Origin of the sequence: Streptomyces sp. NRRL S-1813 (assembly GCF_000719605.1) — a bacterium.
GTDB classification, from domain to species: Bacteria; Actinomycetota; Actinomycetes; order Streptomycetales; family Streptomycetaceae; genus Streptomyces; species Streptomyces decoyicus.
The window spans coordinates 115344-226739 of record NZ_JOHB01000001.1 but is presented as its reverse complement, the minus strand read 5'-3'; the positions used below and the strand labels follow the sequence as shown (position 1 = coordinate 226739).

114 protein-coding genes, 1 tRNA gene and 1 riboswitch (2 of these 116 running past the window's edge) are annotated in these 111396 nt (G+C 68.9%); of the genes, 27 read left to right on the top strand and 88 right to left on the bottom strand.

The genetic code is table 11. From position 1 onward, the window contains the following. Positions 1-114, top strand: the 3' end of a protein-coding gene (locus IF67_RS0101055; RefSeq protein ID WP_030981272.1) for a L,D-transpeptidase family protein. 726 nt of this gene lie to the left of the window's left edge; 114 of the gene's 840 nt are visible here — the last part of the coding sequence; its start codon lies off the left edge, out of view; its stop codon occupies positions 112-114. Positions 115-395: 281 nt separating this feature from the next. Here the strand turns inward: IF67_RS0101055 and IF67_RS0101050 are convergent, their stop codons facing one another. From IF67_RS0101050 to IF67_RS0101040, 3 genes are all read right to left on the bottom strand, one after another. Further along, positions 396-1442 carry a hypothetical protein gene (locus tag IF67_RS0101050; RefSeq protein WP_037838581.1) on the bottom strand — a complete coding sequence of 349 codons (1047 nt, stop codon included), beginning with the start codon at positions 1440-1442 and terminating at the stop codon, positions 396-398. Next, the gene (locus IF67_RS0101045) at positions 1442-2233 is read right to left on the bottom strand and encodes an RNA polymerase sigma factor (RefSeq protein ID WP_030981270.1); all 792 of its coding nucleotides are present in this window, start codon (positions 2231-2233) and stop codon (positions 1442-1444) included. The genes IF67_RS0101050 and IF67_RS0101045 overlap by 1 nt, the downstream gene beginning before the upstream one ends. A gap of 620 nt (positions 2234-2853) precedes the next feature. Beyond that, positions 2854-4566: a beta-N-acetylhexosaminidase gene (locus IF67_RS0101040; protein WP_030981269.1), complete on the bottom strand. Its 1713-nt coding sequence runs from the start codon at positions 4564-4566 to the stop codon at positions 2854-2856. Between the two features lie 196 nt (positions 4567-4762). Between IF67_RS0101040 and IF67_RS0101035 the strand changes: the two genes are divergently transcribed. The 5 genes from IF67_RS0101035 (at position 4763) to IF67_RS0101015 (ending at position 9128) form a co-directional block, all read left to right on the top strand. Continuing rightward, a complete protein-coding gene (locus tag IF67_RS0101035) occupies positions 4763-5494 on the top strand; it encodes a 2-oxo-4-hydroxy-4-carboxy-5-ureidoimidazoline decarboxylase (protein WP_420708579.1) in 732 nt (243 codons plus the stop codon). 210 nt (positions 5495-5704) lie between these two features. Then, positions 5705-6085 carry a succinate dehydrogenase, cytochrome b556 subunit gene (gene sdhC / locus IF67_RS0101030; protein ID WP_030066793.1) on the top strand — a complete coding sequence of 127 codons (381 nt, stop codon included), beginning with the start codon at positions 5705-5707 and terminating at the stop codon, positions 6083-6085. Positions 6086-6091: 6 nt separating this feature from the next. Beyond that, positions 6092-6580, top strand: a complete 489-nt coding sequence (locus IF67_RS0101025; protein ID WP_030086987.1) for a succinate dehydrogenase hydrophobic membrane anchor subunit — start codon at positions 6092-6094, stop codon at positions 6578-6580. A gap of 20 nt (positions 6581-6600) precedes the next feature. After that, positions 6601-8355, top strand: coding sequence for a succinate dehydrogenase flavoprotein subunit (gene sdhA, locus IF67_RS0101020; protein ID WP_030981267.1), 1755 nt, complete (start codon positions 6601-6603; stop codon positions 8353-8355). Next, positions 8355-9128, top strand: coding sequence for a succinate dehydrogenase iron-sulfur subunit (locus IF67_RS0101015; RefSeq protein ID WP_030981266.1), 774 nt, complete (start codon positions 8355-8357; stop codon positions 9126-9128). The genes sdhA and IF67_RS0101015 overlap by 1 nt, the downstream gene beginning before the upstream one ends. A 45-nt stretch (positions 9129-9173) precedes the next feature. On the opposite strand, the gene IF67_RS0101010 is transcribed toward IF67_RS0101015, so the two are convergent. The 7 genes from IF67_RS0101010 to IF67_RS38680 form a co-directional block, all read right to left on the bottom strand. Next, the gene (locus IF67_RS0101010) at positions 9174-9989 is read right to left on the bottom strand and encodes a hypothetical protein (RefSeq protein WP_234340945.1); all 816 of its coding nucleotides are present in this window, start codon (positions 9987-9989) and stop codon (positions 9174-9176) included. 368 nt (positions 9990-10357) lie between these two features. Continuing rightward, positions 10358-10864, bottom strand: coding sequence for an FBP domain-containing protein (locus IF67_RS0101005; RefSeq protein ID WP_030086979.1), 507 nt, complete (start codon positions 10862-10864; stop codon positions 10358-10360). 80 nt (positions 10865-10944) lie between these two features. Continuing rightward, a complete protein-coding gene (locus tag IF67_RS0101000; RefSeq protein ID WP_030981264.1) occupies positions 10945-12138 on the bottom strand; it encodes a S8 family serine peptidase in 1194 nt (397 codons plus the stop codon). Between the two features lie 116 nt (positions 12139-12254). Continuing rightward, entirely contained in the window at positions 12255-13673 is a 1419-nt protein-coding gene (locus IF67_RS45655; protein WP_030981263.1) for a hypothetical protein, read from the bottom strand. 56 nt (positions 13674-13729) lie between these two features. After that, positions 13730-14041, bottom strand: coding sequence for a hypothetical protein (locus tag IF67_RS0100990; RefSeq protein ID WP_030981262.1), 312 nt, complete (start codon positions 14039-14041; stop codon positions 13730-13732). A gap of 215 nt (positions 14042-14256) precedes the next feature. Continuing rightward, positions 14257-15531 carry a metallophosphoesterase gene (locus IF67_RS0100985; RefSeq protein ID WP_030981261.1) on the bottom strand — a complete coding sequence of 425 codons (1275 nt, stop codon included), beginning with the start codon at positions 15529-15531 and terminating at the stop codon, positions 14257-14259. 22 nt (positions 15532-15553) lie between these two features. After that, complete coding sequence (locus tag IF67_RS38680; RefSeq protein ID WP_051817457.1) at positions 15554-15787, bottom strand: SCO4848 family membrane protein; 234 nt, start codon at positions 15785-15787, stop codon at positions 15554-15556. A 128-nt stretch (positions 15788-15915) separates the two neighbouring features. Here IF67_RS38680 and IF67_RS0100975 point away from each other — a divergent pair, with 128 nt between their 5' ends. Then, a complete protein-coding gene (locus IF67_RS0100975; RefSeq protein ID WP_030981259.1) occupies positions 15916-16158 on the top strand; it encodes an SCO4848 family membrane protein in 243 nt (80 codons plus the stop codon). A 117-nt stretch (positions 16159-16275) separates the two neighbouring features. Here the strand turns inward: IF67_RS0100975 and IF67_RS45650 are convergent, their stop codons facing one another. Together IF67_RS45650 and IF67_RS0100970 are read right to left on the bottom strand one after the other, a co-directional pair. Next, the gene (locus tag IF67_RS45650; protein ID WP_267959172.1) at positions 16276-16407 is read right to left on the bottom strand and encodes a hypothetical protein; all 132 of its coding nucleotides are present in this window, start codon (positions 16405-16407) and stop codon (positions 16276-16278) included. A gap of 175 nt (positions 16408-16582) precedes the next feature. Next, positions 16583-16840: a hypothetical protein gene (locus IF67_RS0100970; protein WP_107050155.1), complete on the bottom strand. Its 258-nt coding sequence runs from the start codon at positions 16838-16840 to the stop codon at positions 16583-16585. Positions 16841-17110: 270 nt separating this feature from the next. Here IF67_RS0100970 and IF67_RS0100965 point away from each other — a divergent pair, with 270 nt between their 5' ends. Further along, positions 17111-17380 carry a winged helix-turn-helix domain-containing protein gene (locus IF67_RS0100965; RefSeq protein ID WP_030981257.1) on the top strand — a complete coding sequence of 90 codons (270 nt, stop codon included), beginning with the start codon at positions 17111-17113 and terminating at the stop codon, positions 17378-17380. Positions 17381-17426: 46 nt separating this feature from the next. Here IF67_RS0100965 and IF67_RS0100960 read toward each other — a convergent pair whose 3' ends face one another. From IF67_RS0100960 to IF67_RS0100950, 3 genes are all read right to left on the bottom strand, one after another. Beyond that, positions 17427-18602, bottom strand: coding sequence for a protein-L-isoaspartate O-methyltransferase (locus tag IF67_RS0100960; protein ID WP_030981256.1), 1176 nt, complete (start codon positions 18600-18602; stop codon positions 17427-17429). A gap of 1073 nt (positions 18603-19675) precedes the next feature. Next, positions 19676-19915 carry a hypothetical protein gene (locus IF67_RS0100955; RefSeq protein WP_030981255.1) on the bottom strand — a complete coding sequence of 80 codons (240 nt, stop codon included), beginning with the start codon at positions 19913-19915 and terminating at the stop codon, positions 19676-19678. 767 nt (positions 19916-20682) lie between these two features. Further along, positions 20683-21075: a hypothetical protein gene (locus IF67_RS0100950; RefSeq protein WP_158713026.1), complete on the bottom strand. Its 393-nt coding sequence runs from the start codon at positions 21073-21075 to the stop codon at positions 20683-20685. A 154-nt stretch (positions 21076-21229) separates the two neighbouring features. On the opposite strand from IF67_RS0100950, the gene IF67_RS0100945 reads away from it, so the two are divergent. Together IF67_RS0100945 and IF67_RS0100940 are read left to right on the top strand one after the other, a co-directional pair. Continuing rightward, positions 21230-22069: a helix-turn-helix domain-containing protein gene (locus IF67_RS0100945; protein WP_030981253.1), complete on the top strand. Its 840-nt coding sequence runs from the start codon at positions 21230-21232 to the stop codon at positions 22067-22069. Beyond that, entirely contained in the window at positions 22066-22284 is a 219-nt protein-coding gene (locus IF67_RS0100940) for a DUF397 domain-containing protein (protein ID WP_030981252.1), read from the top strand. The genes IF67_RS0100945 and IF67_RS0100940 overlap by 4 nt, the downstream gene beginning before the upstream one ends. Positions 22285-22428: 144 nt before the next feature. On the opposite strand, the gene IF67_RS0100935 is transcribed toward IF67_RS0100940, so the two are convergent. The 7 genes from IF67_RS0100935 to IF67_RS0100905 all read right to left on the bottom strand — a co-directional run bounded on the left by IF67_RS0100935 (position 22429) and on the right by IF67_RS0100905 (position 26324). Then, complete coding sequence (locus IF67_RS0100935; protein WP_158713025.1) at positions 22429-23082, bottom strand: hypothetical protein; 654 nt, start codon at positions 23080-23082, stop codon at positions 22429-22431. Between the two features lie 93 nt (positions 23083-23175). Further along, on the bottom strand, positions 23176-23364 hold the full coding sequence (locus IF67_RS0100930; RefSeq protein ID WP_030981250.1) for a hypothetical protein: 189 nt from the start codon (positions 23362-23364) through the stop codon (positions 23176-23178). A 513-nt stretch (positions 23365-23877) separates the two neighbouring features. Continuing rightward, entirely contained in the window at positions 23878-24234 is a 357-nt protein-coding gene (locus IF67_RS0100925) for a hypothetical protein (protein ID WP_158713024.1), read from the bottom strand. Between the two features lie 77 nt (positions 24235-24311). Further along, the gene (locus tag IF67_RS43555; protein WP_158713023.1) at positions 24312-24488 is read right to left on the bottom strand and encodes a hypothetical protein; all 177 of its coding nucleotides are present in this window, start codon (positions 24486-24488) and stop codon (positions 24312-24314) included. After that, positions 24473-24748, bottom strand: coding sequence for an HNH endonuclease (locus IF67_RS46130; protein WP_420708577.1), 276 nt, complete (start codon positions 24746-24748; stop codon positions 24473-24475). The genes IF67_RS43555 and IF67_RS46130 overlap by 16 nt, the downstream gene beginning before the upstream one ends. Before the next feature lie 50 nt (positions 24749-24798). Further along, on the bottom strand, positions 24799-25650 hold the full coding sequence (locus tag IF67_RS0100910; protein ID WP_030981247.1) for a sigma factor: 852 nt from the start codon (positions 25648-25650) through the stop codon (positions 24799-24801). A 371-nt stretch (positions 25651-26021) separates the two neighbouring features. After that, positions 26022-26324, bottom strand: a complete 303-nt coding sequence (locus IF67_RS0100905; RefSeq protein WP_030981246.1) for a hypothetical protein — start codon at positions 26322-26324, stop codon at positions 26022-26024. A 228-nt stretch (positions 26325-26552) separates the two neighbouring features. Here IF67_RS0100905 and IF67_RS0100900 point away from each other — a divergent pair, with 228 nt between their 5' ends. Beyond that, complete coding sequence (locus IF67_RS0100900; RefSeq protein ID WP_030981245.1) at positions 26553-26954, top strand: helix-turn-helix domain-containing protein; 402 nt, start codon at positions 26553-26555, stop codon at positions 26952-26954. A 128-nt stretch (positions 26955-27082) separates the two neighbouring features. Continuing rightward, positions 27083-27577, top strand: a complete 495-nt coding sequence (locus IF67_RS0100895) for a hypothetical protein (protein WP_030981244.1) — start codon at positions 27083-27085, stop codon at positions 27575-27577. A gap of 46 nt (positions 27578-27623) precedes the next feature. On the opposite strand, the gene IF67_RS0100890 is transcribed toward IF67_RS0100895, so the two are convergent. The 34 genes from IF67_RS0100890 to IF67_RS40995 form a co-directional block, all read right to left on the bottom strand. Then, positions 27624-29519, bottom strand: a complete 1896-nt coding sequence (locus IF67_RS0100890; RefSeq protein ID WP_030981243.1) for a DNA polymerase — start codon at positions 29517-29519, stop codon at positions 27624-27626. Positions 29520-29636: 117 nt separating this feature from the next. Then, positions 29637-32084: a phage/plasmid primase, P4 family gene (locus IF67_RS0100885; protein ID WP_234340944.1), complete on the bottom strand. Its 2448-nt coding sequence runs from the start codon at positions 32082-32084 to the stop codon at positions 29637-29639. A 76-nt stretch (positions 32085-32160) separates the two neighbouring features. Continuing rightward, positions 32161-32544: a hypothetical protein gene (locus tag IF67_RS0100880; protein WP_051817455.1), complete on the bottom strand. Its 384-nt coding sequence runs from the start codon at positions 32542-32544 to the stop codon at positions 32161-32163. Further along, the gene (locus tag IF67_RS44580) at positions 32541-32789 is read right to left on the bottom strand and encodes a hypothetical protein (RefSeq protein WP_030981240.1); all 249 of its coding nucleotides are present in this window, start codon (positions 32787-32789) and stop codon (positions 32541-32543) included. Before IF67_RS44580 ends, IF67_RS0100880 begins: the two co-directional genes overlap by 4 nt. Before the next feature lie 262 nt (positions 32790-33051). After that, positions 33052-33324, bottom strand: coding sequence for a hypothetical protein (locus IF67_RS0100865; RefSeq protein WP_030981239.1), 273 nt, complete (start codon positions 33322-33324; stop codon positions 33052-33054). Continuing rightward, positions 33321-33740 carry a hypothetical protein gene (locus IF67_RS45915; RefSeq protein ID WP_030981238.1) on the bottom strand — a complete coding sequence of 140 codons (420 nt, stop codon included), beginning with the start codon at positions 33738-33740 and terminating at the stop codon, positions 33321-33323. The genes IF67_RS0100865 and IF67_RS45915 overlap by 4 nt, the downstream gene beginning before the upstream one ends. Before the next feature lie 253 nt (positions 33741-33993). Beyond that, positions 33994-34545: a DNA cytosine methyltransferase gene (locus IF67_RS41010; protein ID WP_234340968.1), complete on the bottom strand. Its 552-nt coding sequence runs from the start codon at positions 34543-34545 to the stop codon at positions 33994-33996. A 56-nt stretch (positions 34546-34601) separates the two neighbouring features. After that, positions 34602-35324 carry a hypothetical protein gene (locus IF67_RS0100850; protein ID WP_030981236.1) on the bottom strand — a complete coding sequence of 241 codons (723 nt, stop codon included), beginning with the start codon at positions 35322-35324 and terminating at the stop codon, positions 34602-34604. A gap of 123 nt (positions 35325-35447) precedes the next feature. After that, a complete protein-coding gene (locus tag IF67_RS0100845) occupies positions 35448-36164 on the bottom strand; it encodes a hypothetical protein (protein WP_078889258.1) in 717 nt (238 codons plus the stop codon). 227 nt (positions 36165-36391) lie between these two features. Next, positions 36392-37417, bottom strand: a complete 1026-nt coding sequence (locus IF67_RS38670) for an Lsr2 family protein (RefSeq protein ID WP_037838577.1) — start codon at positions 37415-37417, stop codon at positions 36392-36394. Between the two features lie 127 nt (positions 37418-37544). Next, on the bottom strand, positions 37545-38201 hold the full coding sequence (locus IF67_RS40150; protein WP_030981234.1) for a hypothetical protein: 657 nt from the start codon (positions 38199-38201) through the stop codon (positions 37545-37547). Positions 38202-38337: 136 nt separating this feature from the next. Further along, the gene (locus tag IF67_RS0100830; protein WP_030981233.1) at positions 38338-38577 is read right to left on the bottom strand and encodes a hypothetical protein; all 240 of its coding nucleotides are present in this window, start codon (positions 38575-38577) and stop codon (positions 38338-38340) included. Between the two features lie 16 nt (positions 38578-38593). Beyond that, positions 38594-38845 carry a hypothetical protein gene (locus IF67_RS0100825; protein WP_030981232.1) on the bottom strand — a complete coding sequence of 84 codons (252 nt, stop codon included), beginning with the start codon at positions 38843-38845 and terminating at the stop codon, positions 38594-38596. Further along, a complete protein-coding gene (locus IF67_RS0100820) occupies positions 38835-39584 on the bottom strand; it encodes a hypothetical protein (RefSeq protein ID WP_030981231.1) in 750 nt (249 codons plus the stop codon). The genes IF67_RS0100825 and IF67_RS0100820 overlap by 11 nt, the downstream gene beginning before the upstream one ends. Next, positions 39568-40665, bottom strand: a complete 1098-nt coding sequence (locus IF67_RS0100815) for a hypothetical protein (protein WP_324608859.1) — start codon at positions 40663-40665, stop codon at positions 39568-39570. The genes IF67_RS0100820 and IF67_RS0100815 overlap by 17 nt, the downstream gene beginning before the upstream one ends. 84 nt (positions 40666-40749) lie before the next feature. Continuing rightward, positions 40750-41757: a hypothetical protein gene (locus IF67_RS40145; protein WP_158713021.1), complete on the bottom strand. Its 1008-nt coding sequence runs from the start codon at positions 41755-41757 to the stop codon at positions 40750-40752. Positions 41758-41766: 9 nt separating this feature from the next. Further along, positions 41767-42588, bottom strand: a complete 822-nt coding sequence (locus tag IF67_RS0100805) for a phage distal tail protein (RefSeq protein WP_234340943.1) — start codon at positions 42586-42588, stop codon at positions 41767-41769. Between the two features lie 52 nt (positions 42589-42640). Further along, positions 42641-45340 carry a phage tail protein gene (locus IF67_RS0100800; protein ID WP_030981227.1) on the bottom strand — a complete coding sequence of 900 codons (2700 nt, stop codon included), beginning with the start codon at positions 45338-45340 and terminating at the stop codon, positions 42641-42643. 6 nt (positions 45341-45346) lie between these two features. Beyond that, positions 45347-45667, bottom strand: coding sequence for a hypothetical protein (locus IF67_RS43545; RefSeq protein ID WP_158713020.1), 321 nt, complete (start codon positions 45665-45667; stop codon positions 45347-45349). 59 nt (positions 45668-45726) lie between these two features. Next, positions 45727-46074, bottom strand: a complete 348-nt coding sequence (locus IF67_RS0100790; protein ID WP_030981225.1) for a phage tail assembly protein — start codon at positions 46072-46074, stop codon at positions 45727-45729. 43 nt (positions 46075-46117) lie between these two features. Continuing rightward, a complete protein-coding gene (locus tag IF67_RS0100785) occupies positions 46118-46726 on the bottom strand; it encodes a hypothetical protein (protein ID WP_234340967.1) in 609 nt (202 codons plus the stop codon). A 71-nt stretch (positions 46727-46797) separates the two neighbouring features. Beyond that, positions 46798-47211: a hypothetical protein gene (locus tag IF67_RS0100780; RefSeq protein ID WP_030981223.1), complete on the bottom strand. Its 414-nt coding sequence runs from the start codon at positions 47209-47211 to the stop codon at positions 46798-46800. Then, complete coding sequence (locus IF67_RS0100775; protein ID WP_030981222.1) at positions 47208-47495, bottom strand: DUF5403 family protein; 288 nt, start codon at positions 47493-47495, stop codon at positions 47208-47210. Before IF67_RS0100775 ends, IF67_RS0100780 begins: the two co-directional genes overlap by 4 nt. A 324-nt stretch (positions 47496-47819) precedes the next feature. Continuing rightward, positions 47820-48194: a hypothetical protein gene (locus IF67_RS0100770; protein ID WP_030981221.1), complete on the bottom strand. Its 375-nt coding sequence runs from the start codon at positions 48192-48194 to the stop codon at positions 47820-47822. Positions 48195-48204: 10 nt separating this feature from the next. Next, a complete protein-coding gene (locus IF67_RS0100765; protein ID WP_030981220.1) occupies positions 48205-49179 on the bottom strand; it encodes a P22 phage major capsid protein family protein in 975 nt (324 codons plus the stop codon). A gap of 75 nt (positions 49180-49254) precedes the next feature. Continuing rightward, the gene (locus IF67_RS40140; RefSeq protein ID WP_051817448.1) at positions 49255-49776 is read right to left on the bottom strand and encodes a hypothetical protein; all 522 of its coding nucleotides are present in this window, start codon (positions 49774-49776) and stop codon (positions 49255-49257) included. Between the two features lie 55 nt (positions 49777-49831). After that, the gene (locus tag IF67_RS0100755; RefSeq protein WP_030981218.1) at positions 49832-50815 is read right to left on the bottom strand and encodes a hypothetical protein; all 984 of its coding nucleotides are present in this window, start codon (positions 50813-50815) and stop codon (positions 49832-49834) included. Further along, on the bottom strand, positions 50799-52238 hold the full coding sequence (locus tag IF67_RS0100750; RefSeq protein ID WP_234340941.1) for a phage portal protein: 1440 nt from the start codon (positions 52236-52238) through the stop codon (positions 50799-50801). Before IF67_RS0100750 ends, IF67_RS0100755 begins: the two co-directional genes overlap by 17 nt. A gap of 17 nt (positions 52239-52255) precedes the next feature. Then, entirely contained in the window at positions 52256-53884 is a 1629-nt protein-coding gene (locus tag IF67_RS0100745; RefSeq protein WP_030981216.1) for a terminase, read from the bottom strand. Positions 53885-53929: 45 nt separating this feature from the next. Further along, a complete protein-coding gene (locus IF67_RS0100740; RefSeq protein WP_030981215.1) occupies positions 53930-54364 on the bottom strand; it encodes a hypothetical protein in 435 nt (144 codons plus the stop codon). Between the two features lie 700 nt (positions 54365-55064). Beyond that, on the bottom strand, positions 55065-55280 hold the full coding sequence (locus tag IF67_RS0100725; RefSeq protein ID WP_051817445.1) for a hypothetical protein: 216 nt from the start codon (positions 55278-55280) through the stop codon (positions 55065-55067). 64 nt (positions 55281-55344) lie between these two features. Further along, positions 55345-55596 (bottom strand): DUF7681 family protein, encoded by a 252-nt coding sequence (locus IF67_RS0100720; protein WP_051817443.1) that lies wholly within the window; start codon positions 55594-55596, stop codon positions 55345-55347. A gap of 26 nt (positions 55597-55622) precedes the next feature. After that, positions 55623-55696 (bottom strand) — tRNA-Asp (locus tag IF67_RS0100715). An 890-nt stretch (positions 55697-56586) separates the two neighbouring features. Continuing rightward, positions 56587-58119 carry a recombinase family protein gene (locus IF67_RS40995; protein WP_078889204.1) on the bottom strand — a complete coding sequence of 511 codons (1533 nt, stop codon included), beginning with the start codon at positions 58117-58119 and terminating at the stop codon, positions 56587-56589. A 140-nt stretch (positions 58120-58259) separates the two neighbouring features. Between IF67_RS40995 and IF67_RS0100705 the strand changes: the two genes are divergently transcribed. Then, positions 58260-59684: a D-alanyl-D-alanine carboxypeptidase family protein gene (locus tag IF67_RS0100705; protein ID WP_030981210.1), complete on the top strand. Its 1425-nt coding sequence runs from the start codon at positions 58260-58262 to the stop codon at positions 59682-59684. Between the two features lie 103 nt (positions 59685-59787). Here IF67_RS0100705 and IF67_RS0100700 read toward each other — a convergent pair whose 3' ends face one another. From IF67_RS0100700 to trpS, 3 genes are all read right to left on the bottom strand, one after another. Further along, positions 59788-60771, bottom strand: a complete 984-nt coding sequence (locus tag IF67_RS0100700) for a YihY/virulence factor BrkB family protein (protein ID WP_030981209.1) — start codon at positions 60769-60771, stop codon at positions 59788-59790. 173 nt (positions 60772-60944) lie between these two features. Continuing rightward, on the bottom strand, positions 60945-61529 hold the full coding sequence (locus tag IF67_RS0100695) for a 2'-5' RNA ligase family protein (RefSeq protein WP_030981208.1): 585 nt from the start codon (positions 61527-61529) through the stop codon (positions 60945-60947). Positions 61530-61732: 203 nt separating this feature from the next. Next, entirely contained in the window at positions 61733-62746 is a 1014-nt protein-coding gene (gene trpS, locus IF67_RS0100690; protein ID WP_030981207.1) for a tryptophan--tRNA ligase, read from the bottom strand. Between the two features lie 294 nt (positions 62747-63040). Between trpS and IF67_RS0100685 the strand changes: the two genes are divergently transcribed. After that, a complete protein-coding gene (locus IF67_RS0100685) occupies positions 63041-64318 on the top strand; it encodes a cytochrome P450 family protein (RefSeq protein WP_030981206.1) in 1278 nt (425 codons plus the stop codon). Positions 64319-64357: 39 nt separating this feature from the next. On the opposite strand, the gene glyA is transcribed toward IF67_RS0100685, so the two are convergent. Continuing rightward, a complete protein-coding gene (gene glyA, locus IF67_RS0100680; RefSeq protein WP_030981205.1) occupies positions 64358-65629 on the bottom strand; it encodes a serine hydroxymethyltransferase in 1272 nt (423 codons plus the stop codon). Between the two features lie 41 nt (positions 65630-65670). Then, a riboswitch (ZMP/ZTP riboswitch) is annotated at positions 65671-65762 on the bottom strand. A 178-nt stretch (positions 65763-65940) separates the two neighbouring features. Between glyA and rocD the strand changes: the two genes are divergently transcribed. Further along, entirely contained in the window at positions 65941-67146 is a 1206-nt protein-coding gene (rocD, locus tag IF67_RS0100675) for an ornithine--oxo-acid transaminase (RefSeq protein ID WP_030981204.1), read from the top strand. 79 nt (positions 67147-67225) lie between these two features. On the opposite strand, the gene IF67_RS0100670 is transcribed toward rocD, so the two are convergent. Next, the gene (locus tag IF67_RS0100670) at positions 67226-67843 is read right to left on the bottom strand and encodes a PadR family transcriptional regulator (protein ID WP_030981203.1); all 618 of its coding nucleotides are present in this window, start codon (positions 67841-67843) and stop codon (positions 67226-67228) included. A 109-nt stretch (positions 67844-67952) separates the two neighbouring features. On the opposite strand from IF67_RS0100670, the gene IF67_RS0100665 reads away from it, so the two are divergent. Next, positions 67953-69341: an FAD-dependent oxidoreductase gene (locus tag IF67_RS0100665; protein ID WP_051817441.1), complete on the top strand. Its 1389-nt coding sequence runs from the start codon at positions 67953-67955 to the stop codon at positions 69339-69341. A gap of 16 nt (positions 69342-69357) precedes the next feature. Here the strand turns inward: IF67_RS0100665 and IF67_RS0100660 are convergent, their stop codons facing one another. From IF67_RS0100660 to IF67_RS40730, 4 genes are all read right to left on the bottom strand, one after another. Then, a complete protein-coding gene (locus IF67_RS0100660; protein ID WP_030981201.1) occupies positions 69358-70548 on the bottom strand; it encodes a glutathionylspermidine synthase family protein in 1191 nt (396 codons plus the stop codon). A 17-nt stretch (positions 70549-70565) separates the two neighbouring features. Continuing rightward, positions 70566-70973, bottom strand: a complete 408-nt coding sequence (locus IF67_RS0100655) for a hypothetical protein (RefSeq protein WP_030981200.1) — start codon at positions 70971-70973, stop codon at positions 70566-70568. A 192-nt stretch (positions 70974-71165) separates the two neighbouring features. Then, the gene (locus tag IF67_RS43540) at positions 71166-73577 is read right to left on the bottom strand and encodes a beta strand repeat-containing protein (RefSeq protein WP_051817439.1); all 2412 of its coding nucleotides are present in this window, start codon (positions 73575-73577) and stop codon (positions 71166-71168) included. Then, positions 73574-77677, bottom strand: coding sequence for an Ig-like domain-containing protein (locus IF67_RS40730; RefSeq protein WP_158713018.1), 4104 nt, complete (start codon positions 77675-77677; stop codon positions 73574-73576). Before IF67_RS40730 ends, IF67_RS43540 begins: the two co-directional genes overlap by 4 nt. 795 nt (positions 77678-78472) lie before the next feature. On the opposite strand from IF67_RS40730, the gene IF67_RS38645 reads away from it, so the two are divergent. Continuing rightward, positions 78473-78985 (top strand): transposase, encoded by a 513-nt coding sequence (locus IF67_RS38645; protein WP_234340940.1) that lies wholly within the window; start codon positions 78473-78475, stop codon positions 78983-78985. Between the two features lie 53 nt (positions 78986-79038). On the opposite strand, the gene IF67_RS0100635 is transcribed toward IF67_RS38645, so the two are convergent. Beyond that, positions 79039-80463 carry a sensor histidine kinase gene (locus tag IF67_RS0100635; protein ID WP_030981196.1) on the bottom strand — a complete coding sequence of 475 codons (1425 nt, stop codon included), beginning with the start codon at positions 80461-80463 and terminating at the stop codon, positions 79039-79041. After that, entirely contained in the window at positions 80460-81194 is a 735-nt protein-coding gene (locus tag IF67_RS0100630) for a response regulator transcription factor (protein WP_030981195.1), read from the bottom strand. The genes IF67_RS0100635 and IF67_RS0100630 overlap by 4 nt, the downstream gene beginning before the upstream one ends. 173 nt (positions 81195-81367) lie before the next feature. Between IF67_RS0100630 and IF67_RS0100625 the strand changes: the two genes are divergently transcribed. Next, positions 81368-82639 carry a ferric reductase-like transmembrane domain-containing protein gene (locus IF67_RS0100625; RefSeq protein ID WP_078889201.1) on the top strand — a complete coding sequence of 424 codons (1272 nt, stop codon included), beginning with the start codon at positions 81368-81370 and terminating at the stop codon, positions 82637-82639. 138 nt (positions 82640-82777) lie between these two features. Then, the gene (locus tag IF67_RS0100620) at positions 82778-83293 is read left to right on the top strand and encodes a DUF2231 domain-containing protein (protein WP_030981193.1); all 516 of its coding nucleotides are present in this window, start codon (positions 82778-82780) and stop codon (positions 83291-83293) included. Between the two features lie 439 nt (positions 83294-83732). Here IF67_RS0100620 and IF67_RS0100615 read toward each other — a convergent pair whose 3' ends face one another. Then, the gene (locus IF67_RS0100615; RefSeq protein WP_030981192.1) at positions 83733-85145 is read right to left on the bottom strand and encodes a PLP-dependent aminotransferase family protein; all 1413 of its coding nucleotides are present in this window, start codon (positions 85143-85145) and stop codon (positions 83733-83735) included. A gap of 47 nt (positions 85146-85192) precedes the next feature. Here IF67_RS0100615 and IF67_RS0100610 point away from each other — a divergent pair, with 47 nt between their 5' ends. Further along, positions 85193-85738, top strand: coding sequence for a carboxymuconolactone decarboxylase family protein (locus IF67_RS0100610; protein WP_078889200.1), 546 nt, complete (start codon positions 85193-85195; stop codon positions 85736-85738). A 106-nt stretch (positions 85739-85844) separates the two neighbouring features. Then, entirely contained in the window at positions 85845-86630 is a 786-nt protein-coding gene (locus IF67_RS0100605) for an isocitrate lyase/PEP mutase family protein (protein WP_051817435.1), read from the top strand. 46 nt (positions 86631-86676) lie between these two features. Here IF67_RS0100605 and IF67_RS0100600 read toward each other — a convergent pair whose 3' ends face one another. Beyond that, entirely contained in the window at positions 86677-87234 is a 558-nt protein-coding gene (locus IF67_RS0100600) for a carboxymuconolactone decarboxylase family protein (protein WP_078889199.1), read from the bottom strand. A 46-nt stretch (positions 87235-87280) separates the two neighbouring features. Here IF67_RS0100600 and IF67_RS0100595 point away from each other — a divergent pair, with 46 nt between their 5' ends. Continuing rightward, positions 87281-88711, top strand: coding sequence for a PLP-dependent aminotransferase family protein (locus tag IF67_RS0100595; protein ID WP_030981188.1), 1431 nt, complete (start codon positions 87281-87283; stop codon positions 88709-88711). A gap of 119 nt (positions 88712-88830) precedes the next feature. On the opposite strand, the gene IF67_RS0100590 is transcribed toward IF67_RS0100595, so the two are convergent. Further along, on the bottom strand, positions 88831-89697 hold the full coding sequence (locus tag IF67_RS0100590; protein ID WP_030981187.1) for an AraC family transcriptional regulator: 867 nt from the start codon (positions 89695-89697) through the stop codon (positions 88831-88833). 220 nt (positions 89698-89917) lie between these two features. Between IF67_RS0100590 and IF67_RS0100585 the strand changes: the two genes are divergently transcribed. Beyond that, positions 89918-90316 carry a nuclear transport factor 2 family protein gene (locus IF67_RS0100585; protein WP_030981186.1) on the top strand — a complete coding sequence of 133 codons (399 nt, stop codon included), beginning with the start codon at positions 89918-89920 and terminating at the stop codon, positions 90314-90316. 157 nt (positions 90317-90473) lie between these two features. Here IF67_RS0100585 and IF67_RS0100580 read toward each other — a convergent pair whose 3' ends face one another. From IF67_RS0100580 to IF67_RS0100565, 4 genes are all read right to left on the bottom strand, one after another. Continuing rightward, on the bottom strand, positions 90474-91634 hold the full coding sequence (locus IF67_RS0100580; protein WP_030981185.1) for a trypsin-like serine peptidase: 1161 nt from the start codon (positions 91632-91634) through the stop codon (positions 90474-90476). A 289-nt stretch (positions 91635-91923) separates the two neighbouring features. After that, complete coding sequence (locus tag IF67_RS0100575) at positions 91924-92625, bottom strand: DUF6333 family protein (protein ID WP_030981184.1); 702 nt, start codon at positions 92623-92625, stop codon at positions 91924-91926. A 151-nt stretch (positions 92626-92776) separates the two neighbouring features. Beyond that, the gene (locus IF67_RS0100570) at positions 92777-94060 is read right to left on the bottom strand and encodes a PP2C family protein-serine/threonine phosphatase (protein ID WP_051817543.1); all 1284 of its coding nucleotides are present in this window, start codon (positions 94058-94060) and stop codon (positions 92777-92779) included. A 149-nt stretch (positions 94061-94209) separates the two neighbouring features. Further along, positions 94210-94575, bottom strand: a complete 366-nt coding sequence (locus tag IF67_RS0100565) for an ArsR/SmtB family transcription factor (RefSeq protein ID WP_030981182.1) — start codon at positions 94573-94575, stop codon at positions 94210-94212. A gap of 89 nt (positions 94576-94664) precedes the next feature. Here IF67_RS0100565 and IF67_RS0100560 point away from each other — a divergent pair, with 89 nt between their 5' ends. Then, the gene (locus IF67_RS0100560) at positions 94665-95639 is read left to right on the top strand and encodes a quinone oxidoreductase family protein (protein ID WP_030981181.1); all 975 of its coding nucleotides are present in this window, start codon (positions 94665-94667) and stop codon (positions 95637-95639) included. Between the two features lie 76 nt (positions 95640-95715). Here IF67_RS0100560 and IF67_RS0100555 read toward each other — a convergent pair whose 3' ends face one another. The 4 genes from IF67_RS0100555 to IF67_RS0100540 all read right to left on the bottom strand — a co-directional run bounded on the left by IF67_RS0100555 (position 95716) and on the right by IF67_RS0100540 (position 98106). After that, complete coding sequence (locus IF67_RS0100555; protein WP_030981180.1) at positions 95716-95934, bottom strand: hypothetical protein; 219 nt, start codon at positions 95932-95934, stop codon at positions 95716-95718. Between the two features lie 274 nt (positions 95935-96208). Continuing rightward, entirely contained in the window at positions 96209-96727 is a 519-nt protein-coding gene (locus IF67_RS40125; protein ID WP_051817434.1) for a phospholipase A2, read from the bottom strand. 135 nt (positions 96728-96862) lie between these two features. Next, positions 96863-97189: a helix-turn-helix domain-containing protein gene (locus IF67_RS0100545; protein WP_234340939.1), complete on the bottom strand. Its 327-nt coding sequence runs from the start codon at positions 97187-97189 to the stop codon at positions 96863-96865. A 188-nt stretch (positions 97190-97377) separates the two neighbouring features. Continuing rightward, positions 97378-98106, bottom strand: a complete 729-nt coding sequence (locus tag IF67_RS0100540; protein ID WP_158713017.1) for a hypothetical protein — start codon at positions 98104-98106, stop codon at positions 97378-97380. 231 nt (positions 98107-98337) lie between these two features. Between IF67_RS0100540 and IF67_RS0100535 the strand changes: the two genes are divergently transcribed. Further along, a complete protein-coding gene (locus tag IF67_RS0100535) occupies positions 98338-98808 on the top strand; it encodes a hypothetical protein (protein ID WP_030981176.1) in 471 nt (156 codons plus the stop codon). Positions 98809-98907: 99 nt separating this feature from the next. Here IF67_RS0100535 and IF67_RS0100530 read toward each other — a convergent pair whose 3' ends face one another. The 6 genes from IF67_RS0100530 to IF67_RS0100505 are packed head-to-tail and all read right to left on the bottom strand — an operon-like array spanning position 98908 to position 106291. Next, positions 98908-99873 carry an ABC transporter substrate-binding protein gene (locus IF67_RS0100530; RefSeq protein ID WP_030981175.1) on the bottom strand — a complete coding sequence of 322 codons (966 nt, stop codon included), beginning with the start codon at positions 99871-99873 and terminating at the stop codon, positions 98908-98910. 1 nt (position 99874) lies between these two features. After that, positions 99875-101881 carry an ABC transporter permease subunit gene (locus tag IF67_RS0100525; protein ID WP_051817432.1) on the bottom strand — a complete coding sequence of 669 codons (2007 nt, stop codon included), beginning with the start codon at positions 101879-101881 and terminating at the stop codon, positions 99875-99877. Then, positions 101878-102048, bottom strand: a complete 171-nt coding sequence (locus IF67_RS44095) for a hypothetical protein (protein ID WP_167352519.1) — start codon at positions 102046-102048, stop codon at positions 101878-101880. The genes IF67_RS0100525 and IF67_RS44095 overlap by 4 nt, the downstream gene beginning before the upstream one ends. Continuing rightward, positions 102048-103181 (bottom strand): quaternary amine ABC transporter ATP-binding protein, encoded by a 1134-nt coding sequence (locus tag IF67_RS0100515; protein ID WP_030981173.1) that lies wholly within the window; start codon positions 103179-103181, stop codon positions 102048-102050. The genes IF67_RS44095 and IF67_RS0100515 overlap by 1 nt, the downstream gene beginning before the upstream one ends. Further along, positions 103181-104722 carry a GMC family oxidoreductase gene (locus IF67_RS0100510; RefSeq protein WP_030981172.1) on the bottom strand — a complete coding sequence of 514 codons (1542 nt, stop codon included), beginning with the start codon at positions 104720-104722 and terminating at the stop codon, positions 103181-103183. The genes IF67_RS0100515 and IF67_RS0100510 overlap by 1 nt, the downstream gene beginning before the upstream one ends. 60 nt (positions 104723-104782) lie before the next feature. After that, a complete protein-coding gene (locus IF67_RS0100505) occupies positions 104783-106291 on the bottom strand; it encodes an aldehyde dehydrogenase family protein (protein ID WP_030981171.1) in 1509 nt (502 codons plus the stop codon). A 213-nt stretch (positions 106292-106504) separates the two neighbouring features. Between IF67_RS0100505 and IF67_RS0100500 the strand changes: the two genes are divergently transcribed. Continuing rightward, complete coding sequence (locus IF67_RS0100500) at positions 106505-107329, top strand: hypothetical protein (RefSeq protein ID WP_030981170.1); 825 nt, start codon at positions 106505-106507, stop codon at positions 107327-107329. A gap of 275 nt (positions 107330-107604) precedes the next feature. On the opposite strand, the gene IF67_RS0100495 is transcribed toward IF67_RS0100500, so the two are convergent. Next, on the bottom strand, positions 107605-108183 hold the full coding sequence (locus IF67_RS0100495; protein ID WP_030981169.1) for a carboxymuconolactone decarboxylase family protein: 579 nt from the start codon (positions 108181-108183) through the stop codon (positions 107605-107607). A gap of 170 nt (positions 108184-108353) precedes the next feature. Here IF67_RS0100495 and IF67_RS0100490 point away from each other — a divergent pair, with 170 nt between their 5' ends. Further along, a complete protein-coding gene (locus IF67_RS0100490; protein ID WP_030981168.1) occupies positions 108354-108563 on the top strand; it encodes a DUF5988 family protein in 210 nt (69 codons plus the stop codon). 65 nt (positions 108564-108628) lie between these two features. Here the strand turns inward: IF67_RS0100490 and IF67_RS0100485 are convergent, their stop codons facing one another. The 3 genes in view from IF67_RS0100485 to IF67_RS0100475 are tightly spaced (at most 2 nt apart) and all read right to left on the bottom strand, a layout consistent with a single transcriptional unit that may run on beyond the window. Next, positions 108629-109660: a hypothetical protein gene (locus IF67_RS0100485; protein WP_030981167.1), complete on the bottom strand. Its 1032-nt coding sequence runs from the start codon at positions 109658-109660 to the stop codon at positions 108629-108631. Positions 109661-109662: 2 nt separating this feature from the next. Then, on the bottom strand, positions 109663-110034 hold the full coding sequence (locus IF67_RS0100480) for a hypothetical protein (RefSeq protein ID WP_030981166.1): 372 nt from the start codon (positions 110032-110034) through the stop codon (positions 109663-109665). Then, a protein-coding gene (locus IF67_RS0100475; RefSeq protein WP_037838573.1) for a hypothetical protein crosses the window boundary here: on the bottom strand, positions 110021-111396 show its 3' portion. The gene runs 454 nt beyond the window's last position; only the last 1376 of its 1830 coding nucleotides appear in the window; its start codon lies beyond the right edge, outside the window; its stop codon occupies positions 110021-110023. Before IF67_RS0100475 ends, IF67_RS0100480 begins: the two co-directional genes overlap by 14 nt.

Genomic DNA, 111396 nt, shown 5'->3' with positions numbered 1-111396 from the left:
GCCCGCGGCTACAGCGGCGCCTCCCACGGCTGCGTCAACGTCCGCGACAAGAGCAAGATCGCCGCCCTCTTCCACACCGTGAAGAGGGGAACCAAGGTGGTCGTCTACCACTAGCCACAGAGACGGCACATCAGCAGCACGTCCCCAAGAGCCCAACCGCATATCTCTGACCGAAGCGAAAATTGAGCAACCCCCACCCGGAGCAACCACATCCGCGAGAGCGGCGCCGGCTTAGGCGCAAAGAGGGGCGCAAGAAGGGGGCGCGGGCAGGGCCGGGGGAACGTGCCCCGCCCGCGCCAGTTGCGCTGAGCCGTAGGTACGGGGGGAACCCCGGCTCGTCGCGCAGCCGATGACCAGTCGGCTCACTCATTACTGCGTCACGGCTTCAAAAAACGTCACACCGGGCCGTCAGCGGTTCCACTCGGTGGGGCATCTCCGGGGTCCGGAGCGGTTGCCGAGGAGCCGGGGGCCGGGGTGGACGTGCCGGTGCCCGGACTCGCGCCGGGTGGCCGGGGCGGGTGGCTTTCGTCGTCCTCGTCACCGCCGGAGCCGCCGCCGCTCTGGCCGCTGCCGCCGCCGAAGCCGTCATCGCTGCCCGAGCCGCCGCCGTTCTGGTACCGCGCCAGGTAGGCGCGGCAGAAGACGTGCACCTTCTCCGGTCCGCCGGCCTTGCGTTCGAGGCGCCGCAGCGTGTCGCGGTCCATGGCGTCCCGCTTGCCGGACTCGTAGTTCTGGCACAGGGCGAGCAGAAAGTTCTTCGTGTCCCCGCGGCCGGGCCCGGTCTCTTTGCCGTCGCTGCCGCCGGGCTTGTCGCTGCCGCGTCCCGTTCCGCCGCTCGGGGTGCCGCGGCCGGGGTTCTTACTGGCGCCGGGGCTGCTGCCGGGTCCGGGGCTCTCGGGGGATTCGGAGCTCTTCGGGTCGGGGGTGGCGTCAGGGGTCTGCGCCGTGGTGCCGTCGGTCTGGGCGCCGGGCTCGCCGGTGCGGAACGGTCCGGGGGTTTCGACGGCGGAGACACTGGAGGCCGGTGCGGGGTCGCCGCCCCGGAACGGGGTGGGCAGGACGCCGGTACCGGCCGCGACGGCGACGCCGCCGATGGCGCAGGCGGCGAGGGCGACGGCGAAGCCGCGCCGGACGGGGCGGCCGAGCCGGGTGCGTTCGGCGAGGTCCGCGGTGTGTGCGGTGCGCCCGCCCGGGGCCGGTGCGCCGGCGGTGCGGTTGCGGGCGCCGGAGCCGTGGCGGACGGCCTGGCGGAATGCGGCGACGGCCGCCTCTTCGCCGGGCAGCTCGACGGTTTCGGGCGTCCTGGCGGCGACCGCGGCGGCGGCTTCCAGGAGCTGTTCGAGTTCGCGTGCGCCGTCGCCGTGCCGGGCACTGACCTGTTCACCGCGCAGCAGTTGCTCCGCGGTGTCCTTGTCGAGCCAGTCGTACCGGTCGTCGGCCATCACATGTCCCTCTGCGTCCGTGCGGCCGTTTCCGTCACACCTGGTACGTACGATTCCGCCGCGCCGTCGCGACGCCTTCTGCCCTGTACGGGCACCCCGCTCACCGTTCCGCCACCTCCGTGCGAGCCCTGTACGGGCGGCCCGGAGCGGGCTCCTCCACCCTGGCCGGCGCCGCCTTCGCCGCCGGCCCCACTGCTGTTCCGACTCCTGTCCTGACTGCCGCCCGGCTCCTCGCCGATCAGCTCGGCGAGCCGCCGCAGCCCGCGGTGTGCGGCGGTGCGCACCGCGCCGGGCCTCTTGCCGAGCACCTGCGCGGCGTTCTTGGCGTCGAGCCCGACCACCACCCGGAGCACCACGGCCTCGGCCTGGTCCTGCGGCAGCCGGGCTATCAGCCGCATGGTGCTGCCGGTGCCCAGGGCTTCGAGCGCCTCGCCCGCGGTGTCGGACGCGCCGGGGGTGTCGGCCAGTTCGCTCTCGTCGCCGCCGATCGCCGGGCGGCGGCCGCGCATCCTGATGTGGTCGAGGGCGCGGTTGCGGGCGATACGGGCGGCCCAGCCGCGGAAGCGGTCGGCGTCGCCGCTGAAGCGTGCGAGGTCGCGGGTGATCTGGAGCCAGGCCTCGGAGGCGACATCCTCCACGTCCGGTTCGCCCACCAAGGTCCGTACATATCCCAACAGCCTGGGATGTACGGCGCGGTAGACGGTACGGAACGCCGCCTCGTCACCGTCCTGTGCCGCCTGCACGGCCACCGTCAGCCGACGGTCGTCCGGCTGAATGTCGTCCCCTCGCACGGGTCCATCCTGTCGCACGCGGAATGTCCGCCGCCCGGTCCTTGCTGCATTGCTGCTTCACTCGGCCGCGCCTTCGGCCTCGCTTCTCCGTTCCCGGCGTCGTTGGGGCGGGCAGCGCCCCTCCGCACGGCCGGAGCCGGGCCGGCTACCGCGAGCCGCCGGCCGCGGACGGCCGGAAACCGCCGGTAACCCGGATGTTCCCGCAGACCGTATCCCGTGTGGGCAAACGATCCGAACCCGGGAGGGAGGCACCGCCCGATGCGGCGGAGCCGGAAGAAGGGGGGCGCCGAGCGACCGACGCTTCGGCGAGGTGCCCGCACGGATCCATCTGGAACTCCCGGGAAGGACGGCTTCTCCCGCCGCGGCAGGCGGCCTGAACAGTGCGCCGACCGGCGCGGATCCGCACGTTACGGGTCTGTCCGGGCCTCCGTCCAGAGCACGGGCCGTACGCCCGCCCGCACCCCGTGTGACGCTTTCGCGCCGTCTGGCGCTGTACCGGGTAGGGGGCCGTCACAGGCCCTTCGCGAACGACGGCCGGGGCCTCTCCTGTGGGGGGTGGCGGCCCCGGCCGTCCTCGTTCGCTCACCCGTTTCTTACCGGGTCCGGCTCCCGGGTCCCTCTCACACCCGGCCGGCCAGCGCCTTGAAGTCCGTCCAGGACAGGGCGGGCGTCCCCGGGTCCCATGTCTTCTGCGCCAGCGCCGCCAGCGGCAGCCGGATACCGGCGGCCACCTGCGCTGCCGTCTGCGCCTGGGCCAGGTCGCACCAGATCGCGAAGCGCGCCCCGGGAATGCGGTCCGGGCCCGTCATGCTCGCGGGCACCGCCACGGGCTGGGTACCGCGGATCACCCGCGGGGTCCAGCTCTGGTAGATCCGCTGGCCGGTCGGATAGACGAACTGGTTGGGCTCGCCGAGCACGTAGTAGAGGTACTCGTCGTTGAAGTTCATGACGTTGCGGCCCTCGCGCAGGAATTCCGCGGGGTCGCGCTTGCCGGCTTCCTTGCCGGTCCAGTAGTCGACCATCCGGTTCTTGTCCGCGGTCACGACCCCGCCGGCGAAGAATCCGTCGTTCCAGGCCTCGACCCGGTTCTTGCCCTTGGCCTCCACGGTCTTCTGCCGGTCGTTGAGCCAGCCGGTCGTCAGGTCCTCGATGGTGGCGCCGGACCCGTACTTCTGCCGCGCGGCCTTTGCGAGCTGCGGGTACTTGGTGGCGGGGGAGGACGACATCAGCGCCTGGTACTCGTCGCCGCCCAGATGCCAGTACGCCGGGGCGCCCTTGGGGTTGGTGAACAGCTCGCTCATTTCCTTCAGCAGCGAGTCGATCAGCGGGGCGGACTTGGGGTTGGAGATGTCGATCGCCCCGGGGATCACCCGGCCCTGGACGTTGCGCAGCTGCAGAGCGGGATAGTGGTCCAGCACGGCGCCCAGGTGGCCGGGCGAGTCCAGCTCCGGGACGACGGAGATGTGCAGGGTGCGCGCGAGCGCGATGATCTGGCGGATCTGGGCCTTGGTCAGATGGTCGGCGGAGACGATCTCGGGGTGGGTGTCGCTCTGGATGCGGAAGCCCTGGTCGTCGGAGAAGTGCAGCTGGAACTGGTTGAGCTTGAGGTCGGCGATCTCCCTCAGCCGCGCCTCGATCCAGTTCTGGGTGAACGGCTTGCGGGCGTTGTCCAGCGACAATCCGCGCTGCGGGCGGTCGGGCCGGTCCTGGATTGTGCCCTCGGGAAGTCCGCCGGCGGCGCGTACGGCCTGCTTGACGGTGCGGGTGCCGTAGAAGATTCCGGCGTCGGTGGGGGCCGTGAGAGTGAGCCTGGTGCCGTCGGCCGTGAGGGTGTAGGCCTCGTCGGCGGCGTTCCGGACGGGGACGTTGTTGTCGCTGTTCTTGCCCGTCAGCTTCACCTCGATGTCGCCGGGCCGTACGGTCTGGTCGCCGTAGACGATGCCGAGGCCGAGGTCGTTGGCCATCCGCTGGGCCTCGTCGGCGACATTGCTCTTCTCGCCGGCCGGTACGACCACACGGGCCCCCTTGGACGGGCGCCAGCCGCGTCCCTCGGCCCGGCGGAAGTCGCGGACAGCGGGGATGACCTGCGGTGTTCCGGTCACCGGCGCCCACGTCGGGGTGGCGTCGGCCGAGGGGTTCACCTTGGCGCTGGTGCTCCCGGGCGGCTCGGTGTCCGCGGCGCCGGAGCAGCCGGCGAGCAGCAGGGCCCCGGCGAGGGCCGCGGCCGGGAGGGCGGACCGGGCCGCCGGGCCCGTGCGCGTCCCCGGCCTCGTCAGGAGGCGCAGGGAGGCCGAGGGCCGCGGGGCGCGCGGCGGCCGCATCGGATTCGACATCGTGCAATCCTCACTTTTCGGGGCGAAGGTATTGCCAGGTGTGCGGAGCCGGTCGTCCACCGAACGCACGAAAGCTCTCTCATCCGGGTGAAATTCGCGCATCCTTCGGGCAGCGGACGACAAGCGTCGTTAGCGTGGCGGTTCCATTGGTCACCCCCTTCACAGGGCTCTCCTGGAGCCGCCGGGTACCACCGGGGTGGCGTGTGACACGCACCATCACACCCGCCGCCGCTTCGTACGCGGCCCGGTTCCGGTCCGCTCCCCCCAGCTTCCTTCAGCCGCCCGTCCCGCACCCGTCGAATCGACCCATTCGCATCCGTCCGAGGAGCCCACGCTGTCCGGTGACACCCCGGCCGCCCGGCCGACGACGCTGCACCCTCCGCAGCCCCCGTGGTGCGGCATATCCGCGCGAGCCCTCGGCGACGCCCTGCCCCACCCCCGTCGCGCGAGCATCGGGCTCGGCCGCTTCAACGCCCTCACCCGGGACGACACGCTGACCGTGCTGCTGAGCTGCTGCGGCAGCCGTCGCTGGGCCGAGCGGGTGGCCGCGCACCGTCCGTACCCGGATCCGGAATCGCTGCTCGCCGCCGCCGACGAGGCCTGTTACGACCTCACGCCGGGCGAGCTGGACGAGGCGCTCGCCGAGGAGTCCCTCTCGTCGCAGCCGCTGGTCGGTGCCCGTGGGCCCGGCACGCTCGCCGCCCACACCGCACTGCGGGCCGCCCATGCCGAGTACGAGCGGCGCTTTCGCCATGTCTTCGTCATCTGCCTGGACGGCTACCGCGACGAGGAGCTGCTCGACCAGGTGCTGTCCGGCATCCGCACCCGGCTGGGCAACGAACCGGACGAGGAGCGGGCGGTCGCCGCGGAGGAACTCCGCCGGCTGGCCCGCGGCCGGCTGACGCGGCTGATGAGCTCCGGGCCGTAGCGGATCGCCGGATCGCCGCTTATCACCGGTACTTCCGGTTCATCCGTGTGTGATAGCCCGTTGGTGCCTGTTTGATCACACCTAAGGACCCCGGCGCAAGGAACCGACAGCACGTCGCTACGATGGCCAGGGCCGGTGGACCGTACCCGGCCGGGCCCGACCGACAGAGAAGCCGGCTGGCCCCAATCCCCGCTCCCGGAGGGTTTTTCCGTGCCGGCTGGAACGCTGTACCGCGGCCGGGAAGGCATGTGGTCCTGGGTGGCTCATCGAGTCACCGGCGTCCTCATCTTCTTCTTCCTGTTCGTACACGTCCTCGACACCGCTCTCGTACGCGTCTCCCCCGAGGCGTACGACAACGTCGTTGCGACTTACAAGACCCCGATCGTCAACGTGATGGAGTACGGCCTGGTGGCCGCCATCCTCTTCCACGCGCTCAACGGCCTGCGGGTCATCGCCGTGGACTTCTGGTCGAAGGGCCCGAAGTACCAGAAGCAGATGCTGTGGACCGTCGTCGGTGTCTGGGTCGTGCTGATGGCCGGTGCCTTCTACCCCGTGCTGCAGCACACCCTGCGCACGCTGTTCGGGAGCTGACGCGAGATGTCTGCTGAAACCACCTCCGCAGGTGCCACCGCGGCGGGCGCGTCCGACGGCGTCTCGCTCTATGACGTGGACCACCCGGCCCCGGTCATCGAGGCGCCGCGCAAGCGCACGAAGAAGACCGGGCGCGCGTCCCGGGGCAACTTCGAGCTCCAGGCCTGGCTGTTCATGCGGCTGTCCGGCATCGTGCTGGTCGTCCTGGTCCTGGGCCACCTGCTGATCCAGCTCGTCCTGGACGGCGGCGTCTCCAAGATCGGCTTCGCGTTCGTGGCCGGCCGCTGGGCCTCGCCGTTCTGGCAGGTCTGGGATCTGCTGATGCTGTGGCTCGCCATGCTGCACGGCGCCAACGGCCTGCGTACGGTCATCAACGACTACGCACAGCGGGACAACACCCGCTTCTGGCTGAAGATGCTGCTGTACACCGCGACGGTGTTCACCGTCCTTCTGGGCACGCTGGTGATCTTCACCTTCGACCCGAACATCTCCTAAGGCCGGGGCTGACTGGAACCATGAAGATCCACAAGTACGACACCGTCATCGTCGGCGCCGGTGGCGCGGGCATGCGTGCGGCCATCGAGTCGACCAAGCGCAGCCGCACCGCGGTCCTGACGAAGCTCTACCCGACCCGCTCCCACACCGGCGCCGCCCAGGGCGGTATGGCTGCCGCCCTCGCGAACGTCGAGGAAGACAACTGGGAGTGGCACACCTTCGACACGATCAAGGGCGGCGACTACCTGGTCGACCAGGACGCCGCCGAGATCCTGGCGAAGGAGGCCATCGACTCGGTCCTGGACCTCGAGAAGATGGGCCTGCCGTTCAACCGCACGCCGGACGGCACCATCGACCAGCGCCGCTTCGGCGGTCACTCCCGTAACCACGGTGAGGCCCCGGTCCGCCGGTCCTGCTACGCCTCGGACCGCACCGGCCACATGATCCTCCAGACGCTGTACCAGAACTGCGTCAAGGAGGGCGTGGAGTTCTTCAACGAGTTCTACGTGCTCGACCTGCTGCTCCAGGACGTCGACGGCGTCAAGAAGTCCGCGGGTGTCGTCGCATACGAGCTGGCCACCGGCGAGATCCACGTCTTCCAGGCGAAGTCGATCATCTTCGCGTCCGGCGGCACCGGCAAGTTCTTCAAGGTGACCTCCAACGCGCACACCCTGACCGGTGACGGCCAGGCCGCGGCCTGGCGCCGCGGGCTGCCGCTGGAGGACATGGAGTTCTTCCAGTTCCACCCGACGGGCATCTGGCGCATGGGCATCCTCCTGACCGAGGGTGCGCGCGGCGAGGGCGGCATCCTTCGCAACAAGGACGGCGAGCGCTTCATGGAGAAGTACGCGCCCGTCATGAAGGACCTCGCGAGCCGTGACGTCGTCTCGCGCTCCATCTACACGGAGATCCGCGAGGGCCGCGGCTGCGGGCCGGAGGGCGACCACGTCTTCCTGGACCTGACGCACCTGCCGCCGGAGCAGCTGGACGCCAAGCTCCCGGACATCACCGAGTTCGCGCGTACCTACCTCGGTATCGAGCCCTACACGGACCCGATCCCGATCCAGCCGACCGCGCACTACGCCATGGGCGGCATCCCGACGAACGTCGAGGGTGAGGTCCTGGCGGACAACGCCACCGTCGTGCCGGGCCTGTACGCGGCCGGCGAGGTGGCCTGTGTCTCCGTGCACGGCGCCAACCGCCTGGGCACCAACTCGCTCCTGGACATCAATGTCTTCGGGCGCCGGGCCGGTATCGCCGCCGCCGAGTACTCCGCGGACGCCGACTTCGTCGAGCTCCCCGAGAACCCGGCGCAGCAGGTCATCGACCAGGTCGAGCGGCTGCGCAACTCCACCGGCAGCGAGCGGGTCACCGAGATCCGCCGGGAGCTCCAGGAGTGCATGGACGCCAATGTGATGGTGTTCCGCACCGAGCAGACGATCAAGACCGCGGTCGAGAAGATCGGCGAGCTGCGCGAGCGCTACCTGAACGTGTCCATCCAGGACAAGGGCAAGCGGTTCAACACCGACCTGCTGGAGGCCGTCGAGCTGGGCAACCTGCTCGACCTGGCCGAGGTCATGGCGGTGTCCGCGCTGGCCCGCAAGGAGTCCCGCGGCGGTCACTACCGCGAGGACTTCCCCAACCGCGACGACGTCAACTTCATGCGGCACACCATGGCGTACCGCGAGGTCGGCGCAGACGGCACCGAGTCGATCCGCCTCGACTACAAGCCGGTCGTACAGACCCGCTACCAGCCGATGGAGCGTAAGTACTGATGAGCACCCCGACTCTCGACAAGCACTCCGCGGCGCTGGACGCGGCCGAGGACGGCGCTTCGCACCTGATCACGGTCACCTTCCGGATCCGCCGGTTCAACCCGGAGATCTCGGAGGACGCCGGCTGGGAGGACTTCCAGCTGGAGATCGACCCCAAGGAGCGCGTCCTGGACGCCCTCCACAAGATCAAGTGGGAGCTGGACGGGTCGCTGACCTTCCGCCGTTCCTGCGCCCACGGCATCTGCGGCTCGGACGCCATGCGCATCAACGGCCGCAACCGCCTCGCCTGCAAGACGCTGATCAAGGACATCAACCCGGAGAAGCCGATCACGGTCGAGGCCATCAAGGGGCTGACCGTGCTGAAGGACCTTGTCGTCGACATGGAGCCCTTCTTCCAGGCGTACCGCGATGTGATGCCGTTCCTGATCACGACCGGCAACGAGCCGACCCGTGAGCGGCGCCAGTCCGCCGAGGACCGCGAGCGCTTCGACGACACCACCAAGTGCATCCTGTGCGCCGCCTGCACGTCCTCGTGCCCGGTGTTCTGGAACGACGGCCAGTACTTCGGCCCGGCGGCGATCGTCAACGCGCACCGCTTCATCTTCGACTCGCGCGACGAGGGCGGCGAGCAGCGGCTCGAGATCCTCAACGACAAGGACGGCGTCTGGCGCTGCCGGACGACCTTCAACTGCACGGACGCCTGCCCGCGCGGTATCGAGGTCACCAAGGCCATCCAGGAAGTCAAGCGGGCGCTGATCACCCGGCGCTTCTGAGCGACCGCAGGCGCGCGCCGGGCGTCTCCCCCTGGGGGAGACGCCCTAGCGCCTGGCGGCGGTCCGGGTTCCGGCCCGGCCGCCGAGCAGACCCGGCACGTCCCGAAGGGCCCCGCCTCCGAGTTCCCGGAGACGGGGCCCTTCGGCGTGGGCGTCCGCCGTCTGCCGTGCCGCGTACACGAGCACCGGCGGCAGCGCTTCGTCCACCAGCGCCAGCGGGTGGTCACAGCAGAAGTACGAGGGGACGAGGACCAGGCCCCGCCCCTGGAGGTGCAGCTCGCGCTCCACCGGATAGTCGACCTCCAGCACCGGCGGCCGCCAGCGCACCGGCGCCCCGAACGTCCGCAGCATCGCCTCCACCCCGGACTGCCCCTGCGCATGCTTGCGCAACTCCCGGTCCGCACCGACCCGTTGGGCGATCCGCGGCCAGGCCGGCGCCACCGCCAGATGGTGGTACGTCCGCAGGCTGCGCGCGAGCTGCCGCAGTGCGGCCGGCTCGCCCTCGCCGATGCCGCGCGCCCATCCCGGCAGCGCCCGGTGACCCGACAGCCGCGTCAGCTCGGTCCGCAGCCGCTGCCGCGGGGTGCTCATCACGGCCTCCAGACCGGACTCGACCCCGTACTGGGACGCGGACGGCGTGAGGAAGTCCGGGAAGTACCCGTAGGGCGGGACCAGCGCGAACAGCGTCCGCAGCGGCTCCGTCCCGTACCGCACGGCGTGCTGCCGCCAGGCCGCCAGCGCCGGATCGGTCCGGTTCTCCCGCAGGCTGTGCAGGCTCAGCACCGTCTCCCAGAGCGGGTCGGCCCCGTCGGCCACTCGCGTACGCGCCAGATCCTGCGCGGTGAAGTGCACACGTAGCACGTCGTCCCCCCTGCTTCTGCGCCGCTCCCCTCACGGCGTGGACACGAGGATCTGTCCGACGGGCAGGTGGTGGCAAGCGGAACCGGCGGGTAGCATCCCGCCCTTCTCGCCGCGGACTCCCCCGCCACCGCCGGCCCGACCGCTCCGCCCCTCCCGCCGGCGCCTCGCCCCCGCCCCGCCCTCCCGCATGACCTGCGCCTTCGCGCCGAGAGTGGCCTGAGGCGGCGTCAGCTGCGGGCCTTTGGGGTCCAGTTGGGCCCTCTCCCACCCGTCCGAAAGGCAGGAGGGGGAGCGGATGTCTCCGCTCCCCCTCCCGCTCCCCTCCGGTCTGCTGTCGCCCGACGGTCCGCCCGCCGCCCGATGGTCTGCTAGCGCTCGCCCTCCAGGACCTTGTCCAGGAAGACGTCCAGGTTCCGCACGGTGCGAGCGATCCGCTCCTCCAGCGGCAGCGTCTCCTCGTGCCGTCCGGCGAGCTGGGACTGCTTACGCCCCCGGACGTAGAGGGAGCAGGCGAGGTCGGCGCACAGATACGTCCCGACGGTGTTCCCCTGCCGTCCCGAGGGGCCGGCGCGGCGTGCGGCGAGCAGGCTGACACCGGAACCCGGGTGCCCGGTCACGCAGACCGAACACACCGTCGTTTTCGTGAAACTCCGCCGCACACCCTGCGGGACCCGCAGGGTGACGCCGATGAGCCCGTCGCCCCGGGGCGCGACCAGATAGCTCCGGTCCGGCGCCCCCGGATCACGCCATCCCAGGAAGTCCAGGTCACCCCACGGGAGTTCGGCCAGCCCCACGGGCAGATGGGCTCTGCTCGCCTCGCCCTTCGAGCAATTGACGAAGGAGGCACGTATCGCTTTTTCACCTACGGGGTCCATGGGCTGGGAAGTTAACAGCGCGCCGGGGCCACGTCTTCTGATTTTCTCCCTGCCGGAAGGAGCGGGACCGCTGTCCCGGCTCAGCCCCAGGCCTGGTTACCGGGGTTGTTGCGGCGGCGGACGGCGACCACGACGCCGATGATGATGCCGGCGACGAGGACGACACCGAGTCCGATGCCGCCGTAGAGCATGATCGCGTCCTTGCCGCCCATGGGCGGGTTGGGGTCGGATCCCTTGTCGGCTCCGGGGAGCACGGTCTTCTGCGGCGCCTTGCCCTCGGGCATCGGCAGGGGGCCCTGCGCCGGGCCCGCCGCGATGTCGCGTCGGAGGGCGGGGCCGGGCTGGATGTAGCCGTAGCCGTAGTGGGTGTCCGGGAGCTTGAGGTGCTTGTCCTTCTCGGGCTTGGCCAGGCCGGCGGTCTTCACCAGGCGGTTGGCGATCTGGCCGGGGGTGAGGTCCGGGAACTTCTGCTTGAGGAGGGCGGCCGCCGCGGAGACATAGGCGGTGGCGGCCGAACTGCCGTCCGCGGTGCGGTAGTCCGAGTCGCTCTTGCCCATCGCGACGGGGATCTTCACGCCGGGGGCGAGCAGGTCGAGGGTGGAGTTGGAGTTGTTGCCGTCGTCGGCCTCGCCGTACTGGTCGACCGATCCGACACCGATCGCGCCGGGGCAGGCGGCCGGGAAGTTCTTCTTGGGGAGGCCGTCGTTCCCGACACCCGCCACCACGACCACGCCCTTTTCCACCGCGTAGTGGATGGCGGGGCAGGTGTCGGCGGAGGGGGTGGATTCGGTGTACGACATGTTGATGACGTCGGCACCGTGGTCCACCGCGTAACGCGTCGCCGCCGCGCCGTTCTTGTACTGCGGCACCGGCATGATCTTGGCGTCCGGTGCCAGTCCCTTGACGCCCTCGGAGCCGCCGGGTCCGTGCCCGTGGCCGGCAATGATCGCGGCCATTGCGGTGCCGTGGTCACGGATGTCCTCATGCGGGCCGAGATCGCCGGAACCGTCACCCGCCGACGTATTCGCGAAATTCGCGCCACCGGCGAACTGTCCGGTCAGATCTTGGTGCGTCTTGCGGAATCCGCTGTCGAGTACGGCGACCGTGACGCCCTTACCGGTGGATTCCTTCCAGAGCTGCTGGGCCCCGAATGCCTCCAACGGCCACAGATCCTTGCGCACTTGATCTGCGGAGGCGGTCCCGCCCGCGGCCAGCAGCAGCGCTCCGGTCAGCGCGGCACCCACCGTCACGCGCAGTGTTCGGGTGACCCTCATCCTTCGCTCCTTCTTGCTGTGCTGTCCGGGCGGCATTGTTCCGCCTGAGGAAAAGCCCCGCACACCCGGGGTGCGGGGCCATGCCTCAATGGGCCGCAGGCGACGTTATCGCCGGCTCACTCGATGACGCGAGGGGCCACATTACGTTGCGGGGTCCAGGTCTCCTCGTCCTCGACGAGGTAGTCGGGACGCTGCCCGGTCGTGCGCTCCTTCTCCCCCTGGCCCTTGCCCTTGGCGCCGGCCGCGCCCGCCATGCCTGCCTGGTTGCCGCCGCGGCTGCGGTGCAGCCCGGCGCCGCCCTGCTTGGCGCCACCCGCCGGGCCGCCCGGCCTGCCGGCCATCCCGCCGCGGGTACGTGCCTGCGGACCGCTGCGGCCGGCCGCGCCCGCGGCGCCCGCCTTGCCGCCGGCCCCGGCACCGGGCATAGCGCCACCGCGCATCCCGCCGGCACCGCCCCGGGCCCCGCCGGAACCCATACCGCCCGGCATACCGATGACACCGACCGGGATCGCTCCGCCGGGGAAGCCGCCCGTGCCGCCGGACACCCCGTGACTGCCGCCCGCCATCCCGCCGTTGATGGCGCCGCCACCCGTCGGCGGGGCGAGGGTGCCGCCCTGCACGCTGTCGAGTCCGGTGGTCACCGGCAGTTCGGGCCGGGAGACCTTGGGCCCGTCGAAGCCCGGCGGGACGGCGTGGCCGCCCGCGCCGTTGGGCGAATTCGGCGTCGTCGACGACAGGTTCGGGTGGGAGCCGCCGACGTCGGGCATGTTCACCGGGGGCGGCGACTGGCTGGTGGACGGATGCTTGGGCCAGTCGCCGGTGGGCCCACCGGGGTCGACACCCTCCTTGAGGACCCTGGCCTGGCCGTCGTAGTGGTGCGCCAGTTCGTCCATCACAATGACCGCCTCGACCTGGCGCTCCTTGGTCAGGGACAGACTGTCGCGGTTGAGCTCCAACGCCATACGGGCGTCCATCTTCGGGTTCGCCATGTCCCGCTTGAACTGGCTGTCGTCGCCGCTCTCGTCCGTCGCCCGGTCCACGACGCCCGGGTTCTTGATCTTCGACATGGTCTTCTTGGCCTCGCGGAGGCTGTGGGCGACGCCTGCCTCCGGGCCCGATGCGCGGCTGCCGATCAGGACCCGTTCGACGACCCGGGCGTGCCCGTACGTCCTGTCGATCTTGTCCAGAACCTTGACGGCCTCCTTGCGGAACGCCGCGGCCGCCGAACCCTCCCAGTGCGCCGTCGCGTGGTCCACGGCGTCCATGAAGGATTTACGTATGCCGCCGCGGCCGTCCTCGCCCGCGAGCCGGTCGGCGGAGGCACGCCAGTGGTGACCGGATGTCTCTATCCCCTCGGGATGGGCATTCTCGATCATCGCCCGGAGGGCATCGAGACCGTGGTGATGGAAGTCCGAAGGAGAGGCGGGGACGGGGCGGTGCCCCGTGAACGACTTGAGCCGCTCATCCCGCTCCGCCGCCTGCTGCTGCCGCTCCATCGTCTTGGCGTTGTCGTATTCCTGCTTGGCGTCAACCATGCAGGCCCCCCTTCGTGTCCCTCGCCCGCACTCGCATGTACGTCACCGAGGCTCGCTCAGCCATTCATCGAGTTCTTGGTGTCGTGCTCCTGGTCCTCGTACGCGCCCCGGCTGGCTTCCGTCTTCTCACCGAACTTGTGGATGAGGTCGTGGAGCGCGTTGATGACATCCGACATATACGTCTGCATGTCGTCATGGGCGCCGGCCAGATCGGTCGCCTCGAGGAAATTGCTCCCGAAAGCCGACTTCGGAATCGTCGTGCTGTATTTCACCTTCTGGCTGGGTTCATCCATATCCGCCCGAAGATGCCTGAGCTGGCGTACGACGCTGTCCAGTTCGTCGAGATCGACCTTGAACCGCTCGCTCATGTCCCGCTCTCCCCGTTTCCATGCACCCCGTTCGTCCCCCTCGCGCCGCCGCGTGAAGCCGGGACGGTAAGGACTCCGTAAAGTCAATAAATTCTAGGGAGTTGAGGCCTGCCGGTGCAAGATCGAAAGTCATGATCTGTCCGATTTGACGCAGGATGGTTCCGCACTTTGTAGGGGGGTTGTTATCTACGCGGCCCAATCCCTCCGAATTCCGATCACGCGCGCAGTGAAGCGAGTTCGACCACCGTCACGTCCGGCGGCGCCCCCAGCCGTACCGGCGACCCCCAGGCGCCCGCGCCGCGGGTGACGTAGAGCTGAGTGTCGCCGTAGCGCTCCAGGCCCGCGACGGTGGGGTTCGTGGCGGCGGCGACGTAGGTGAAGGGCCACATCTGGCCACCGTGGGTGTGGCCGGAGAGCTGGAGGTCCACGCCGAACCGCACGGTGTCGTGGATGGTGACCGGCTGATGGGCCATCAGGACGACGGCACGGGACGGGTCCCGGCCGCCCAGCGCCAGGTCGTAGTCCGGGCCCGCGTGTTCGGTCTGGCCCGTGACGTCGTTGACGCCGGCGAGGTCGAAGCCGGGGAGTTCGGTGCGGGCGTTCTCCAGCGGGTGGATGCCCAACTCTCTGATGTGGTCGACCCAGGGGGCGGCGCCCGAGTAGTACTCGTGATTTCCGGTGACGAAGTACGCGCCGTGCCGGGAGCGCAGCCCCCGCAGCGGTTCGGCGGCCGGGGCGAGGTCGGCGACGCTGCCGTCGACCAGGTCGCCGACGATGGCCACCAGGTCGGGATCGGTGCGGTTGATGGTCTCGACGACCCGTCGGGCGTGCGCGCGGCCGAGGACCGGGCCCAGGTGGATATCGCTGACGACGGCGATCCGGAAGCCGTGGGCGGCGCGCGGCAGTTTGGCCAGGGGGACGGTGACGCGCTTCACCGCCGGTCCGCGGAGGGTGGTCGCAGCGCCGTAGCCGACGGCGGCCGTGGCGGCGAGGGAAGCGCCGGCGGCGACCGCGCGGGCGAGGAAGAGGCGGCGGGGCGGGACGGCGAGCGGCGGCAGGGCGGGGGTGCGGGGCGGGAGCAGGGTGGGGGCCGAGGAGGGGGACGGGGCGCGGGGCGGGTCGGGGGACGGTGCGGGGGCCGGGGCGGCGGCCGAGAGGGCCCTTTCGTCCGGCTCGCGGTCGCGGAGCGCCCGTAGTCCCACCGCGCGGACCACCTCCCCCACCAGCAGCGCCAGTGTGAGATAGAGCACCAGGGCCAGCCAGAGATAGCCGGGCCAGGCCAGTGCCTGCTGGAGGGGGAAGGGCGCGCCGGCGCGTTCGGCCGGCAGGGCGGCGAGGGTGGCCAGGGGGAGGACGAAGGCGGCGGCGGTGCCCGTACGGCGGAGCCGGCTGCCCGGTGTGGTGGTGTCGCGGACGAGCCGGCACCACAGATAGCGGTGCACGCCCACGAACAGTCCGAGGACCGGGACCACGATCAGGGCGAAGATCACGGCGTCTCCCCGCGGCCGTGGTTCAGGAAGCGGACGAGGAGGGGGTGGTGGGCCGGTCGGCCGTGCTCTGTGCGGCCTCGCGGCGCAGGGCCCGTACGCCGCGGAACCCGATCACGCCAATCGCCGTCCCCAAGAGAAAGGAAGCCACCGCGAGCAGCAGATGGACCCAGAAGTAGGCGGTCGGGTCACCCGCAGCGTCGAAGGCGAGACCGCTCCCGTCCTTCCAGAGGTTTTTGACGAAAGTGATCCAGAGCAACCGGACACCCCAACATCCTAGCGTCTTGGCCTACCACCACACCGGAGCACCCCGCCCCGGCCGGGGGCCAGCACGGCCCCAGCTACATACTGATGGGGAACGACCGCCCCACCGCGAAGGACAACCACATGAAGCTCACGCGCCGTCTCTCCTGGTTCCTCGCAGCCTTCGGCGCGTGGTCGTGGGTGATCTGGATTACGTTCACTAAGAACCTCTTCCAGGACGCAAGCGGGCTCGCTTTCGATCACGGCAAGCCCACCGGGTACCTGTGGGTGCACCTCGCCCTTGCCGTCGTGTCGTTCATCCTGGGAACGATCATTGGTGTGGTCGGCCTTCGGGGCGTTCGCGCGTCCCGCCGCGAGGACGGGTAGAAAAAGAAACCCACCCGCCGCCACGGTTGGCAAGGGCAGAGGGCGAGCGACATGGGCATGAGAAAGCCCCGCCCGGCCGTGGGGCCGAACGGGGCTCGAAGAGGCTCAGAAGGATGCTCAGGGGTTGAAGGTGACCCGTACGTCAGCCCAGCCGTCCGGGCTCTGGTGGTGCCATGCTCCGGCTTCGTCGGCTACGACCATGGCTTCGTCGTATAGGTGCGCTTGAAGCGTGTTCCATGGTTCGTTCATGGCATCTCCCCCGGCGTCCGGAAGAGCGTCCAAGGACGCTTCTGCGGCTTTGAGGATCGCTGCCCGGACGCGAGAGAAGACCGGACCGCCAGCGCTGCCGCTGGTCACCCCTGCTGCCGTTACGAACGCCCATTTGGCATCCCATGGCTTTGACATAGCTTCGCGGCTCCTCGTCTCAGGCGACCGCTACACGGATTGCACGGGCGTCGGGGCGGACGTGTACGCCGTGAATCACAGTCGGGCCTACGTCGATTCCGCGCAGTGCCATATCAAGGACCCAACGCCGTACCGCTTGCTCCACGCGCGCCGGGTCGATCCAACGCCCGACGGAATCGATCACGTACGGGCGCACAAGGTCAATGTCTTCACCGCGAAGCGTGCGGTAGCGCTCCTGGACGTGCGGCGGCAGCACTTCGGGTGCCTCTTCCGGCATGGGGGGTACGGCGGGCTGGGTGTCGGCTACCAGCTCGGGGGTGGGGGCGCGGTGCTTCCCCTTCGTGGGGAAGAGCCACGAGAGCAGTGTTACGAGGATGCGCGCGGTAAGGTTCCGCATTGTTCGTCAGCTCCTAGCGCTGATGGGCCATGCCCCCGGACCCGGCCAGGTCGCGGGGGTTTTTGGTGGCCACGATCGTACATAGCTCTGTAGAGCTATGTATAGCTCTACAGAGCTTTTGGGAGTTCGTAGGTGCTCTAGCTTGGGCGCATGCAGGTACCCGAGTTCGCCCCCCAGCCGTCCCAGGTGCTCTATGTCGCCGTGGCTGATCACGTGGCAGCGCGGATCGCTGCGGGTGACCTCAAGCCTGGTGTGCGCCTGCCGGCCGAACGAGACCTAGCCCTTGAATACGGCACTTCCTACGTCACGATGCGCCGGGCAACCAGTGTGTTGCGGGAACGCGGCCTGATCGTCACGGTGCACGGTCGGGGCACCTTCGTTGCTGAGCACCCGCAGGAAGAGCCCACCGAAGGGGCATGAGGGAGCCCCGCCCCTCTGCCGCAGGCGACAGACGGACGGGGCGTTGTCACACGGTCCAGGAGTCGGCCGGGTCGTCCAGCCACACCCGTTCACCGTCGGCGGTGACGGTCAGACCGAACCGTGATTGGTCCGGTCGGCCATGGCCATCCCACCAGCGGAACGCGGCCTCCACGTTGTCCCACAGCCGACGGGGGCCGAACTGCCAGACGCGCGCGGTGTCCCCGTCCCGGAACATGCAACACGCCCAGGACCGGTCACTGAGGCTGTAGAACCAGACCGGCCGGGCGCCGTCGCTCTTCTCCGCCACGAAGTGCCAGCACTGCGGGACGCGAAGGCCCAGGGCGAACCGCTCCGGGCCGAATTGCCCCCCTACGAACTCCCCTTCCGTGATGGTCGTGGACGACTCGTCACCGTCGGCCACGCTGCCCGTGACGTAATCCTTATGGATCACCGGCGAAAGCCGCTGCGCCCTCAGCTTCATGAACTCCACGGGCCCGGTGAACTTCCCGGATGCGCTGTCTCCATCCGGTGCTACGACCAAGCGCGCTACCGCGTCGCCGTTGCTGTAGTTCGTCCCCCACGGGGCCACGATGACGCCGCCGGGCCGGCACTGCTCCACCCACGCGAATGGGATGGAGCGGAGCCCGCATGTGGCAATGACGCGGTCGTACGGCGCCCCCTCTGGGTAGCCCTGGAAGCCGTCGCCGTGGACGACGTGGACGGAGCTTCCCAGTCGCTCCACCGTCGCCATGGCGGCTGTGGCCACTGTCCGGTCCACCTCGACCGTGGTCACGCACCCCGGCCCCGCACGGTGAGCCATGAGCAACGCATTCCAGGCTGTGGCGGAGCCGACTTCTAGGGCCTTGTGGCCGGGCTGGAGGTCCAGGTCCTGGAGCATCCGGAACACCACGGAGGGCATGGACGCGGAACTCGTCGGGACGTGGCCGGGTTCGGGGCCGGGGTTCTTCCCGTCGTCCCACTGGGTGACGATCGGTACGTCAGAGTCCGCGAACTCCTGCCACTTGGCTGGGTCGTCCGCCTTGGACACGGCCACGCTCCGGCCGGCCTCCATGTCAAAGGGCCACATGAGGTCTGGCAGCACGGTGGAGCGGGGAACGGCCGCGTACGTGGGGGCCCAGTCGGAGGAGAGGGCCCCTGAAGACATGAGGACGCGCCCCAGCCCGTCAAGGCTGGGGCGCTCCTGGTGTGCGTTGGCCGTCACTCAGGCGGCCTTAGGCGGGTTCGGCTGACCCGGGCCACCGTCGGGAGACGGTGCCGGGTGCGGGCCGGGGTACGGCTCCCCGGGGAGCTTGTCGCCACCGTCATTCCAAAGAACTGCGTTCACGATTCCTCCTCTTGAGCTTCCAAGGCTGGGGCGTGCATGTGTGCGTCGGTGGTCACCGGGTCAGGCAACCTTGGGCGGGTTGGGGATACCGGGACCACCATCCGGGATCGGGGGGGCCTGCGGGCCGGGGTCACCCGGGGTTGTGTCGCCACCGTTGTTCTGGAGTGCTGCGTTCATGCTTCCTCCCCTTGAGGCTGTCGGCGCAGAGTCTTGCCTGTGCCGTCGGACTACCCGCTCCCGTCACGAGGCTCACGGTCTGGCCTCTGAGCGGGGTTGTACCCGCTCCTGCCACGTCTCTGGAATGTTGGGAGAACATTTCGGAATGGAAGGGCAGGAGCGGAGTCTTGGGGCTACTCGCTTTCGTCTTCCTTGACGACGTATTACGTGCCGCACTTGTAGACGCCTTCCGGCGCTCCGGACGCCCGGATGACAGTGGTGTCGTGTGTCGTGCATTGCGGCTGTCCGCCGGCGTCTTCACCGTTGGCGTTGCACGGTTCGTTCGTAGCCATTGCGCCTGTCCTATTCGGTGGGAGTTGGTAACCCGCCCCGGTAGACCGGAACTTCAGGAATAGCGGGGCGGGAGATTTGGGGCCACCCGAGGCGTTCGCCCATAGCCTCGGGTGGCCATCGCGCTCCCCTCTGCGTCGCTGTGGATACGCGACGGGGGCAATTACGGGGGATGTTGTAGCCCTCCGTGAGGAGCGCGCCCGGCCACAGGCAACCGGGGGTCTAGGTAAGACTTCAAGAACGGTTGCAGCACATGCGACACGGCGTCTTGTTCGCGTTCTCGGCTTTCCTGAGTGACACGACAACCACCTGTGTGGCGTTGCATCGGCCCAGTACCACGCATCCTTGGACCGCGTGGTACCGGCTGCCACCCTTCGCGACATAGACCGCTGTCGTGATCGCTTGTTGCCCGCTCATGCGTTTCCCTGTGGTTGACTCAAGCGTTAAGACGAAATCCTGGGGCTCGGCCCGGGGAGTTCATTTCCGATCTTGCGATGGTCCTCGGGGTGCCCGTACTTCATGTGCACGGTCATCGCTTCGGCGGTTGCGTACACAGCCTCCAAGTCCTGACCTTTGATCGCCTTGCCCGCCTTCTTGCGAAGCTTGGCGCACTGAATACAGCTATCGGGATCGACGTTCCCAGCGCGAGGCGCGGTCAGGTTCAGGAGTTCCTGAACTGACATCTTGTTCCTTTCTGCCCCGCCCCTGCCGGGATTCCGAAAGGCGGTGGGGGAACCTCATTCGACACATCCGGCAGGGGCAGGTGTCTATAGGCGGAATGTCGCTCCGATGACGAATCCGCATGAGCCGCTAATCATCGTGATGAGAAGCGGCCCGGTGCAGGCGGCAACGCGGTGATAGATGGCTTTCACGGCGCGCTCTCCCTATCTCGATCTCGGCACCCTTGCTTGCACTTCTGTGACTTGCACGGCACGTGAGGCGAGCCGGGCGGTAGGTAGACCACGCCGGATTTCACGTCCAGCGCTCCCCCGTACTCCGTCCACCACCCATCAGGGCTCCCCTCGTAGGGAGTGCCCGCGAACGGGTCTGCGGGCTCTACGGCCGACCCCATCGCTCCGCCTCCCCCTCAACAGGAACTCCGTCGTGCTTGGGATGCCGCCGAAGCAACACCCGACAATCGGTTGCCTTCGTCTGGTCGCCGCGCCGCGCTGCGTCCGCCAGTTCGGCGCGTAGCTCCGCGCACCTCGAACAGCTCACAGAGACCTCCCCAGCGGTCCGTACTGCTGCCGTCGCGCGTAGTCCTGGTGCACCCGCTCACGAAGGCGCGTCAGGGTCTCGCTGTCCCCGTCGGCAGCACGCTCGTGCTCCGGCGGGTCATCGGCAACGGGGGTCTGCTTGTCGGGGCACTCGGGCTGTCCGCATGTGCACTTCGGCCCCGCGGACAGCGCCGACCGGAGCGGGTGAAAGGCGTCTTGAGGAACGTTGGCGTTCACCACCCCACCCCCTGGTCCGTCGCGGGGTGGGGGTGGCTGGCAATCACCTCGTTGTACGTCTGGACGCCTTGCACGTTGTGCCGGGCCCGGCACAACGTGCGCCGGTTCCGCGCCGCCTTGCAGATCAAGCACTCAGACACGGGCACGGGTTCAGCGGGTGGCGCCTGGGCGGCCGGTGTGCTCGTCGCGTCCTCGCGTTGGATCACTGCCAACACCTTCTCCAGGCCGGCCTGTGCCTTCGTCAGGTTGGTGCGCGTGGGGCGGGCGTACGGGCCCCGTCGGATTCCGGCGGGGTACGGGGCCCAGCGACTGAGCCAGGTCTCGCCGCCCGACTCCTGGCGGGGCCGCCAGACCGCGCGTGCCACCATGCGCACGTCCAGCTCAGCCACGTCGTTACGGTGCCGGGCGGTAGGGGGCTTGGGAGTGTGGTTCCGGGACACTTCGGTTCCTCTCCGTAGTGCTTCCACTACCGGGAGGGCTCAGCGTGGTCTACAGTCGGGAACCCTTCAAGTAATCAGAATCGAAGGACGAGTTGGGGAAGTCATGGTCAACCGCAAGGAGTTGGACCCTGAAGGTAGCCCGGAAGCGGCCTATGGGGCCCGTCTGCGCAGGTTGCGGGAGGATCGCGGTTGGGGCCAGGAAGATCTAGCCGGGATCATGGAATATTCCAGCCAGCATATTTCGGCTGTTGAAACTGCTCGGAAACCGCCAACCCTGCGTTTCTCGCGTACCGCAGACCGCGCCTTCGGCATCGCGGAGACAGCGGACACGTTCGAGCGTCAGTACCGCGAGATCAAACACGGCAGCCTGTTGGAAGGCTTTCCGGAGTACGTCGGGTATGAGGGCCGGGCGGTAGAGATTCGACAGTTTGAGATTGGGATCATCCCCGGCCTGTTGCAGACACCGGAGTACGCACGAGTGTTGGCGGACAGCGCCGTGCGGCGGGGTGCCATTACGCCCGAACAGGCCGATGAACGCGTCTCGCTCGTGGCCGAACGGCAAGCGGCACTTGTCCGGCCCCGGCCACCCATAGTGTTTGTGACCATGGATGAGAGCTGCATCCGACGGCCCGTTGGCGGACGCTCCGTCATGGATGCCCAGTTGGCACGTCTGGTTGAGTTCGCCGAGCTGCCGAACACGCTGCTACAGGTGGCACCGTACGAGATAGGCGAGCGCCGCACGCTCAACCTGCCTGTCAACGTCTTGACGCTGTCAGACCGGTCCGTGATCGCCTACGCCGAGTCCCAAGCCCAAGGACACCTAGACCGAGAGAACGCGTCCGTGACGCCCATGCTGACGGCTTACCATCAATTACAGGCCGAAGCGCTCTCCCAAGCGGTGTCAGTGGCCATGATCGAGCAGTTGCGAAAGGGCACCCCGTGACGACCGAATCCCCCGAATCCCCCCGTTGGTACAAGTCCTCCCACAGTGACAACGGCGGCACCTGCGTGGAGGTTGCCGCAAACCTCGTCGCCTCGCGCGGCGTGGTCCCCGTTCGTGACTCCAAGAACCCGGCCGGTCCGGTTCTGGACTTCACCGCCGGCGCGTTCTCGTCCTTCGTGGCGGGCGTCAAGGCCGGAGAGTTCGGCGCTGTCTGAGCGTTCTGGCGGCCCTGTGCTGCCTCTCCTGCCCTCGTGGCACGTTCGGGAGGGTTGGGTCGCTAGCTCCTTCTTGGTGGCCCGTAGAACGCAGATGAGCCCCCCGCCAGCAACGGCGGGGGGCTCTCTCATGGGGTATCAGGTTCAGCGGGCCCAGTGGTGGCCGAGCGACCGCTCACCGTTGGATGCCACGGTGTAGATCACGAAGGACGCCACACGGTTACGGACGACGCGCCCGCGCTTGCTGTCGTAGCGAAATCCCGTTTTGACGTTCTTCTTGATCTCCTCCACCTCCTTCATGTTCATGGCGTCGAAGTAGGAGACGGGCCCCTTTCCTGGGTCGATCAAGTAGAGGGCCTTGCCTGCGTGGCCTTCCACCTCTACGTGGTAGGTGATGGTCGGGTCTGCGGTCTTGCCGTTGGCCTCGTACCAGATGGCCGTAGGTTCGCACTGTTCGTCGTCGCAGGTGCAGAAGCACCCGCAGTCGTCCACAGGACGAATCCAGAACTCTTCCTCCCCGATCATGAAGCGGGGGACGATCGCATCATGCGCGCACAAGGCCACAAGCGCCTTCGCCTCTTGGCTGGCTTTGTAGAAGGCGCAGCCACAGTGCCGAGTTTCCCGCTTGTCCACGCCGCACGCTTCCGCATGCCGGTCGAGGTAGTACTCCTCCATGGATTCGGCGTCGTAGCCCAGGTACTCCAGAGCGTCCGCCAGGTTGGGTGTGCACTCCACGCGCCACTTCGGCTCGCAGCCCGGCACGTTCGAGCCCACGTGGTAGCGGGTCTTAGGGATCACGATCTTCCTTTCACGTCAGTTTGGCGGTGTGCGATCCTGGGACGTGGGCTCCCGCCACCTTGCCTGTGGCGGGAGCCCAATCCTTTGGAGCTGTCAGGCGCCCAGTCGGACGACTTCCAGCCGCTGGCCAGTCATGCCTTCCTCCTCATTGCAGAGCTGGTCCAGGTGGTCGCCGCATGCGTAGAACCAGGTGAAGACCCTGTCTCGGCGCTTCACCTGCCATACGGCGTCTATCTGGCAGATCCTCATGAGTTCGTCGTGACCGTCACAGCGTTTCGCCATTCGCCCTCTCCCTGGGTAGCGCCAGGGCGAACCCTGGCTACAGGGGGGCGGGAGGCCCGGCCGACTTGCCTTCGGCGGAACCTCTCGCGGTTACCAGGTCAGATCTCTGACACGGCGTTTCCCCTGTTGATTTATCAATGTGCCGCCGGGGTCGTTCCCTCCCGACACCCAGAACAATACACAACCCGTACGGGGTTGCGCAGGCCCTTCGGTACATGTTCCCGGGGAATGACGTTGAGGCTTTGCCGGGTGAACTCCATTGGCTTCCAAGAGTGTTGGCGAACTGGCGCTACCGAGTGGCGTGCAGCACGATGAATGCATGCCCGAACGATTCCCGTACAGCGTTGGGAAACGGGCGACCGGAACATGTTCCGGACCCCAAGGGCTGCACCCTGCACGAGACACGCGAAGGGCCCCGCCGACGCAGGCGCGCCGACGGGGCCTCGCATTTCAGTGCGGAAAGGGGCGGGTGGCACTTGCCTTGCCACCCGCCCCAAGAGCGCCGCTACCGGCTCAGACGTTCTCGATCCGGACTCCGCCACGCGGCCCGAGGAACAGCCGTGCCGTCGGGTAGTCCACAGCTACCGCCCAGCCGTCGCCGTCCCTGTTCGCTGCATACAGGTGAATGTCGGTCTCCTTGGCCTCCACGCACGGGTAGATGATGGCTCCTTGTGCGAGGCCCACAGTGGCGCGGCCGTCCTCGTCGAAGTCCACGACGTGCGCCTGATCATCCACCGGATAGCCGTTGCTGTCGGCGCGACGCCAGAGGGCGAGCTTGGCCGCCTTGAGCGACGACCACGATTCCATATGGGTGACCACGTCGCCCGTGGCGTAGCCGGTCCCGCCGTGCCACACACCGAACACACGCATTTTTCCTCCTAGTTGGGGGTTGTCGGTCGCTGCTTCGTTCCCAGCACCGAGAAAGATACGTGACCCGTACGGGGTTGTCAGGTGGCGATTTCACCATCGTGATCGGCGTCCTCATGGTCTTCGTCCCAAGGCCGGAAGAGTGCCCCCAGGGAGATCTCTTGGAGTTCGGTTGCGTCCCAGTGCCGGGGGTCGCCACGGTCCAGGACGGGCAGGCCCATGAGGGCGGCGTCCTCCGGCGTCAGGCTTTCGGGCATGGGTGCTCCGTTTCAGAATGCGCCGCCCATTGGGCAAGCGACTTGGCGTGTTTGCTGGAATTGCAGTCGCGGCAGGCGGCCACGACGTTGGCCGCAACATCTGGCCCGCCGTGGGCCAGGGGGACCACGTGGTCCAACTCCTCCGCCGGGCCGTCGCAGTAGCAGCACCCACCCCAGCGGGCCAGGATCTCCGCGCGGTCGTAGGGATCAGGCCGGGGCCTACGGCGCCTGCGCGCGGCTTGCAGGGAAAGGTCAGGCATACTGCGCACGGGCCGGCGCTGGGCTGTGAGCCGGCGGCGGGCAGCCGGCGTCACGCCGCTTCATCCTCCAGCTCCTCCGAGACGCGTTCGGCCACGGCCCGGAGCTTGGCAAGAGTGCGGGTGCGCATCACGGCCACCGTGTTGGCCCGGTCGATGCCCATCACGTCGGCTATCGCCGCGTTGTCCGGGCTGCCGTCCTCGTTCGCCAGGTGGGGGTCCGGGGCTATCCCGTAAGTGAGCCGGAGGACTTGCGCCTTGCGGTCGTTCACGGTGGCCAACAGGGCGTGCGCCAGGGCGATTCGCTGGACACGCTGGCGCTTGTCCAGGTCCCGGGCCTCTATCAGGTCGTCCGGCAGGCCCAAGCAATAGGGATCGGCCAGGGACTCCACGAGAGGAATCGTTTCTCCTTCCGCTCCGCGTACCCCGGCCGGTGCGTCCAGCGAGTCCGTTCCTTGCATGACCCGGCGAACGTGGCCGGCCGTCTCCGCCGACATGCGGTGCCCGTCCCCCGGCAGGACCGTGCACAGGTATTCGGCGGCTTCCCAGTCGCCCCCGACCACGCCCAGGCAACGCAGGAACGTGGCTCGTTGATCGGCGGTTGCGCCGTTGTCCGCGCCCCCGTTGGCGGCCTCGTAGATGCGCATGTGGATGCGGCGGTATGCGTGCGTGGTGTACTGCGCGCCCTTGTCGGGCCGGTAGGTGCCCAGCGCTTCCAGGGCTGCAAGCCGGCCCTCCTGGCACAGCTCTTCGAAGAGGTCAGCGTGGCCGGCAGACGACACGGCCGCCGTCCCCACATGCCGGGCGGCGGCCTCTCGGACGTAGGGCTCTGCGGCCTCCAGAACGGCCGCTACTGCGTCCGCGTCCTGGTTTTGGGCAGCACAAATCAAGGCGTGGGAAAGCAAGGTGGGATCTCCTGGGCGAATGGGCCGCCCCGCGCGGCGCTTGCCGGCGTTGTCTGGGGGCGGTTACGGCCCAGCCCGATCCCGAGCGATTCGAAGAAATGTTCGAATCGAAGGGCGCAAAGATCCCGTCTCTTAAGGGGTCCGGAACATGTTCCGGACAGCACATGACTGCGTGGGATCGACGCGGGGCCCGGGGACGGTGGGCCGTACTGGCGTCAGAGAGGGAGCGCGTGCCACGGGGCCGCGAACGCGGGGCCGTGGTGGCTCAAGAGACGGAAAAGCCCCGACCGGTAATTGAGACCGGGCGGGGCTTCAAAGCCGCTAAGCGGCTAGCTGGTTAGCGTGCGCACGCTAACGATTCCGTCCGGGGCTCAACCCCGGACGGTGTACTCCGCCATGCTGGCGGAGAGGTTCGACAACGCGCACCGGGCGTCACGGCCCTCAAGGGTGGCGTGGTCACACAGCGACGCGTTACGGACTGCCGTGGGGTCCGCAGCCTTCTTGGCGGCGGAGCCTCCGCTCAGCGTCGCCAGGTAGGCGAACACCTTCGTCGCTTGCCCCCGAGCGACGCCGGAGAGCTTGGCCTTACGGGATGAGCTTCGGTAGTGCCGCACGACGGCCCACAGGCGTGAGTGGCTCCCACGCTCAGCAGACCGCACCATGTCACGCGCCATGTCAGACCTCCTCGCCGATCCGTCTAAAAACTTAGACTGGAGCGTCGCACGTCGCATCACCCCGTGTCTATGTTTTTATACAGTGCGTCAAAGTCTTGTCAGTAACCCAAGGTGAGGTGGTGCCGGTTTGGAGAAAACCTAGACAAGCTGTCTAGAACGCGTTACTAAGGTTAGGCAAACCAGGGTGCGAGGTGGTCTCGCGTCCGTAGTGGTCGGAAGTGAGGAACGATGACCGAGTCATCAAGGAAAGATCTCGCCGATCTCGTGCGTACGCGGCGGGCGCAGCTGGGCCTGACCCTGCGCGAACTCGCCTCGCGCTGCGTTGATCCCCAGGACCCCGACGCTGGAGCGATGTGGACGCACGCCACCATTGGCAATCTGGAGAGCAAAACGATCAAGGCGCCCGATCTGCCGAAGCTTCGCGCCCTGGCCAAGGGGCTTGACCTCCCGTTAAGGCTTGTTCAGGAGGCTGCCGGCGTTCAGTACATGGGCATCGAGACCACGTGGAGCGACGATGGCGAGACGCGCACCCTCGTCCATCACTACTGGGAGCTGTCCCCAGAGGACAGAGCCAAAGTCCAGGCGATGCTCGAAGCGTGGGGAAGCCTGGGGAGGCGCGACGCTCCGTGAGTGTTTCGCCGCCCACCCGACCTAGCAGCGGATCGGCACCTGGCGACACGCCGCGGTTACCTGTCGCGGAGATCAAAAACACATGCGATGATCCATGACCCACTCACGCCGTACGGGGGTACAGAGAGATGACAGAGCCGGAGATATACGCCGCCGAGGTGCGCTATGAGGTCGACCGGGAGGGCAAAGTGCCCGCTGGTCGGGCGCTGTTCGTGTCTGAAGAGCCCGGGCTCATAGTGGCAACCTTTCGCCCAGGTGACGCCAGTGAAAAGCTCTGTGAGCAATTGAACGTTGTCAGTCGGCACATCTTCCGCAACGGCCTCTGGGCGACACGGTGGGGAGCAGACGAGAGCACGGAGCCCAGCGAGCATACGTTGCTCAAGGTCCGGTTTGAGATCCTTCCGGCCGACGCTTTCCCTGAAGTTCTTGTCTGCCTCCCTCGGGACCGGCCGGGCGAGTTCGTGTGGTTCATCCGTGATCCGCACATGTCCCAACAGGCTTGCGACGAATGCAACGCGTACCTCGAGAAATCCATCCGAGCCGGCCTGTGGATGCAGCGATGGAACCGGGACGAGGGCGAGACGGAGCGCTTTTTCTTCCCGGACGAGCTGGAAGACCCCTGAAAGTGCCGGACCCTCAAGGGTGGAGCCCTGGCGGCGCTGGCTCATCTCAGACGAGCTTGGCGCTGACCGCATCGGTCTTGCTTGCCGGAACTCGCCACTCCTCAGGCAGACCGTACCCACCCGCCCATGTGGGCCCGTACACGTCTGCTCCCGCGTCGATCGGGACACCGAACAGCGACATCCGCACTGTTTCCGCAACTTCATTTGCGATACCAGCAGCGTCCGCCGTCGGCGCTGTACCCAGCACCTCATCGTGCACCCAGAGGTTGAGATGAGCAGTCAACCCCTTGTCATCCAGGTCCAAAAGAGCCTGCCCCATGGTGTCCCGGGCGGTGGACTGACACAGATACGCAACGACGCGGAACACCTTGTCCCGGTCCAGCACGAGCCGGCGCCCCGAAGGGGTTCGCACCTCGCATCCATTGGCGAGCGCGTGACGCTGCATGGCGCGAGCCCATCGCTTGATACCTGGATAGGCCCGCGCGTACCGGTCCAGTGTGTCCCGCATGACGGCCACCGGTAGGCCGGTCTGCCGGGCCAGGGCAGCTGGCCCGCCCTGGTAGCTCGTACCGAGACCTGCCACCTTGGCCAAATTGCGCTGAGCCTTGGTGAATTGATCACCAAACATCAGCATTGCTGTGAAGTCGTGGAGGTTACGGCCCTCCTTGATCGCGGCGCACATACACGGCTCCTGCGACAGGGCCGCCAGCACCACGAGTTCCACACTGGACTGATCCACGGAGAAGTACGCATGTCCTGACTCAGCGATGATCGCGCGGCGGATCGTCCAGTCCCTGGAGGGGAGCTGCTGCAACGGCGGGCCGGAGACGCTGGCGCGTGCGGTGCGGGCTCCGAGCGTGTTGATACTGGGGTGTACTCGGTCGTTGGCGTCGCGCCCTTCCAACATGGCCAGTGCGTATGACGTGCGCCAGCGCGAAGCTCGCTTGGCATGGAGAACCGCGTCAGCCAACGGATTTGGCCGCCGGCTGGCGCGCGGGTTCCATTGGTCGTCCAGGTCCGCCATGTCCAGGAGGACGGCCTTGTCCACGCGACGAGCACCCGATGCCGTCACCTCCGTCAGCGTCTCCCCCATCCCCATGAGTGCGCTGGCCACTTGCGCCGTGGAGTTGACGTTCCGCACTCCATAGCGGGCGGCACGGCGGGCGTGGTGTTCGGCGTCCCGCTCCAAGCGGTCCACGAGCCCGCGGGTGTACTCCACATCCAGGAGCATTCCCGTGCGCTGCATTCGCGCGCATATCGCCATCAAGCGATGTTCGAACTCCACAAGTCGATCCGGGATGGCCAGCCGGTGCATCTCCGCCATCAGCTTCGGATGAAGGCGGAAGGTGATCAGTACGTCCAGACCCGCATACCGCTGGTAGGTCTCATCCTCGTACGGGATTCCAGACCACCCCGTGTGTTCTGAGAGGCCGTAGGCGCGAAACGCGCTCTTCAGGCCGACCTGTGTGTCTGGTGCAGTCGGGTCCACGTAGTGGGCGGCCAAGGGCTTGAGGCTGATTCCCACTCCGCCCTCATAGTCCTGCCGGGAGTCACACAAGTGAGCCAGGATCTTGGTGTCTACGACCTTCGGCGCTAGTTCCTCCAGAGGCGCAACACCGTGGCGATCCAACACCAGGAGGTCATAGGCCGCGTTGTGGATCAACAGCTCTGGGGCCTTGGTGACGACTTCACGCGCCAGGGCATGGAAGTAGGGGCCGCGTTCCACAGGGATGACCCAGGCTGTGTCACCCGTGCCGAACTGGACTGTCCGGAGCTGGTGGTCTGGGCTGTAGATGTTCAGCCCAGAGGTCTCGGTGTCCAGCGCCAGAGACCTCGGGTTGTTCTGCTTGAGCCACTGGACGGCCTCTTGCCCGTCCTCCTGGGTCTCCACGGCGTGGATGGTGGTCTCCGTGCCGGCTATCTGGTGGCGGTAGGTGCGCAAGGTCTCTCCCCGGTACGGGGCCAGCCGCCGGCCGCCGTAAGGCGCCGGCCTGTATTGCGGCATGCGAAAAGGGGGCCAGCCCGCAGGCCGACCCCCTTTTTCGGTGGTGTCGCGTTCTTACTTCGGCTGGCCGAAGATGTCTGCACCGGTGTTGTCTGGGGCCGGTTTCACGGCCCGGCAGTCGCGCAGGTTGCGGAACCCTCGTATGCCTCTGTGCACGCCGCTGCCGGCCCCTTCAGCCACGCCAGGGAAAGAGCGCACAGCCGCGTACACACGCGGCTTGGTCATCCTGTGCCGGATGCCGGAGTCTTCGCACCACGTCTGGTAGCGCTCCCAGACCTCCGTCCGGGTCGTGAACGCGCCTTCCCCCACTTCGAATTCGTCTCCGCCGGCCTCAATGAACCCGCTCAGGGGGTGGGAGGCGTCGCGGTATCGGGCAGTGGCCTTGTCCACAGCTGCCGGGATGGCCAGGCCCCGGCCGGCCTTGTACTGGGCGTACCACTCGATAGCCCCCCGCACTGCCCAGGCAGCTATCCCAGCACTCTCCTGGGCAAGTGCTGACTTGAGGTGTCGGTCTTCTCGCCCACGGAAGTCCTCCAGCCAGGGCACGACACGGACGCGTTGCCACAGTGCGGCATCTGTGGCGTCCACGTCGGGCGGGTAGTTCGTGTCCACCTGGACCAGGGCCGTGGGCCGGAACGTGATCTCCGACCGGGCGTAGACGCCGCGGGCCGTAATCGACTGGTCTCCGGTAAGCGACTTCATCAGGGCTTGGTCCAGTTTCATGCCGGCTGGCCACTCACTGGAGAGGACCAGTCGCTTTCCGCGAAGGCCCACAATGTCCGCCCGGGGTCCGCCGTTCTCCCGCCGGCGTTCGAACAGTGAGGGGTCCGCCCTCTTGATCAGCTCCCGGAATACGTTCTCCAGGCTGTCCGTGAACGTCGTCTTCCCATTCGTGGTTTCCCCAACGTGCATGACGAAGATCCGTTCCACAGCGTGGCCTGTGATGCCGTAGCCGGTCAGCATCCGTAGGAAGTCGGGTGTCTGCGGGCTTGTGGGGTGGCACTCCGCAAGGAAGCGTTCCCAACGTGGCGCCTGGGCGTTCGCATCGTAGTCCAGGTTCACGAAGTAGGTGTTCATGTCCTGCGGCGCGTGCTCACGCATTGCGCCATTGCGCAGGTCAACAACCGCATTGCGGAACGCCAGCAAGTGGGGGAAAGCGTCGAATTCGTCGGGGGCCGCGTAGACGCCAGGGATGGACGCCAACATGTCCACCATGGCCTTGACCCGGCTGGCGTTCTGACTCTGGTGGACGTGCTTTGCCAGCCGCTCCGGGTCCTGGCCTTTCTCATGGGGCATGGCGTGGATCACGGCTCGTACGTCTGCGTACAGGGCCTCTTGTGGAACGGTCCGCCAGTGCCGGCCGGTCCACTTCGACACCCCGACACCTGGCACCATCCGTATGTGGCCGCCCAGTTGGCGGTACAGCCGCTCTGCGTTACCCAGGTCTGTGAGCGGCAGGGGGGAGCCAGCCGTCTCCGTGATGAGGTCCGGAACATGTTCCGGCTCCCCCGCCGCCACATCTACGACGTGCACAGCGGCTCGCCGGACGGCCGTCCGCAGGACGACCGGGAAGGCGTCGGTGTCCCGGGCTCGCCACGCGGTCAGGTCGTCCCCCTGGTGGGCTATCTCCAGAAGGCGGACCACAAGGCCGGCGCGGGTGAGGGCGTCAGCGAGCGTGGTGTTAAAGCCGGCGCCGCCGGCGTCACGGTCGCCGGCAAGGATCACCTCCCTGTCCCCCAGGCCGGCCGCCAGCTCCTCCACCAGCGCCTCATTGCCGGCCAGCGTGGCGCCCCGAATGGGCACGGCGTCATAGTCGGCGGCAACGGCCGTCAGCCCGTCGCCGGGGCCTTCCGTGATGAACACGGGTCCGGTGTTGCTGGCACGCAGGACGCCGTACTTGCCCCACTCGGCTCCGTCCGGGTTGGACAGGCTGACCCACCGTGCTGGACAGTCGCCCGTCAGGTCACGGCCCTGGAGTCCTTTGGGGACGCCGTGGAAGTCCACGAGCGGGACCGTGACACGGGGATAGCGCTGGTAGGCCGGCGACCGGTGCGGGAACACCCCGTCAACCCCCAGGGCATCCACACCCAGGCCCAGGTCCGCGGCCTTTTCCGCATCGAGGCCGAAACGCTGCCAGACATACGCCCGCGCCCGCGCGGCCTCTTCGCTCTCCCCCATGAACGCCAGATTCGTGGTGTCCACGTAGGTGGCCAGGCTCGCAATGTGCCCAGGAGTGAGGTCTCCCGGAACGGGCTTGGAGGAGACCGTGACGCCCTCCCCCGGCGCCCAGTCGTACAGGTCTGCCGCGCTCCAGCCCAGCGCCGCCAGCACCTTGGCACGGTCCTGGCACACCCAGCAATTGACCAGGAGGCTCCCGTCCTCCTTGAGTCGAAACCACAGGGAGGGGCGGCTGTCCTCGTGGGCCGGGCACTGGACGCCATACTCCCCGCGCTCCTCCACAACCTGTGGGAAGCGGCCCAGGAACTCCGCGAGACTTTTCAAATCCCCTCCAACGCAAAAACGGGCGTGCACCGGTCCAGACCGTTGTCTGGGACCGGTTACACGCCCGTCCGGGGATCTATCCGCGCCGGCCGTCCTTGAGCAGCCGGCCGAAGGTTTCCAGGTCCATCACGACGTAGCCATGACGGACGTTCTTCCCGCGGCGTTTGACCACGGCAGCCCCGTAAGGCACTTCAGCATTAGCCGCCTCTTTGTTGGCTTGCTCCACGTACGCCGAGAAGCGGTGCGCTTTCTCGTCCTTGGCCTCCAGGACGAACGGATACGCATCGATGTCGCCTGTGTCGTGCTGGCCGGTCTGTACCTTCCGGCGGATCGGCAACAGGTGACGAGCTCCGAACTTCGGGGCCCCGCTCTCCGCCAGCGGGATACCCAATACCTCGTTCAGGTACCGGACTATGGCTGTCTCCCAGGCGGTGCCCCGGGACTTGTTCGGGTTGCTCACTCCATCCGCTCCCAGTTGAGAGCCGCGCTCTCAACGTAGGCGTCGACTCGGGAAGGGCCCCAACCCCGTTGTTCCTGGGCCAAGTTCTTCCAGAGGGTTGCCCTCCGGCGGGCGACACCCACCGTGTCATACGGCCCTTCTGCGTGCTGGTCCGTGCGCTCTGGGCGTTCAGCGTTGGCTGCGTAGGTCTTCACGATCACGGCGCGGTACACCCGGTCCGCGTCTACTGCGATGGTGCGGGCCATCAGGGGCTCACCCACTTCACGCTCACACCATGCGCGATGGCGGAGGCCAAGGCGTCTATGTACCGGGGCCAGTCCTCCCGCTCGCGTGCGGTCGGGAAGAGGTGTACTTCCCCGCCGGTCAGGGCGCGGATCTCTCCCAGCGGCGGGGACTGACTCCCCCTGATCTCCAGGACGTTCAATGTCGCTCCTTCTGACCGGAACATGTTCCGGTCACGACAAGGCCCCCGCCGTAGGTGCGACGGGGGCCGGTGCGGGCGAGAATCTAAAGTTCATCGCCAGGGATCGTTACAGCGACGTGTTCAGCTGCGATGGTCTCCACACGGAAGCTCCGCCGACGGACGAACCCGGACTCCTGACCGGTGGGCTTCACCTTGAGCAGGGGCACGACGCGCCCGCCGATGATCGCGGACGTGGTCTTGAGGACCACAGCCTCCGTCATCCGGACCCGGTTGGCCTGGCGGGTCGCGTAGACCACGGTGTCCCCTTCGATGATCGGGGCGCCGGTGAAGTCGTGGATATGGCCGCGCTTGCTCACGTTGCTGCCTCCTCGGGTGCAGTCGCGGCCATCAGGTAGGCGTAGGCGTGGAAAGCCTGCTGCCAGACCACGCCGTTGCCAAGGATCTTGAGTTGCTGGGATCGGCTCAGCCCCTCCACCTCGGTGACGAAACCGTGCGGAAGTCCCATGAGCCATTCCGCGAACGGGGCGGCCAGCCTCCTTCCCCCGCGCGGGCCTACCTCGGTCGGCCGCGGGGCCGCCTGGCCGGTCAGCGCCTCCCATCGACGGATGGCCGGGAGGTAGTCGCCCCACCAGCCGGAGGGGGACTCCGACAGGTCCGCTCCGTCTTCGCCGCTGGCGTAGGGCAGAAGGTAGACCGCTTCATCATCCAGGGTGGGGCCGTGGCCGCCGGCCTTGCGCTTGTCCGGGTGCTGGGCTGCCCCGCTGCCTCCCAAGTTGGAGGTGGGAGTCTTGAGCCACGGGCCAGTTGGGGTGAGATCCCGCCTTACCCGGGTTTGCAGGTCGTCATTTCCGGCGGGTCGACGGTCCAGTTGAGACGGGCCCCGCCCCATGCGAGCGGTCGGCGTCGGGAGCAGGTTCAGCGCACCTTGGAGCTTGAGGCTTCCGCTGCCATAGCGGGTTCCCCCCTGCGCGTCGGATGCCAAAGGCGTGGGAAGGTATGGCATCGAGCATGGGTCTGCGCCGCATTCATACGGTGGGAGACGGTGTGTGACCTCGTTCCCCAGCGGCCGACCCTTGCCGGAATTCGTCGTGGAGTGTGCGCTCATGAACGTGACCGTGGGCGTCGCGAACAGCGCTGGCGGGACGGGCGAGACAGAACCAGCGGTCCCGGTGGTGGGCGGCTCCCACGGCGGACGCTCGTAGGCACACCCATCGTGCGTCATACCCGATCGCGGCCAAGTCGGAGAGGACGACACCTTGGCCCCTGATTCGGAGGGCTGAGACGTTCTCCAGGAGGACGAGTCGGGGTCGTAGTATGCGAATGGCTTCAGCGACGTTCCGCCAGATTCCTGAGCGCTTTCCGGCAATGCCCTCTCTCTTCCCTGCATTGGATATGTCCTGGCACGGAAATCCGGCCGTGATGATCTCGACTTGGCCCGCGAGCTGGGACCAGTCGTAAACGGTGATATCGCCGATGTTCGGGGCGTCGGGGTAGCGGGCGGCCAGGACGGCGGAGGCGCCCTTCTCGGTCTCCGCGACCCAGGCGACCCGTGCACCGGTCAGGGCGCTGGCGGCCATGCCTAGACCCCCGTAACCAGCGCACAGTTCGAGAATCCGGGTGTTGTCTGAAGACATCAGAACGGGGCCTCATCCACCTTGGTCAGCGACGGGAGCGCCGCCTCCACGTCTGCCGGGGCCGGCCCGCGGACCTTGAGGAGCGGGTGGCGATAGGTCACGTCAACGCCGGCGGAGGTCGTGAACTCCACCAGTTCCAGGTACAGGTCACACAGGGCGGGGCCCTGCACCTTGTCCAGTGCGGTGAGGGTGGCCGGCAGAGACCGGGTGAAGTCCCAGGAGGAGGTCACCAGTCGGAAGACCCCAAGGGAGGGAGCCTCAGCCAGGCGGTAGCTGATTCGGATATCTGGCTTCGGGCCACGGCCGCTCTTCGCCAGGGCCCGGCGCTCCTTGAAGTCGCTCGGGCAGCCGCACGGCTTCCCGCGGTCCTCCTCCGGCTCCAGGAAGGCGACACCATCACAGGCGTGAATGACGCCCTGCATGCCGTACAGGGCCATGCGGGAGGAGACTGCCTCCGCGCCGTCCACGATGACGCGCACGCTGTCCGCGTTGGTCAGAACTTCGCGGTTGTCTTCCTTGGTGGTCTCCCATTCCTGCGGGGTACCGCCGTACAGGCCGGCCACGGCATCGGCCACTTCGGGGTCTCCGGTGGTGATCCGCCATGCGGGCAGGGCCACGGGCCGGTTGTTCAGGAGCTGGCCGGCGCGGAAGCGGCCCACGAAATCGGAGCTGAAGGTCTTCGGCAGAGCGTTGGGGTCGGTCTCGAAAATGCGCAGGGACACGCGGCCTCACTTGAATTCGCTTGACGGTGTGGGCAGCGCAAGGCCCCGGGGGCGTATGAACAGCCGGCCCCCGGGGCCTTGGCTCGGTGTCGTTGTCTGGGGGCCGTTACAGCCCCGCACCGGCTACTTGCGGCGCTGGCTGCCGGTCTCTGCCTCACCGCCGGAGGCGACGGGCCGGCCGATCACTCCACGCTTCATCTCGCGGTCCCAGTCGAAGACCGCCCGGAGGTTCAAGAACACGTCGAACAGCTCCGGGGCGTGCCGGACAGGGACAAGCTTCCAGCCCTCCGGGCGGACATGGAGGACGGCCGCCGCGTCGATATCAGGCAGGGGCTCAGACTCGCCGGTGTCGGCGCGGACGATCCTGTCTGCATTGCTGTACGCGGCAAGCTGGAGGGCCACGTCCTCATGCACGCCGGAACGGGTCGTCTTGAAGTCCAGCATCACGACTTCCCCCGCGATTTCGCAGATCGCATCGAAAGAGCCCGCATAGTTGTGGCGGTCACTCCAAATGGCATCCTCGATATAGAGGAAGCGGGGTTTCACCGTCTCCAGGAACTCCCGGAAGTGCCTTACGAAAGGCTCAAGTTCCGGGTGGACGCGGCCCGGATTCTGCCCCCGCGCAAGTCGCTCGAAGAGGTCATGGGCGGCAGTGCCGGTTTCCGCGGCCTCCTTGGTGATGCGTCGCGGGGCGCCCTTGAGGTAATCAACCGCGCCGGCCGGGTCCTGCATGGCCAGGCCCACCAGAGAACCGAGGTTCTTCACTGCTGCCTGAGCTACTTCCTTGGCTGCCCAGAACTGGAGGAAGGGTTTCGGCTGCATCGACAGAATGGAGGTCACGCCCGGGGCCTTGGCTCCGGAGTCGCTATCGACGTAGAAGCGGCTCCCGCCGCGCGTGATGGTGCTAAGGGCTCCCAATGCCCAACTCCCCTACTACAGGGCCTTCTAAGGCCGCTTGCGGCTTCCGGGGGAGTTGTCTGGGAGGGGTTACGCAGCGCCGGAGCAGGCAGCGCAAAGCCCCCGCTCCGGGTATGGAGCGGGGGCTTGTTGAGCGTTCTGCAGGACGGTCAGGCTGTATCGCCAGCGGCAGGCGTTTCAAGTTCCTGGAGCTTGGCCAGGAGAGCGTCCGCCTTCGCGCGGGTCTCCTCCAGCGTCTGGCGGAACGTCTTGCGCTGGGTTGGGCTCAGGGCCGCAAGCTGCGTCTCGTGGTAGGCCGAGATACCGGCGTCGATCTTGCGGGCAAGGACCACCATCTGGGCACCGTCAGCCGGCCCCTTGGCCTTCTTGGTGTCCTTCACCACCTTGTCCACCTCTACCAGGGCCTTAGCCTGCCTCTGCGCGAGACCCTGGCGCTGTCCCCGCGTGAGGGCCTGCACCCCGTAGTAGTCGTGCTCCTTCGCCGGGATGCACTCCCGCTTACGGTCCTCGATGTGGTGGCCGATGGCCCGCCGGGTACTGCCCTCACTGTCAGCGGGGATACCGGCCTCCCTCAGAAGGGCATCAGCCAGCGCCTTGTACGTCGCGGAGTTGCCGTTCCAGTCGGTACGGCCGTTGTCGTCCTTGAAAAGGCTCCGCAGGTCGATGAGCTTGCGGGAGATCTCCCGGAGCAATTCCGTAGCCCGACCCTCCACCTGGTGGTACTCAGCCACCAGCGGCTTGGCGGCGTTGTAGATCTCAGAGACCTTCGGGTCCTCCAGGGCCGCGAGAGCTGCCGGGCTCGGAGCGCCGACAATGGCGCCCTCAACCACTCGGCGGGACAGCGCCACTGCCTTTTCCGCAGCTTCCTTGTTCTCCGCAGTCTTCTTCGCCATGCGCGCGGTGATCTCGTCTGCCGAAAGCTCCGGAGCTGCGTCCGTGGTCGTGTGGGCCTTCTCGAACGCCTCTCGGATCTCCGCCCGAACCCGGCCGGAGCCGACGTTCTCGTAACCGACCGACTTAGCCCACTCGCGCATCTCTGCGTTCTTCGCCGCGTCGGCCGAAGGGCGGGCCGTGACCTTGCTCTGGGCGGACTTGGCGGGCGTGCGACGCTCCGCCGTCTTCTTGGCGCCCTTGGCCGGCGTTTGCGTGCTGGTGCTTGTCTCCTTGGCTGCCATGTTGGCCCCCTCTTGGATTCTGGTCTTCGGTGCCGTACTGGAGTGCCGCCACCGGAGCCTTGCCTTCTCCGGTGACCGAGCAAGGAAACCGTAACACAACACAACCCCGTACGGGTTGTGTTGCTTCTCAACGAACCGTGAACTTCTCCCCGCACACGTCGCAGGTGACGCCACCCTGGGCATAGCTGGTCTTGGCCATGTACGCCTTGCGCCCACACCCGCAGGTCAGGACCAGGCGGGAGTCCGTACGCCCTGCGGTCTTCGGCGCTGCGGCTGCCGCCTTCTTCGCTGTGCGCTTCCACGTCTTGAGCGATCCATCCAGGGCATCGAGTAGGGGTGCGTATACCCCTTGGGCTTCCTGGGTCAGGTGAACGTCCGCGAACCCCCGCTTCAGGTCCCGGTCCATCCCCTCTGGCCAGGCAAGACCGAATTCCGATGCCGCTTCGCGGAACTTGCGGTTATGCCACTTGTACCGGTTGGTGCAGTCCCGAATTCCCCGTAGAGCACACTGGGCGTGGGTGGCCTGATGGAGCATGGACGTAAGAACGGCCTTGGGCCCCGCTTGCAGGGTCTCGCCGGACAGCCGAAGCTCCGGCGGCTCCGTCGAGACCACGGCCGTGACCTCCTGGGCGGCCACGCTGTCGCGCAGGCTCCAATTCAACCCGTCCCGCAGGACAGCCATACCAGTGGTGACCGTCACGCCTGGTAGGTCCGGATGCCGACTCTGGATGACCTCCCATGCCGTTTCCAGGGCAGCCAAGATCGCCGCGTTGCTGTCACTCATGGGGGGCGCCTTCCGTTGAATACAGACGGACTCAGATTACCATTCACGTGACCCGTACGGGGGTATTCCGCTTCTGGTTGATCATGAAAGTAGCCCGGACTAACCGGAGTTGAGTCCGATCGGTCCGGGCCATTGATCATTCCATGATCTTGCCGTCATAGGTCTTCGCGTGAGCCTTGGAGGCCGCCACCTTCCGTGAGGCGGCCTCGCCCAGTGCGAGCGTGACCAGTCCCATCAGGACCGCCACCAGGCTCTTACTACCAATGGCAGTCTCTATCTGCGGGTACTGGTGGCTAAGCCAACCGACCAGAGCCGCGATAGCCGCGCGCACCCGGACGGGGTTGGCCTGCACCCAGGCCCGTACGGTCTCGAACATTCGCACTCCATTTCTGTCAGGCGCCCTTGATTGCTGCCAGGTACAGGGCTCCGAGCGTTCCCAGGACCGCAAGGGGAAGAGCCGCCATCCAGCGCTCCACACGGCCCACGCGGTTGGCCTGGCCCTCCTGGGCCCGGATCACTGCCTCCAGGTCCTGGCGTACGTCGTGGAAGTCGTGCCGGAGGCCCATTACCTGGTCGTAGATCTCGCGGGCGGAGATCGTCACCTCCAGGCGGTCCCCGTCGCGGTCTCGCTCGCTACTGGTCACTGCCTCCGTCCCCCTTCTCGGCCGGTGCCTTCGGCACCTCGTCCTTGGCCAGGGTGTTGCGCTGGTAGGAGCCAATGACGTGGGTGGTGATCCGGCCGCTTCCCTTGCTGACGCCCTGGCGCATGCGCCAGGTGGCATCGGTGAAGTGGCCGATCCCGTGCATGGGCCGTGTCACCGTGTGTGTGGTCCACGCGCCAGCACGGCCGCCGGCGGCCGTCCAGGTCTCCCACTCCTCGTAGCCGTCCCCCGTGGAGCACTCCAGGACGACACTCGCGGTCGCTCCTGCCGACGCGTAGGTCTCCGTGACGAGGTGGAGGACGGGGCACTGGACGCGGGTGGCGGCGTACCAACTGACCACGCCGTTCTTGGCCTTGGTCGCGGTGGTCCATCCGGGGGTCGGCTGCCACGGGATGGGCAGGGCCGGGCGGCCCAGGTAGCCGTCCGCCCACGGATCATCCATGACGATGGCATCACCGCTCCGGCTGAACAGCCGGATCATCTGGGCGTCATGTGCGGTGCGATCCACCCCAACCGCGAGAGCCTGTGTGCCGTCCTGCCGGCCAAGGATGGTGCCCCAGTCTTCCCGGGGTGTCTGGCCAACTGCGAAAACGCGCTTGCCGTCCGGGGTTTCGGCGCGGAGCTGGCCGCCTTCGCCGATCACCACGTCACCGCGCTGGATTTCGTCCAGGGCAGGCGCCTTGTTCGCGGCGCTGGTCAGGTCTTTAAGCTGCCGCTCCACCCGCTTGAGTCGATCCGTGATGTCCTGCGGCACGTTGGCCACTGTTGTTCGCCTCCAAATACAGTTCCAGGCTGGCGCCGGCTCCGCGTTCGGCTGGCGTTGCCTGCCAACCCACCACCCGGTACGAGGCGTCCAGACCCTCGTAGTGCCAGGTGTCCGAGATGCGCAGGCGCACGGTTGCCCCGATCAAGTCGGGGGTGATCTGGGAATCCAGCCGCACGCGCAGAGTGGGGATGGTGACCGGCTTCCGCGCGGCGTCCAGGTCCGCGCGGGCGTGTTCATTGAGCGTCGTGGCATCGCGCACGGTGTTGTAGTCGCTGCTGCCGTCCAGCCGGGGCCAGCCGGCCGCCAGCTCCTCCGCGGCCTCCAGCCGATCCGAGAGAAGCGGCGTGCTGGCAGTGGCCTGGTTTCGGTTGGTGGTGGCCCCGCGCGACTGCCACACGGTCGCCACCTGGGTGGCGTCCTGCGGCCACGAGTAGGCCAGGACGTTGCCCGGGTAGGTCAGCATCAGCGGGCGTTGACCGGTACGGATCACGGGGAATCCGAGCTGCAAGGACTTGGTGCGTGCGCCGGCCTCCGAGCGGGAGACCCTGATCCGCCACTCAAAGCCGTTGTCCACCTTGGCCAGGTCGTCTAGGGCTTCGCGGACCTTCGGTACTTCGTCGCCGCCCACCTTGCGAGTCCGGAGTACGCCGGAGGTCTGCGCCGGGTCCATGAGAATCCCCAGGTCTCCGCCGGGCTGCATCTGGGCGTACTCCACGAGCTGCCGCGCGATAGCCAGTTGATCAAGGTGGGTGGCGGTCTGCCGGTCGTAGATGATGCGGTGATCCAGGGCGCTGTCCCATGTGGCCGCCTGAAGGTCCGCGGTCACGAATCCGTGGTCGTCCACCTGGGGCGTCAGTGTCCACACGATGCCGCCCCACCACAGTTCGCGGCCCCGCTCCACCCACACCGCTGTACGTCCCGGCCGTACGGCCTGTTGCACGCGGGCGGACATGGAGCGGTCCGGGATCGGGATGGTTCCCGCAAGTGAGCCCGCCTTGCCGATGTAGTCGTCGAACTTCAGGCCCTTGACGGGCAAGGCGTCGAGGAGCCTGTCCGTTCCCAGGTCCGTGAACAGGAGCCGGAACGGGTCCGGAACATGTTCCGGCACCCTCCACCCCCTCTACTTGTCCAGCGGGTACGTGATCCCGGTGAAGGCCGCCCAGGTGGTCACGCCCTCCGGGACGATCAGCCGGACCTGTCCCGCCGTGGTGAAATCGATCTTCAGCGGGACGCCGCCGGCAGCCGCAGCAACGGGGCTGTAGCGCTTGGGCCGGAAGCCGTCCGGCAGGGGCTTTGCCAGGGCTGCGCCGTCATTGGGCGGGTCACCCTTCCTTGTCCAGCTGATGCCGCCACGCCACTGCATGTGAGGGACGCCGGCGATCGTGAAGCGGCGATAGCGCAGGGGGCCGGCGTTGTTGCCGTCGTTGTTGTAGCCCTCCGCCAGGGCGACGGGCACCCAGGCCACGGCCGCCTCCGGGGAGGGGTACGGCGTCCAGGCGGAACCGTCCCAGCGTTCCAGGCCGCCGGCGCTGTCGCGGTACTGGCCCACGTAGGCGCCGGACCAGCTATCGGACCAGCCGGGCGGGTTGATGCCACCAACAGAGGCTGTGGTCCGGCGCCGGTCGGTAACGGCGGTGGCCCAGTCCAGGCCGCCGGTCCACTGGGATGCGCCGGCCGGGATCGTCACCTCATACAGAAGTTCCGCGGTGCCGGCCACGACCGGCGCCACAGGGTGGGCGGAGGCCGTGCCCTGGATGACCTCCAGCCGGGCCACGTCGTACCCCGCAGCGTCGTACTGCGCGTCCAGGACGCGGATCACCACGGCGTCAACGCGGGGGTGCTGGTAGTCGCCATCTGCAAAGGCCAGAACCTCTGGGGCTGTGACGGCTACGGGGTAGGCCCCCTGTCCGGCCCGGCCCTGGACGATCGCCCGACCGGCACCGATGGCCGCTTGCATATCGCTGACCCGGGCCAGGGCGAAGGGGTCGCCTCCCGGGATCACGCCGCCGCGTGTGGTCATCTCGCCTGTGGGCGTCATGGTGCCAAGGGGGACCAGCCGCGTGTCTTCCCGGCTCTGGCCGGCTCCGCACTCGGAGCGGGTGACAAGCCAGCCACTACGTACCGTCAAGGTTTCTCCTTACCAAAAGGCAGAGCGCCAAAGGATCGAGACAGAAGCGCGGGGGTCGTCATGACCGCTCTCCGCGCTGAACCGGAACCGGGTCGGGCCCGGCTCCAAGGTGAATGTCCGCTCCGGCGCACTGCGGGCCGTAGCGGTGTCGAGACGGGAAGCACTCCCGTTGAGGACAGCCGTCCCGGTCGCGCAATCGACCGTGAGCGTGTCGTCCGGCCCCAGGGCCACGGCGTACTCCAGGGCCCGGCCGCTCTCCTCATCGATGAGCGCAGGGAGCTTGAGCGGGCCGTGGAAGATCACGACTGGGTGAGAAGGGGCTTCCCCGGTGTTCTCCGCCTCCAGCCACCCGTCCCCGGCCTTGGTGCTGTCCCAGTCCAGGGGCCAGGTCAGCGGCCAGGAAAGGCCAGGTTCCGCCGGCGGGAGCCTCGTTGTTGCCACGCGCTGGGTCACTTCGTAGCGCCGGGGGTCGGATGCCTCCCACACCAGGGAGCCGGTGGGCTCCCCGCGGGTGTAGGTCTGATCCGCAGTGAGGGCGCGCTTCGTGATGCGTGCCCACATCAGCCGGCGGGCGCCGGCGAGTTGAATCACAAGGGGCTGTTCCTCCTGGCGAATGCCGGTGACCCGGCGGAGTTGGTCCAGGAGGAGGGGGAAGTCCTGGCGGCGGGCCGGCAGGATGCGGAATTCCCACGTAAGGCTCCGGGTGCCGGCCAGGAGCGGGCCTGGCCATGCCCCGTGTTGGGTGGGCATGGCCACGGTCCCGTTTTCCAGGTCCGGCAGGTCGTCCCAGCCGGTGAGCTGCACCCCCACGTAGGAAGTGGTCTCTCCCAACAGGAGCCCGCCCCATTGCATTTGGCCATCCCGGGTTATCAGGTCGTCCACGTCACCCCCGTGCCTTCATGCGCCATTCCAGTTCGCGGGCAACTTGCTGGGGCGAGATGCCGCCCGCATGGAAGTTCTCGATCTGCACCGACGCGCCCCCGCCCGCCGGGCCCAGAACGCCCAGGCCGGAAGGGGCCGGAACATGTTCCGGCTTCATCGCTGCGGACCCTCCGACCCACATGGAAAAGTTGTCGGTAATCCCGCCCAACTGGCGCCGCAGCAGCGGTACTTGATCGGAGATCCCGGACATGAACCCCTGCATCACCAGACGGCCATTGGGCGTCAGGATGCGCCGGTCCACAGCCGGCGGGCCCTTCCACGAGGTCAGGCTGTGCGTCAGGTTCTGGAGCGTGTTCTTCACTCCAGAAATCCGGGAGGTAATACCGCTGATGAAACCGCCCAGGAGCTGCCGCCCAGCGTTAACCAGATAGCCCCCGAGATTGCCCAACGCCCTCACTGCCCTACCGGGAATGCTAGCGAAGAATGCCATGATTTGAGGGGCATGAGCCCGAAGCGCCGCCCCCATTTGCATTAGCGCCATTCCAGCAAACTGGGCCAGCTTGGGCGCCATTTTCAGGATGTAGCCGGGCGCCTGTATCGCCAACCGAGCGAAAAGCGGAAGAATCTTGGCGATTCCCAAGAGGACGATTTGACCGATCGCCTTGAAGATGTTTCCGAAGTGCGTAAGCATTCCAGAGAGCAACCGCTTCGCGGCGTCGATCGCCCCAGAAAAGTCCCCCTTGAGAAGGCTCGTGATCAACTGAATTGCTGGCACCACGATATTCTTGATCTGAGACGCCAGAAGTCCCGCGAGAATTCCAGCGAGTTTGCCGATGATGGCAATGATCGGGGTGACCACTGGCATGATCGCCTTTAGCGCGCCCATCAGTGCAGTTCCCAGAGCCGCGACCAGCGGCCCAAGGGCCTTCATCAATTGCCCCAAGGCGCCACCGATGGTTGCCAGCGCGGGCGCCAGTGCCGCAATGAGCTGCCCAGCGATTTTGAACACAATTCCCAGGAGCTGACTCGCAATCGCGAGAATGGGCCCAAGAATTGCCGGCAGTTGCGCGAGAATTGGCTTTAGTGCACCCATCAGGGTATTTACGAGTTGACCAATCAAGGCGCCCGTTCGAATAAGAACAGGTCCCAAAAATCCCGCCAATTGCCCGACCAGCTGGCCAATAATTGGCAGAATAGAACCGAGCGCAGATGAGAGGGACGAGACTACAGGCCCCAGCGCGGTACCCAATTGCGCGGCGAGTCGGGCAAGAATTGGCCCGACCGTGGCCGCCAAAGCCTGAATCGGTCCGGCAAGGTTTGTTACCAGAGAATTCAGTAGCGGCATGACAGCCCGGAGGGCGGCCCCGAGCGTTCCGGAGATTACGCCACCCAGCGCCGAAAGCGTCTGGAAAAGCGCCGTGAATGTCGCCTGCGCTTGCGGCGTCGCGGTTATTCGCGCGGTCGTTGCGGCTATCTGGGAGAGCACCCCCAGAAACCCCGCGCCGGCAGCGGCAGCCGGACCAAAGACGTTGGCCAGTGTCGTACCGATATTCGCCAGGGTGCCGAACAGGGTTCGCACCATGGCTAGGGCGTGTTCGATGGTCGCTTGCATGGCGCCGGAGTTGAACGCCCCGGTCATTTTCTGGGACAGCGATTGCAGGGCAGTGCCGGCAGAGGCCGTCAGCCGCTGAAATGCGGGGGCGGCTGCGGCTCCAATCTGAGTCAGTCCCTTGATGAGGACCGCCGGAAGCCCGGAGAGATTCCGCAGGCCCGCCGTGGCCCCGCTCAGTGCCTGCCCCAACGTCCCGTTACTGGCCAGCGTCTTGACCGCGTTCATGGCGCCGGTGGCCATCTGGTTGAGGGCTCCGGCCGCTCCAGTGAGGCCGGTCCGCAGGACGGGCAGCACGGAGGAAGCGGTCCGGGCCAGCGAGTCGCCCAGGCCCTTGAAGAGGGCGCCCTGTACGGAGGTCTGGAGACCCTGCCAAGCCGGCTTCAGGGCCTGCACCTCTGTGACGAACGCACGGGCGGAGGGCGCCAACTTGGCCATGGCGTCCGCGTCGCCGGCGAGCGCTTCGGCCACGCCGCTCATGCCGATCTTGATTGCCGCGCCGGCGGTGCCCACAGCCAGGAGGGCCGGGGCCGCGATGGCGGCAGCCGGCGCCATCTGCGCCAGGGAGGACGCCAGGCTGACCACGGCCGGGACCGCGGAGGCCAAGGAGGTGAGCCGGCCCAGGCTGCCCATCAGCGATCCCAGACCAGCCCCTGAACCGCCCAGGTTCGATAGGGAAGCACCCAGCCTGTTGAGCCCTGATCGGTCAGCCTGGACATCTACCGTGACCACCGGGCGCGGGCGAATGCCGGCCAGCTCTGCGCGAAGTCTCGTGACTTCGCCTGGTGCAATCGCCAGGCGAACCAAGACTTTTGCCTTGACCATGGCCAGCCCGCGCCGAAGGTCCGCAGCGAAGCGGTTCAAATCCGGGGTGACCGGAATCCGCACGGCCTTGATGCTGCGCTTCGTGCGGTCCAGGTCCGCCCGCAGCTCCGGCGCGAACCGCGAAACGTCCGGCAGAACCTTGACCTTGACCTGAGCCCTTGCCTCGATCCGGTCCAGGAAAGTTTGTGTACGGGCTGCGAAACCGTCGGTGGCCGGCAGTACGCGAATGGCGAGCCGGCCGACTTCCCGCCCTCCGGGTCCGGCCATGAGTGGTCACCCCCGTATGTACTTGTCTGGCAATGGCTGGGCCAGCGGATGGCGCGAGAGATTCAGCGCCGGACGCTCGGTTTTGGGCTGCGGCGTCTGAACAGGCTTGGGATCGCTTTTCAGCTTTCCGCCGTTCACCCGCACGTTGTTGGCATCCGCGAAGCGCACGGAATTAAGCAAGTGCGCCAGGAGATAGGTCTGAAGGGTCCAGCCCCGGTGCTCAGGGCCACCCGCCAGTGCGGCCGCAAGCGCGGCGTCTTCGGGTAGGTGCTCGGACAGATTCCACACACGCCGCGGGGCGAGAGTGCCGCGCCAGATATCGGCCAAGTCCAGGCCGTAATAGCGCTGTAGGTCAGCTCTCAGGGGCCCGCCGTGGCCGTCGTGAATTAGCTGTCCGAGTCCGGCGCTTCCGGGGCCTGGGTCGCCTCCTGCCACAGGTTCACAACGCGGACGTACATCCCCAGCGGCCAGCCCTTCATTTCGTCAGCCATGGCCTTGGGGTCGTCCGCGATCACCAGGAACAGGTCCCGGAGCTGTGGCTCCAGCTCCTCCAGGTTGTTGGCGTTCTTCTCGAATGCCTCCAGGAGAACGCGGGCCGTCTTCAGGCCCTCTCGGGAAAGCATCAGAAGATTGCGGAGCTGGACCGTGTTCCCGGCCCGGGTCTGGATCGGAAGCGCGGCGTATTCGCTCTGGGCCTCCGCCATGAGGTCAGCGCAAGACAGAATGGCACTCATTGGGAACTCCCCCTATTCGATGAAGGCTTGAGGACAGGCCGGCTCAGTCCGTGATGAAGGGCGCCGGCCGGGAATCGGCGGAGGCCGGGCTCTTGGTTCCCGGCTTCGGGAGGATCTGGGCCCACTCGCCAATTGCGTTGTCGATGAGGGAAGAACTCAGGAACGTGCCGGTGATCGGGAAGACCACGAACTCATCCGTGGCCATTTCGATGGAGTCGGAGCCCAGAAGGCTCACCCGCGGGTGCCACAGGGGGACGAACTTCTTTCCATCCACGAGGATGACCAACAGGGACTGAATCTGTGGAATCGGTGTGGCCGGGATACGGATAGATCCATCCGGCTGGATGGCGTCCTCCCCCGCACCGAAATAGAACCGGTACGTATCCGCGGTTGCCTGGAGGGCCTGGAACGTCACGGTGTACGTGATGTCCGGGGTAGTCATCCGCAGCTTGGCATTCTGCCAAGATCCCAGAGCTTCCGGGTCGTCACCGTCACGGCCGAATTCCGGGAGATCTTCCCGGCTGGTGTGGCCAATGTTCGTCCACTCCGGGCCCGGCTTCAGCGGGTCGAGAATGCGAGTGGGCTTAGGCGTATCGGGGTCGGCGAAAAAGATGTAGCCGGAGCCAGCCACAATGGCGGCGTCGTCAATCATGGCCACAGGGAGCCTCCATCAGGGCATAGCAAGGCAGCCGCAAGGCGGCGCAAAGCAAGGGAATTGGGAGGTTAGAGAGGCCGCGCGGTCACGCGGTAAGTCGCCTGGAAGCGGAAGAAGTCCGGACCCGGCGTAGGGTTACCCGTGCGGATTTCGAAGGGACCTGCCACGTCTTCACCGTGGCTCAGGTAGCCGTCCACGCCTGCGAATTGGGCACGGCAGGCGGTCAGGAGGACGGCCCGCGCTGTGCGGGCCAGGGCGGAGGCTTCACGCCGGCCGGAGGCCGCGCACTGCACGTCGATCACGGCGGCGTCCAGGCCGAGCGGATCGACGGCCGCGCCGGCAACCCGGCGGGCCACTACCAGGGGTAGCGCCCCCGCCCAGTCGGCTGGCCACAGCACTTGGACCGTGGCGTCCGTGAGGCCGGCGCGCAGGGCATCGACCACCAGGGCGTCAACGTCTGGCAGGACGGGAACGCCGGTCATGTCAGGCCCGCCTCAATGGCGTGGATGCCCTCCACGTAGGTGCCACCGCCGGGGGTCCAATGCCCGTAATTGATCGAGACCACGGCCGGGTCAGCAATGCTCACGGTGGAGTCCACTGTGGAGGTTTCCACCTCCAGCGAGCCGGCCAGTTCGCCGGTATCCCGGTGAGCGTTGACCACAGCGCGGACACGTGCGGCCCTCTTGCTGAGTTCGCGGCTTACCTCTGTCTTGACCTGGGGCAGGTGAGCCACGATGCGATCAAGATTCGGGTCCACGCTCGCCATGGGCTGTCCCCCTCTTTCGGATCGTCGCTACGTCAAAGGCGGTCCGGCGCGTTCCGCCGAATCGCTGTACGTCCCCCAACACGGCCCAGGTCTGGCCCCGCCACTCCACCCGCGACCACGGGCCGGCGGGCAGCGTGCGGGCGTAGACGTGGTAGGTCGTGCCGGTCAGGTAGCCGTTCCCTGTGGCCTCGTCACTGGCTGCGGGCATCACACGGGCGCGAAGGAGGATGGGCTCCCCGGGGCTGGGTTGGATGCCTCCGTAGCCGTCAGCAGCGCTTACGGCTGGGTAGACCGTGATCACCTCCGGCCCCCGGTCCAGGAGGCTCACAGGACACCCCCATGCCGCTCTATTGGCACCGAGTACAGCCCGCCCATGCCGGCCTGCGACCGAATGAGCTGGATCTCCACGGGCGTCAGTTCCACTCCCGTGGGGGCCGTGGCCGGCAACTGGTACTGATAGCCGCCCTGGCTCTCCGCCCGGTACCCCTCAGGGTTCCGGACACGCCGCTCAGCGACTGCCAGCACCACCGCGATGACCACCGCCGGCGCCATGGCTCGGGTCGGCCACGGCAGGCCGTAGGCCCGCACTGTGGCGGAGACATCCGCAAGGGCGGCCTCCGCCATAACGCGCTCTTCACCCTCCAGCGGGTAGCCCAGGCGGGCGGTCAGTTCCTCCACGCTCGCCAGCGGCTCCGTCATTCGGGCCGCCTTACTTCGAGGTGGACCGGCGCGGGGTCGGAGCCGGGGCCGGCGCGGTGGCGTTGAGATCCAGCTTCACCGCACGAACAAGGCCCTTCTCCCGGGTGCCGTCCGGACGCTCATCCCCGACGGGATCGCGCATCACGTTGAACCCGCCGAAGATGTTCACCACCGACCGGTCACGCAGGCGCGCAGAGTCGTAGTCCCTGATCCAGCGCATGGCCAGACCCTGGTACGCCTGAGACGCGCCGAAGGCGGCACCGTCCGGGATCGCCGGCGCCCTCGTGGCGACAGCGAAGGCCGACGGCACGAAGGCGTAAGCGGCCTCCGGGTCGATGGCCTCACTGGTCACGACCGTGAAGCCGGCGATCCGGCCCACGGTAGCCTCCTGGAGCGCGGAGACGGCCGCGCCCTCACCGGTGGAGTCCATCCGGTTGAACCGCTCGGAGAGAAGGATCTTCTCCTCCACGTCGGAACCCACCAGGAGGTACCGGCCGCCCTTCGGAACGAAGGAGCGGTTCAGGGCCTTGCGCGCTGCGACCACCGACACGTACGGATCACGGCCGTCCAGGGGCAGGGTCGTGCGGTAGGGCGCGTTCTCGATCAGCGCGGCCACGTTGTCGTCAACGGCCTCCGCAATCGCACGGGTCTGCGGCGCAAGGATCTTCTCCCCGAAGTCCGCAATATCCAGCGTCAGTTCCTCGTCCGTCACTGGAACCGCGCTGTAAATGTCCTTGTGGAGGCTGACGTCTATCCGGTCCTCGTGCAGCTCATCCATCACGATGGCCTCAGACCGATCATTGCGCCAGCCGTACTCACGAGCCTTGAGCCGGGCCGGAATGCGGATGGTCACGGTGTCGTTCTTGGCACCGACAAAGTTGAAGTCACCGTCCGTCCACACCAGGTTGGTCAGGACAAGATCCCGCTCCAGCAGACCCAGGGCCGCGGATGCGATGACTTCAGGCTTAAGAAAACGATTCGCCATTGCGGCGTCCCCCTAGGGCATAGAAAAAGCCCCGTTCAAGGGGCTGTGCAGGTATGAGCGTGGCGTGCGGGTCGCTCAGCGCCGGCGGCGCGGGATCAGTCCCGCCAGAGCGGCCGGGTCCTTCGGTGTGGTCTTCTCGCTGGGGTCCAGCCCGCCACGGCCCAGGCCGACCGCCCGCGTGTGGAATGCCTCTGCCAGCGCCTTGGCGTCCGCCTCCCGGGCCTCTTCGGTCTCCCCGGTGACGCGGGCCGCCAGCACGTCCGGGAGCCGGTACGTACGGGCCAGGCGCTCCCGGTGGAGATCGGTCTCCAGCTCCGCCACCCGGGCTGTGGCCGCCGCGAAGTCCTCCGGGCTCTTGGCCTTCGCCAGCGACTCCCGCAGCTCCTTGGCAGCCACGCGATACTTGGCGGCCTCCTTGCGGACGCCGGCCAGTTCAGTGCGTGCCCAGTCAGGAAGCCCGGTCTCGTCCCGCTCGGAGTCGCCCGCCGGGCTTTCCACGGCCGGCTCCGGGGGCTGGCCGGCGCCTTCCGCCGTGGGGTCCGGAACATGTTCCGGCGTCTCGTCGGTCTCGGCAGAGGGCGCGTTCTGCTCATCCAAGGAAAGCCTCCTGGGGCCAGGCAGCCCGTCGCCTGGACAGGCTGAAACGAAGTGGTCAGGTAGTGCGGCGACGCTCGCGCCGCTGGCTGTCGATGTGCCGGCGCCATGCGGCGCGGGCTTCAGCGCCTGCAAGCCCCTGCGTCACCCGGCGCCAGTCCTGCGCGTACTGCGCGGAGGCGTCCGGAAGGAAGGCGGTCCGCGAGTAGACCGGGACCGTTTGGCAATGACATTGATCGTGGTACTTCTGGAGGCCTTCCGGATCTTCAACAGGTGCCATTCCGCGTCCCGTTCGGCCCCGGATGCCGGCGATCTCGCGTGAGCGGTAGACCGCTCCGCGACTGGCCAACATCGCGCACCAGGAGCACGGGTCACCATCCGTGACGCGTGCCCAGCCGATCACCCGCGGGTCCGCGCGGGAAGCATCGCGGAACAAGTCCCGCCCGCCCCGCAGCGCTTCGCGGTCCGCGGCTCCCGCCGAACTGGTGCCGGCGTCACCCATGACGCTCTCCAGCTCCTCCAGGAAAGCGTCATCCAGCCGGCCGCGCTGATCACCACCAGACACCCGCCCAATGCCCTGATGGGCACGGACCGGGCCCGTGACGACCAGCGACGTTTGGGCCGCCGCGTCCTGGCCGGTGATGTCCTCTTCCGGCCACTCGATCTCTTCGACCTGGACGGCATCCCCATCGTCCGGCAGCTCCACATGTGGGGCATCGGTGTACTGCGCCCAGTCCTCCCGCAGCTCCCCGAGCGTCACACTGTCGCCGGCACTCTCGCCGGCCAGCGGGGGCAGGGTGTAGCCGGTCTCAAGGGCCCGGTGCAGTCGGTAGACCGATGCGGCGGCCTCCCTCGATCGTGTCCGCTCCCGGCGGATCACGGTCAGGATGGCGGCCAGCCACGCGGTAGCCGATGCGGTCAGCGACGTGGGCGAGACTCGCTGCCACGCCGCCAGGGCCTGGGCAGAGACTCCTGCGCCGATGCGGGCCTGTACGCGCTGGTGATCAACGTAGAGCCGCGATAGCTCACGCTGCTGCGGCATTGTCGGTCGGCTCCTCCCCATCGGGCAGGGCCGATGCTGGGGCCGGGACACTGGCGCGGGTCAGCGAGTCAGCCAGCCGGAGGGCTGGGTCATCGTCTTCTTGCATCTGCGCCCATTGCTCCACGTCCGTGGCTGTCGCCCCAGGGATGCGGGACCACAGCGCGCGGGCCGGTACGTTCAGCATCTGCACGGCCTTGCCCAGCGCATCCACGGTCTGGGACAGCGAGCGGGATTCGGCGTCCTTCCACAGGACTTGTGCCTTGTCGTCCTCGTCCACGCCGGCGATCCGCCCACACAGGCGGAGGACCAGCTCCCAGGATTCGCCGAACACGTGCTTGTACTCGTCCACGGCCCGGGTCAGTGCGGCCTCTGCGGCAGCCAGGGCCTCCGCGGACAGGTTGATCAGGGAGCCAAGGAGGTAGTGGGGTGGGGTCTGGCTCACGGCGGCCAGCGCGCGGACGGCGGCCTCAATCGCATCGAGGAACCCTGAGAGCGGGGTTTCATCGAGTTGTTGAAACTTCGTGTCCGGGTCGGGAGCCACCAGGAAGCGCGATGCGTCCGCCTGGATGGGCACCACTCGCGGCTTGCCCGTGCGGGGGTCGTAGACGATCTCCCCGGTTTCCGGGTCGCGCTCGAACTCGGGCGCCATGCCGCTGATGGTTCGCACCTTGAACGAGCCGAACGACTGGGCAACGAGAAGATCAAAAGTGGTCTGGTTGACCCGATCCTGGATCGGGATCATGGGCTCCACCACGCCCGTGACCACGCCCTCCAGGTCAATGTCCGGAGCGAAGCGGATCACGGGGCACACGCCCAGGTTGTGGGCGCGGAAGCCAGCCACTTGGGGGCCGTCCTTGCCCCCGATCACCAGCTCTGTGACGCCCTCCGCGTCGTACAGCCATGCCCGCTGTTCCTCACCTTCCTGCGGGGGGTCCTCCAACTGGAGTGCCCACAGGGGGGTTTCATCAGCGGCAGGGTCCTCGTACGCCGCGTACATCAGCCGGGGTGACACCCCGCGGATGATCGCCCGCGAAGGGTCCGCCGGATCGGGCAGGACCGTGACGAAGGCTTGTCCGTAGGCCAGCGCCGCCCGGTGTACGGCCATCTGCCGGCCATCCATGCGGTTGGCCTGCCATGCCTCCCACTCCACCGACGTGGCCGCCGGGTCGCCGGCCTGGCCGGCACGGCGGTAGCCCTCAACAGCCAGGGCCTGGGCCGGCGTCTTCACCAACAACGGCAGCCAGTTGGACACCGCGCGGCGGGCCAGGAGCTTGTACTCCTCCGACGCATTGCGCGGCATGTACGGGCCGTCATGGTCACCCTTGAGGTACCGGTGAATGCGGTCCAGCCGCTCCCGGTCAAACCCCAGCTTCGTGAGGCCCTTCTCTGCCGCCTCCAAGGGGGTGACGTTCGATACAGCCACAGCCACCCCCCTGGGCGCTAGAAGAAGAACACGGACCCGGAGCGTTCGCGGGGCCGTTGCTTGCCGGACTCAAGGAGTCGGTGGCGGGCAAGATCCGCCAACAGCGTGGCCGCGTAGGCGTCCACCTTCCGGCCGCTCTCCCGGCTCTCCTTGCCGAAGGAGAGACCGAACCGGTTGGGCCGGCGCCGGGCGTTCAAAACGTGCCGGCGCAGAGTGCGGCCCAGCGGAGACGAAGTTCCCCCGTGCCGTACCTGGCCGTTCTCGATCGCGGAGACCAGGCGCTCATTGGCCACCGTCAGCTCCTGGAGCCCGCCGCGCATGTCGCGTCCCACCGCGGAGTGCGTGGAGGCACGGACCAGGAGGCGGTCCCGGTAGTCCTCCGACCATGCGTCGATGGTCGATTCCCACAGGGCCACGTCCGCGAAGAAAGCGAACACGGTGAACCGCTCCAGGGCGTTGCGGACCGCTCCGTCCACTTCGTGGCGGTCCACCTGCCAGCCGTCGCCGGCCGGGCCGTCCGGGCGCTCCCAGACCCCTAGGGGCTGGATCAGTCGGTCCCGTACGCGGACAGCGACGAGACATGTGGAGTCGTCGCTCTTGCCCCCGTCGAATCCAAGTGTGATCTCGTCCCCGGGCTGTAGCCCCTCATCACTCGCGCAGGCGTCCCAGTCCTCCGGGGCTATGAGCTGGTCCTCCGCGGTCACCAGCTGGTTGAGGAACATGCGCTGTGACCGGGCGCGCGGCATAACGCCGCTGTAGATCGTGGAGACGATCCAATCCACGTCCAGCCATGTGGCATCCCCGCGGGCCGCGATGATGCCGGCACGGAGCTGGTCCGGGTCCGCCAGGTCAACCGGCGGGGACTCCACGCTGTCGTAGTACGCACCGGAGTCCCGGGCTTTGCCTTCGGCCACCTTGCTCCAGGCATGCCACGTCTGTTCCGCCACGCTGTCCTCACCAGGCAACGGGGCGTTCGTGATCTCCATGGTTCGGGCGCCACCACCGCGGGACTTGCCAACGTTGCCGGCGATCGTCTGAGCCATCTCGTGGCCCTGGTTGGCGGCTATCCAGTGGTGCGTCTCGTTCAGGATCACGAAGGTGGCGCGGCCACCCTCCAGCGTTCGCGGAGAGGAGGTAACCGCCTCGATCACTCCGCCCCGGGCGGAGTAGATGATCTCTTTGCCCAGGTCTAGGCCGTGCTCCTCGATCAACTCCGGGGAACACATGGGCCCAAAGAGACGCATGGTGTTGCGGGTCTGGTCTCGCGAGACAGCCGCCACCTGGACCCACGGAGCTTGATGGGGCACCGCGTACGGAGTCCCGTCCGGTCGCCAGCCGCCGAAGCGGGAGGGGCCGCAGAACTCCACCAGGGCCAGACTCGCCAGGAATGGGTCCTTACCCCAGCCCTTCAGGCGTCGGATCGTTCCTTGCCGGCGCACGAACACGCCGGTCTCGTTTATCTCGAACCAGCGGAGCACAATGCGGACTTGCTCCGGGGTGTACTTCCACGGCTGGCCGGCCTCCGGGCCGTCCGGCTGCAACAAGTAGCGCGAAGTCCATTCCAGGACTTCCCACCCCAGCGTGCGGGTTTCCGACGGCACGCTGTCCGCCCAGGTGCGTACCGGCTCAAGCGTGACTGCTGTCATCGGCACGCCTCCCCGAACGTCACCGCTCGTGAATGGCGGCCGGCATCAGCCGTCGGAAGAGCCGGCGGCCTTGCGGTAGGAATCCATGAGCGTCACGCGGGCGGCCTCTCGCGGGTCTTCTGCGCCGCTTTCGCGCTCCAGCTCCACGCGGGCCCGTCGCCGGGCGCCCTCCGTGGTCAGGAGATCGGTCATGCCGGATAGCACCGCCTGGAGCAACTGGGCGGAGAACTTGCCGGAGTTGAGGTTCCGGCTCATGGCCTCCGCCAGATACAGGGCAGTGGCCCAGTCGCTGGCCTCGTAGAACTGTGCCTGTCCAGACTGGACAAGCGACGCGTACCAGCGACCAGCGATCGGGTGCCACTCCTCGTCCGCCGGAGGCACGTCCGGGGCGACTCCACCAGGAGCCTTCACCACGTCGGGGCCGTCGCTCTTGTTGCGCCGGCGACGCTGGTCACTGCGCTTCGGGACGGGGCCCGGCATGGTGTCACCGCCTTTTCTGTACCGTTGGACAAGCCCGTTCGTTCAGCTTGGGGTCAGGCAGCCGGTTCGAGTCCGGCCGTCACGGTCTCCGCCCTCTTGCTCGTCCTGCACACGTCCGAACTTCTCTGGCACGTCCTCCCGAAGAAGGCACGCCGTTGGGTGAAGGAGCACATCAGGAAGGGGGTGCGGAGCATGGTCCGTAACCTGCCCGTCCTTATGGTGGGGGCCAGTGTCGCGGGAGGCGTCTACCACCTGGCCCATGCTGAGCGAACGGGCTCACGCCAGCGGTGACGACCTTGGAACCCGTACACGATCTGAGCCGCTATACGCTTGCGATCCGGAGGCTAAGGCCAAGGGGGGCATCCCCCCAGGTCACAGCTCCGCAGGGTGTGAAGCCTCCGCCCGCTGGCGCGTGGGTCGCGCCTTCGCCCTGTTGGCCTCATGACCTTCACGCGCGCTCTTACGTGCGTGATGCCACGAGCACAGGGCCTGAAGGTTGGTGAGGTTGTGATCATCACCGGCCTTGATGTGATCCACATCAGTGGCCGGCTCAGTGCACCGCACCCCATCGACCGAGACAGCCACACACTGGTAGCCATCGCGTTGCAGCACCACCGCTCGCAGGGCTGGCCAGTTCGAGGGGAGACGCTGCCGGCGGTTGCTCGTGCCCCACGCCATAGCGCCTCCCTTCTCCCGCTGGCTACACCCAGCCTCCAGTCAGGAGGTGGGTCACCAGCCAGGCCAGCCCCAGCAACAGGGCAGTACGCCGCACCTTCACCAGCGGGCCCCGCCCTACGATGCCAGCCCACTTCCACACGTGCTCGCTGAAGGTGTCGCCCGCCCTCTTGTTGAGGAGAGCCCGGGTCTCCAGTGCCACAAAGGCAGCAAGCCATCCCAGCCAGGCCACAGACCACATAGACAAGCTGTCTCCCCGTCCGTGAGACCGGAACATGTTCCGGTCCTGAGCTACCCGGGCGCGACTAGCAGGCGTTCGGCGGCAGCGTGGGCTGCACGCACAGGCAACACCCGCGGGCAATGGAGGCGTTGGCCCACATGAGGACTTCCTCCAGCTTCATGAAGACCACCGACTTTTCCCGGTCGTCCGGGAGCTGTTCATTCAGCGCCACGGCCAGCCGCTTGACCTCCGCGCGCACAAGCGCGTGAAGCTCCACGGCCTGCTCACACCGCGGAGGGTGATGGTCGAACCGCTTGCAGATCTCTTCGTATGTCATCGCACACCCCCGCCGGCGGGTGAGAGCGGCCCCAACCGGACTTGAACCGGCGTCCTCCCGATCGACAATCGGGCGCTCTCGCCAACTGAGCTACGGGACCCTGCAATCCCCGCTCCCGGGACAGTGTCACCAGGAGTGGGGACGCTTACCGCCCGTCTGCGGCCAGGCCCTTGGTCAGCATTTTGACGGGCGAAAATCGAATGCTGGGCGAACCACGTCACCCCCAGCACGGACGCCCCGACCGCTATACACCTTTGGCGTCGTTCCTGACGTACCCCTGGCGGGACTCGAACCCGCGCCAATGTAGGTGGACTTGGAAAACGCGCTTCCCTGTCGGGGGCTGAGGTTCCCCAACCCCGCACCTTTTGAGTACGGGGCCCGATCCCGGTGCTTCCGCAACCGTCCCACCATGCCGCCGCTCCGTTTTTCGGCCGCTCTTCCTTCTGAGCTACAAAGGCAAGTCAATCCCCCATTGCAGCCGCGTAAGCCGGTCAAGGGGCCTGTGTGGTGGGGGTCGAACCCACGCTTCGTCCGTGTTCCCTGACCCTCGCCAGGGCCAGGTACTAGGTCCGGGTGCACTCCACACACCGCACACAGGAGAACAAGGGCCCCGTCCGGGGGCCACCTCAACCGGGAGATACCTGGGAGGGCCCACTACGGACGGGGCGGAACGGGTTCACTCTCACGTCCACGTCTACGCGCTGGCGCGTGGAACGGTTCCCGCTCACGTCTTAGTTGTCTGGGGACGGTTACACGCTGAAGGAGGTGGGAGAAGCCTGCCGGTGGGGTGATGCAAAAGAACTGCATCTCTGCACTACTTCCTATGTGGATCTTCCAAGGAAGTAGGTCAGAGATGCAGTTCTTTTGCATCACATCGCGCCCTGCCCACCGGTGATGCGCGTCCTACTGTGGGGTGCTGCCTGGCGAGTGGCCACGGCCAGCCGGCGAGTGACGCGCCTCACGGGGCCAGCCTGCGCCCCATGCTGCGGGTCACACCGCAAGCATCGGCTCCTCGTCCTCCTCTTCGAGCTGTGCCCACTCGATCACTACCCGGGAATCCCCATCGAACCTGACTCCCTTTTTCGCCGCCTTGGCCACGTACACCCTGTCTATGGCCAACCCCAGGAGTTCCCGCTTCAAGGCGTCATCCGCCTTCTCCCACGCCTTCGCAGCGTGCCCCCACATCAGGAACGTGATATCCACGGCTCCGCCAGACAGCTTCTCTACGCGCTTCTCGGCTGCCGTAAGCCGTTCCTCAGCCTTGACCTTGGCAGGAATGCGGTACTTCGCGGAACGCCCCTCATAGAATCCCGCCCGGTCGTCCGCATGGAATTTATCCAGTGCGGATTTCGCCTCTCGCAGAGCGGCCGTCGCTTCACGCATACCTTTCGCTTCCTTCGGTCGCGTGAGAGCATGCCAGCGCTGAGCGACCACAGCCAGAATAGGATCATCCGGTTCTGCGTTATCGAGCCTGGCGAACCACAGCTTGAGCACATACTTTTCCAGAAGGCTTCGCATAACCGTCGCAGGCAGCCCACAATCAGGCCCTGAGCAGACGTAAGAAACCCCATTGAGGGTCATTGCGTACTTGCATGAGAGGCAACCGACACGCTCCGCAAGAAGGTGCTTACTGCGCCCCTCCCTTGGTGTGTTGTCTAGAATCTGGTGGCCACTCAGGACCCGCCGGGCCTTCTCCGCCAGTGCCTTCGGAATCATTTCCGATTTCTTGGCTGCCACCTTAACGCGCTTACCCTCTTCGTTTCGGTAGGCAGTGGGGCGACCCTTAATGCTTACCGTAAGCCAGCCCTCGTAAACTGGATTGATGACGATATAGCGAATACTTTCAGCGCGCCAAGCATTACCCCACGCTGTCTTGATTCCCTCACTATTGAAATCCCGCGCAAGCGCTCGCGCCGACTTCCCTTCGGATATCTCCGCGAAAATCCGGAGGACGATATCCCAATAGGAATAGCTCCGCTTTTTGGATTTTTTCTTATCTGGCGAAAGCTTCCCGGTCTTCTTGTTGACCTTCAGCCCGAAGGGAGCACGGGAAAGCCAGCGCCCTTCATTGCGCTGTTTAGCCTTCGTGCTGGACACGTTATAGGAAAGGCGATTGGAGTAATCGCGGGCTTGTTCCGCCTTATCGATGATCCATTTACGGTCCCGCTCGTTCATCGAGTCCAGGCCCTCGTAGTCGAAGACCACCCGCGCCTTGCCCAGGATCGGGACGACCGCCTCAGCGCCCTTGCGGCTGAACCTGTCGAGTGCGTAACACCACAGGGCGGGAACCTCAGCGTTCAGGACTGCATCCATAGCAGCGTCGTACTTTGGACGCTCCACATCAGACCAGGCGGACAGATTCTCTTTCCACACCTTGCGCACGCGGTACCGGTTCGCGTCCGCCCACGCCCTCCCCCGGTCCTCCTGTGCCCGGATAGACAGGGTCAACTCCCCGTCACGCACCCGCTTCGACTTGCGCAACAGGAGGTCTACGAATGGCCAGTTCTCCCGATCATCTGACATGCCAACACCCTCTGACCTGCGGGGACTGCCCGCAACCGATTAGTTCTCAGGGTGTCCGGTTGCTCCAGATGAACCAGCTCCACACCCCGAAGGCGAGCAGGAACCAGGACACGGGGCGAGAGAGCTTCATAAGGTCCAGTATGGGCAGCGGCTCCATCCGGCGGGCGGGAGGGGCACTCTTCCGTGGGGTGCTGTCGGCGTCCCGGGCAAAGGCGGGTACGTTCACCGACGTGCCGACGACCTTCCGCGCTTCCACGGCTCCCACCGATCCGACCGCCTCGACCGCATCGGCTGCCCCGGCCGCACCCGGCAGTGCCGGGCGCGCGGCGCGCAACGGCTTCCCCCTGCGCACCGCCGCCGCGCTGGCCGCCTCCGGACTGCTCGCCTCCCCGTTGCTGGCCGGCCCCGCGCATGCCGACCCCAAGACTCCCGCGCCGCCGGCGAAGATGTCGCAGATCGGCGGGGACCGGCTGGGCACGCCCGGCGTCCAGGTGGCGCCGGGGCCCGGCGCCCCCAAGCTGCCGGGTCCGGACACGCTCACGGCCCGTTCGTGGATCGTGTCCGACGCCGAGTCCGGCAAGGTGCTGGCCGCCAAGAACCCGCACTGGCAGCTCGCGCCGGCCAGCACGCTGAAGATGCTGTTCGCCGACACGGTGCTGCCGAAGTTCCCCAAGAACGAGAAGCACACGGTCAGGTCCGCCGACCTGGCGGGGATGGGCGTCGGCAGCAGCCTCGTCGGGATAAAGGAGAACCTGAGCTATACGGTCCACGACCTGTGGCTGGGCGTCTTCCTGCGGTCCGGCAACGACGCGGTGCACACCCTGTCGGCGATGAACGGCGGCACGAAGGCCACCGTCACGCAGATGCAGCAGCACGCCAAGGACCTCAACGCCCACGACACCCATGTCGTGACCCCGGACGGCTATGACGCGCCGGGCCAGGTCTCCAGCGCGTACGACCTGAGCCTGTTCGCCCGCTCCGGGCTCCAGAACCCGGACTTCCGCGAGTACTGCTCGACGGCCAGTGCGCAGTTCCCCGGCGACAAGGGCAAGGACGGCAAGCGGGCGACGTTCGGCATCCAGAACACCAACCGGCTGCTGAGCGGCGATTACGACATGAAGCCGTACCCGGGGATCGCGGGGGTGAAGAACGGCTCCACCACCAACGCGGGGTCGACCTTCACCGGCTTCGCCCACCGCGGCGACCGCAAGCTCCTCGTCACGGTCATGAACCCGGAGAAGAAGGAGCACAACGAGGCCTACCGGGAGGCCGCCCAGCTGTTCGACTGGGGCTTCGCGGCGGCCGACAAGGTGGAGCCGGTCGGCCGGCTCGTCGGCCCCAGGAGCGAGGACGACGGCATGGGCGCCGTGGGCGCCAAGGGCAAGGGCAAGGGCGCGCACGAGAGCACCCAGGCCGCGCTGAACGGCACCGGCAGCGCGGGCGGCGCCTGGACCGCGGTGGGCATCACCAGCGGGGTGCTGGCGCTGCTGGCCGTCGTGGCGTTCGCCGTGCACCGGCGCCGTCCGCTGCCGGAGCTGCTGCGGGGCCGTGGGCCCCGGAAGTGACCGGAAGTGGCCCGGTGAACCGGAGTTGATACAGGGCTGAGAGGGAGGCCGGGCGGGGCGGCGGCCGCGACGTGCGCGGCGGTGGGAAGCCGAAGGGCCGACGTCACGCCGCCCGGGGCGGCCGCTCCTGCCCCTCAGGCCGCTCCGGCCCGTCGGGCACCTCGCGCCCTTCCGTCCGCTCTGTCTCCTCCGTCCGCTCCGGCCCGTCGGGCACCTTGAGCTCCTCGTCCTCCCCGCGCTCCTCCCCCTCCGTGGCCGTCCAGGAAGCGCAGTACACCAGCAGCTTCGCGGTGAAGTTGATCCACAGCAGCAGCGCGATCGGGGTGCCGAAGGCGCCGTACATGCTCCGGGAGGCGACGCCCTGGAGATAGCCGCTGAGCAGCAGCTTCAGCAGTTCGAAGCCGATCGCGCCGAGCAGGCCGGCGATCACGACGGCGCGGCGCGGCGGATGGACACCGGGGAGCCTGGTCAGTATGTAGGCGAGCAGCAGGAAGTCCGCGAGGACGGCGATCACGAAGCCGGCGACCGAGAGCAGGACGCTGCCGATGCCGCCCTCCGGCAGGCCGATCGCCTCGGCCACCTTGCCCACCGCCGCGGACGCGAAGGTCGAGCAGGCGAGGGAGAGCACGGCGACACCGCCGACGCCGAGCAGCAGGACCCCGTCCCGGAGCTTGCCGAGGAAGAAGTTGGTCCGCTCGTTGTCCTTCTCCCACACGGCGCGCAGGCAGTCGCGCAGTGACTCGACCCAGCCGATGCCGGTGAGCAGCAGCGCGCCACCGGCGACCAGGCCGATGGTGGTGGCGTTGTCGACGAGTGCGGAGATGTGCAGCTGTGCCGAGATGCCGGGGAGCTGCTCGGCGATCTTGCCTTCCAGCTTGTGCAGCTGCCCGTCGCTGAGCAGCGCGGCGCCGATCGCCGCGGCGACGGTGAGCAGCGGGAAGAGCGCGACGAAGCTGGTGAAGGTGATCGCGGCGGCGAGCCTGGTCCAGTGCACCCGGAGCATCCGCTCGTAGGCGCGCCAGAGGTGAGTGGTCATCAGCCGGCTGACGGCCGGTCCGATCACCGGCAGTGTGCGCAACCAGTCCATGGCGTTCCCCTCGTACGGTCCGAGGCGTTCGTTCGCCTCGTGCCCCTTGTGCCCGCCGGCCTGTGCAGGATGTTACGGCGACTGCTCGGGCCGGTCGGGAACGCCGGAGCGCGTCGTCCGGATCATGGCGGGCGCGCTGCGGGGTGACCCGTGGCGGCGGGGTGAGGGGGGTGTCAGCAGGAGGGTGCCGACGGCCGGGAGAGATCGGCGGCCTGGCGTGGGACGCCGGCCGACTGCGGCCCGAAGGGGTACTCCCGCTCCAGGCGCCACACCTCGTCCTGGCCCTGCTCGTAGAGCGCGAAGCCGCCGATCGTCCACGTCGCGCAGAAGTCCCTGAGCCCGTTCTGGGCGCGGTCCATGGCCTCTTCGCCGATGCCGTGGGCGACGGTCACATGCGGGTGGTACGGGAACTGGAGCTCGCGTGCGCAGGGGCCGGAGGCGGCGCGGATGCGGGCCTGGAGGGCGGTGCAGCCGGCCACGCCCTCGGCGACCTTGACGAAGACCACCGGGGAGAGCGGCCGGAAGGTCCCGGTGCCTTCCAGGCGCAGCGGGAAGGGGCGGCAGCCGGCCGCGACCTCGGCGAGGTGGCGCTCGATGGCGGGCAGCGCGTCGGCACGGACCTGCGTCGGCGGGAGGAGGGTGATGTGCGTGGGGATGCCGGGTGCGGCGGGATCCCCGAAGCCCTCGCGCTTCCTCTGGAGGAAGCTTCCGTATGGCTCCGGGACCGCGATCGAAACGCCCAGCGTTACGGTCCCCACTGTGTTCTCCCTCCTGACGCCTGTGCGGCGCGCTTGCGCACCCTCTTAGTGTGCCGGGTACGCGCCCTTCGCGGGGAGCGTCCTCGGTCCTCTTGTGAGCAGACAGATGAGCCCCCACGGGTGGGGGCCCTTGCTCTGTGCGGTCCGCGCGGCCGGTACCGGCCCGCCGGGCGGGCGCTCCCGACCGTGCGCGGACGGTCGGGTCAGTGCTTGGCCGGCAGCAATCCGAGCCGGTCATAGGTGGTGGCGAGGGTCTCCGCCGCCACCGCACGGGCCTTCTCCGCGCCCTTGGCCAGGATCGAGTCCAGCGTCTCGGGGTCGTCCAGATATTCCTGCGTACGGTCCCGGAACGGTGTGACGAAATCGACCATCACCTGGGCGAGATCCGTCTTGAGAGCGCCGTACATCTTGCCCTCGTACTTCTGCTCCAGCTCCGCGATCGTGGTGCCGGTGAGGGTGGAGTAGATGGTGAGGAGGTTGGAGACGCCGGGCTTGTTCTCGGCGTCGTAGCGGATCACGGTGTCGGTGTCCGTGACCGCGCTCTTGACCTTCTTCGCGGAGACCTTCGGCTCGTCGAGGAGGTTGATCAGGCCCTTGGCGCTGGCGGCCGACTTGCTCATCTTGGCCGACGGGTCCTGGAGGTCGTAGATCTTGGCCGTCTCCTTGAGGATGTACGGCGCCGGCATCGTGAACGTCTCGCCGTAGCGGCCGTTGAAGCGCTCGGCGAGGTCGCGGGTCAGCTCGATGTGCTGGCGCTGGTCCTCGCCGACCGGGACCTGGTGGGCCTGGTAGAGCAGGATGTCGGCGATCTGGAGGATCGGGTACGTGAACAGGCCGACGGAGGTGCGGTCGGCGCCCTGCTTGGCGGACTTGTCCTTGAACTGGGTCATCCGGGACGCCTCGCCGAAGCCGGTGAGGCAGTTCATGACCCAGCCGAGCTGGGCGTGCTCGGGCACATGGCTCTGGACGAAGAGCGTGCAGCGCTCCGGGTCGAGGCCGGCGGCCAGCAGCTGGGCGGCCGCGATCCGGGTGTTGTTGCGCAGTTCCGCCGGGTCCTGCGGCACGGTGATCGCATGGAGGTCGACCACCATGTAGAAGGCGTCGTGGGACTCCTGGAGGGCCACCCACTGGCGCACCGCACCGAGGTAATTGCCGAGGTGGAAGGAGCCGGCGGTGGGCTGAATGCCGGAGAGCACACGCGGACGTTCAAGAGCCATGCCATCGATTGTCTCAGGTCCGCAAGGGGCAGCGGCGCACGGTGGCGGAAGGCGGGAAGGGGCCGCGTTCCGGCGGCGCGTGGGGCGCGGGTACGGACGGAGCCCGAGGCCCGGCGGCGGCCTGTTCGGGGCGGCCGGGAGCTGGAATCGTGGCCCCCAGTGGCTCCGTGCGGACCGGGCGGCGGGGGCGTACGGAGCGCGCACCGGCCGTGCGGGTGCCCCGCGGGCGTGGTCCGCGCGCTGAGGGCCCGTGCACCGCACCGGATCTTTGCCCCCGATCTGTGAGGACCGCCGATGACCGACGCCCGCCGTACCGCGCCCCCGAGCGGCACCGCCGCTCCCGCACCCGCCGACCGGGCGCCGCAGCCGCTCGCCCCCGGCGGCGCCGGCCGGGCCGCTGCCGACGCGCTGCTGCGGGAGGCCGGGGCGGTGGTCCCCGTACTGCTGCCCGGGGAGGTTCCCGCGGTCGCCGTCACCCGCCACGAGGTGCTGCGCGAGGTCCTCGCGCACCCCGAAGTCGCCAAGAACGCCTGCCACTTCGCCGCTCTGCACGACGGCACCGTGTCACCGGGCTGGCCGCTCACCACCTTCGCCACCGTCGACGGCATGACGACCGCCGACGGGGCCGACCACCGGCGGCTGCGCGGCCTGGTGACCAAGGTGTTCACCGCGCGGCGGGTGGCGGCGCTGCGGCCCCAGGTGGTGGAGCTGACGGCCGGGCTGCTGGACGGGCTGCCGGACGCCGCGGCGGCGGACGGCACGGTGGATCTGCGGCGGCACTTCGCCTATCCCCTGCCGATGAGCGTGATCTGCGAACTGCTGGGCGTGGACGCGGCGTTGCGCGACCGGCTGCACGCGCTGTCGAACCTGATCGTGAGCACGACCGGCGCGGCGGACGAGGCGGGGGCCGCCCACCGGGAGATCATCGCCGTCCTCACCCAGGTCGCCGAGGCCCGGCGGGCGGACCCGGGCGACGATCTGACCAGCGCGCTGCTCGCCGCCCAGGAGGAGGACGGCGACCGGCTGAGCGCACGGGAGCTGGTCGGCACCCTGCTGCTGATGATCATCGCGGGGCACGAGACCACGCTCAATCTGATCACCAACGCGGTCCGGGCCCTGTGCACCGACCGCGCCCAGCTGGAGCTGGTGCGGAACGGGCGGGCCACCTGGGACGACGTGGTCGAGGAGACGCTGCGCTACGACAGCCCCGTCGCCCACTTCCCGTTCCGCTATCCGGTCCGGGACCTGGAGATCGGCGGCACGCTCGTCCCCCGCGGCACCGCGATGCTGGCCTCCTACTCCGCGGCCGGCCGGGACCCGGAGGCGTACGGCCCCGACGCGGACCGGTTCGACGTCACCCGGCGGCCCGCCGCCCGGCATCTCTCCTTCGGCCACGGGCCGCACTACTGTCTGGGCGCGCCGCTGGCCCGGCTGGAGGCGACCGTCGCCCTGGAGGCGCTCTTCGCCCGCTATCCGGCGCTGGATCTCGCCGTCCCGGACGCGGAGCTGCCGGCGCACCCGAGCTTCATCGGCAACAGCACCCACGTCCTGCCGGTCCGGCTCACCGGCTGAACGACGGCCGGTGAGCCGGGCGCCCGGGAGCCGCGGACCTCAGTCCGTCGGCAGCCCCGGCGCCGGGTAGCCGGCCATCAGTTCCGCGACCTCGCCGCGGATCGCCGCCAGCGCCTCCTCGTCCCCCTTCGCCGCGGCCTGGACGCTGCGGTCGATCCACTCGGCGACCTGCGGCATCCGGTCCGTGCCCAGTCCGCGGGAGGTGAGGGACGGGGTGCCGATGCGGATACCGGAGGGGTCGAAGGGCTTACGCGGGTCGAAGGGGACGGTGTTGTAGTTGACGACGATGCCGGCCCGGTCCAGTGCCTTCGCGGCGACCTTGCCCGGGACGCCCTTCGAGGTGAGGTCGATCAGCACCAGGTGGTTGTCGGTGCCGCCGGAGACCAGGTCGTAGCCGCGGGCCAGCAACGCCTCGGCGAGCGCCTTGGCATTGGCGACGACGGCGTGCGCGTAGTCGCGGAAGGACGGGGCGGCCGCCTCGTGCAGGGCGACGGCGATGGCGGCGGTGGTGTGGTTGTGCGGGCCGCCCTGGAGACCGGGGAAGACGGCCTTGTCGACGGCCTTGGCGTGGCTCGCCCGGGACATCAGCATGGCGCCGCGCGGGCCGCGCAGGGTCTTGTGGGTGGTGGTGGAGATGACGTCCGCGTGCGGCACGGGCGAGGGGTGGGCGCCGCCCGCGATCAGACCGGCGATGTGGGCGATGTCGGCGACGAGTACGGCGTCGACCTCGCGGGCGATCTCGCCGAAGGCGGCGAAGTCGATGGTGCGCGGGACGGCGGTACCGCCACAGAAAATGATCTTCGGGCGTTCCTTGCGGGCGAGGTCGCGCACCTCGTCGAAGTCGATCAGCGCGCTGTCCGGGCGTACGCCGTACTGCACGCCGCGGAACCATGTACCGGTCGCCGAGACGCCCCAGCCGTGCGTGAGGTGTCCGCCCATCGGCAGCGCCATGCCCAGCACGGTGTCGCCGGGCTCGGCGAAGGCGAGGTAGGCGGCGAGGTTGGCGGGCGAGCCGGAGTACGGCTGGACGTTGGCGTGCTCCACGCCGAAGACGGCCTTGGCGCGCTCGACGGCCAGCGTCTCGACGCGGTCGATGTTCTGCTGGCCTTCGTAGTAGCGACGGCCCGCGTACCCCTCGCTGTACTTGTTCTGGAGGACGGTGCCGGTGGCTTCCAGGACGGCGGCGGAGACGTAGTTCTCGCTGGGGATCAGTCGCAGCGTGTCGGCCTGGAGCTGCTCCTCGGCGCCGACCAGCGCGGCCAGTTCGGGGTCGGCGGCGCTCAGCGCGGGATGGGAAAGGGGCAGTGACATGGCGTTCCTCCGGGGCGGTCGATCGGTTCTTCCGGTCGGTCCCGGGGTGCCCAGGCGGGGCGGCACCTCGTGGTGGTTGCCGCACACCGCTTCCTCGAGGTTGCTTCCCCGTACGCCAGTCGCGGTGCGCACCGCAGAGTCTAGAGCCTGTCGCCATATCCCCGTCTGCCTTGCGGGCGGACGGGGGACACCCCACGCTCCCTGTCCGGCGGATCCGGCGGATCTTCGCAGGCCCACCCCGGAGCGAGCGCAACAATGGAGGGGGACGCGGCACCGTCCGCGCCCCAACGGCCTACCGAACGGAGTCACCGGTGACGTCCACGGAACGCAGCATCGCCGCCGCCGAAGCCCACAGCGCGCACAACTACCACCCGCTGCCCGTCGTCGTGGCCACCGCCGAGGGTGCCTGGGTGACGGATGTGGAGGGCCGTCGCTATCTGGACATGCTCGCCGGGTACTCCGCGCTGAACTTCGGACACGGCAACCGCCGGCTGCTCGACGCGGCCAAGGCCCAGCTGGAACGGGTCACCCTCACCTCGCGTGCCTTCCACCACGACCGGTTCGCCGACTTCTGTACCCAGCTGGCCGCGCTGTGCGGGATGGAGCTGGTGCTCCCGATGAACACCGGCGCCGAGGCGGTCGAGACAGCGGTGAAGACGGCCCGTAAGTGGGGCTACAAGGTCAAGGGCGTCCCCGACGGCCAGGCGAAGATCATCGTCGCGGACAACAACTTCCACGGCCGGACGACCACCATCGTCTCCTTCTCCACGGACCCCGAGGCCCGCGCCGACTTCGGCCCGTACACCCCCGGTTTCGAGAGCGTCCCGTACGGCGATCTGGCCGCGCTGGAGGCCGCCGTCGACGCCGACACGGTCGCGGTGCTGCTGGAGCCGATCCAGGGCGAGGCGGGGGTGCTGGTGCCGCCGCCGGGTTATCTGGCGGGCGTGCGGGAGCTGACCCGCAGCCGGAACGTGCTGTTCATCGCCGACGAGATCCAGTCGGGGCTGGGCCGTACCGGGCGGACCTTCGCCTGCGAGCACGAGGACGTGGTGCCCGACATGTACGTGCTGGGCAAGGCGCTGGGCGGCGGGGTGGTGCCGGTGTCCGCGGTGGTGTCCTCCCGTGAGGTACTGGGTGTGTACGCGCCGGGCGAGCACGGCTCGACCTTCGGCGGGAACCCGCTCGCCTGCGCGGTGGCGCTGGAGGTGCTGGCGATGCTGCGGACCGGCGAGTTCCAGCAGCAGGCCGTGGAGCTGGGCGAGCATCTGCACAGCGAGCTGGGGCTGCTGGTGGGCGGCGGCGCGGTGGACGCGGTGCGCGGCCGCGGACTGTGGGCCGGTGTGGACATCAACCCGTCACGCGGCACCGGGCGGGAGATCTCCGAGCAGCTGATGGCGCGCGGGGTGCTGGCCAAGGACACCCACGGCGCCACGATCCGGCTCGCGCCGCCGCTGGTGATCAGCAAGGAGGACCTGGACTGGGGCCTCGACCAGCTGCGGGGCGTGCTGGAGGCATAGAGGGTGGCTCCCCCTAGGGGCGGGCCGGCCCCTGTTCCTTCGCCTCTCCCCGCCGCGCCTCTTCCCCGCCGTCGGCCGGTCAGGGCTGGTCGCGAGCGGCGGCGACGATCCCGTCGAGCTCTTCGCGGTCCCAGGTGAACGACCCGTCGGCCAGCGAGGCGAGGATGCCGTTCACCCATTCCAGTTCGGCATGGGTGACCGCGCGCAGGTATTCGCTCTCGATCAGGGCCACGCGCGGGAGCGCCCGGCCCCCGGCCTCGGTGGCGAGTTCGGCGTCGAGTTCGGTGCGGCGCCGGGCGAGGTGTTCGCGTCGCCGGTCCAGCAGGCCGTGGGCGGCTTGCGGGGTGAGCAGCGGCAGGAAGGACAGGGCGGCGGGGAACTCCGGGTACTCGTTGCGGGGGGTGGACAGCATGTCGGCCAGCCACTGGAGAGCGGCGTCCCGCCCCGCCTCGGTGAGGCGGTAGGTGGTGCGTTCGGGGTAGCGCTCGTCGCGCTCGGTGCCACCGACGGCGATCAGTCCGGCGTCTTCCAGGCGGGCGATCGTGCGGTACAGGCCGGCGCGCTGGCCGACGTTGACGACCTGGTCCTTGCCCCACTGCTTGATCAGCCGCTGGATGCCGTAGGGGTGCAGGGGGCCTGCCTCCAGCAGGCCCAGGACCGCCAGGGCCAGGGGGGAGCGGCGGAATGTCGAGGTCACGGATTCACGATATCGCGAACTAACCGCTCCACAACTAGTTGCACTACACCTAGATGCCATGCAACTATCCAGCCCTTGGTCATTCCTCTCAGGGAAGGAACCAGAGGGCATGCACGTGATCATCATCGGCGCCGGTACCGGCGGACTCGCCCTGGCCCACGGCCTGAAGCGGGCCGGCATCAGCTGCGCCGTCTTCGAACGCGACCGCACCCGCGGCGACGGGCTCCAGGGCTACCGGGTGGGCATCGACCCCGATGGCAGCCGGGCACTCGGCCGTCTGCTGCCACCCGACCTGTTCGCCACCTTCGTGGCCACCTGCGCGCGTACCGGCGACCGCTTCACCCTGTTCACCGAGAAGTACAAGGAAGTCCTCTCGCTGACCGGCTTCGCCGAGCCCGGCGCGGACGGGGCGGGCGCCGAGCGGTCCGTGTCCCGTATGACCCTGCGGCAGGTCCTGCTGACCGGGCTGGAGGAGCAGGTCCGCTTCGGCAAGGTCTTCACCCGCTACGACAAGAACCCCGACGGCACGGTCACCGCACACTTCGAGGACGGCACCTCGGCCACCGGTGAGGTGCTGGTGGCCGCCGACGGCTCCCACTCCCGGGTCCGCCGCCAGTACCTGCCCCACGCCCCCCTGAACGACAGCGGCCTGATCGGAATCACCGGCAAGGTGCCCCTCACGGAAGCCACCCGCGAGCTGCTGACCCCCGAGGTCATCGACGGCGTCAACATGTTCCTCGCCCCCGGGGGCTACTCGCTGATCATCCACGTCATGCAGTTCCCGTGGGACGAACAGGGCCGGCCGCGCCAGGGCATCGGCGCGAGCGACACCGAACTGCTCCGCGCCTGGCCCGGCCTCCAGTTCGACAACACCCGCGACTACATCATGCTGGGCTTCGGCGGCGCGGCACGGAACCTGCCCCCCGACGTCCTCCGGATGAACGGCGAGCAGCTGCACGACCTCACGGTCGAGCTCACCCGCACCTGGGACGCCCGGCTGCGCAAGCTGGCCGAGCTGGCCGACCCGTCCACCTGCTTCCCCCTCAACATCCGCACCTCGGCCCCCATCGAGCAGTGGCCCACCAGCAACATCACCCTGGTCGGGGACGCCATCCACACCATGACGCCGGGCCGCGGAGTGGGAGCGAACACCGCGTTGCGCGACGCCGAACTGCTCTGCACCAAGCTGGTCTCGGTCCGTGACCGCGAAGCATCGCTGATACCGGCGATCCACGACTACGAGACCCAGATGATCCGCTACGGCTTCGAGGCGGTCGAGAAGTCCCTGGCGCAGATGCGCGGGAGCGATCCGGTCCACAAACCGGTCATCGGCCGCGCGGTGCTGGCCGGGATGCGCACCGGCATGCGGGTGGTCAACCACCTGCCCCCGCTCAAACGCCGGATGGCCGCCGCCGCACAGCGCTACCGCGGCCACGACCACGACGCACGGCAGCGCCCCCGCCAGCGAGGCCGCAGGCCGGACGGGCCGACGCACTGAGGCGCCGGCCCCCGGCTCAGCGGATCACATGCGGCAGAAAGCGGGCGTACTCATCGGTGACCGGCCCCGCCGACTCCCGGATGCCGAGCCCCGCCGACTCGTCCTCGACGACCCAGGCGCCGAGCACGACCCGATTGCCGTCGAAGTCCGGCAACGGCGCCAACTCCTGGTAGCAGCACGGGTCTTCGGGCCCCCGCAGCACCGGCTCGGCGCCCGGCTCGTGCAGGGTGACACCGGCACCCTCCCGGCCGAGCAGCGGCTTGGCGACGTAACCACGGGTGTGCGCCAGCTCGCGCGGGCCGTCCAGGTAGGCGGGCAGCAGGTTCGGGTGGCCGGGATACAGCTCCCAAAGGACCGCCAGCAGCGCCTTGTTGGAGAGCAGCATCTTCCAGGCGGGCTCGATCCAGAGGGTGGAGCCGGTGCCGCCCCCGTTGTCGAGGGTGTCCAGGACGTACGGGCCGAAGTCGTCGTCGGCCAGCCACTCCCACGGGTAGAGCTTGAAACAGGACCGCATGAAGCGCAGCCGCTGGTCGACGAAGCGGCCGGACAGCCGGTCCCAGCCGATGTCCTCCATCGAGATCGCGACCGTCTCCAGGCCCGCCTGCTGCGCCGTCTCCTCCAGGTAGGCGACGGTCATCAGATCCTCGCCGAGCTCGTCACCCGACGAGTGCGCGAAGTGCAGCGGCGCGCCCGGCGGCAGCAGCGGCGCCTGCCGCTTCCAGGCCGCCACCAGCCGCTCGTGCAGCGAGTTCCACTGGTCGGCGCCGGGAAAGCGCTCCTCCATCCAGAACCACTGCGGACTGGCCGCCTCCACCAGCGAGGTCGGCGTATCGGCGTTGTACTCCAGCATCTTGGCCGGGCCGCTGCCGTCGTAGCGCAGATCGAACCGCCCGTAGAGGGAAGGGAGTTCCTCCCGGCGCCGCCAGGACTCGGCGACCAGACGGGCCAGCCGCGGGTCCTCGATGCCGAGGTCGGCGAAACGGTCCTGCTCGACGATGTGGTCGGCCGCGGCCAGGCACATGCCGTGCAGTTCCTCGACGGCCTCCTCCAGGGCCTCGACCTCGGGGAGGGTGAACTCGTAGTACGCGCTCTCGTCCCAGTACGGGCGCAGCGAGTCGTCCGGGTAGCGGGTCAGCGGGTAGATCAGGCCCTGCGCCTCGACGGTCCGCTGCCAGTCGGGGCGGGGCTCGATGGTGTGGCGTTCCATGGCGGTACCGCGTCCGCTCAGCCGCCGAAGGAGCCGTGGCGGCCGCCGCCCGAGCCGGAGCAGCCGAAGCCGCCGCGGTTGACGGCCGTGGCCTTGCTGAAGGTGCCGTCGTCGGCGTACTTGCCGCCGGCGTTGTCCGGGTCGTAGTACCACTGACCGTCGACGGGCTGCTTCGCCGTCCCGCCGCGGCCGGTCTTGCCGTATCCGCCGCTGCCGGACGTGCTGCTGCCGCTGGACGAACTGCCGCCTGCCGAGCAGTTCTTGGAGTCGACGATGCGGTAGCCCTTGAGCGTGTCGTAGCTGTTGCGGTCCACGCAGCGCTTGTCGGGCTCGGAGCCGCAGGACGTCAACGCGGCGGCCAGCGCCCCCATACCGCCCAGGATCACCGTGCTCGACCGCAGCCGCCGGCGTGCTTTGTCTGCCATACCTTGCCTTCCCCCGTGAACATCTGTTGGAGCGCAGCCAGCGTAGACGGCACCCGGGGGCCCGGCGCAATGAGGCGGCCTCCTCCTTCCGTGCCGCCGCCCCGCACGGGCAGCGGGGCACAGCACGACGCCGGGCCGCCCTCACTGGGGGGCCCGGCGCTGGTGCGCTGTACGGGAGGAAGGGACGGGTGGTTACACGACGGTCTGGGTGTCGGTGTCGCTGGAGGTGGTGAAGTTGGTGTCACCGGCGTAGGTCGCCGTGATGAGGTAGTTGCCGGCGGTCAGCGGGGTGCTGACCGCGGCGACGCCGGCGCCGTCGAGCGTTCCGGTGAGGGTGAAGGTGATCACGCCGTCGTTGACCACGAAGCTGACCGTCCCGGTCGGGACGCCGCTGCCCGGAGCCACCGCCGACACGAACGCGAGGATCGCGACCGTGTCGCCGGAGTTGGACGGGTCGGGGAACGAGGTGGCCGTGGTCGTCGTGGCTGCCTGGTTGACCGTCTGGGTGTCGGTGCCGCTGGAGGTGGTGAAGTCGGCGTCACCGCCGTAGGTCGCGGTGACGTTGTGGACGCCTGCGTCGAGCGTGCTGGTGGTGGCGGTGGCGACTCCGCCGGAGACGGTGCCGGTCAGCGTGCCGCCTCCGCCACCGTCGATGACGAAGGTGACCGTGCCGGTCACCGTGCCGGCGCCGGGTGAGACCGGCGCGACCGTGGCGGTGAAGGTCACCGACTGCCCGAACACCGACGGGTCGGGCGACGAGGTGACCGTGGTGGTCGTCGACGCCTGCGCCACCGTCTGGGTGTCGCTGCCGCTGGAGGTGGTGAAGTTGGCGTCACCGCTGTAGGTGGCCGTGACGGGGAAGGTGCCGGCGCCCAGCGCGGTGGTCGACGCGGTGGCCGTACCCCCGGAGAGGGTGGCGGTCAGCGTCGGGCCACCGGTGATCACGAACGTGACCGTCCCGGTCGGGGTACCTGCCCCCGGCGATACCGGTGCGACGGTGGCCGTGAAGGTCACCGACTGCCCCACCACCGACGGGTCAGGAGCCGAGGTGACCGTGGTGGTCGTCGACGCCTGCGCCACCGTCTGCGTGTCCGTGCCGGTGGAGGTGGCGAAGTTGGTGTCTCCGCTGTAGGTCGCGGTGACGGTGTACGCGCCGGCGGTCACCAGCCCGCTCGTGCTCACGCTGGTGGTGCCGCCGCTGAGCGTGCCCGTGAGGGTCACCGTGGTGACCCCGTCGGTGGCCACGAACGTGACCGTCCCCGTGGGGGTACCCACAGCCGGCGAGACCGGAGCCACGACGGCAGTGAAGGTCACCGACTGCCCCACCACCGACGGGTCGGGAGTCGACGAGACCGTGGTGGTCGTGGCCGCCTGGGTCACCGTCTGCGTGTCCGTGCCGGTGGAGGTGGTGAAGTTGGCGTCACCGCTGTAGGTCGCGGTGGCGGTGTACGTCCCCGCCGTGACCAGCCCGCTGGTGGTCACGCTGGTGGTGCCACCGCTGAGCGTCCCGGTCAGCGTCACCGTGGTGACCCCGTCGGTGACCAGGAACGTGACCGTCCCGGTGGGAGTACCCACACCTGGCGATACCGGAGCGACCGTCGCACTGAAGGTCACCGGCTGACCCACCACCGACGGGTCCGGAGTCGACGAAACCGTGGTGGTCGTCGCCGCCTGGGTCACCGTCTGCGTGTCCGTACCGGTGGAGGTGGTGAAGTTGGCGTCTCCGCTGTAGGTCGCGGTGACGGTGTACGCGCCGGCCGTGACCAGCCCGCTCGTGGTCACGCTGGTCGTACCGCCGCTGAGCGTCCCGGTCAGCGTCACCGTGGTCACGCCGTTGGTGGCGAGGAACGTCACCGTTCCGGTTGGCGTACCCGCACCCGGCGATACCGGAGCCACGGTGGCCGTGAAGGTCACCGGCTGACCGACAACCGACGGGTCGGGAGTCGACGAGACCGTGGTGGTCGTGGCCGCCTGACCCACCACTTGGGTGTCCGTGCCGGTGGAGGTGGTGAAGTTGGCGTCACCGCTGTAGGTCGCGGTGACGGTGTACGCGCCGGCGGTCGCCAGCCCGCTCGTGGTCACGCTGGTGGTGCCGCCGCTGAGGGTGCCGGTGAGAGTCACCGTGGTGACCCCGTTGGTGGCCAGGAACGTCACCGTTCCGGTCGGCGTACCCGCACCCGGCGATACCGGAGCCACGGTGGCCGTGAAGGTCACCGGCTGACCCACCACCGACGGGTCCGGAGTCGACGAAACCGTGGTGGTCGTCGCCGCCTGACCCACCGTCTGCGTGTCCGTACCGACGGAGGTGGTGAAGCTCCCGTCACCGCTGTAGGTAGCCGTGACGACATACGCGCCCGCGGTCACCAGCCCGCTGGTGGTCACGCTGGTCGTACCGCCGGGCTGACCCACCACCGACGGGTCCGGAGTCGACGCGACCGTCGTGGTCGTCGCCGCCGGAGCCACCGTCTGCGTGTCCGTACCGACGGAGGTGGTGAAGTTGGCGTCACCGCTGTAGGTCGCCGTGACGGTGTACGTGCCGGGGGTGACCAGCCCGCTGGTGGTCACGCTGGTGGTGCCGCCGCTGAGGGTGCCGGTGAGAGTCACGGCTGACCCACCACCGACGGGTCCGGAGTCGACGCGACCGTCGTGGTCGTCGCCGCCGGAGCCACCGTCTGCGTGTCCGTACCGACGGAGGTGGTGAAGCTCCCGTCACCGCTGTAGGTCGCCGTGACGGTGTAAGTCCCCGCCGTCACCAGACCACTTGTGGTCACGCTCGTCGTACCGCCGCTGAGCGCCCCGGTCAGCGTCACCGTGGTGACCCCGTTGGTGGCCAGGAACGTCACCGTCCCGGTTGGCGTACCCGCACCCGGCGAAACCGGAGCCACGGTGGCCGTGAACGTCACCGGCTGACCCACCACCGACGGGTCAGGAGACGACGAAACCGTGGTGGTCGTCGCCGCCTGGGTCACCGTCTGCGTGTCCGTGCCGGTGGAGGTGGTGAAGTTGGCGTCACCGCTATAGGTCGCCGTGACGGTGTACGTCCCCGCCGTCACCAATCCACTTGTGGTCACGCTCGTCGTACCGCCACTGAGCGTCCCGGTCAGCGTCACCGTGGTCACGCCGTTGGTGGCCACGAACGTGACCGTACCCGTCGGCGTACCCGCACCCGGTGACACCGGAGCAACGGTGGCCGTGAACGTCACCGGCTGACCGACCACCGACGGGTCCGGAGACGAGGAGACCGTGGTGGTCGTCGCCGCCTGACCCACCGTCTGCGTGTCCGTACCGACGGAACCCGTGAAGCTCCCGTCACCGCTGTACGTCGCCGTGACGATGTACGCGCCCGCGGTCACCAAACCGCTCGTGGTCACGCTGGTCGTGCCGCCGCTGAGGGTGCCGGTCAGCGTCACCGTGGTCACGCCGTTGGTGGCCACGAACGTGACCGTACCCGTCGGCGTACCCGCACCCGGCGACACCGGAGCGACAGTGGCCGTGAAGGTCACCGGCTGACCGACCACCGACGGGTCAGGAGTCGAGGAGACCGTGGTGGTCGTCGCCGCCAGGTTGACCGTCTGGGTGTCCGTGCCGCTGGAGGTGGTGAAGTTGGTGTCACCGCTGTACGTCGCCGTGACCGTGTGCGTGCCCACGCTCAACGCGCTGGTGGTGACGCTCGCCGTGCCGCCCGAGAGCGTCGCGGTCAGCGTCGGGCCACCGGTGATGACAAACGTGACCGTGCCGGTCGGTGTACCCGCGCCCGGAGCCACCGGCGCGACCGTGGCCGTGAAGGTCACCGGCTGGCCGAAGACCGACGGGTCGGGCGACGACGTGACCGTGGTGGTCGTCGACGCCTGGGCCACCGTCTGGGTGTCCGTGCCGGTGGAGGTGGTGAAGTTGGCGTCACCGCTGTAGGTCGCCGTGACGGTGTAAGTCCCCGCCGTCACCAGACCACTTGTGGTCACGCTGGTCGTACCGCCACTGAGCGTCCCGGTCAGCGTCACCGTCGTCACGCCATCCGTCGCCACGAACGTGACCGTCCCGGTCGGCGTCCCCGCACCCGGCGACACCGGAGCAACAGTGGCCGTGAACGTCACCGGCTGACCCACCACCGACGGGTCAGGAGACGACGAGACCGTGGTGGTCGTCGACGCCTGAGCCACCGTCTGGGTGTCCGTGCCGCTGGAACCGGTGAAGTTGGCGTCACCGCTGTACGTCGCCGTGACCGGGTGGGTCCCGACGCTCAACACACTCGTCGTGACTGTGGCCGTGCCCCCGGAGAGGGTGCCGGTCAATGTCGGGCCACCGGTGATGACAAACGTGACCGTGCCGGTCGGTGTACCCGCGCCCGGAGCCACCGGCGCCACCGTGGCCGTGAAGGTCACCGGCTGGCCGAAGACCGACGGGTCGGGCGACGACGTGACCGTGGTGGTCGTCGACGCCTGGTTCACGGTCTGGGTGTCCGTACCGACCGAGCCGGTGAAGTTGGCGTCACCGCTGTACGTCGCGGTGACCGTGTGGGTACCGGCGCCCAGTGCACTGGTGGTGACGCTCACGGTGCCCCCGGAGAGGGTGCCGGTCAGCGTCGGGCCACCGCTGATGACAAAGGTGACCGTGCCGGTCGGGGTGCCTGCCCCCGGCGAGACCGGTGCGACGACGGCCGTGAAGGTCACCGGCTGCCCCGTCACGGACGGGTCGGGCGACGAGGTGACCGTGGTGGTTGTCGCCGCCTGGCTGACCGTCTGGGTGTCGGTGTCACTGGAGCCGGTGAAGTTCGCGTCGCCGCCGTATGTCGCAGTGACGGTGTAAAGACCCGCCGTGACCAGCCCGTTGGTGCTGACCGTGGCGACGCCGGCGCCGTCGAGGGTGCCGCTGAGGGTCACGGTGGTGACCCCGTTGGTGATGACGAACGAGACGGTTCCGGTCGGCACACCGCCACCGGGGAACACCGGCCCCACAAAGGCGGTGAAGTTGACCGTCTGTCCCACCACGGAGGGGTCGGGGAACGAGGTGACCGTCGTGGTCGAGGAGGCCTGGTTGACCGTCTGGGTGTCCGTGCCGCTGGAGCCGGTGAAGTTCGCGTCACCGCCGTACGTCGCCGTGACCGTGTGCGTACCGGCGGAAAGCGCGCTCGTGCTGACGCTCGCCGTACCCCCGGAAAGCGTGCCGGTCAGCGTCGGACCACCGCTGATGACAAACGTGACCGTGCCCGTCGGCGTCCCCGCACCCGGCGAAACCGGGGCGACCGTCGCGGTGAAGGTCACCGACTGCCCGAAGACCGACGGGTCGGGCGACGAGGTGACCGTCGTGGTCGTGGACGCCTGGTTGACCGTCTGGGTGTCCGTGCCGCTGGAGCCGGTGAAGTTCGCGTCACCGCCGTACGTCGCCGTGACCGTGTGGGTGCCGGCGGAGAGCGCACTGGTGCTGACACTCGCCGTACCGCCGGAAAGCGTCGCGGTCAGTGTCGGACCGCCGCTGATGACAAAGGTGACGGTGCCGGTCGGCGTACCCGCACCCGGCGGGACCGGCGTGACCGTCGCGGTGAAGGTCACCGACTGCCCGAAGACCGACGGGTCGGGCGACGAGGTGACCGTCGTGGTCGTCGACGCCTGCCCCACCGTGTGCGTGTCCGTGCCGGTCGAGGCGTTGAAGTTGCCGCTACCGCTGTAGGTCGCGGTGACCGTGTGGGGCCCTGGAGAAAGTGTGCTGGTGGTGACGCTCGCCGTGCCCCCGGAAAGGGTGCCGGTCAGCGTCGGGCCACCGCTGATGACAAAGGTGACGGTGCCGGTCGGCGTGCCCGCGCCCGGTGCGACCGGGGCGACCGTGGCCGTGAACGTCACCGGCTGTCCGAACGCCGACGGGTCCGGCGACGAGGTCACCGTGGTGGTCGTGGAGGCCTTGTTGACGAGCTGGGTGTCCGTGCCGCTCGACGGCGCGAAGCTGCCGCTGCCGCTGTAGGTCGCCGTGACCGTATGGGGGCCGACGCTGAGGCTGCTGGTACTGACGCTCGCCGTACCGCCCGAGAGCGGTGCCGTCAGCGTGGGGCCGCCGGAGATCACGAAGGTCACCGTGCCGGTCGGGGTGCCCGAGCCGGGTGGGACGGGGGCGACGGTGGCCGTGAAGGTCACCGACTGTCCGAACACCGAGGGGTCGGGCGACGAGGTCACCGTGGTGGTCGTCGGTACCAGGCTCGGCAGCACCGTTTGCGTGTCGGTGCCGCTGGAGGCATTGAAGTTGGCATTGCCGTTGTACGTCGCGGTGATGGCATGTGTACCGACGCTGAGACTGCTGGTGGTGACGGTTGCCGTACCGCCCGAGAGCGTGCCCGTCAGGGTGCCGCCTCCGCCGCCGGCGATGACGAAGGTGACCGTGCCGGTCGGGGTGCCCGCGCCCGGCGCGACCGGCGCGACGGTGGCGGTGATGGAGACCGGCTGCCCGAAGGTCGACGGGTCCGGCGAGGACGTGACCGTCGTGGTCGTCGACGCCTTGACCACCGTCACGGAGGCCAGGCCGCTGGACGGAGACCACAGGGGACTGCCGTTGTAGGTGGCGGTGATGGTGTGAAAACCCACGCTGATGTTGCTGACGGTGGCGGTCGCGGTGCCGCCGACGAGTGGTGCCGTCACGGTGGGGCCGCCGGCGACGACGAAGGTGACGGTGCCGGTGGGTGTGCCCAGCCCCAGTGGGATGACGGTGGCGGTCAACGTCACGGGTTGCCCGAAGACCGCCGGGTTTGGCGCTGCAGACGCCAAAGTAAAGGTGGGTGCCATGGTATGGCCCTCCGCATTGATGATGGTGGCGGGCCGTTCAGCTCCCTCCCCGAGGATCTTGATGTGCTGCGGGAAGTGGGCATCAACCTGGGGAGGGATCTCGGTAAGGAAAGCCGACAGAGATGCGCATCTGCATACCGATGGCCTCCGCCAGGTGGGCAACCCGCCGGTCGATAGCATCAGTAGGCGCGCCGACCATGCCGCCACGCCATAGCCGGTCAGCGCATTTACCCTGAATGGCGCAGCGCGTAGCGGCGTGCACGACGCCCCGCAGCGTGCGCCACGGGGCGTAGATGTGACAGGCGTCGGCACTCGTGACGGACGGTCAGTACGGGACTCCGCCGGGAGCCCTGCCCGCACCACCGTCAAAGCCGTTGCACAACAGCGCAGTTGACGGCGCAATGACACCTCGGTGGCATAACTCCCAGATTTTCATTACGTTTGCCATAGCAATGAATATGGGGTGTTCGAGTGCCGGGAGGAAGTCGCCCCAGCTTTCAACTCGCCTACTCCTCAGCAGAGTTGAGAGAAATGGTGCAGGGAACCGGGAGGGGGCTTCCGCGGACTTGCCCCGAGCGGATTGCAAGGGCGGAGCGGCCGCGCGCACCAGCTGACGCTGTGCCACCCCGTCCCCTCGGATCACCCACGGCTCCAGGTGGCCCTGAACGAGTGGTGGGGCGGTCTGGGTGGTGAAGCGGGCGCACTGCAACGCCAGTTGCTCGTGACGACCAGGTCGTGAAGTACACCACTGCTCTGCGCCGGGGCACCGCCGAGGCCGAGCAGGTCCTGCGCCGGTTCACCCGTGGAGGGCCGAAGCACCCGACGTACCGGGCGATCGAGGAGCTGGGCCGGGCGGTGCGTACCTCGTTCGTCGGCGACTACCTCGCCGACGTCGAGATGCGCCAGGAGATCCACGAGGGGTTGCAGGTCGTGGAGAACTGGAACAGCGCGGACAAGGACCTCTTCTACGGCAAGGACGGCGACCTGGCCGGTGCGGACAAGGAGTCCCAGGAGGTCGGCATGCTCGCCCTGCACCTGCTTCAGTCCGCGCTGGTGCACGTCAACACGCTGCTGATGCAGGAGGTCCTGGACGATCCGAAGTGGGCGGATCAGCTCACCGACGCTGACCGCCGGGCGCTCTCGCCGTTGTTCTGGACGCATGTGAATCCGTACGGCCGGTTCGAGCTGGACATGGGTCGCCGTCGCCACCTGAACCTGTCGGTCCCATCTGGTGCGGGCGCTCCATGAGGTGGGGCTGCTCGCCGGGTCTGCTCGATAGGCGTGCTGGCAGGCCGAACGGTTCAGCCGGGGAGTGCGAGGTGGAAGGTGGTGTGTCCGGGGCGGCTGGTGACGGTGGCGGTTCCGCCGTGGGCGGTGATGACGGCGTGGACGATGGCAAGGCCCAGCCCGGTGCTTCCCGTGCTGCGGGAGCGGGCGTGGTCGGCGCGGACGAAACGGCCGAAGATTTCGGGTTGGAGTTCCTCGGGGATGCCGGGGCCGTTGTCACTCACGTCCACCAGGACGGTGGTCCGTTCCGTGGTGAGGGTAATGGTCACGTCGGTGCCGGTCGGCGTATGGGTTCGGGCGTTGGCGAGGAGGTTGCCGATCGCCTGTTGGAGGCGGTGGGCGTCGCCGGTGACGGTGACCGGTTCTTCGGGGAGGTCGAGGAGCCAGTGGTGGCCGGGGCCGGCGGCGCGGGCGTCGTCCGTCGCGTTCAGGATCAGCAGGGTCAGGTCGACCGGTTCGTGTTCGAGGGGCCGTCCGGCGTCGAGACGCGCGAGAAGCAGCAGGTCATCGACGAGGCGGGTCATGCGCAGGGTCTCACTGTCGATGCGTTCCAGGGCGTGGCGGACTTCGGTGGGGACGGGGCCGTGGTGGCGCAGGGCGAGTTCGGCGTGGCCGCGGATGTTGGCGACGGGGGTGCGCAGTTCGTGGCTGGCGTCGGCGGCGAAGTGCCGCAGGCGTTCCTCGCTGGCCTGGCGGCGGGTGAGGGCGTCTTCGACGTGGCCGAGCATGTGGTTGAGGGCGGTGGCGACCTGGCCGACCTCGGTGCGGGGGTCGGTGTCGGAGAGGGGGCCGGGCAGGGCGATCTCGCCGCTGGCGAGCGGCAGCCGGGCGACCTCCGCCGCGCGGGCTGTGACCTTCTGGAGGGGGCGCAGGGAGATCCGTACCCACACGGCTCCCGCGATGCCGGTCGCCATGAGGGCGGCACCGAACAGCACCGCTTCGACCGCTTCGAGGCGGTGGACGGTCTCTTCCACCGGGTGCAGGGACAATCCCGTGATCAGGGTGTCCTGGTCGTCGCCCCGGACAGCCGTGACGCGGTACTTCCCCAGAGCGGAGAGACGGATGCTGTGCCCATCTCCGTCCACAGGGATTCCCGCCAGGGTGTGGCGGTCTTCGGGGGTGAGGTGGAGGGGGCGGTCGGTGGCGTCGTCGACGACGGCGGCCTGGATGACGGTGTCGTCCAGGAGGCGGGCGCCGAAGGTCGCCTCGGCCTGGCCCCGGGTGTCGGGGCGGTTGTCGGCGTCGGGCTTGGCCTCGTGTTCCAGGCTGGCTGCGAACCGGCCGCCGGACGCGGAGAGCTGCTCGTCCAGGCGCCCCATCAGGAAGCCCCGCAGAGCGACGGCGGTGGTGATCCCGACGGCGAGACAGGCGAGGGCGAGCAGGGCGACGAGTCCGGCGGTGAGCTGGCCGCGCAGAGTGCGGGGCGGCAGGCGCCTCACGAGGCTTCCGGCTTGAGGACGTAGCCGACGCCGCGCACGGTGTGGATCATCGGGGTGCGTCCGGCGTCGATCTTCTTGCGCAGGTAGCTGATGTAGAGCTCGACGATGTGGGCGCGCCCGCCGAAGCCGTAGGCCCAGACCCGGTCGAGGATCTGGTCCTTGGACAGGACCCGCCGCGGGTTGCGCATGAGGAAACGCAGGAGTTCGAACTCGGTGCGGGACAGCTCGACGCCGACCCCGCCGCGCCGGACCTCCCGAGCTTCCTCGTCCATGGTGAGGTCTCCGACGGTGAGCCGGTTCGTGCCCGGCCCGGCGGTCATTCCGGCCCGCCGGAGCAGCCCGCGCAGCCGGGCCAGGACTTCCTCCAGGCTGTAGGGCTTGGTGACGTAGTCGTCGCCGCCCGCGGTGATGCCGGCGATGCGGTCCTCGACTGCGTCGCGGGCGGTCAGGAACAGGACGCACACTTCGGGCATCTCCCGTCTGAGGGCCCGCAGGACCTGGAGGCCGTCCAGGTCGGGCAGCATCCAGTCCAGAACCACCGCGTCGGGCTGGAAATCACGGGCCGTCGCCAGCGCGGTCGCACCGTCGCCCGCGGTGCGCACCTGCCAGCCCTCGCCGGTAATGACCCCTGCCAGGACATCGGTGACGTCGGGTTCGTCGTCGACGACGAGGATCCGTACGGGGTCTCCGTCCGGGCGGTGCAGAGGCGATGGCGTACGCGGCTCGTCCATGATTCCTTCAGCATCCCCCAGCGCAGGCCACGGAAGGGGTGAGGCGTGCCTCTGAGTTTCCTCTGAATCGGAGCTGAGAGCGATCGACCGCGCTGTTTCAGAAGGTACACAGAGGTTGGGCTGTGAGGCTGGCCACCCATCGCCGGAGCGTGCGCCATATCCGGAGGAGCCCGATGACCACCACGACCACGTATGCGAGCCGCGGGATGCGCCATCGGCGCCCGCGCCGCAGCCTTGTCCCGTTCCTGGTGCCGCTGGTGATCTGGGGTGGCGTCGCGGGGGTGCTGGCTCTGTGGTGGAGCGACACGACCTCGGTGGTCGGCCCGGCGGGCTGGCTCACCGGCGGGGGACGTATCACCGGTCTCCTGGCCGGATACGCCTGCGCCGTGCTGCTGGCGCTCATGGCCCGGATGCCGCTCCTGGACCACAGCATCGGCACCGACCGGCTCGCCCGCTGGCACGCCTGGGGAGGCCGCTGCACCGTATCCCTCGCCCTTGCGCACACCCTGCTGATCATCTGGGGCTACTCGCTGACCTCCCACACGAACGTGGTCACCCAGACGTCCACACTCGTCCTTCACTACCCCGACCTGCTCAAGGGCACGGCCGGCTTCCTGCTGTTCGTGGCCACGGGGATCGTGTCCGCCCGCGCCGCCCGCCGCAGGATGAGTTACGAGACGTGGCACTACCTGCACTTCGCGACCTACCTGGCGGTCTTCCTCACCTTCGGCCACCAGCTGTCCGACGGAGCCGACTTCGTCGGCAACCGACTCGCGCAGGCGGCCTGGTTCACGCTGTTCCTCGGCGTCGCGGCCCTGCTCGCCTGGTACCGCTTCGCCGTCCCCGTCCGGCGAGGGCTGCGCCACCGCCTGCGCGTGGCCGCGGTCCACCCCGAAGCACCAGGCGTGGTCTCCGTCCACCTCACCGGCCAGCACCTCGACGACCTCGGGGGCGAGCCGGGGCAGTTCCTGCGCTGGCGTTTCCTGACCCGCGGACTGTGGTGGACCGCGAACCCCTGCTCCCTCTCCGCACCCGCCCACCCCGCCCACCTGCGGATCACAGTAAAGACCGCCGGCGGGCACAGCGCCGCCCTCGCCCGCTTGAGGCCCGGCACCCGGGTGTGGGCCGAGGGGCCATACGGCGCCGACTGCCCGCCCGAAGTCCACGAAGTCCTGTCCCACGACCTGGCCGTCGCCACCTCCGGCACCGCCGAACGCGGCCATCACCTCATCGACCCGCACACCGGTAGACCTGCCGACACGTTCGCCTCCCTCACCCTCGTCGGGCCCCGCCTGACGCTGACCGACACCTACGCCACCGCCGCGTTCGCCCGAGGCAACGGGGCACAGGGCTGGGTGGAAACACTGGACGGCTACGAAGCACTCGCGGTTCTGCCCGACGGCCAGGAATGGCGAACTCCAGGATTCAGCCGCTATGGGTCATAAGGTGCCCCGCAGCATCATTCCCGCGCGCAGGGAACGGGCGCCCCCTATCGCTGCCGCGGCTCCACCACCAAAGCCGCCACAGCAGCCCGACTCGTCCCCTTGTCCAGCATGGAACACCGCCCTCCGAAGGAGCCCTTTGTGGGACTCGACCTGATCAACGGCATCCCCGCACACGTCCTGTTCGTGCACGTCGTCGTGGTCCTGGTACCCCTTACTGCGCTCGCCCTGATCCTGTGTGCGGCCTTCCCCTCCGTCATGCGCCGGTTCGGCCTCGCCCTGCCGGCCCTCGCGCTGGTGTCCCTGATCAGCGTGCCGCTGACGACCGACGCCGGCGAGTGGCTGGAACGGCACGTAGACAGCGATCCCCTGGTCCGTAGGCACGCCGAACTTGGGGACGAACTGCTCCCCTGGGTCATCGGGCTCTTCCTGGTGTCCGCGGCAGTGTGGTGGTTCTACCGCCGCGCCGCCCACCACACCCCCGAGGCGGAGGGCTCCACCAGCACGGTGGGCACGCCGCTCCGCCTGACCGCCGCGGTACTGTCCCTCATCATCGGCGTGGGTGCCGGCGTGCAGGTCTACCGAATCGGCGACTCAGGCGCCAAAGCCGCTTGGCACGACGCCTACTCCGCCACCGCCCACCCCAATCGCGACTGACCGACACTCGCCGTGACGCACCCTGGGGTCGGGCCCTACTCACGGCTGCGCTCACGCCATCCTGATGATCACACCGCAAGCCGCGTGGCGAACCGACCCGGAGCCGCCAGGCGTGAGTAGACGGCTGGTTCTCAGCAACGATCCTTCCCGGAGCAAGATCACGAACGGTCGGCGAAAGAGGTCCGGATCGCGGATTCACTATCACAACTCGTTCTCACTCGAACGTGGAACCAGGCATGTTCTGGGACGGACCCTCACACCGCACTCGTGTCCGAAGCGGACGATGTCGAGCGCCACGCCTGCCCACGCCCGATTACGACGGGCCGGGGCTCGACCGGGTGTCGTTCGTACGGGAGCTGTGATCCGGGAAATCCGCCGGGAGCTGTGATCCGGGAAACCCGCCGGGCGCTGTGATGCGGGGAACCCGCACGCCCACCGCCTACTCCTGCGCAGGCAGTGCCCTCACCAGCGCGTCCAGGACACCGGCGAAGGAGTGGTCGGGCGGGGTGCCGTAGGCCACCACCAGGGCGTCGCGGGAGGCGGGTGGGGCGGCAGGGTCGCGGAAGCGGCTCAGGCCCTCCAGGGCGAGTCCCTGCCAGCGGGCGCCCTGGAGGATGGACTGCTCGGTGCCGGGCGGGAGTTCCAGTACAGCGTGCAGGCCCGCGGCGATGCCCGAGACACGGACGTGGGGCGCGTGGTCGGCCAGGGCGGCGACCAGTTGGTCGCGGCGGCGCCGGTAGCGCAGCCGCATCCCGCGCAGATGGCGGTCGTAGGCGCCCGAGGACAGGAACTCGGCCAGGGTGAGCTGGTCCAGCGCCCCCGACTGCCATTCGCCGGTCCCCTTGAGGGCGAGCACCGGATCGACCAGCCGGTCCGGCAGCACCATCCAGGCCAGCCGCAGCGCGGGGGCCAGGCTCTTGCTCGCGGTGCCCAGGTAGACGACGTGGTCGGGGTCCAGGCCCTGGAGGGCACCGACCGGCTGGCGGTCGTAGCGGAACTCCCCGTCGTAGTCGTCCTCCAGGATGAATCCCCCGGTGGCACGCGCCCAGTTGACGGCGGCGGCGCGGCGGTCGGGGTGCAGCGGAACACCGGTGGGGAACTGGTGGGCGGGGGTGAGGAGAGCCGCGCGGACATCGTCGAGGCCGGTCAGCTCCTCGGTGCGGGCGCCGCGTTCATCGACGAGAAGCGGGACGGTGCCCAGGCCCGCGCGGGTGATGACGGCGCGGTGGAAGTCGAGGCCGTACGACTCGACGGCCAGCCGTCCGGTGCCCAGCGCGCGGCTGAGCAGGGCCAGCCCCTGCATGAATCCGGCGCAGACGACGATGCGGCCGGGGTCGGCGCGTACGCCGCGGGCGCGGGCGAGGTAGTCGGCGAGGACGGTGCGCAGTTCGGGGCGGCCGTTGGGGGTGGTGTAGCCGAAGGCCTCGCTGGGGGCGGCGGTCAGCGCGCGGCGGGCGGCGGCCAGCCAGGCGGTGCGGGGGAAGGCGGAGACGTCGGGGGTGCCCGGGGTGAGGTCGAAGCGCGGCCGGTCGGCGCCGCCGGCCGGGCCGGGGGCGCGCGGGGCGGCGGGCGTGGCGCGCGGCAGCACCCTCTCGGCGACGCGGGTGCCGGAGCCCTGGCGGGCGCTGAGCCAGCCCTCGGCGACCAGCTCGGCGTAGGCGTCGGCCACGGTGTTACGGGCGATGCCGAGGTCGGCGGCGAGCGAGCGGGAGGACGGCAGACGGGTGCCGGGGGCCAGCCGGCCGGACCGTACGGCGTCCCGCAGCGCACGCAGCAGCGCGGTGCGCAGGCCGCCGGGGCCGGTGAGATCCAGGTGCAGATCGCGTCCGAAAGTGGCCCAGGAATTCTCCATGGAAGTGGACCATACAGCTGCGCCATTGCCGCCGTAGCGTCGTAGACATGACGACACAGACAGCACAGACGGCACAGGCTCCTCAGACAGCTCAGGCGGCGCAGGCGACGCAGACGACGGCCGCGGCTCCGGGACCGGCGGCGCACCAGCACGGCCCCCGGCTGCCCTGGGCCAAGCTCGCGCCGGAGGTCTACAAGGCCATGATCGCGCTGGACGCGGCGGCGAAGAAGGGCCTCGAACCGGCTCTGGTCGAGCTGGTGAAGATCCGGGCATCGCAGCTCAACCACTGCGCGTTCTGCATCGACATGCACATCACGGACGCCCGCAAGGCCGGCGAGACCGAGCAGCGCATCTACCTCCTCAACGCCTGGGAAGAGGCCACCGCCTTCTACTCCCCCAAGGAGCAGGCGGCCCTCGCCCTCACCGAGGCGGTCACCCTCCTCACCGAGGGCTTCGTTCCCGACGCCGCCTACGACCGCGCCGCCGTCCACTTCGGCCAGGCCGAGCTCGCCCAGCTGATCGCGCTGATCAGCACCATCAACGCCTGGAACCGCTTCGGGGTGTCCACCCGCATGGCCCCCGGACAGGCATGACCACGGCGCCCGCGCGGCCGCCCCTCGGCGCGCCCGCCCCCGGTATCCTGCGCCCCTGAGGGCACTGGCCCCGGCCGAAGGCCCGACCCCCGTTCGGAGGGGCCTCATGACGACAGCTCATGCCCATGCCACTGCCCGTGCCACTGCCGCCGCCGCGCTACGCGCCCTGCATCACGGGCCCGTGCTGCCTCTGGTCCTTCCCGGCCCGTGGGACGCGGCCAGCGCCCAGGTGTTCGCCGACGCCGGGTTCTCCGCGCTCGCCACGCCCAGTGCGGGCATCGCGGCCTCCCTCGGATACGAGGACGGAAAGACGCCGGCCGGCGAGATGTTCGCGGCCGTCACCCGCATCGTGCGAGCCGTGGACATCCCGGTCTCGGCGGACGTGGAGGCCGGATACGGGCTGTCCGCAAAGGAGTTGGTGGGCCGGCTCGCGGACGCCGGGGCGGTGGGCTGCAACCTGGAGGACACCGACCACGCCACCGGCTCGCTGCGGGACCCGCAGGAACAGGCGGACTGGCTGGCGGAGGTACGGGCCGAGGCGGGCGACGCACTGGTGATCAACGCCCGGATCGACACCTATCTGGGCGGCGCCCAGGGCACCGAGGAGGCCCAGGACACCGAGGAGACCGTACGCCGCGGCGGCCTGTACGCCGCGGCGGGCGCCGACTGCGTCTACCCGATCCTCGCCCCGCCGCCCCTGCTGGCCGAACTGGCCGCCGGTATCGGCATCCCTCTCAATGCCGTGGTGACACCGAACGGCCCTTCACCACGCGAACTCGGCACTCTGGGCGCGGCCCGGATCACGTTCGGCCCTGGACTTCAGCGGCGGGCGATGGCGGCAGCGGCGGGGATGGCGGAGCAACTGCGGGAGGAGCTCGGGGCGGAGCTCTGAGGCCCGGCGCGGTCCGCCGTCACCGCTCGCCCCGCCCGAGCTGCCGTCACCGCTCGTCCGTCCCCGGCACCTTCCCCGTGCTGAGGGCGAGCCGGTTCCAGGTGTTGATCGTGAAGATCAGGGCCAGCAGCCGGGCCAGTTCGGCGTCGTCGAAGTGGGTGGCGGCGCGGTCGTAGACCTCGTCCGGTACGCCGCCCCGCGCGACCAGCGTCACGGCCTCCGTGAGCGCCAGCGCCGCCCGCTCCTTCGCGGTGAAGAAGTGCGCCGCCTCCTCCCAGACGGCGACCATGTGCAGCCGCTCCTCGCTCTCCCCCGCCTTGCGGGCGTCGGAGGTGTGCATGTGGAGGCAGTACGCGCACTTGTTGAGCTGCGAGGAACGGATCTGGACCAGTTCCACGAGGGCCGGGTCGAGTCCGTCGCGCGCGGCGGCATCAAAACCGATCAGGGCCTTGAAGGCCTTCGGCGCGGCCTGGGCGAAATTGACCCGGGGGCTGCGGATCGCCGGCCCGTCCGCCGGGGTCGTTCCCCTCGCCGAGCTCGCCACACTCGCCGAGTTCCCGGCGTTCCCCGTGCCCGCTTCGTTGATCTGCGCTGTATTCGTCATGCCTTGAATCTAGAAGCACAGGCGACCGACTGTAGGGTGCATTCCCATGCCGGAATCATGGGTCAATCCTGCCGAGAGCCTGGGCGCCGATCTGCATCTGGAGCTGACCGGCCCCGGCAGCCGCCGCGCCGTCCTCATCCGGGCGCTGCGGGACGCCGTACGGTCCGGGCGGCTCGCCCCCGGCACCCGGCTGCCGCCCTATCGCTCACTCGCCGCCGACCTCGGCGTCGCCCGTAACACCGTCGCCGACGCCTACGCCGAACTGGTGGCGGAGGGCTGGCTGAGCGCCCGGCAGGGCTCCGGCACCACCGTGGCCCAGCGCGCGGAGCCGCTGACGCCCACCCGCGCCCCGGCCCACCGCGCCCCGGCGAGCCGCCCCGCGCACAACCTCCTCCAGGGCCAGCCGGACGCCGCCTCCTTCCCGCGTACCGCCTGGCTCGCCGCCGCCCGCCGCGCGCTGACCGCCGCCCCTCATGACGCCTTCGGCCCCGGCGACCCCCGTGGCCGCCCCGAACTGCGCCGCGCCCTTGCCGACTACCTGGCGCGCACCCGTGGCGTACGCACCGACCCCGAACGCATCGTCATCTGCTCCGGCTTCGCCCACGCCCTGCGCCTGCTCCTGCCGGCCGTCCTCCCCGGCCCCCTCGCCGTCGAGTCCTACGGTCTCCCCTTCCACCGCCATCTGCTGACCACGGCCGGCATCCCCACCCGCCCCTTGGACATCGACGAACACGGCGCCGACACGGAGGGGTTGACGACGTTCAGCGACGTGGGGGCGGCTCTCCTCACCCCCGCCCACCAGTTCCCCACCGGCGTACCGCTCCACCCCGACCGCCGGGCCGCTGCCATCAACTGGGCACGAACCACCGGTGGTTACCTCCTGGAGGACGACTACGACGGCGAGTTCCGCTACGACCGCAAGCCGGTCGGCGCCCTCCAGGGCCTGGATCCGGAGCGCGTCCTCCACATCGGCTCGGTCAGCAAGAGCCTCTCCCCCGCGGTGCGGCTGGGCTGGATGGTGCTCCCCGGCCGTCTCGTCGACGCCGTACTGGAGGCCAAGGGCGAACGCGAGGCCTGGGCGGGCGTCACCGACCAGCTCACCCTGGCGGAGTTCCTCACCCACGGCTCCTACGACCGGCACATCCGCCGTATGCGCCAGCGCTACCGCAGACGCCGTGACCAGCTCATCGACGCGGTGACCACCCACGCCCCGCACCTCACCGTCACCGGCATCTCCGCCGGCCTGCACGCCGTCCTCCAACTCCCCGACGGATCCGCCGAGTCGGACGAACGTACGGCCCTGCGTGCCGCCCGATGGCAGGGCCTGGCTCTCGACGGCCTCTCCGGCTACCGCCACCCCGCCGCCACCATGCCGCCCCGCCACGGCCTGGTCATCGGCTACGCGACGCCCACCGACAGTGCCTTCCCCAGCGCCCTGGAGGCGCTGTGCCGGGCGCTGCCGCCGCCGGCCCGCTGACCGACCGTTCCGGAAGCGCCCGCCCGGGGTCATCCGCTGATACGCGCGGAGGGCGGGGACGTTCACACTCGATGCCTCGCGGGAGCGCGCGGCGGTCCCGGAGCCGCCGCGCGCCCCTGTCAGACCGCTGTCCGCTCCACGGGGATCCACAGCTCCGCGTCCGCCTGCGTCGCGTCCGGCGACAGGCGGGTGCGCAGGATCTCGGGCCCCGGCCGGCTCTGGTAGGGATTGGACGGGAACCACTGTGTGAACACGTCCCGCCACAGGTACTGGAGCGTCTGCGGGAACGGCCCGGAGCTCTCGAAGACGGCCCATGTGCCGGCCGGGACGGTGAGCGCGTCCATGTCCTCCGGCACCGCGGCGCGGGTCACCACACCGTGGTAGTAGTCGAGTTCGGTTCCCTCGGCGCGGCTGCCGTCCAGATTGTCACTCACCGAGATGATCCCCTCCGGCTCCTGATCGGACAGGCTCTCGATGCGCTGAAGCGTCTCCTGGCCTATCCCCCGGATGAAGGCGGCGATGGCCGGGTTCACCCCCTCGTGTACGAGCGGGACCCGTGCCTTCCTGCCCACCACACGGAACTCGTCCTTGTCCACGACCTTGTACTGCATGCTGCTGTTCCCTTCGACGATGAGGCGGAAGGACATCCGTGGCTGGGACTTCAGGCTCGCGCCGGTCCGCCTGGCCTCGCCGGGACCGACTCCGTGCATGACACGGAACGCCCGCGCGAACGCCTCACCCGAGGTGTAGCCGTAACGCACCGCGACCTCCAGCAGCGTCCGCTCGCCGGCCAGCACTTCGGCACCCGCGACGGTCAGCCGCCTGCGCCGGATGTACTCCGAGAGCGGGATGCCCGCCAGCGCGGAGAACAGCCGCCGGAAGTGGTACTCCGACATCAGCACCTGCCGGGCCATGCCGGACACCTCGATCCGCTGATCAAGGTGACACTCGATGTGCTCCATGGCCTGGTTCAACCGTTCCAGCACCTGGGTCTCCTTCCCTTTCGTCACTCACATTAGGAAAGAGCCACCCTGCTGCACCCGACATCCTGTGCCCGGTCCGGTCGGGTACGGCAGAGCCCCCAACTGCCCCTGCGCGTCGTCGTCATGCCCCGCTCCTGCGGACTCGACGCGGGGAATAACGCGTCACTGATCATGGCTGTTGCCGCTGCTGGAGCAACCACCACGCGACCATGGAGGGGCCACCGTGAGTGAGACCCGGAGCGTTGTTGACGAGTTCTACCGCCGGCTCGGCAACGGTGCCGTCGATGACGTGGCCGACTTGTTCGCCGATCACATCGAATGGGACATCTACGGTGCGGAGGAGGTTCCCTGGACGGGCCGACGGACCACGAGGGAGGAGGCCGCCGAGTTCTTCCGGACGCTTCCCCGGCATCTCCGGCCCGTGGAGTTCACGGTGTCGCGCATCCTTGTCGACGGCAACGACGCGGTGGCCCTCGGCCACATGGAGCACCTGGTCAAGGCCACGGGCAAAGCCTTCGTCTCGCCGTTCGCCTTCCACTTCACCGTCGAAGCCGGAAAGATCACCCGCTACGTCACGTTCGAGGACAGTCTCGCTCTGGCCCGCGCTTTCCAGGCGGACTGACTGCCCGGGGGCCTGGGCCGGCTTCCTCGTGCACTTCCCCGTGGACTTCCGCGGGCGCGGGGGCTGAGGCGCGTACGCACCCGCGCCTCAGCACGCGGCCCCGCCCCGTCCCCTTCCGCCTGCCCGTCCTTCCGTCCGCGTCCGTCCGCGATCGCGCCTACCGGTTCGCGAACTTCTGGCTGATGTTGTTGAAGACCCGCTGGGCCTCCGTGCCCAGGTGCGGGCCGGCCAGCCAGGTGTGGGTGTTGGAGCTGATCGAGGTGTTGGACACCAGCGTCAGCTTGCCGCCGTGGTTGACGAACCAGCCGCCGCCGGAGGTGCCGCCGGTCATGTTGCAGCCGATGCGGTTCATGGCCGGCGTGCCCTCCTGCATGACGAGGCGGCCGGGACGGGCGGGGCAGTTCATCATGCGCGCACCGTCGAAGGGTGGCGCCGCGGGGTAGCCGAAGGCGTCCAGCGAGGCGATGCGGTCGGCGGAGGGGGTGTCGAACGCGACCCGGGCGGCGGCGCCCACGGTCTCCTGGAGCGACTTGCCGCTGCCGTTCTCCGGCTTGACGTGCAGCACCGCGAAGTCGTAGGCGGAGCCGCCGTTGCCGGTGTCCTCGCTGCCCATGTTGATCCACTCGCCGGACGTGGTGATCCAGTCGGCCCAGAACCGGCCGTAGGGGGTGACCTGCGGGGAGGGGCTGCCGTTGACCTGGTTCATCGGCACGCCGTTGTCGTTGTAGGACGGCACGAAGACGATGTTGCGCATCCAGCCGCCCTGCTTGCCGGAGTGCACACAGTGGCCGGCCGTCCACACCAGGTTGGACTTGCCCGGGTGCGCGGGGTCCTCGACGATCGTGCCGGAGCAGACCATCGGGCCCTTCGGACTGTCGAAGAAGATCTTCCCGACCGGGGCCATGTGCTGGTGGTACGGGCGGGCGACCTGCTCGGCGGTGACCGGCCGCGGCTCGGGGTCCGTGGCGTCGAACTCGCTTCCCGCGCCGGTGGCCTTCACCCCGATCTCCGGCGAGTTCTTCGCCTTGGCCAGCCGGTCCGTCTTCCAGTGGTCCTTGATGACCGGGTTGGCGAAATCCGACGCCTTGCGGGCCCACTTGTCCCAGTTCTTCCAGCCGCCGTCCTGCCACTTCTTCAGGTCGTCCAGGCTGGTCGGCATGCCCTTGGGGACCTGGAGACCCCCGTTGCCCTGGCCCTTCTGATCAGTGACACCCGAAGCGGCGGCCTTGTCGTCACTGGGGCCACAGGCGGTGACGGTGCCCGCGAGCAGCACGACCAGTGCCGCGACCGCGGCGGTGGAGCGGCGGATGGATGTCATGGAGCGAAGTCCCCCCGATACGTGGCTGCGCCGGGCGAGCAGCGCGCCGAAATTGTCATGTCCCTCATCGGACTGCGCTCTACTATGCCGCGCCGCCAGGACCGCCGGGCAACCAGGTCCCGGCGCTCCGGCGAGCGGGAGGAAGGGACGTAGGCGATGCCCCCTCATCCGGCTCCGCTCCGGACGGAGCGCCTCGCCTGCGCCGATTCACCGCGCATGACGCGGAGTTGGCGGTCGCGCCGCACGGCGCTGTGGAGTACGCGGTGCCCCGCGACGAATGGGCGGCGGTTCACTCCGGGTACCAGACCTCTTCGATGTTCTCCTGGGTGTCCTCCGGCCGGGAGACCTTGAACACCGACACCATCAGCGTCTCGTTCGCCAGCGGGATGTACAGGCCGCAGGCGATCCGGTCGAGGTACTCGCCCCAGTTCAAGGCGTCCGGATCAGCGAAGTCCAGGCCCTCCGCGCCGGGGCCTTCCGGGCCGGTCCCGCACGCCCGCAAGGCCTCCGCCGGATCTCCGCCGACGGTCATCTCGTCCCACCCGTCCGCACTCACGTCCTGCGCCCCGGGGACATGGACCAGGTACTTCCCGTAGGTGAGGGAGAAGTCCATCTCGCACGCGCCGATGATGCGGGCATCGGGGTGGGCCTTGACCTGCCCCTCGAAGACGGGGTCGAGGTTGCAGGAGGTGATGCCGTCCTCCCCGAACGCGGGGTCGGTGATCTGCACGACGCCGCCCCAGCAGCCCACGGTGACGTGGTCCAGGTCATCGAAGGCCGTCGGCGAACGGACGTCCAGCCGCGGCACCGGGGCCAGCTCTTCCACCCCGGCCACCGTGGACAACTCGCGCACGATCACGCGGGCGCGGGCCGGGTCGTGGGCGGGGACCTCGCCGATGGTGCGGTGGGTGTAGCGGGCCGGGGCCGGGGGGTGGATGCGGGTGATCTGGGTGATGCTGTGGCGGCACCTGGTGGCACGGTCGAGGCTCATGCGGGGCGAGCTTAGGGCAGGGCACCGACAGGCAACGATCGGCGCGGCATCGGCCAATGGGGCAGCCTCAGCGAAGAGTTGAAGAGAGCGCGACGCCGGCATGGAAGCTTTCGCCGCCATTTCGAGGTGGGGCGAGGCCGGGGCGGGGACGTTATGAGGCCTCTCTGGGTCCGGTGTAGCCGGCGTCGGGCGCGGGCCAGTCCAGGCACAGAACGGTGGCGTCGTCGCGTGGGTCGTGGTTCGAGAGTTCCAGAACGGTTTCGGTGAAGAGGCGTACAGCGTCGCGGGGGTGCCAGTCGCTGGACTGCCGGATCAGGTCGCTCAGACCGGCTTCGTTCCCGTGGGGCTCCAGCATGCCGTCGGTCAACAGGACCAGCCGGTCGCCTTGGCGCAGGTCGAGGGTCTGGAGACGGTAGCCCGGGTTCGGGGTGACGCCGAAAGGCAGGTCGACCAGGGGAGCGATCTCCTCGACCTGCCCGTCGCGCAGGCGCAACGGCCAGACGTGGCCGGCGTTGACGAAGGTGGTCCGGCCGGTGTCGAGACCGACGTGCAGCAGTTGACCGGTGGCCATGACCTGGCCGCCGTGCCGGATGATGGCCTGACGCACCTGCTCCGAATGGTCGGCAAACGCCTGGTGCGCCCGGTCTGCGTATTCCGCAACGGCCTGATGGGCATCATGGGCCTGGTCGAGCAGGCCGCCGCCCACCCGGCGGGCGTTGCGCAGGGCTCCGACGACCATGGTCGCCATCAGTGCCGCCTGCACGTCGTGCCCCATGGCATCGGTGAGGGACAGGTGCAGGGCATGGCGGTCGAGGGTGTAGTCGAAGGTGTCCCCACCGATGTCGGCGGCCGGTTCCATTGCTCCGGCGACGATGAACCGGCCGGTGTCGCAGGTGAAGGAGTCGGGGAGCAGACGGTGCTGGATCTCGGCGGCCAGCGACAGGCGTGTGGTGCGCCGGCCCCATTCGTACAGATCGGTGAAGCGCCGGTTGACGATCACCACGTAGGCGAGCGCATGGGCGGCCTCCACGATGAGCTGCATCGTCTGGCGGTCGGGGCGGGCGGGCACGGTCAGCTCCAGCAGACCGATCGCATCCCCGCGGTCGGACACGGGTGCGATGACCTGGACCGGGCCCGGGCCGGCGCCTCCCGCCCACTCGCCGCTCGTCACGTGCGCCTGCTGGGATCGGATCACTCTGTCGTAGACCGAGTCGCGCAACCTGATCGGTCGTGGCCGATCCGGCCCGCCCTCCTCCGCAGCGGCCCCCGTCAGCCGTACGACGGCCCTGCCGCCGAGGTCCGTGATCAGAAAGGACACCTCGGACGCGGCGAGTCTCCTCGCCAGCAGCTCGGCCAGCACAGCGACGGCCACCTCCGGTGGCGCCGACTCCACCGATGTCAACAACTCGCCCAGCCATGCTCGGTGATCAGCCACGTTGCGCACCTCCTCGACAGCATCAACCGACCAGCCGCCCGGTCCCCCGGGTCAGACCGCTCGGGACGACCTCACCCCTTGCTAATCTGATGCATTTGTCACTATTTGTAGAGAATATCCGCACCGCGCCGGTAACCGCCGTAGCGCCGTTACCTGCGGGCCGTCACCCAGGGCCGGACAGGGCCCTGCCCCTCTTCCCGCAGCACCAGGCCCAGCAGCCCGGGGAAGCGGGCGTCGAATTCCTCGCGGCGCAGGCGGTTGAGGCGCTTGGGGCCCTGGTCGCGCTGTTCCACCAAGCCGGCCGCGCGCAGTACGGCGAAGTGGTGGCTGAGCGCCGCCTTGCCGACCGGCACGCGGAAGCTGCCGCAGCTGTGCGACCAGTCGGCGGAGCCCGCCAGCTCGCGCACCAGCTGGAGCCGTACGGGGTCGGCGAGGGCGGCGAGGGCGGTCTCGACGGGGACGTCCTCGGGGTGGGCATGCACCGGCACGGCGCGGTGACTGCTGCGGTCCGGCATCTCTCGGCCCCCTTGCTAAGTGTTCGATCCAGATCATACAGTCAGAGTGTTCGCATTCCATTGAACAGTCGTGAGGGGCGTGTGCTGTCATGCGTGCGGTTGAGTTCCAGGAGTACGGCGGCCCTGAGGTCCTGAGGGTCGTGGACAGGGACGTTCCTGAGCCGGGCCGCGGGCAGGTGAGCATCGACGTCGCCTACGCGGGTGTGAACTTCGCCGACCTCAAGGCCCGCGCCGAGGGCTACCGCGTCGACGCCCTCCCCTTCCGGCCGGGTCTGGAAGTCTCCGGGTGCATCCGCGCGGTCGGTGCGGACGTCGAGGGACTGCGGCCGGGGCAGGAGGTCGCGGCACTCACGGACGGCGGGGCGTATGCGGAGGTCGTCGTCACCGCCGCGGCGACCGTGTTCCCGCTTCCGCAGGGGGTGAGCCCTCGGACCGGGGCCACGCTGCCGACGGTGCTGCCCACCGCGCATGCCCTGGTGCACGAGGTGGGCCGGCTGCGGGCGGGCGAGACCGTGCTGGTGCAGGGCGCGGCGGGCGGGATCGGCACGGTCGCGGGCCGGCTGGCGAAGGCCGCGGGGGCGGGGGCCGTCTACGGCGTGGTGTCGGACGCGGCAAAGGCCCGGCATGCACTCAAGTACGGCTACGACGAGGTGTTCGTGGGCCCGGACTTCACTGCGGACGTGCGGCGCGCCACGGGCGGACGGGGAGTCGACCTCGCTCTGGACCCCGTCGGCGGCGAGACCTTCCGCCGCAGCATGGACGCGCTTGCCGTCTTCGGCCGCCTGGTCTCGTTCGGCAACGCGAGTTCCGCCGAGCCTTGGCAGGTGGGCCAGCCCGAGCTGTATCCGTGGGGGCGCACGGTCGCGGGGTTCTCCATCCTGTCCTTGGCCCGAACGGCGCCGGAGGCGCTGCGCGCACTGGCCGGACGGGCCTTCCGTACGGTTTCCGAAGGCTCCGTGGAACTCCCCGTGACAGCGGAGTTCCCGCTCGCCGAGGCCGGCGAGGCGCACCGGCTCCTCGGCAGCCGCAAGAGCACTGGCAAGCTGCTGCTGCGGGTGGGGTGACGGGGAGGACGCCGGCCGGCGCCCGCACCCCGGGTGTCACCCCCGTACGCGCCGTGCCCGCCCGCACCCCGCCGCCCTACTGCCGGGCGAGCCTGGGGTCCCGGTGGGCGGCGCGGTGCGGTGCGGCTGTCGTCCCGTAGCGGAACTCCTGGAGCTGTTCCGCCATCGGGTACCACTGTTTGTCGCAACGGCAGCACCACCAGCGCCAGTTGTCCCAGTCGGTGTCGGTGTGCGTGGTGTCCTTCCACAGCCGGTCGTTGCAGTCGGGCGTGGGGCAGGTCGGCGGCAGGGGCATGACGAGCCTTTCGTCGGTGACGGCTGCCAGCCTTCTGCGCCCGCCACCGCGCCGTGCCGTGGTTCGCCGCCCGCCACCCGAACGGGTAGGCGCCGGGCACGCACGGGACGGCGGAAAGCCCCACGGCACGGCGGAAGGACCCACGGGACGACGGAGACGCGCGCGGCACGACGGAAAACGGCCCCGGGCCGTCGCACACGGTGTGCGACGGCCCGCGACCGTTCGCGAGTCCCCCGGCAGCCCGAGCCCGAGTGACTCCAGGAACAGGGCAGCGTCAGCCGCTGACCCGGTCGTAGTACGCCTTGGCGGTCTTCCGGCACTGCCGGCGCTCCGCGTCCGTCTTGTGCGGCTGCACGGCGCACTGGTTGTTCATGTCGAACAGGAAGGCCTTGTCCACGCGCCGCTCGTGCTTCGAGTGCCGGAATGCCTCCTTGCCCATCATTTTCTTGTAGTTGCGGTATCCGAAATCATGCCGTGCACATGACAACTTGAAGTTGAAGCCGCCCGGCTTGTCCGCGAGCTTCGTGCACCAGTCGGTGCTCCAGATGAATCCCCAACGGTCGACCCCGGACTGGGCGAGTTCACGCGTACGACGCCAGTCCTTGACGCTCGTCGTGGTGGAGCGGGTCAGCTGGTGGAGCCGCTGGTACTTGGCCTGCTTGCTCGGGCCGGCTTTCGCCGTGGCGGCGGCGCCGTCGGCAGGAGCGCCGTCGGCGGCGACGGCCGCACCCGACCCCGCGAGAAGAACGCCGGCTGCCGCGACCGACGCGAAAGTACTGCGCTTGATGAGCATGTCGTCCCCGTTTTCTGTTCTCTGTGGCCCTGACAGCGCCTGCGGAATGCGGCGCTGCCAGGGGGTCGAGAACATCATCCGGCGCGGCCTGCGGCACCGCCATCGTCTCTTTGGGAGGTGTCCGTCAGAACAGTGTCACCGGGCTCCGGCCGGACAGAGCACGTCGTGGTGGAGGACAGCGATGACCACCGCCTCAAGGCGGGTGCGCAGGCCCAACTTGCCGATGATGTGCGCGATATGAGCCTTGACCGTGCGCTCGGCGATGCCCAGCCGGCGGGCGAGAGGGCCGTTGGGCAGTCCCTCGCCGAGCAACAGCAGCACCTGTCGCTCGCGGGCCGTCAAGCCGTCGAGCTCCGGCACCTCGTGGGCGAAGTGTCCCGCGAGCCTGCACGGACAGTGCGCAGTCGTGATCTCGCCGGCACCGTCACAGTGGCCAACAGCCTCCGCTTCCTGGATCGTCACAGCGATCGTCACCTTCCCCGTAGTCCCCGTTGTTCCCCGTTGTAGTCAAGAAGCGGTGAATGCCGGGCAGGGCAGTTCACCTGCGCGCGCCGGCACCACGCACGACGGGGTCCTGTCGTCACACTGCCGCCGTCGCCCGAGGGCTACGGCGGCAGTGTGACGACAGGACCCCGGTCGGTCACGCGACTTCAGTACTTGCTGATGCAGGAGAGCTTGACCGTCCCGGTCTTGGCATTGGGAATGCTGTGCTTGATGCTCCAGGCCTCCACCCGCCACTTCACGGAACGCATCTCGGTCGGGGTCGCGCGGTCCGTCACGAGGACCTGCTGGGAACCGCCGAAGTTGTGCGTGTGCAGCGCGCCGCCGCTCGTCGACTTGAACCGGTGCTTCATGTTGCCGATTCCGCCGGAGGAGATGTAGACGGTCTTACCCGCGGGGCAGCTCTTGGTGCCGGACTTCTTCTGGCTGAGCTTGTCCGACGCCTTTCCGACCCGCCACCCCTGCGTGCTGCAATAGCCGTACACCTTGCTCAGGTTCTTCCCGTTCCCGTAGGTCGAAGTGACCTTCCACTTCACGGACTTGCGCCAGGTGGGAACGGTCCGCGTCGAGATGCCGTCGGGCGTGTGCCGCCACACCCGGGACACCAGGTGGCCGCCCTTGGGCTTCCAGGACACCCGCGAGGCACCGGCCGCCGAGTCCCAGATCCAGGCGGTCTCGCCCTTCTTGCGGCAGTTGAGCGTGCCGCTCTTCGAGTGGAATCCACCGGCCTTGACGGCTGCGGCGGGCTGCTTCGCGGCGGCCGGGGCCGCCTTCACGGGGCTGGCCTGCGCCGATTCGCTGCCCAGCACCGGCGTCAGGACAGCGGTACCGACGGCGAGTGCGCACACCGACGTGGCCACTCGACGGGGGAGTCCCATACGCGTCCAATCTCTTGTCAGGTCTGACATGAACACCACCCACAGTAGGGGCGGTTTTCAGACCCCGCTATTGGCCGAAAGGGCAACGCCGGACTCCCCGCAGGGCTTCGGCGCAGGCGTCCATGCCGCCCCTTCGTACAATATCGGCGGGCGGTCAATTGCCTTACTCTCTGCGGGAGTTGGTTGCAGGAACGACAAAGGCATGCAACTCCCACCGGAGGTAATCAGCACGTGTTGAAGCAAACGGGGAAGGCGCTCCTCATCGGCGCCACCGCGGCGCTCGCCGTCACGACCGCGGCGCCGGCCAACGCCCAGACCGGGACCCAGGCCGCGGCCGCGGCCGCGAAGGTCAGCAAGCACCAAGAGGTCCGCTGCGTCAAGCAGAACGGCCGGACCTGCGCCTACTCGGTCTCCTTCTTCTACTGGAACAAGAAGGGCTCCGACAAGCGCGGCCTGAACTACGTCCAGACGGCCCGGTCTCCGTACAAGGCGGGCAAGGCCCGCTGGCTGTACAAGCAGCCGGGCGGCAGGACCCACGTCGGCCAGAGCTGGCGCAAGGCCCACGCGATTCACGGCGCCAACACCGCCGAGGTCGACTGGGGCAAGCCGGGGGCCACCGTGGGGCCGAAGTTCCGCAAGGGCACTCTGGTCTGCGTGCAGTGGAAAAATGTCGCGAAGAAGGCATGCCACACGCTCAAGTAGCCCGCGCCGACAGAAGTCGGCGCAGTCGGCCAGAGCGAGAGGGGGTGCCCGCACGGTGTGCGGGCACCCCCTCTCGGGTCACGAGTCAAGCCACGTCGCCTACTTGGGCAACCACGCCTGCCACGTCGACTTATGCCCTTCGACCCACTTCTTCGCCGCGTCCTGCGGGGACATCTTCTTGTCGGCGATGTCGAGGGCGACCTCGCTCTGGTCGGCCTCGGTCCACTTGAAGTTCTTCAGAAAGGCCGCCGCCTTGCCGCCGTGCTTGGCGAAGTTGGCGTTGAAGTACTTCTGGAGCGGCGTGTGCGGGTAGGCGCACTTGATCTTCTTCAGGTCGGCGTCGCAGCCCTCCTTGTACTCGGGCAGCTTCACCTCCGTCATCGGCACCTTCTTGAACAGCCACTGCGGCTTGTACCAGTACGTCAAGAACGGCTTCTTCGCCTTGGCGAACTGCTTGATCTGGGTGATCTGCGACGCCTCGGAGCCCGCGAAGACGACCTTGTAGTCCAGGCCGAGGTTCTTCACGAGGGCCTTGTCGTTCGTGACGTACGACGGGGAGCCGTCCATCAACTGCCCCTGGCTGCCGCTCTCCGCGGTACGGAACTGCTTCGCGTACTTGTTGAGGTTCTTCCAGTTGGTGACGTCCGGGTGCTTCTTCGCGAAGTACGTGGGGACGTACCAGCCGATGTGGCCGGTCACGCCGACGTCGCCGCCGGGCGCGATCGTCTTCTTGTCCTTGACGTACCGCTGCTCCTGGTCCGGGTGGCCCCAGTCCTCCATGATCGCGTCGACGCGGCCCTGGCTGAGTGCGTCCCAGGCGGGGACCTCGTCGATCTGGACCCGGTCGACGCGGTAGCCCAGCTCGTGCTTGAGCAGGTACTCGGCAACCGACACGTCCGCCTGGGCACCCACCCAGTTCTGGACGGAGAGCGTCACGGTCTTGGCGCCCGCCGCGTTCGCGTACGGGGACGCCTGCTTGGTCATGTCGGCGGCGCCGCACCCGGAGAGCGCAAGCAGGGCGCCGGTTGCGGTCACTGCGCTCAGTACACGCGTACGTACTCGCATATCAGGCTCCCTTCTTCGCGCCGTGATCCCGGCGTGCCGTGGGCTGCGTCACCCGGTCCAGCATCAGGCCGAGGCAGACGATGGCCACGCCGCCCACCATGCCGGTCGCCAGGTCGCCCTGCGCGATGCCGAACACGACGTCGTAGCCGAGCGCGCCACCGCCGACCAGAGCGCCGATGACGACGACGGCGAGGACCAGGACGACCGCCTGGTTCAGGGCGAGCAGGAGCGCGGGGCGGGCCAGCGGGAGCTGGACCTGCCGCAGCTGCTGCCAGTTGGTGGCACCGAGCGAACGCGAGGCCTCGAGGGCGGCCGCGTCGACCTGGCGCAGGCCCTGCGTGGTGATGCGGATGACGGCGGGCAACGCGTACACGACGGCCGCGGCGACCGCGGGGGCCCGGCCGATGTCGAAGAGCATGACGACCGGGATCAGGTACACGAACTGCGGCATCGTCTGGCAGACGTCGAGCACCGGGCGAAGCAGCCGTTCGAGGCGCTGGCTTCTGGCGGTCGCGATACCGATCGCGAAGCCGAGGACAACCGTGAAGGCGACGCCCGCGAGGACCTGTGCGAGCGTGTCGAGGGACTTGTCCCAGACTCCGAGGACGCCGATTCCGGCCATCGCGAGGACGGCGGTCAGGGCGGTCTGCCAGGTGCCGATCAGCCAGGCGAGGGCCGCGACGACGAGCAGCACCAACACCCAGGGCAGGCCCTGGAGTCCGTCGCGGACCGGGTTGAGGACCCAGGTGGTGAAGTGCGCGGCCCAGTCGGCGGTGCCACCGACGACGGGCAGGCCGGTGTGGAGGTGGTCGACCATCCAGTCCTTGGCGGTGTTGACCGGCTCGACGATGTCCACCGTCCAGCTCTCCGGCCAGTCCAGACGGTCGGCGAACCGCGCGGCGAGCGCGACGGCCACGGTCACCACGGCGGCCACGGACCAGCCGCGCCAGCCGCGCAGCGGCGAGGTGTCCTCGGCGGACTGCGCGCCGGGACTGTCCTCTCCGAGAGCGGCCGTGACGCGGTCGAGGACCACGGCGAGGAGCACGATCGGGATGCCGGCCGCGAGGGCCGCGCCGACATCCACGGTGCCGAGCGCCTGGTAGACGCGGTCACCGAGACCGGCACCACCGATCATCGACGCGATGACGGCCATGGAGAGCGCCATCATGATCGTCTGGTTGAGGCCGAGCAGAAGCTCCTTGCGGGCCAGCGGGATACGGGCCGAGAGCAGGCGCTGGCGGGCGGTGGTGCCCAGCGAGGTCACGGCTTCCATCACGCCGGTGTCGGCGCCGCGCAGGCCGAGCGCGGTGAGGCGGGCCATCGGCGGAGCCGCGTAGATGACGGTCGCGATGGTCGCGGCGGGGACGCCGGGGCCGAAGATCAGGGAGACCGGAAGCAGATAGGAGAAGGCCGGAAGGATCTGCATGGTGTCGAGGACCGGCCGCAGGAGGCGGAAGATCCGGTCGCTCAGGCCCGCGGCGAGCCCCATGACGATGCCGAGCACGACGGCGAAGACGACGGACACGACCATCAGGGCGAGGGTCTGCATCGTCGGCACCCACATGCCGAGCAGTCCGCACACACCGAACGAGGCGGTGGTGAGGACGGCGAGCCGCACGCCCGCGACCCGCCAGGCGACCAGCGCGGCGCCGGCTACGACACCGGCCCAGCCGCCCGCGAGGAGCACCAGGTAGACGGCGCGTACCGACACCACGATGCCGTTGGAGAGGTGCCCGAGGAAGTAGGCGAACAGCCAGTGGCTGTCGCGGTTGTCGATGATCCAGTCGTTGGCCTTGCCGAGCGGCCCGGAGACATCGACGGTCAGGTCCGAGGGCCACAGGGCGCCGGGCCACTGGGCGTGGACCAGCGGGACCAGGACCGCCGCGGCGACGGCGAGCACCAGGAGCTTGGCGAGGCCACGGCGGCGCAGCAGGGCCTGCACCGGACCGGTCTTGGTATCGGCGTCGGCCACACGGGGCGTGGCGGTGGTGGGGGCGGTGGTACTCATGCGCGCCCCCGCTTCACGGTGCCGGTGGGCATGTTCAGGGCGGCGCAGCGCTGGGCCTCGCGCCAGTGGCGCAGCAGGGCGGCGCGCATCCGGGCCCGCGGCGTGGCCGCGGGAGCTCTGGAACCGACGGCGCGCACGGCGCCGCGGGGGGTGGAGGCGGCGTACATCAGGCGGCCACCCCACCGTGCTGCTCGCTGTCGAGCCGGGCGACCACGTTCAGCAGGCACTCGTGGTCGACGATGCCCAGGCACCGGCCGCCGTCGACGACGCGGACCGCACCGCCGGAGCGGACGACCGCCTCGATGGCGTCGGAGATCAGGGTGTCGGGGCCCAGCGCGGGACCCTCGTCGGCCTCGCCGGCCTCGGCCGGACGCATGGCCCGGCGCACGGTCAGCACCTGCTCGCGCGGAACGTCACGGACGAAGTCGCGGACGTAGTCGTCGGCCGGGGAGCCGACGATCTCCTCGGGGGTGCCGAGCTGGACGATCTCGCCGTCGCGCATCAGGGCGATCCGGTCGCCGATCCGCAGCGCCTCGGCGAGGTCGTGGGTGATGAAGACCATCGTCCGGCCCTCCTCGCGGTGCAGGCGGACGACCTCTTCCTGCATATCGCGCCGGATGAGCGGGTCGAGCGCGCTGAACGGCTCGTCGAAGAGCAGGACCTCGGGGTCGACGGCGAGCGCACGGGCCAGGCCGACGCGCTGCTGCTGGCCACCGGAGAGCTGGCCGGGGCGGCGCTTCTCCATACCGGCCAGGCCGACCTTGTCGACCATCTCGTTGGCCTTCTCGCGACGCTCCGTCTTGCCCATGCCCTGGATCTCCAGGCCGTAGGCGACGTTGTCGACGACGGTGCGGTGCGGCAGCAGGCCGAAGTGCTGGAAGACCATGGCGGCGCGGCGGCGGCGCAGTTCGCGCAGCGCGTTGCGGTCCATGGCGCGGACATCCTCGCCGTCCATCTCCAGGTCACCGCTGGTCGGCTCGATCAGCCGGGTCAGACACCGCACGAGGGTGGACTTGCCGGAGCCGGACAGGCCCATGACGACGAAGACCTCGCCCTTGTGGACGTCGAAGGAGACATCGCGGACGGCGGCCACACAGCCGGTCTGCTCGCGCAGTTCCTGGGCGCTCAGTCCGGCGACCGAGGAGTCCTCAGGTATGCGCTCGGCTTTGGGGCCGAAGACCTTCCAGAGGTTGCGGACGGAGAACACGACCTCACGGCCGTCGGACGCCTCGGTGGCGGTGGCGTCCTCGGACGTGCGGGCGTTGGGTATCTCGGATGCGCCGGCGGAGGTGGTAGCCATCACGCATCACCTCCCTGGGTCGGGGCCTTATGGAGCAGTTCGGCGCACTTCTCCCCCACCATGAGCACGCCCAGCATCGGGTTGACCGCGGGCATCGTCGGGAAGACGGAGGCGTCGGCGATACGGATGCCGGACAGTCCGCGGATCTTCAACTCGGGGTCGACCACGGCCAGCTGGTCGTCGGCGGCGCCCATCTTGCAGGTGCCGGCCGGGTGGTAGACGGTGTGGGCCGCCTTGCGCACCAGCTCGCTGATCTCCGCGTCGTCGGTGACCTCGGGGCCGGGGAAGACCTCGCGCTTGAGCCACTTCTTGAACGGCTCGGCCTGGGCGACCTTGCGGGCCAGCTTGATGCCGTCGACGAGGGTCTTGCCGTCGTAGTCGCCCTCGTCCTCGAAGTACCGGAAGTCGAGCGCCGGCTTGGCCTCGGGGTCGGCGGAGGTGAGGTAGAGCCGTCCGCGGGAGCGGGACTTGGGGATGTTCGGCGTCATCGACACCCCGTGCTCGGGGCGCTCGTAGCCCAGCCGCTCGGGGTTGTCGGTGAACGGGATCTGGTAGAAGTGGAACATCAGGTCGGGGCCCTTGTGCTCCGGGTCCCGCTTGACGAACAGGCCCGCGTCGGAGTCCATCGCGGAGTTCCCCGGGATCGGCCCGTCGGTCTCCCAGACGATCACCGACTCGGGGTGGTCGATGAGGTTCTCGCCGACGCCCGGCAGGTCGAGCACACAGGGCAGGCCGAGCGCTTCGAGGTCCTTCTTCGGGCCGATGCCCGAGTGCATCAGCAGCCGCGGGGTGTCGACGGCACCGGCGCACACCAGCACCTCACGGGCGGCCTCGACGTAGACCTCCTCGCCGTCCTTCGTCCGGACGTGGACGCCCTTGGCGGTCGTCCCGTCCAGCTCCAGCTTGTGCGCCCAGGTCTCCAGCATCAGCGTGAGGTTCGGGCGGTCGCCGGCCTCGATGTGCGGGTGGAGGTAGGCGACCGAGGCGGAGGAGCGCTTGTTGTTCTCCGGGTGGTAGGAGAGGTCGAAGAAGCCGACGCCCTCCTCGAAGGGCTGATCGTTGAAGCCGACGACCTCGGGCACGCCCAGGGCGCTCTTGGTGGCCTCGATCCAGTCGGTGGCGATCTGGTTCTGGTCCTTCTTGGCCACCCGCACGACGTTGTTGCGCAGCTTGCCGAAGTACGGGTCCATGTTCTTGGCGCCCCACCCGGCCGCGCCCGCCGCTTCCCACTCGTCCCAGTCGGACGGCAGCGGCTTGAACGAGATCAGCGTGTTGTGCGAGGAGCAGCCACCCAGAACCTTGGCGCGGCTGTGCAGGATGTGCGAGTTGCCGCGCGGCTGCTCGGTGGTCGTGTACTCGTAGTCCAGCTCGCCGCCGAGCAGGCCGAGCCACTTGCGCAGCGTCAGGACGTCCTCGCGGTCGATGTCGGACGGGCCGCCCTCGATGACGGCGACCGTGACGTCCGGGTCCTCGGTGAGGCGGGAGGCGATGACGGAACCGGCGGTTCCGCCTCCGACTACGACGTAGTCATACACAGGCATTGGGGGTGCTCCTTCTTGCAATGTGCGTGGCGCGGGTGGTGCCAAGTGAGGGGCCGGGTGTCAGCCCGCGAACCAGCGCACCGGCTCCGGCCGGAGGTTCTCGTAAATGTGCTTGCTCTCGCGGTACTCGTCCAGACCCGCGGGGCCCAATTCCCTGCCGATGCCGGACTTGCCAAAGCCGCCCCACTCCGCCTGCGGGAGGTAGGGGTGGTAGTCGTTGATCCAGACCGTGCCGTGCCGCAGCCGGGCGGCGACCCGGCGGGCGCGCGCGGTGTCGCCGGAGAAGACCGCGCCGGCCAGGCCGTACTCGGTGTCGTTGGCGAGCGCGACGGCCTCGTCCTCGGTGGTGAAGGTCTCGACCGTGAGGATCGGCCCGAAGGTCTCCTCGCGGATCACCTTCATCTCGCGGTGGCAGCCGTCGAGCACGGTCGGCGCGTAGAAGTAGCCGGTGGCCGGACGGACGTCGGACGGCTTGGGCCGGGTGCCGCCGCAGCGCAGCTGGGCGCCCTCGGCGAGCGCGGAGGCGACGTAGGCCTCGACCTTGTCGAGCTGCTGCTGGGAGACGAGGGGGCCGCACTCGACGCCGTCCTCGGTGCCCCGGCCGAGCTTGATCTTCTCGGCCCGGCGGGCGAGCTCGGAGACGAAGCGGTCGCGCACCGACTCCTCGATGATCAGCCGGGCGCCGGCCGAGCAGACCTGCCCGCTGTGGATGAACGCGGCGTTCAGTGCCTGGTCGACGGCGGTGTCGAAGCCCTCGTCGGTGGCGCAGGCGTCGGCGAACACCACATTGGGGTTCTTGCCGCCCAGCTCCAGGGCGATCTTCTTGGCGCCGGAGACCGCGGCCGCGCCGGCCTTCGTCCCGCTGACCAGGCCGCCGGTGAAGGAGAACAGGTCGACGTCCGGGTGCTCGGCCAGCCGCTGGCCCACCGGAAGGCCCGCGCCGGTGACGATGTTGGCGACCCCGGCCGGCAGCCCGGCCTCGACCAGCAGCTTGACCAGGTGCACGGTCGACAGCGGGGTGACCTCGCTGGGCTTGATCACAAAAGTGTTGCCGGCCGCGAGGGCCGGCGCGATCTTCCAACTCGCCTGGAGCAGCGGGTAGTTCCACGGCGTGATGAGCGCACAGACACCGACCGGCTCGTGCACGACGATGCTGTGCACGTCCGGCGAACCGGCGTCGACGACCCGGCCGCCGCTCTCGTTCATCACCAGGTCGGCGAAGTACCGGAAGGCGTTGGTGACGTCATCGACGTCGACCCGGCCCTCCTCCAGCGTCTTGCCGGTGTCCCGGCTCTCGATGAGGGCGATCTCCTCACGGTCTCGCTGGAGCAGGTCAGCGACCCGGCGCAGCAGCGCGGAGCGCTCGGCGACGGCCGTACGGGGCCAGGCCCCGGTGCCACCGTCGAAGGCCCGGCGGGCGGCCGCGACCGCCGCGTCGGCGTCCTCGGCACCCCCCTCGGACACCAGCTGGAGCGTCGTCGCGTCGGCGGGGTCGAGGACCTCCCGCGTTTCGCCGGATGCGGCGGGGAGCCACACCCCGTCTACGTGAATGGTCTCGATTGACGACACGTCGTTCTGCCTTCCGGTTACCGATCTGTTCCCACTGGTGCAACCACTGGCGTCACCAGCAACGGGGACCCCTCCCCTGAAGCGGCGGACCTATGCCCAAACGTTCATCGAAAGTGAGCCGACTCACTCAATGTGCGACTGAATGTCCCGGAACGTACCCTGAATAGCCGTATGTCCTTGGCAGGCAGTCCCCTCGGGACCGGAGGTGCCGAGATGACCAGCAGACGGCGTGCCGCCACCGCCACCACCGCCCTGACCTGTGGCGTGGCCCTGTTCGCCGGGGCCGCCTGCACAGGAGCCGCGGCGGCCGCCGCATCGGACGGCGGCGAAGGCGATCTCGCGAACAAATCCGCCCAGCAGATCTCCGACGATTCCCTCCATCAACTGGTCGACGCGAAGTCCCTGCGGTTGCGCACCCAGACCAGTGCCGATCCCACCAAGCTCGACCTCACCCTCGACCGCGCCGGCAACTGCACGGGCGCCATCAGCAAGGGAGAGCTCGGCAGCGTCGAGCTCGTCAAGCGCGGAAACCAGGTCTGGATGAAACCGGACGCGGCCTTCTGGACGAGCCAGCTGCCCGGCAAGGAGGGCGCCGACGCGGCGGCGAAGTACAAGGACACGTTCCTGCACGGCACGACCAAAAACGCCTTTCTCCGGGGCCTGTCCGCCGCCTGTGACCTCAAGGCGTTCCAGAAGTCGGCCGTGGCCCCCGGAAAGCCCCCCTCGGGCGCCCCCTCGCGCTCACCGTCACCCTCCGTCGCCCTCGTCAAGGGCCGCCCGACCACCCACGAGGGCGCCCGTGTGCTCCCCGTCATCAAGAAGGCCCAGGGCGCCGTCCAGACCCTCTACGTGGCCATCGACGGCAAGCACTACCCCCTCAAACTCACCGCCGAGGTCGACCACCAGACCGGCACCATCCTGATGAGCAACTACGACGCCCCGGTCTCCGTCAAGACCCCCGCCCCCGGCGAGACGGCCGACATCTCGGCACTGGAGGAGCTGCTCCAGGGGCCGAGGTCAGGGTCGGGGAAGACGTGACCCGTGCGTGCGGTACGTAACCGTTCGTACATACGTATCGTTGGACCGTGCCCCTCCCCGCGCCCGCGCGGCAGCGGGGAGGGGCGGCACGGTGACCATCGAACTGACCGACAGGACCGAGATGGCCGAGAGCGGTGAGCTGGACAACCCGTTCGAGCGGCTGGATCAGATGCACATCCCCGAGGGCTACAAGGTGGAGATCGTCGAGGGGAACGTGCATGGAATTCCCCGACTTCTCCCTCTCCACCGAAGGGTTCCCCCGGGACTGACCCGGCTCACGCCGCCCCGTCGGACGGACGGCTCGCCGCCGGGATGGCGCAGTTGTCGGAGAAGCCCTGGCTGCGCAGGCCCATGGCGCTGTTCACGCGCGAGCGCAGGTTTTCCACCGCCACCATGGTGGTCAGCTCGACGAACGCCGCATCGCCCAGCCGCCTGCGCAGGCTCTCGGCCAGCTCGTCGGTCACGTCCGGAGGGGTCGCGGTCATGGCTTCCGCGTACTCCATGACCCAGCGCTCCAGCTCGGTGAACGACTCCTCGTGCGCGCGCCAGTCCGGCACCTTGCTGATCTTCTCCAGCGGCAGTCCGAGCTGGTCGGCGTGCCAGTAGCCGAAGTCCACACACCACGAGCAGCCGATCGTCGCCGCTGATGCCAGCTCCGCCAGATGCTTCAGCGCCGGGTCCAGCGCCTTCCACCGCGCCACTTTGTTCTCGAAGGAGAAGTAGGAGCGGAGGATCCTGGGGTGGTGGCCCAGCGCCAGGGCGGGCTGCATCACCTTGCCGTAGGTGCGCCGCGAGTACCACGCCGCCAGTCGCAGGGTGAGTGTGCGCCGGGGCGTGAGGGAGATGCGTGCCATGGCAGTGCCTCCTGGGGCGGAAGTGCGTTCGGATTCGCTGAGGGTGTCCCCTCACCTCCCCGACGTTCCGGCGCCGCCGGATGTGACATCCGATGTGACATCCCCGGAGCCGTCACCCGCGCTGCCGAACCGGAGGAGCCGCGGGCGGCGGCCCGGACGACAATGCAGGCATGGCTGACACAGCGGCGAAAGCGGTGCTCGAAGGCGGCCCCGACGAGCTCCCCGAGCGGATCGTGCCCGTCGATCCTCCCGGGAGCGAGCTGAAGGTCCCGTTCCGTAACGGCTACGAACACTTCCGGGCCACCAGCCGGCAGAAACACACCGCCGAGGGGGCCCTTCCCGTCTACGAGTGGTGGGAGCGTACGGAGCTGCCCGGGTAGTGACGCTCCGCGGGCCCTGCGCAGCGAGCCGCCCTGCGCAGCGGGCCGTGCGCGGCGCGCGGCGCTCAGTTGCCGGGAACGAAGGTCCGCAGGATGTTCTGCTGGGTCCACTCCTGATCCGGCCAGTCGGCCTCCGGGCCCAGGACGAGTACGGCGAACTGACGGCCGTCGGCGACGGTGAAGGCACAGTCGACGACCTTGACCCGCTCATGGAGACGCTCGCTGTCATAGGCGTAGACCAGTTGGGTGGCGTCGGTGCCGGGTCCCGGGTACCCCAGTGGTTCGAGGCTTATTTCCTTGTAGCCGGGGTTGCCCGACAGCCCCCGCGACGCCGTCTCCAGCGCCTCGTACGGGGTGGTGTCCGGTTCGCTGATCTGGAAGATCTGCACCAGCCGGCGGTCGTCCGGCGCGGTGTAGAACACCCCGGTCCTGCGCTCGCTGCGCTTCCAGCTGCCGGGTACGGCCAGCGTGAAGCCCTTCTTGTCGTGGACAAGGCGGTAGCCGTCGGGAAGCTCGGTGGAGACGGGGGTGGGAGTCCTCGTTCCGGCCGTGGCGCTGGTGGGTGCGGCGGTGGCCGTGTTCTCCGAGGCGGAGGCCTTGGTTCGGGCCGCCGGGCGGGCGGCGGCCGGGTCGTCGCCGGTGTGACCCCAGAGCAGATAGCCGCCCCCGACGGCCGCCGCGATCACCGCCACCGCCACGCCGGCGACCAGAGCCGTGGTGCGGTGCCGGGCACCGGGTACGGGCTCGAAGGCAGGCGCGGAGTCGAAGTACGGGTCGGCGGCAGGTCCGGGGGCTGAGAACGGGCCGGTGTCGTGTGCCGGGGCAAAGAGGTGCTCGGGGAGAGGGGTGCGGGCGAAGGGCGGATCGGTGTCGCGTGCGGGGGCGAAGAGGGGGTCGGGTGCGGGTGCGGGTAACGGGTCGGTGGCAGGGAGCGGGTCGGTGGCAGGCGGGGGCACAGCGCCCGTCGGAGTACCCCCCGCCGACGGCGTGAAGGACGGCCGGGGCGGCATCGGCCCCGTGTAGGGCGCGGGCGGCGGGGTGCCGTCCTCCCAGCTCTGGGTCTCGTCGTTCCAACGGGCCTGCCCGCCACGCTTCATCGTCAGCCTCCCACCAGGGTCGCGACCGCCTGGCTCACCGCGGCACCGGAGGCCAGCAGCCCCACCACGGCACCGGCGTCCGTGAGCGCCGTACGCAGCCGGGCCAGCCGGCCGGGGCCCGCCGCACCGCTGTCCGCGATCTCCGCCTCGGTCTCGGCGAGTTCCCCGCTCAGCGCCGTGATCTGCGGGCTCTCCACCGCCCGGGACAGATCGTCGCGCAGCGCCCGGACGGCGCGCAGCAGCTCCTCCTGCGCCGGGTCCGCAGGGGCGGCCCCGCCCTCGTAATGGGTCACGGTGTTGTGGTCGCCGATGGCGAAGGCACCCCGGACACTGCCGATGTGGATGCCCTTGCCGCGCTCGTCAGCCGTTGCCACGCTTGGCACTTCCCTTCGTCTCGGCGCCGCGCCGGGTGGTGGAGTGGTGGGTGATCGTGTTGTGGTCGCCGATGCCGACGGCGCCCTGGGCGGACTCGACGTAGACGCCGCCCTCGGCGACATGCACGATCCGCTGCTCGAACTCCTCGGTCCGGTAGCCGGCCTCGTGCAGTGCCGTGGTCACCCCGGCCGCCACCCGCTGCTGAATGGTCTTCAGATAGCGGGCGACATCCATGTCCTGGAAGAGCGAGGACTCCCCGTAGGAGCCCAGCTCGCGCACGGAGGCGCCGGGCCCCTCGGGCAGCGCCGCGCCATGTCCCGCGGTGGCCAGCCGCCAGGCCGACAACAGGCCGCTGACCAGCGTGCCGAGGGCGTGTCCGACGGAACGGGGGGTGCGGGCCAGGGCCCACACCGTCTTGCCGAAGTGGTGGTGGTGACGGTACTGGTGGGCGATCCGGTCGGCGTCCTGGAAGAGCTGCCGCAGCGGCCACAGCACATGCGGCGCGACCTCCAGCATCAGCATCCCGCCCTGGGTGTGCACCCGGACGAAGAGCGTGGTGACGACGCCCTCGTTCCAGCCGCCGACCCGGATGCGCAGGAAGTGCCGGCGGGTCTCGCCGCCCTCCTCCACGGCCCGCACTCGGTGCTCCTCGAATGCCACCGGCGCGTACGGCGCCGCCTCCCGGCTCGGCAGCCCCTCGGCCGGCAGGAACACACACTCGTCGATCTCCATCGCGCGCAGCCGGTCGCGCACCGCGGCCGCCACCTCGGGCGAACCGTGCGGCGACGGCACCCGCAGCGCCGCCACCAGCGGCACGATCCGGGCCAGGATGGCGCTGTTGTCCAGCGGCTCGGCCTCCCGGTCCGCCCGGGGGTTCAGCTCCACCGACAGCGACCAGGTCTTGTACGGGTAGCCGGCGCCGCAGAACGGGTCGGCGGCCCGGTACATCACCAGCGGCCCGTGCTGCTCGATCCGCACCCGTTCCCGCAGCCGCCGGAAACGGTAGCCCTCGGACCGTTCGGCGGGGTCGGACATGACATCGGGGAAGCGTTCCCGGGACAGTTCGCGCGCCAGCACCCGGGCGAACTGCCCGCGTTGCAGACCGACCAGCACGGCCACGGCCAGCGGCAGCAGCAGCGCGACCCACACCGCGGACAGGAAGCCGCTCACTGCGCCGTACGGGGTGCCGAGGCCGGAGCCGTAGGAGCTGTATCCCGCCCCGTTGCCGTAGAACGAGCCGGACGCGTCGTCCGAAAACAGCGAGGAGAACGGCCATCCCACGCCCAGGATGCCGATCCCGGCGCCGAACACCGCCACCAGCAGCAGCGACAGAACGAAGAAGGCCAGCGTCAGCCGCCCGT

Bases quoted from the DNA above. Each gene is read 5' to 3' on its own strand.
- IF67_RS0101050 (WP_037838581.1), bottom strand. From the start codon at position 1,442: ATGGCCGACGACCGGTACGACTGGCTCGACAAGGACACCGCGGAGCAA.
- IF67_RS0101040 (WP_030981269.1), bottom strand. From the start codon at position 4,566: ATGTCGAATCCGATGCGGCCGCCGCGCGCCCCGCGGCCCTCGGCCTCC.
- IF67_RS0101025 (WP_030086987.1), top strand. From the start codon at position 6,092: ATGTCTGCTGAAACCACCTCCGCAGGTGCCACCGCGGCGGGCGCGTCC.
- sdhA (WP_030981267.1), top strand. From the start codon at position 6,601: ATGAAGATCCACAAGTACGACACCGTCATCGTCGGCGCCGGTGGCGCG.
- IF67_RS0101015 (WP_030981266.1), top strand. From the start codon at position 8,355: ATGAGCACCCCGACTCTCGACAAGCACTCCGCGGCGCTGGACGCGGCC.
- IF67_RS0101005 (WP_030086979.1), bottom strand. From the start codon at position 10,864: ATGGACCCCGTAGGTGAAAAAGCGATACGTGCCTCCTTCGTCAATTGC.
- IF67_RS0101000 (WP_030981264.1), bottom strand. From the start codon at position 12,138: ATGAGGGTCACCCGAACACTGCGCGTGACGGTGGGTGCCGCGCTGACC.
- IF67_RS45655 (WP_030981263.1), bottom strand. From the start codon at position 13,673: ATGGTTGACGCCAAGCAGGAATACGACAACGCCAAGACGATGGAGCGG.
- IF67_RS0100990 (WP_030981262.1), bottom strand. From the start codon at position 14,041: ATGAGCGAGCGGTTCAAGGTCGATCTCGACGAACTGGACAGCGTCGTA.
- IF67_RS0100975 (WP_030981259.1), top strand. From the start codon at position 15,916: ATGAAGCTCACGCGCCGTCTCTCCTGGTTCCTCGCAGCCTTCGGCGCG.
- IF67_RS45650 (WP_267959172.1), bottom strand. From the start codon at position 16,407: ATGAACGAACCATGGAACACGCTTCAAGCGCACCTATACGACGAAGCC.
- IF67_RS0100970 (WP_107050155.1), bottom strand. From the start codon at position 16,840: ATGCCGGAAGAGGCACCCGAAGTGCTGCCGCCGCACGTCCAGGAGCGC.
- IF67_RS0100965 (WP_030981257.1), top strand. From the start codon at position 17,111: ATGCAGGTACCCGAGTTCGCCCCCCAGCCGTCCCAGGTGCTCTATGTC.
- IF67_RS0100955 (WP_030981255.1), bottom strand. From the start codon at position 19,915: ATGTCAGTTCAGGAACTCCTGAACCTGACCGCGCCTCGCGCTGGGAAC.
- IF67_RS0100945 (WP_030981253.1), top strand. From the start codon at position 21,230: ATGGTCAACCGCAAGGAGTTGGACCCTGAAGGTAGCCCGGAAGCGGCC.
- IF67_RS0100930 (WP_030981250.1), bottom strand. From the start codon at position 23,364: ATGGCGAAACGCTGTGACGGTCACGACGAACTCATGAGGATCTGCCAG.
- IF67_RS0100925 (WP_158713024.1), bottom strand. From the start codon at position 24,234: ATGCGTGTGTTCGGTGTGTGGCACGGCGGGACCGGCTACGCCACGGGC.
- IF67_RS43555 (WP_158713023.1), bottom strand. From the start codon at position 24,488: ATGCCCGAAAGCCTGACGCCGGAGGACGCCGCCCTCATGGGCCTGCCC.
- IF67_RS46130 (WP_420708577.1), bottom strand. From the start codon at position 24,748: ATGCCTGACCTTTCCCTGCAAGCCGCGCGCAGGCGCCGTAGGCCCCGG.
- IF67_RS0100905 (WP_030981246.1), bottom strand. From the start codon at position 26,324: ATGGCGCGTGACATGGTGCGGTCTGCTGAGCGTGGGAGCCACTCACGC.
- IF67_RS0100900 (WP_030981245.1), top strand. From the start codon at position 26,553: ATGACCGAGTCATCAAGGAAAGATCTCGCCGATCTCGTGCGTACGCGG.
- IF67_RS0100895 (WP_030981244.1), top strand. From the start codon at position 27,083: ATGACAGAGCCGGAGATATACGCCGCCGAGGTGCGCTATGAGGTCGAC.
- IF67_RS44580 (WP_030981240.1), bottom strand. From the start codon at position 32,789: ATGGCCCGCACCATCGCAGTAGACGCGGACCGGGTGTACCGCGCCGTG.
- IF67_RS41010 (WP_234340968.1), bottom strand. From the start codon at position 34,545: ATGGCCGCCAGCGCCCTGACCGGTGCACGGGTCGCCTGGGTCGCGGAG.
- IF67_RS38670 (WP_037838577.1), bottom strand. From the start codon at position 37,417: ATGGCAGCCAAGGAGACAAGCACCAGCACGCAAACGCCGGCCAAGGGC.
- IF67_RS40150 (WP_030981234.1), bottom strand. From the start codon at position 38,201: ATGAGTGACAGCAACGCGGCGATCTTGGCTGCCCTGGAAACGGCATGG.
- IF67_RS0100830 (WP_030981233.1), bottom strand. From the start codon at position 38,577: ATGTTCGAGACCGTACGGGCCTGGGTGCAGGCCAACCCCGTCCGGGTG.
- IF67_RS0100800 (WP_030981227.1), bottom strand. From the start codon at position 45,340: ATGGCCGGACCCGGAGGGCGGGAAGTCGGCCGGCTCGCCATTCGCGTA.
- IF67_RS0100790 (WP_030981225.1), bottom strand. From the start codon at position 46,074: ATGAGTGCCATTCTGTCTTGCGCTGACCTCATGGCGGAGGCCCAGAGC.
- IF67_RS0100785 (WP_234340967.1), bottom strand. From the start codon at position 46,726: ATGATTGACGACGCCGCCATTGTGGCTGGCTCCGGCTACATCTTTTTC.
- IF67_RS0100780 (WP_030981223.1), bottom strand. From the start codon at position 47,211: ATGACCGGCGTTCCCGTCCTGCCAGACGTTGACGCCCTGGTGGTCGAT.
- IF67_RS0100775 (WP_030981222.1), bottom strand. From the start codon at position 47,495: ATGGCGAGCGTGGACCCGAATCTTGATCGCATCGTGGCTCACCTGCCC.
- IF67_RS0100770 (WP_030981221.1), bottom strand. From the start codon at position 48,194: ATGACGGAGCCGCTGGCGAGCGTGGAGGAACTGACCGCCCGCCTGGGC.
- IF67_RS0100765 (WP_030981220.1), bottom strand. From the start codon at position 49,179: ATGGCGAATCGTTTTCTTAAGCCTGAAGTCATCGCATCCGCGGCCCTG.
- IF67_RS0100755 (WP_030981218.1), bottom strand. From the start codon at position 50,815: ATGCCGCAGCAGCGTGAGCTATCGCGGCTCTACGTTGATCACCAGCGC.
- IF67_RS0100745 (WP_030981216.1), bottom strand. From the start codon at position 53,884: ATGACAGCAGTCACGCTTGAGCCGGTACGCACCTGGGCGGACAGCGTG.
- IF67_RS0100740 (WP_030981215.1), bottom strand. From the start codon at position 54,364: ATGCCGGGCCCCGTCCCGAAGCGCAGTGACCAGCGTCGCCGGCGCAAC.
- IF67_RS0100725 (WP_051817445.1), bottom strand. From the start codon at position 55,280: ATGTGGTCTGTGGCCTGGCTGGGATGGCTTGCTGCCTTTGTGGCACTG.
- IF67_RS0100720 (WP_051817443.1), bottom strand. From the start codon at position 55,596: ATGACATACGAAGAGATCTGCAAGCGGTTCGACCATCACCCTCCGCGG.
- IF67_RS40995 (WP_078889204.1), bottom strand. From the start codon at position 58,119: ATGTCAGATGATCGGGAGAACTGGCCATTCGTAGACCTCCTGTTGCGC.
- IF67_RS0100705 (WP_030981210.1), top strand. From the start codon at position 58,260: ATGGGCAGCGGCTCCATCCGGCGGGCGGGAGGGGCACTCTTCCGTGGG.
- IF67_RS0100700 (WP_030981209.1), bottom strand. From the start codon at position 60,771: ATGGACTGGTTGCGCACACTGCCGGTGATCGGACCGGCCGTCAGCCGG.
- trpS (WP_030981207.1), bottom strand. From the start codon at position 62,746: ATGGCTCTTGAACGTCCGCGTGTGCTCTCCGGCATTCAGCCCACCGCC.
- IF67_RS0100685 (WP_030981206.1), top strand. From the start codon at position 63,041: ATGACCGACGCCCGCCGTACCGCGCCCCCGAGCGGCACCGCCGCTCCC.
- glyA (WP_030981205.1), bottom strand. From the start codon at position 65,629: ATGTCACTGCCCCTTTCCCATCCCGCGCTGAGCGCCGCCGACCCCGAA.
- IF67_RS0100665 (WP_051817441.1), top strand. From the start codon at position 67,953: ATGCACGTGATCATCATCGGCGCCGGTACCGGCGGACTCGCCCTGGCC.
- IF67_RS0100660 (WP_030981201.1), bottom strand. From the start codon at position 70,548: ATGGAACGCCACACCATCGAGCCCCGCCCCGACTGGCAGCGGACCGTC.
- IF67_RS0100655 (WP_030981200.1), bottom strand. From the start codon at position 70,973: ATGGCAGACAAAGCACGCCGGCGGCTGCGGTCGAGCACGGTGATCCTG.
- IF67_RS0100630 (WP_030981195.1), bottom strand. From the start codon at position 81,194: ATGGACGAGCCGCGTACGCCATCGCCTCTGCACCGCCCGGACGGAGAC.
- IF67_RS0100625 (WP_078889201.1), top strand. From the start codon at position 81,368: ATGACCACCACGACCACGTATGCGAGCCGCGGGATGCGCCATCGGCGC.
- IF67_RS0100615 (WP_030981192.1), bottom strand. From the start codon at position 85,145: ATGGAGAATTCCTGGGCCACTTTCGGACGCGATCTGCACCTGGATCTC.
- IF67_RS0100610 (WP_078889200.1), top strand. From the start codon at position 85,193: ATGACGACACAGACAGCACAGACGGCACAGGCTCCTCAGACAGCTCAG.
- IF67_RS0100605 (WP_051817435.1), top strand. From the start codon at position 85,845: ATGACGACAGCTCATGCCCATGCCACTGCCCGTGCCACTGCCGCCGCC.
- IF67_RS0100600 (WP_078889199.1), bottom strand. From the start codon at position 87,234: ATGACGAATACAGCGCAGATCAACGAAGCGGGCACGGGGAACGCCGGG.
- IF67_RS0100595 (WP_030981188.1), top strand. From the start codon at position 87,281: ATGCCGGAATCATGGGTCAATCCTGCCGAGAGCCTGGGCGCCGATCTG.
- IF67_RS0100580 (WP_030981185.1), bottom strand. From the start codon at position 91,634: ATGACATCCATCCGCCGCTCCACCGCCGCGGTCGCGGCACTGGTCGTG.
- IF67_RS0100575 (WP_030981184.1), bottom strand. From the start codon at position 92,625: ATGAGCCTCGACCGTGCCACCAGGTGCCGCCACAGCATCACCCAGATC.
- IF67_RS0100565 (WP_030981182.1), bottom strand. From the start codon at position 94,575: ATGCCGGACCGCAGCAGTCACCGCGCCGTGCCGGTGCATGCCCACCCC.
- IF67_RS0100560 (WP_030981181.1), top strand. From the start codon at position 94,665: ATGCGTGCGGTTGAGTTCCAGGAGTACGGCGGCCCTGAGGTCCTGAGG.
- IF67_RS0100555 (WP_030981180.1), bottom strand. From the start codon at position 95,934: ATGCCCCTGCCGCCGACCTGCCCCACGCCCGACTGCAACGACCGGCTG.
- IF67_RS40125 (WP_051817434.1), bottom strand. From the start codon at position 96,727: ATGCTCATCAAGCGCAGTACTTTCGCGTCGGTCGCGGCAGCCGGCGTT.
- IF67_RS0100540 (WP_158713017.1), bottom strand. From the start codon at position 98,106: ATGGGACTCCCCCGTCGAGTGGCCACGTCGGTGTGCGCACTCGCCGTC.
- IF67_RS0100530 (WP_030981175.1), bottom strand. From the start codon at position 99,873: ATGCGAGTACGTACGCGTGTACTGAGCGCAGTGACCGCAACCGGCGCC.
- IF67_RS0100525 (WP_051817432.1), bottom strand. From the start codon at position 101,881: ATGAGTACCACCGCCCCCACCACCGCCACGCCCCGTGTGGCCGACGCC.
- IF67_RS44095 (WP_167352519.1), bottom strand. From the start codon at position 102,048: ATGTACGCCGCCTCCACCCCCCGCGGCGCCGTGCGCGCCGTCGGTTCC.
- IF67_RS0100515 (WP_030981173.1), bottom strand. From the start codon at position 103,181: ATGGCTACCACCTCCGCCGGCGCATCCGAGATACCCAACGCCCGCACG.
- IF67_RS0100510 (WP_030981172.1), bottom strand. From the start codon at position 104,722: ATGCCTGTGTATGACTACGTCGTAGTCGGAGGCGGAACCGCCGGTTCC.
- IF67_RS0100500 (WP_030981170.1), top strand. From the start codon at position 106,505: ATGACCAGCAGACGGCGTGCCGCCACCGCCACCACCGCCCTGACCTGT.
- IF67_RS0100495 (WP_030981169.1), bottom strand. From the start codon at position 108,183: ATGGCACGCATCTCCCTCACGCCCCGGCGCACACTCACCCTGCGACTG.
- IF67_RS0100490 (WP_030981168.1), top strand. From the start codon at position 108,354: ATGGCTGACACAGCGGCGAAAGCGGTGCTCGAAGGCGGCCCCGACGAG.
- IF67_RS0100485 (WP_030981167.1), bottom strand. From the start codon at position 109,660: ATGAAGCGTGGCGGGCAGGCCCGTTGGAACGACGAGACCCAGAGCTGG.